The organism is Segatella copri (genome assembly GCF_026015295.1).
In the GTDB taxonomy this organism is placed as follows: Bacteria; Bacteroidota; Bacteroidia; order Bacteroidales; family Bacteroidaceae; genus Prevotella; species Prevotella copri_C.
Map to the genome: position 1 here is coordinate 2,131,722 of NZ_JAPDUW010000001.1, position 80,779 is coordinate 2,212,500.

General features: G+C 42.8%; 65 protein-coding genes, 2 tRNA genes and 1 pseudogene (2 of these 68 only partly in view). 13 read left to right on the top strand and 55 right to left on the bottom strand.

What is annotated here, in order from left to right; genetic code table 11:
* The 14 genes from ONT18_RS09095 to ONT18_RS09160 all read right to left on the bottom strand — a co-directional run.
* Positions 1 to 650, bottom strand: partial view of a caspase family protein gene (locus ONT18_RS09095; RefSeq protein ID WP_264905081.1) — the 5' portion only. 70 nt of this gene lie to the left of the window's left edge; only the first 650 of its 720 coding nucleotides appear in the window; the start codon lies at positions 648 to 650; its stop codon lies off the left edge, out of view.
* Positions 651 to 652: 2 nt separating this feature from the next.
* Positions 653 to 2,266, bottom strand: coding sequence for a protein kinase domain-containing protein (locus ONT18_RS09100; protein WP_264905083.1), 1,614 nt, complete (start codon positions 2,264 to 2,266; stop codon positions 653 to 655).
* 348 nt (positions 2,267 to 2,614) lie between these two features.
* Positions 2,615 to 3,901, bottom strand: coding sequence for an IS1380 family transposase (locus tag ONT18_RS09105; RefSeq protein WP_264903518.1), 1,287 nt, complete (start codon positions 3,899 to 3,901; stop codon positions 2,615 to 2,617).
* A gap of 130 nt (positions 3,902 to 4,031) precedes the next feature.
* Positions 4,032 to 4,436 carry a hypothetical protein gene (locus ONT18_RS09110; RefSeq protein ID WP_264905085.1) on the bottom strand — a complete coding sequence of 135 codons (405 nt, stop codon included), beginning with the start codon at positions 4,434 to 4,436 and terminating at the stop codon, positions 4,032 to 4,034.
* 42 nt (positions 4,437 to 4,478) lie between these two features.
* Positions 4,479 to 5,045: a hypothetical protein gene (locus tag ONT18_RS09115; protein ID WP_264905087.1), complete on the bottom strand. Its 567-nt coding sequence runs from the start codon at positions 5,043 to 5,045 to the stop codon at positions 4,479 to 4,481.
* 194 nt (positions 5,046 to 5,239) lie between these two features.
* Positions 5,240 to 5,809, bottom strand: coding sequence for a hypothetical protein (locus ONT18_RS09120; protein WP_264905089.1), 570 nt, complete (start codon positions 5,807 to 5,809; stop codon positions 5,240 to 5,242).
* A gap of 14 nt (positions 5,810 to 5,823) precedes the next feature.
* The gene (locus tag ONT18_RS09125; protein ID WP_264905091.1) at positions 5,824 to 7,578 is read right to left on the bottom strand and encodes a serine/threonine protein kinase; all 1,755 of its coding nucleotides are present in this window, start codon (positions 7,576 to 7,578) and stop codon (positions 5,824 to 5,826) included.
* Entirely contained in the window at positions 7,565 to 8,734 is a 1,170-nt protein-coding gene (locus ONT18_RS09130) for a PP2C family protein-serine/threonine phosphatase (protein ID WP_264905093.1), read from the bottom strand. Before ONT18_RS09130 ends, ONT18_RS09125 begins: the two co-directional genes overlap by 14 nt.
* Positions 8,735 to 8,742: 8 nt before the next feature.
* Positions 8,743 to 9,354: an FHA domain-containing protein gene (locus ONT18_RS09135; RefSeq protein ID WP_264905095.1), complete on the bottom strand. Its 612-nt coding sequence runs from the start codon at positions 9,352 to 9,354 to the stop codon at positions 8,743 to 8,745.
* Positions 9,355 to 9,389: 35 nt separating this feature from the next.
* Positions 9,390 to 10,337, bottom strand: coding sequence for a hypothetical protein (locus ONT18_RS09140; RefSeq protein ID WP_264905097.1), 948 nt, complete (start codon positions 10,335 to 10,337; stop codon positions 9,390 to 9,392).
* A 106-nt stretch (positions 10,338 to 10,443) separates the two neighbouring features.
* Positions 10,444 to 11,133: an FHA domain-containing protein gene (locus ONT18_RS09145; protein ID WP_117587439.1), complete on the bottom strand. Its 690-nt coding sequence runs from the start codon at positions 11,131 to 11,133 to the stop codon at positions 10,444 to 10,446.
* A 21-nt stretch (positions 11,134 to 11,154) separates the two neighbouring features.
* Positions 11,155 to 11,517, bottom strand: coding sequence for a LytTR family transcriptional regulator DNA-binding domain-containing protein (locus ONT18_RS09150; RefSeq protein WP_264905100.1), 363 nt, complete (start codon positions 11,515 to 11,517; stop codon positions 11,155 to 11,157).
* A gap of 508 nt (positions 11,518 to 12,025) precedes the next feature.
* Positions 12,026 to 12,415: a hypothetical protein gene (locus tag ONT18_RS09155; RefSeq protein ID WP_264905102.1), complete on the bottom strand. Its 390-nt coding sequence runs from the start codon at positions 12,413 to 12,415 to the stop codon at positions 12,026 to 12,028.
* A 1,017-nt stretch (positions 12,416 to 13,432) separates the two neighbouring features.
* The gene (locus ONT18_RS09160) at positions 13,433 to 15,019 is read right to left on the bottom strand and encodes an ATP-binding protein (RefSeq protein WP_264905104.1); all 1,587 of its coding nucleotides are present in this window, start codon (positions 15,017 to 15,019) and stop codon (positions 13,433 to 13,435) included.
* 236 nt (positions 15,020 to 15,255) lie between these two features.
* Between ONT18_RS09160 and ONT18_RS09165 the strand changes: the two genes are divergently transcribed.
* The 6 genes from ONT18_RS09165 (at position 15,256) to ONT18_RS09190 (ending at position 23,680) form a co-directional block, all read left to right on the top strand.
* Positions 15,256 to 16,467: a dicarboxylate/amino acid:cation symporter gene (locus ONT18_RS09165; protein ID WP_228114801.1), complete on the top strand. Its 1,212-nt coding sequence runs from the start codon at positions 15,256 to 15,258 to the stop codon at positions 16,465 to 16,467.
* A gap of 165 nt (positions 16,468 to 16,632) precedes the next feature.
* Positions 16,633 to 18,774, top strand: a complete 2,142-nt coding sequence (locus tag ONT18_RS09170) for a cation:proton antiporter (RefSeq protein WP_264905107.1) — start codon at positions 16,633 to 16,635, stop codon at positions 18,772 to 18,774.
* Positions 18,775 to 19,389: 615 nt separating this feature from the next.
* Entirely contained in the window at positions 19,390 to 20,532 is a 1,143-nt protein-coding gene (locus ONT18_RS09175; RefSeq protein WP_264905109.1) for a glycoside hydrolase family 88/105 protein, read from the top strand.
* Positions 20,529 to 21,920: a rhamnogalacturonidase gene (locus tag ONT18_RS09180; protein ID WP_264905111.1), complete on the top strand. Its 1,392-nt coding sequence runs from the start codon at positions 20,529 to 20,531 to the stop codon at positions 21,918 to 21,920. The genes ONT18_RS09175 and ONT18_RS09180 overlap by 4 nt, the downstream gene beginning before the upstream one ends.
* Positions 21,921 to 22,094: 174 nt before the next feature.
* On the top strand, positions 22,095 to 22,841 hold the full coding sequence (locus ONT18_RS09185) for an ABC transporter ATP-binding protein (protein ID WP_264905113.1): 747 nt from the start codon (positions 22,095 to 22,097) through the stop codon (positions 22,839 to 22,841).
* The gene (locus ONT18_RS09190) at positions 22,838 to 23,680 is read left to right on the top strand and encodes a CvfB family protein (protein WP_264905114.1); all 843 of its coding nucleotides are present in this window, start codon (positions 22,838 to 22,840) and stop codon (positions 23,678 to 23,680) included. The genes ONT18_RS09185 and ONT18_RS09190 overlap by 4 nt, the downstream gene beginning before the upstream one ends.
* 486 nt (positions 23,681 to 24,166) lie before the next feature.
* Here the strand turns inward: ONT18_RS09190 and ONT18_RS09195 are convergent, their stop codons facing one another.
* The 18 genes and pseudogenes from ONT18_RS09195 to ONT18_RS09280 form a co-directional block, all read right to left on the bottom strand.
* The gene (locus ONT18_RS09195; RefSeq protein ID WP_117695039.1) at positions 24,167 to 24,436 is read right to left on the bottom strand and encodes a hypothetical protein; all 270 of its coding nucleotides are present in this window, start codon (positions 24,434 to 24,436) and stop codon (positions 24,167 to 24,169) included.
* 166 nt (positions 24,437 to 24,602) lie between these two features.
* Positions 24,603 to 25,721 carry an AAA family ATPase gene (locus ONT18_RS09200; protein WP_233339178.1) on the bottom strand — a complete coding sequence of 373 codons (1,119 nt, stop codon included), beginning with the start codon at positions 25,719 to 25,721 and terminating at the stop codon, positions 24,603 to 24,605.
* Positions 25,722 to 25,834: 113 nt separating this feature from the next.
* The gene (locus ONT18_RS09205) at positions 25,835 to 26,383 is read right to left on the bottom strand and encodes a 2-oxoacid:acceptor oxidoreductase family protein (RefSeq protein ID WP_117695038.1); all 549 of its coding nucleotides are present in this window, start codon (positions 26,381 to 26,383) and stop codon (positions 25,835 to 25,837) included.
* 54 nt (positions 26,384 to 26,437) lie between these two features.
* Positions 26,438 to 27,202, bottom strand: a complete 765-nt coding sequence (locus tag ONT18_RS09210; RefSeq protein ID WP_006848320.1) for a thiamine pyrophosphate-dependent enzyme — start codon at positions 27,200 to 27,202, stop codon at positions 26,438 to 26,440.
* Complete coding sequence (locus ONT18_RS09215; RefSeq protein ID WP_117728618.1) at positions 27,199 to 28,281, bottom strand: 3-methyl-2-oxobutanoate dehydrogenase subunit VorB; 1,083 nt, start codon at positions 28,279 to 28,281, stop codon at positions 27,199 to 27,201. Before ONT18_RS09215 ends, ONT18_RS09210 begins: the two co-directional genes overlap by 4 nt.
* Positions 28,282 to 28,284: 3 nt before the next feature.
* On the bottom strand, positions 28,285 to 28,515 hold the full coding sequence (locus ONT18_RS09220) for a 4Fe-4S binding protein (RefSeq protein ID WP_006848322.1): 231 nt from the start codon (positions 28,513 to 28,515) through the stop codon (positions 28,285 to 28,287).
* A 69-nt stretch (positions 28,516 to 28,584) separates the two neighbouring features.
* Positions 28,585 to 28,764: a tetratricopeptide repeat protein gene (locus ONT18_RS09225; RefSeq protein WP_006848323.1), complete on the bottom strand. Its 180-nt coding sequence runs from the start codon at positions 28,762 to 28,764 to the stop codon at positions 28,585 to 28,587.
* Positions 28,765 to 28,957: 193 nt separating this feature from the next.
* The gene (locus ONT18_RS09230; protein ID WP_254969942.1) at positions 28,958 to 30,253 is read right to left on the bottom strand and encodes an MATE family efflux transporter; all 1,296 of its coding nucleotides are present in this window, start codon (positions 30,251 to 30,253) and stop codon (positions 28,958 to 28,960) included.
* 91 nt (positions 30,254 to 30,344) lie between these two features.
* Positions 30,345 to 32,495: a DUF3857 domain-containing protein gene (locus ONT18_RS09235; RefSeq protein ID WP_264905121.1), complete on the bottom strand. Its 2,151-nt coding sequence runs from the start codon at positions 32,493 to 32,495 to the stop codon at positions 30,345 to 30,347.
* A 35-nt stretch (positions 32,496 to 32,530) separates the two neighbouring features.
* Positions 32,531 to 34,384 (bottom strand): transglutaminase domain-containing protein, encoded by a 1,854-nt coding sequence (locus tag ONT18_RS09240; protein ID WP_264905123.1) that lies wholly within the window; start codon positions 34,382 to 34,384, stop codon positions 32,531 to 32,533.
* Between the two features lie 188 nt (positions 34,385 to 34,572).
* Positions 34,573 to 35,658, bottom strand: coding sequence for a tryptophan--tRNA ligase (gene trpS / locus ONT18_RS09245; protein WP_117695026.1), 1,086 nt, complete (start codon positions 35,656 to 35,658; stop codon positions 34,573 to 34,575).
* Positions 35,659 to 35,896: 238 nt separating this feature from the next.
* Positions 35,897 to 37,150 (bottom strand): annotated as a pseudogene (locus tag ONT18_RS09250) (ATP-binding protein); the annotation flags it as partial.
* A gap of 182 nt (positions 37,151 to 37,332) precedes the next feature.
* Positions 37,333 to 38,481, bottom strand: coding sequence for an OmpA family protein (locus tag ONT18_RS09255; RefSeq protein WP_264905125.1), 1,149 nt, complete (start codon positions 38,479 to 38,481; stop codon positions 37,333 to 37,335).
* Between the two features lie 15 nt (positions 38,482 to 38,496).
* Positions 38,497 to 38,946, bottom strand: a complete 450-nt coding sequence (locus ONT18_RS09260; protein ID WP_264905127.1) for a DUF1573 domain-containing protein — start codon at positions 38,944 to 38,946, stop codon at positions 38,497 to 38,499.
* Positions 38,936 to 39,280, bottom strand: a complete 345-nt coding sequence (locus ONT18_RS09265; RefSeq protein WP_144155327.1) for a hypothetical protein — start codon at positions 39,278 to 39,280, stop codon at positions 38,936 to 38,938. The genes ONT18_RS09260 and ONT18_RS09265 overlap by 11 nt, the downstream gene beginning before the upstream one ends.
* 76 nt (positions 39,281 to 39,356) lie before the next feature.
* Entirely contained in the window at positions 39,357 to 42,359 is a 3,003-nt protein-coding gene (locus tag ONT18_RS09270) for a DUF4988 domain-containing protein (protein ID WP_264905129.1), read from the bottom strand.
* A gap of 769 nt (positions 42,360 to 43,128) precedes the next feature.
* Positions 43,129 to 44,175 carry a tyrosine-type recombinase/integrase gene (locus tag ONT18_RS09275; protein ID WP_264905131.1) on the bottom strand — a complete coding sequence of 349 codons (1,047 nt, stop codon included), beginning with the start codon at positions 44,173 to 44,175 and terminating at the stop codon, positions 43,129 to 43,131.
* Between the two features lie 811 nt (positions 44,176 to 44,986).
* On the bottom strand, positions 44,987 to 45,736 hold the full coding sequence (locus tag ONT18_RS09280; protein WP_244263576.1) for an Abi family protein: 750 nt from the start codon (positions 45,734 to 45,736) through the stop codon (positions 44,987 to 44,989).
* A gap of 497 nt (positions 45,737 to 46,233) precedes the next feature.
* Between ONT18_RS09280 and ONT18_RS09285 the strand changes: the two genes are divergently transcribed.
* The 5 genes from ONT18_RS09285 (at position 46,234) to ONT18_RS09305 (ending at position 53,028) form a co-directional block, all read left to right on the top strand.
* Entirely contained in the window at positions 46,234 to 46,509 is a 276-nt protein-coding gene (locus ONT18_RS09285) for a hypothetical protein (protein WP_264905135.1), read from the top strand.
* A gap of 111 nt (positions 46,510 to 46,620) precedes the next feature.
* Positions 46,621 to 49,695, top strand: coding sequence for a DUF4988 domain-containing protein (locus ONT18_RS09290; RefSeq protein WP_264905137.1), 3,075 nt, complete (start codon positions 46,621 to 46,623; stop codon positions 49,693 to 49,695).
* A gap of 223 nt (positions 49,696 to 49,918) precedes the next feature.
* Positions 49,919 to 50,398 (top strand): hypothetical protein, encoded by a 480-nt coding sequence (locus tag ONT18_RS09295; protein ID WP_264905139.1) that lies wholly within the window; start codon positions 49,919 to 49,921, stop codon positions 50,396 to 50,398.
* Between the two features lie 43 nt (positions 50,399 to 50,441).
* Complete coding sequence (locus tag ONT18_RS09300) at positions 50,442 to 51,584, top strand: OmpA family protein (protein ID WP_264905141.1); 1,143 nt, start codon at positions 50,442 to 50,444, stop codon at positions 51,582 to 51,584.
* Between the two features lie 184 nt (positions 51,585 to 51,768).
* Positions 51,769 to 53,028: an ATP-binding protein gene (locus ONT18_RS09305; protein ID WP_264905143.1), complete on the top strand. Its 1,260-nt coding sequence runs from the start codon at positions 51,769 to 51,771 to the stop codon at positions 53,026 to 53,028.
* 148 nt (positions 53,029 to 53,176) lie between these two features.
* On the opposite strand, the gene asnS is transcribed toward ONT18_RS09305, so the two are convergent.
* The 16 genes from asnS to lptB form a co-directional block, all read right to left on the bottom strand.
* Positions 53,177 to 54,604, bottom strand: coding sequence for an asparagine--tRNA ligase (gene asnS / locus ONT18_RS09310; RefSeq protein ID WP_117587394.1), 1,428 nt, complete (start codon positions 54,602 to 54,604; stop codon positions 53,177 to 53,179).
* A 66-nt stretch (positions 54,605 to 54,670) separates the two neighbouring features.
* Positions 54,671 to 56,101, bottom strand: a complete 1,431-nt coding sequence (locus tag ONT18_RS09315; RefSeq protein ID WP_022121329.1) for a pseudouridine synthase — start codon at positions 56,099 to 56,101, stop codon at positions 54,671 to 54,673.
* A gap of 94 nt (positions 56,102 to 56,195) precedes the next feature.
* Positions 56,196 to 57,542, bottom strand: a complete 1,347-nt coding sequence (purB, locus tag ONT18_RS09320; RefSeq protein WP_022121328.1) for an adenylosuccinate lyase — start codon at positions 57,540 to 57,542, stop codon at positions 56,196 to 56,198.
* Between the two features lie 129 nt (positions 57,543 to 57,671).
* A tRNA-Val gene (locus ONT18_RS09325) sits at positions 57,672 to 57,746 on the bottom strand.
* Between the two features lie 50 nt (positions 57,747 to 57,796).
* Positions 57,797 to 57,871, bottom strand: a tRNA-Val gene (locus ONT18_RS09330).
* Positions 57,872 to 58,208: 337 nt separating this feature from the next.
* Positions 58,209 to 59,381, bottom strand: coding sequence for an OmpA family protein (locus ONT18_RS09335; RefSeq protein WP_264905146.1), 1,173 nt, complete (start codon positions 59,379 to 59,381; stop codon positions 58,209 to 58,211).
* A 151-nt stretch (positions 59,382 to 59,532) separates the two neighbouring features.
* A complete protein-coding gene (mutL, locus tag ONT18_RS09340; RefSeq protein WP_119229605.1) occupies positions 59,533 to 61,404 on the bottom strand; it encodes a DNA mismatch repair endonuclease MutL in 1,872 nt (623 codons plus the stop codon).
* 42 nt (positions 61,405 to 61,446) lie between these two features.
* The gene (locus ONT18_RS09345; protein WP_437183720.1) at positions 61,447 to 63,048 is read right to left on the bottom strand and encodes an OstA-like protein; all 1,602 of its coding nucleotides are present in this window, start codon (positions 63,046 to 63,048) and stop codon (positions 61,447 to 61,449) included.
* Positions 63,049 to 63,098: 50 nt separating this feature from the next.
* On the bottom strand, positions 63,099 to 64,553 hold the full coding sequence (locus ONT18_RS09350) for a peptidylprolyl isomerase (RefSeq protein WP_264905151.1): 1,455 nt from the start codon (positions 64,551 to 64,553) through the stop codon (positions 63,099 to 63,101).
* A 19-nt stretch (positions 64,554 to 64,572) separates the two neighbouring features.
* The gene (locus ONT18_RS09355; protein ID WP_264905153.1) at positions 64,573 to 65,559 is read right to left on the bottom strand and encodes a peptidylprolyl isomerase; all 987 of its coding nucleotides are present in this window, start codon (positions 65,557 to 65,559) and stop codon (positions 64,573 to 64,575) included.
* A gap of 14 nt (positions 65,560 to 65,573) precedes the next feature.
* Positions 65,574 to 67,058 (bottom strand): IMP dehydrogenase, encoded by a 1,485-nt coding sequence (gene guaB / locus ONT18_RS09360; RefSeq protein WP_089544985.1) that lies wholly within the window; start codon positions 67,056 to 67,058, stop codon positions 65,574 to 65,576.
* 103 nt (positions 67,059 to 67,161) lie between these two features.
* The gene (gene recQ, locus ONT18_RS09365) at positions 67,162 to 69,342 is read right to left on the bottom strand and encodes a DNA helicase RecQ (protein ID WP_118081426.1); all 2,181 of its coding nucleotides are present in this window, start codon (positions 69,340 to 69,342) and stop codon (positions 67,162 to 67,164) included.
* Positions 69,343 to 69,418: 76 nt separating this feature from the next.
* Complete coding sequence (gene clpX / locus ONT18_RS09370) at positions 69,419 to 70,648, bottom strand: ATP-dependent Clp protease ATP-binding subunit ClpX (RefSeq protein ID WP_118081424.1); 1,230 nt, start codon at positions 70,646 to 70,648, stop codon at positions 69,419 to 69,421.
* Between the two features lie 65 nt (positions 70,649 to 70,713).
* Complete coding sequence (gene clpP, locus ONT18_RS09375) at positions 70,714 to 71,376, bottom strand: ATP-dependent Clp endopeptidase proteolytic subunit ClpP (protein ID WP_006848346.1); 663 nt, start codon at positions 71,374 to 71,376, stop codon at positions 70,714 to 70,716.
* Positions 71,377 to 71,510: 134 nt separating this feature from the next.
* The gene (tig, locus tag ONT18_RS09380) at positions 71,511 to 72,869 is read right to left on the bottom strand and encodes a trigger factor (RefSeq protein WP_117694999.1); all 1,359 of its coding nucleotides are present in this window, start codon (positions 72,867 to 72,869) and stop codon (positions 71,511 to 71,513) included.
* Positions 72,870 to 73,001: 132 nt separating this feature from the next.
* Positions 73,002 to 73,826, bottom strand: a complete 825-nt coding sequence (lptB, locus tag ONT18_RS09385; RefSeq protein WP_264905158.1) for an LPS export ABC transporter ATP-binding protein — start codon at positions 73,824 to 73,826, stop codon at positions 73,002 to 73,004.
* A gap of 133 nt (positions 73,827 to 73,959) precedes the next feature.
* On the opposite strand from lptB, the gene ONT18_RS09390 reads away from it, so the two are divergent.
* Complete coding sequence (locus tag ONT18_RS09390) at positions 73,960 to 74,706, top strand: MlaE family ABC transporter permease (protein WP_006848350.1); 747 nt, start codon at positions 73,960 to 73,962, stop codon at positions 74,704 to 74,706.
* A 3-nt stretch (positions 74,707 to 74,709) separates the two neighbouring features.
* Positions 74,710 to 75,483, top strand: coding sequence for an ABC transporter ATP-binding protein (locus ONT18_RS09395; protein ID WP_022121318.1), 774 nt, complete (start codon positions 74,710 to 74,712; stop codon positions 75,481 to 75,483).
* A gap of 69 nt (positions 75,484 to 75,552) precedes the next feature.
* On the opposite strand, the gene ONT18_RS09400 is transcribed toward ONT18_RS09395, so the two are convergent.
* From ONT18_RS09400 to ONT18_RS09430, 7 genes are all read right to left on the bottom strand, one after another.
* Entirely contained in the window at positions 75,553 to 75,951 is a 399-nt protein-coding gene (locus ONT18_RS09400; protein ID WP_118081422.1) for a hypothetical protein, read from the bottom strand.
* A gap of 39 nt (positions 75,952 to 75,990) precedes the next feature.
* Positions 75,991 to 77,304, bottom strand: a complete 1,314-nt coding sequence (der, locus tag ONT18_RS09405; protein WP_117694991.1) for a ribosome biogenesis GTPase Der — start codon at positions 77,302 to 77,304, stop codon at positions 75,991 to 75,993.
* Positions 77,305 to 77,525: 221 nt separating this feature from the next.
* Positions 77,526 to 78,407: a GTPase Era gene (gene era / locus ONT18_RS09410; protein WP_264905160.1), complete on the bottom strand. Its 882-nt coding sequence runs from the start codon at positions 78,405 to 78,407 to the stop codon at positions 77,526 to 77,528.
* Between the two features lie 146 nt (positions 78,408 to 78,553).
* Complete coding sequence (locus ONT18_RS09415; protein WP_264905162.1) at positions 78,554 to 79,567, bottom strand: beta-ketoacyl-ACP synthase III; 1,014 nt, start codon at positions 79,565 to 79,567, stop codon at positions 78,554 to 78,556.
* Positions 79,567 to 79,752: a 50S ribosomal protein L32 gene (rpmF, locus tag ONT18_RS09420; protein WP_006848356.1), complete on the bottom strand. Its 186-nt coding sequence runs from the start codon at positions 79,750 to 79,752 to the stop codon at positions 79,567 to 79,569. The genes ONT18_RS09415 and rpmF overlap by 1 nt, the downstream gene beginning before the upstream one ends.
* Before the next feature lie 28 nt (positions 79,753 to 79,780).
* Positions 79,781 to 80,299 (bottom strand): YceD family protein, encoded by a 519-nt coding sequence (locus tag ONT18_RS09425; protein ID WP_118190142.1) that lies wholly within the window; start codon positions 80,297 to 80,299, stop codon positions 79,781 to 79,783.
* Positions 80,300 to 80,403: 104 nt separating this feature from the next.
* Positions 80,404 to 80,779, bottom strand: the 3' portion of a protein-coding gene (locus ONT18_RS09430) for a sensor histidine kinase (protein WP_264905163.1). It continues 791 nt past the right edge of the window; 376 of the gene's 1,167 nt are visible here — the last part of the coding sequence; its start codon lies beyond the right edge, outside the window; its stop codon occupies positions 80,404 to 80,406.

An 80,779-nucleotide genomic window follows, 5' to 3' on the forward strand; every position in this document is an offset into this window, starting at 1 on the left:
GCTTCTACTACTCCCTGATGTACGAAGTTATAAATTTCCTTAGCCGTGATAACTCTATCCTTGTTTGTATCAGCACCACCTCGCAAGCCACGTTCCAAGAACACAGTAAACAGGCTATTCTTGAAACCTGTCTGTCTCGGAGTTTCTAAGGATTTCTCCGTTGAACGAGAAGAAAGGAAGAACATCACATTCTCTTTAGAATAGTTAGTATTCCTCTTATTCGTATTTCTCATTTTCCCTGCAAAACAAGCATCCACGAATATCATTTTCTGCTGAGCTTTACTCTGTCTCATGATGCTCAATACGGAAGAGTAATACAAAACTCCATCGTAACACACCAATCCACCAGGCACACCATGACCACTAAAGTATAGGATAATAGCATCTGATGGCGAAGCCTTGGCAAATGTATTACGCATTGCCGTACATACCTTTTTGATCGTAACGTCTGAATTGACAAAACAATCAACCGTAGCATTACCATTCTTGGTAAAGATGCCCGATATGGTCTTGGCATCATTCGCACTTACCCGAAGGTCGTTCTGACGACCGGGATAATCGGCGATGCCCACGCTAACGATATAATTTCTTGCTGGCAATGTTGGTATTGCCAGCAAGAAGATAAAGAGAGAAGATAATAGTCGCTTCATTATTACTCACAAATAGGTCTAATAGAACGCAAAGTCAAGATTGGCTCATATGTCAAATCTGAATCTTCCTCATTGAAGTATAAATAATAAGCATTCAATCCATGCCCCCTACTTGAACTCCAATAATAGCCAAAGGAATCTTTACGATAGATACCATAATCACTCTTTCTACCTGCGCCTGGCAAAAAGATACTTTTACCAGAAGGACCTGTAACCTTGCAACCTGTTGTCCCATTGTAAGTAATCCAACTCCAACGACATCTATCTATCAGTTCTTTAAACTGCTTACGAGTTGGAGTTTTCAATTTTCCTTCAGAAAGAAGATAAGCCACATCAAACTTGGTACCTGCAATTTCCTTATCTGTTGGAAATCCATCCAAAGAATGACCATTCATTCCATTTGCCCAACGATAATACTCCCCATACTCTTCAGGTTTAGTGGCACCTAAATTACAACCACACCATTTTACACTAAGTCCGAGATCAACAACAGCAGAAGTATCGATATTACTTTCTTGAACCATGTAATCGGTAATATACATCGTAGCCTCTTTATCTTCTTCTTTCAAGAATTTGGGTTTTGGAACATCTAGCGGTTTGGATGACACCTTTTCTTGCACACGTTCAACCTCTTGTGGCTCAGAATCTTCTTTAATTGCAGTTGACATATATAGAGTCTCTTCAGATTGAACCTTCTCGTTTTTTACATGAACTGCCTGAGCATTCTCCGTACCCAGCGCATCCAAGAAATCCACTATCGTATGATATCGTTCCTTTCTTCTTGGTTGCATTGCCTTTTCAATAACTCGCTTCGTCTGCTCACTTATGCCCATCTGCAATTCCGGCAAACCTTCATCAAAGACTGCAGTTGCCTCAGGAGGTGTTTGACCAGTCAACATCTTGAACATAGTAGCTCCCAAAGAATATATGTCTGTTTCTGGAGAGAACATTCCCAATCCTCCCACACGAGATTGCTCAATAGGTGCATAGCCTACGCTCACTCCAACAGGACTACTCGTAGTCTGTTCACCAGCTACATCATAGTTTTTTGACATACCAAAGTCTATCAAGACCACATCCCCATTCTGTCGCAACAAGACATTGCCAGGCTTCACATCCAAGTGGTTCATATTATGGGCATGGATATACTGCAAGGCAGATGCTATCTGTCTCGTATATTTCAAGGTCTCATCTTCCGATAAAGAACCATTCTTCTCTATCAAATCCGACAATGAGCCACCATCGATGTACTCCATGACATAATAAGCGGTACCATTCTCCTCAAACACATCCAACACCTTTATAATATGAGGGTGAGTCAACTTAGAGATATTCTTCGCTTCCTTGATAAACTTCTGGCGAAACTTCTCCACCAATTCAGCACTTCCTGTAGAAGGAACTGTCACCATAGATGATTCTTCATCACGATTACAGAGTTCCTTCATAAAGAATTCTTTGATTGTCACTTCGATTTCTGCATCAATCGTGCCCAAGGCACCTGCTACAGAAACCTTCTGCTTAGCCAAATAGGTGATTCCGAAACCACCTTGACCGAGCACTCGCTCAATTTTGTATTTGCCATTGCAGAGAATGGCGTTATTGCTTAGTTGATTCATAACCTCAGCACTATTTAGCTTTTACAGTTCTAACTGGTATTCCGTATCCTCCAAAAAGAGTGGTCTTATATATACCTTTCTCGTTATAGATATCAGGTACTTGTATCTCTTTGGGATTATCACTTTCATATACTTGCCAAAAATACGCATCAAAAGAGTCTTCAAAATCTTTAAGATGCACCTCAAATCCGCAACCTATAGGGTTTAGTGGGATTTTGCTTGCAAAGCGACAAAATTCATTTTATTGTACATATTTCTTGCACAACAGAAATGTCGCAGACACAAAATCCCCTTACCCCATAAAGCGACTTGAGGTAATACGCTGGTTTAACCAGAAAAGCATGGTCTTTAACCAAAGTCTGTCTTGAACAGGTTGGCATAAGCATTGTTGTCTGAGTAAATGTTCAATACATGCCTACGTGATGTCTTAATCCATTTCGCAGGAACAGAGATGAACTTGAAAACAAAGGTCTTGATTCTGCTGGTGGCACGCAATCCAAATTCATGGGTTTTCAATCTCTGCATAATAGCTTTGTAGAAGTTTCTGATGAGAGCTGTCATAAGCAGGAATACAGTATTCTGTGCCATGAACGATTTTGGCAATCGATTCCAGCCAAAGCCATTGTTCATGTCATCGAAGATGCGTTCCTTGCCACCACGAAGATTGTAGAATTCCACGATGTCTCTTGCACTCGACTTGTAATCGTTAGTCAGTATACATCTGTAGGTATATTCGCCTTCCCAAATGTCAAGGTATCCATCTATTCGCCTTTGTCTCTGTATGACAAGACGATACGGTTTTCCTTTCCATTTCTCAACAAGGATAGAATTCAACTCAAACTCAATACCGTTGATTTCAACAGTTTTCCATCCAGTTAAGGCAAACATGGAATCGTAGAAAGAAGAGCATCTGTTGGCACGAATATAAAAATGCCTGCAATGAGCCTCTACCATATCTACGATTTCCTCCGAACATGAGCCGCAATCCATGCGGGCACGAGAAATATATATTTCCGAAGCCTCCAATCGCTTGAAGATTCTTTCCAAAGTCTCTCTTTGGTTGAAGCGCACGTTTGTGTTACCGTCTCTATTTTCAATACCGACAATCATGTCGTTAATGACTGCCACCCCTGGACTATAGCCCAAGAACTTCTTGTAGGTTGGTTTTGCATCATACTTCTCTGTTTCAATGAACTGATGGTCAAAGTCAAAATCATACTCTTGACCGGATTTCAATTGACCAGTAGCAAGCAGGGCATTGACCAGTAAGCAGTTCATCTTGTCTGCAGTATTGAAATCATAGGATTTGCCAGAAGCAGACTTATAGGTGATGCTCTTAAAAGTCAGTTCTTCGATAGCACGTAATATGGTGTCTGCGCTGCAAGTGCGAAGAGTTGGATGAAGAGACAAATGTTTCATCAGGTGAGTTGTAACATCCTCAATACATGAGCCACCACAAAGATATACGCACATCAGAGAGCGTAGAATCTCGCTATATTGATAACCAAACATAGTGCATCTCAATCCCAAGGTGGAATCTATGGTTTGAGCTAAAAGAGCATCAAATTGCTCCATAATCGAAAAAATTCCCCCAAAAGGAGTGAGTTTCTCAGATTTTATTTGTATCTTTGCCATGTCATATTAGAGTTTTGCTTGTCTTCTTTTCGCAACACTAAGGTAAGTGAAAATTCTGACATGGAAAAATCCTGGGTAACTTTTTGTTGCTCAGGCACTTATAAATAATGTTAAATATAGTGTTGCGGAATTAAGGATGCATATAACCATATCCCTTAAACGTAATGGCATTGCCATTAGGTCCAAGTACAATGTAGGCGGTATTACTACCATCACTTTTTCTACTGATTTCACAAAACTCTTGAAGTTCATCGACTTGTTCTTCTGTCGGAATATTATATTTCAGAGCTTTTGGATATGGCAAGAACAGTACCTCATCCCCATCTTTTACATAGTCCGAGGCCCATAAAGTTCCACTTGGAAGCCCTAAGTCTACATACTCAACACCTTCCAATGCAGAATCCTTAGCTACCATATCGACACCATCTTGATAGCCAGCATTGTAACCTGCCATATAAGCATCAGCTACAACTTGTTTTAACGCTTCTGCTACTTTACCTTCTGCGTATAATTTTGCATTATCTATATTACTCATATTCTTCTTTTCCCTTTAATAAACCGACAAAAGTTAATCACATCAAACAACAAAATCATAACGACACAATGCCTTTTTTATAAGATGGTTACAATCTAGCAGCCCATTCTTAAAACCAACAGTATTAATAAGTACCTTTGAAGTTACTTTGACTTTCTTACCAGCCAAGAGTTCAACCCCTTTCTGAGTGTCACTTTTTACGATATTTCCCTCTTCATCTTTCTCTGGTAAATTACGAACTTTCAAAAACTCGTCAACTGCAGTTCCTTCTGGGTAAAAAATATTTGCAGTGCGATATAAATATCCATGATCAACAGTATTCCATTCAAAGATTGGGTTCTGAAATGTGGTTGGAAACCAATTTATTGCACGTTCTGTTCCATCAGGGCTATGCACTTCAATAACCAAGAACTCATAGTCTTTTCCCATAAAGTGCTGACTACCTATTCTATCTCCCATCTCTTCCAATGGTGGAAAAATGAGAATATCACCTTCATTTAGAGCCGCACTCCCACCAAAGATTGGTTTCATACTATTTGAAAATACTCCCAATCCCATTTTCATATTTGCATTACCAGCATTAGTCGAAACTCTTTCACTAATTGTCATAATTAACCTTTTAAATTTTATATTATATTATAATTTTCAATATCAAACTTTTAGTATCAATCATTCCACAGACTCCTGCTATAGAAACAAACTACTAGAGCAAGTAGATGAATTCGAAATCTCCTTATCCAAGTATACACTGGATTTTGTATTTGACATTGCTAAAACTGTGTTATACTTACTTCATGCCAATTTCACGGCTTTGCTTTTACCTTTCTAACAGGTATTCTATATCCAGAGAAAAGGCAGTCTGTACCTAAAACCCCACTAGAATAGAAATATGGCACATGAAATTCCTTCGGATTATCACTATTATAAATCTGCCAGAAAAACGGCAAATAGTTACTACACTTCTCAAGAATGTCTATATATCCATATCCCTCAAAAGTGACAGAATTACCATTAGGTCCCAAAACCATATATATATATTTATCAGCTGCAGAATCATTCATGCTAATAATCTTGCAATACTCCCCAAGTTCATTAACTTGCTCTTCTGAAGGAATATCATATTTCAGAGCTTCAGGATATGGTAAGAACAGCACCTCATTCCCATCTTTTACATAATCCGAAGCCCATAATGTTCCACTCGGAAGTCCCAAGTCAACAAACTCAGTCTCTTCCGATACAGAATCCTTAGCTACCTTACCAATACCATCTTGATAGCCTGCATTGTAACCCGCTAGATAAGCATCTGCAACAACTTGACTTAACGCATCAGCAACCTTTCCCTCAGCGTATTTTTTAGCTTTATCTATATTCATATTTTTAATCATATCTAAAAATCTTCATCGAGATTCATTATTTGCTGAAGAGAACTTTTTTCACCAGACACATATATTGTCATATATTCTCCAGAAGCTCCAATATCTAAATGAATAAGCATATAACCATTTCCTAAATGATAGAAATCATCCCTTACCGGGTATTGATTATATGTTTTCAACTTTTTACCAGACACAGATTTTATTATAGAGTTTCTGATTTTATCCTCGTAATTATCATTAAAAGAACCGACATTAATGATCATCATCATTGCTCCAGCATGAGGGCCCTTCAAATACATATTACATTCTCTTGTTGAACTATTACTGAGAGTCATCCCCATAATAGAGAACTTTCCTCTATAAATAGCTCCAAAGGAGCCGTAATTATCATACTCACCGCCATTATCTTCCATTTGTTTCAAGGAAGAATTGGAACTAAACAATCCAAAATCCACACCATATTCTCCATTGTTACTCTCCGAAAGAAATTCTTTTATCATCTCCCCTATATCTGTACCCTGATATGACTTTTGGACTTCTACTTGCAAGGTTCCATCCTTCTTATCGTCTTCTTTTGGGGCTGCCGAAGTTGCAGCAACAACATTCTCTGATATTGCTGTATCAACATTACGATTATTAGGCTGATTTGCCGTTGCTGATTGTTTCTGATATATCAAAAAAACAACAAATAAACTTCCAATTATCCCCACAACTATAACCAAAGTGATTAGTAACCCTTTTACTTTACTATTCTTTGTAGGAACTATTGACTTAGACAAACTATTATCTTTTGCAACTCGCTTTGAGTTCAGATAAAGGGTGTCCTCATTCGTAGAAAAATGTCGAGATGAAGAAGGTTGAGTATTAAAGTGCACTTTCTCGATTTTTTTTGTTTTAAATTCTGCAACGTTTTGAGGCCTCTTCAACCTTTTCTCTTGCATCATCCAAACTACCAACGTCTTCATTTCCTCAGAGACATTAGGCATCGGGAGGGCGAGATGCTTGTCCTCTGTCTCGTCTTCAGAAAGATCAGAAACTGATGGTGGGTCTTGATTGGTAAGTAACTTATACATAGTGGCACCAAGGGCATAAAAGTCTGTCCATGGACCGAACTTATCATAGCTCTGCGCCATCTGCTCACTAGGGGCATAACCATTCGTATAACTGATACCAGTGCTCATCGTAGCACCACCTACCGTACTCTGCTGCTTACTTGCACCAAAGTCTATCAACTTGACTACATTATGACTATCCACCATAATATTGGCTGGCTTGATGTCAAGATGGAACATACCTTCGTTATGGATTGCCTCAAGACCATCCAATATCTGATTCAAGTAATTGCGAACCTCAGACTCTGCCAAAGGTGCATTGGTACGCTTCAAACGTGCAGATAGATTTTCTCCATCCACATAATCCATCACATAATACGCAGTACCATTCTCCTCAAAAAGGTCATAGACCTTGACAATATGAGGATTACTGATACTACGAAGACGGCGAGCTTCTTTCTTAAATTTCTCTCGCTGTTGCTCAAAACTATTGGTATTCTCGGCATTGCTTACGCTAATGGTTGTACTATTACCATCACGCTGGCACACTCCTTTTACAAAGAACTCTTTGATGGCATAAGTCTCATCAAACTCAATGTTCTTTGCTAAATAGGTGTTGCCGAAACCACCTGAAGCCAAATAGCTTTCTATCTTGTAAGTTCCGTGTAGGATGGTTCCTACCTGGAGCATATTTTGATTATTAATTTCGTCCATTCTTTGTTGTATCTTCTTTTGTAGAATCTTGTATTGTTGTATCTGTCTCTAAATTTTGCTGGCTATTAAGCTCTTTCACGGTCACTATAGAATCCTCTAGAAGAGAATCCAGCAAAGCTGCCTCTGCTTTATGCTTGCTATAGTAGCCATAACCAGCCATGCCAACAGCAGCCAATACCACTAAGGCAACAAAGCCCATGAAGAGAGATTTCTTTCTTTTCTGCTTATTCACCAAATCAACGACTACACTATCAGGAACAGGCGGCGGTGTACCAGCAGGCTTTACGACTTCAACATCAGAAGAAGCAGTCACCTCTTCCACATCTGGCTTGATATTCAAAGCATTGCATTTCGCCGTAAGCTCTTCATTTACAAGACTCACATCAGCCTCGTCATGACTCACCTCTTTGATGTGTACTATATAAGCAGAATGATTATCTTTATTATCTGAGGTTTCTGAAATCAGCATCTGGCGCTTCTCTTCATCACGAACATTCGCAACAAAGACATCCAACAGCTCCTCATCCTCCATCTGTTCCAACATGCCGTCAGAACAAATGTAGAAGTAATCACCTGGCTGAATATCAGAAATATGGATAACATCAGGTTTCGGATGATTTCTATCTCCAGCTATCATCGCACGGGTGATGACATTTTTCTGTGGAAATGTCTTCATCTCCTCATAGGTCAACTCACCTGCCTGATAAAGATCATACACCAGGGAATGGTCACGACTCTTATATAATATGGTATGCGAAGATGGACGGAGATGGTATATTCTACTATCTCCAATGTGAGCTGCCGTACATCCATTACTGTGAAAATACAGCAAAGTTAAAGTTGTTCCCATCTGACGGGAATCTCCCGCAATAGCCAGTTTATCCAGTTCTTCGTAGGCATACGCCAAAGCATCAGACAGCAACTTATCTTCCAAGCCTTCGGAAGCAACTGCATGCTGCAACAAAAACGAAGAAAGACTTTTGCAAATACTTTGGCTTGCCACCTCTCCATGCTCATGTCCACCCATACCATCACAAAGCAAAAACAAACGGTCATTCTCCGTAGCTTTGCCCTCTATTGGATAGATGCTATCTTCCTGGTTCGCCCTTTTACCCAACTCATGGATAGCTAAAGGCTGATATATCTTGATTCTCATTGTTAGCTTTATTTTTGATGATAAACAACAGTTGTGTTACCCATCTTGATGATACTTCCTTCTGTCAAGACGAGCTGGTCACCCTCGTTCAATAATTGTCCATTCACATAACTGGCATTTTTATTATGGTAGTTAGACACCACCACCCTAACCTTGTCCGTAGAAGCCTTAATTACCTGGATGGCAAGATGCTGACGGCTCATATATCTATCATCAGTAACTATCTGTACAGTTGCCTGCGAAGTAGTAGCCTTGCGACCTATCACATTATTGCCGAACCCTAACGGATACTTCTTACCACCATAGAGCAAATAACCAGGAGTAACCTCTTCTTTCTTGCCTGCAAGGATTGTTTCATCAGATTGAGAAGGAGAAGAGGAATGCCCCACGTAAAGAGTTTCTCCATTATCTCGATTCACATACTGAGTCTCACCATTGCTGTTACCAACATATTCTGTTTCCCCAAAAGATTGCGGAGTTGCAGCATGTTGCTGTGAGAACATCACTCTCAGCTGAGCTTTACATTGAGGACAAGTAATCACCTTAACCGCTTCGTTTTGAGAATTTCTCACGTCAAGCAATACACCGCAACTCGGACATTTGATTCTTTTAATTTCCATTGCTACCATCTATTTTAATCAATTTTAATCAATGTTTATGCCATCTGGATATCAGCATCAGACATATAGTCTGGCATATCAGGAGCAACATCAGGATTCTCTAAGGATGCTGTTTGGAGATTTGGATCAGCAGAATCATCAACTCCGGTATCAGCGAAATCACTACCACTTGGAGTTATCACTTGTCCTGTATGCAAATCAACAGCTTCACCAACGTCAATACTTCCATTGCCATTGGCATCACAAATCGCAACATCAGGATTTCCATCTTGATCAAAATCTACCACACTCACTTCCTGGCCATCCACGTCGAAAACACCCACTGTAGCCATGGAGCCATCAGCAAGCTGAACTTCACCCGCATTAACCAAATGAACATCTGCATTTTGGTCATCAGCCACCTGCACATCACTTGCCTGATGCAAATTTGCATCATTGTGAGCAACAGATACATCCTGGTCTGCATGAGAAGAATGAGATACCATAGCAACATCTTCTGCTTGATGAGGAGCTGCATTCATTTCTTCAGCACGTACTTCTGGCTTTACAGCCTGAGCATAGTCGTTCTTTTCTGCATCTGTCATGTTGTTCCACTCGTCCTCAGTATAAGTACTATAGATATTACCATGCCAATGGAAAGCGCCACCAGGACCAACTTCGGCTCTAGCGGCATCAAAAGCCTCCTTAAAGCTCTGCTCATCATGACTCTCTGCTACCTTGATAGAGGCATTATCATTAGCTGCAGCAGCATCTTGCGATGGATTCTCCCCTTCCGGTTTTGTATCGGGAGCTTCTTCCGTACCTGCAGCAAAGGTGTCTGTGGCATACATAGCACTTGCACCTAATAAAATACCAGCAGCACCACCTACCGCAACTTTCTTCCAAGTTGCCTTATCAGCTGCGTTCTGAGTTTTATCTTTACTTTCCTGTCTTACTTCAGGATGTATATTATCGAAATACAATGTTTCTTCATTCTGTGCCATAATCATACTTTTTAAAATTACAACTGATGCAAATATAGTGAAATAACAAATAGATAGGTACTTTTTTTGTGCTCATTACACAAAACCTATCTTCTATTGTACAAAATCACTTTTTAATTTTAGCCTTGCAATAAGGACAAGCCTCATTCTGCATTAAAACTTCATAAGACTGAAAGCCCAGGAAGTGATGACAATGAGGACAAACATAATGCTGCTGAAACTCTTCAGTCAACTGCTTCTGCCTTAACGGTCCTTTAGAAGAATCCTTATATGCTTTTACAGTAAAGCCTACAGAAATCAAAATACCTAAGAGATACAAGCCTATATAAAGAGGAGTCTCTCTAAATTCTGGGAAAATGATGCTCAAAGCGATGGCTCCCATGGTAATCAAACCAGTAATGCCACGAAGAGAATTAAACTTGCGGTCAGCAATTTGCTGATCAAGTTTATGCTCATCATATTCTTCCCAAACACGCTGCAATGGACGAAAATCTACCATTTGAGGAACAAAACTCTTTATCCAATCCCAACTAACCAAAAATTTGCTTGGACCAAGTTCTATTTTATCCTTTTCCATGATAGTCTTTGCCATTATTTCCACTCCATTGACAAAAGTAACGTTCTGAGGTTTTAGATTCGTAATTCTATAAGAACCATCAGGATTAATGGTCAAACTACAGTGTTGACGACTCACAGTCATAGGAACACTTCCAGCAACCCCAAAAGTCTTGGATTGCTGCCCCATCGTTATTCTCAATTGAGATGTACTAGCATCACGTCCAATGATTAATTCCATAAAATTCTTTGCTTGATTAGTTTATTTTTTAGTTATGAGTAAATCCTTCATTTGCTTCAAGGCTTCCTTAGAAATACCTAAAGCAAAAGCAAAATGCTCATAATCGGATAATATCAACTGTTGCTTTTGCGTATTGACCTGATAGATGTAGCCAGTGTTTATGATAAAGCGCTTACCCACCCGCATAAAAATACTCTTGCAATCTACAAGATGCTCGGCCAAATACTTCTCCATCTGAGTCAAATTCAGACAAACAACAGTCTTCAGCTTGTTAATAGTAACAATCTGTGTATAATTGCCATCTCCTTCGAAATAAACAATTTTGGAAACATCTAATCTTAAGAGTTCCGTCTTTGTATTGAATACGATAAATTGACTATCCATATTTACCATTTACATCGCTGACTTGTTCCCAGAAGTAGCTATCAGTCATTAAGTTTTCAATGAAAAAGCGTGGGACTATTGCTTATTACCGGATAGAGGTTGTGGAAGGACCCGTCAGCAAGTAATAATGCAATAGCCCACGCCATAGAGTATATTAACATCTTCTTCCATAGAGAAAAAGATACAATAATCCTTAGACGTGAGCATCATTGCCTATTTATCGTTAGCAGACTTTGAAACTTCCACATTTCTATCGCAAGATAACGTTCAATACGCTCATTCACTAGAGCCTTCATCGTGCCCGTTCTTTTCCGTTCACTCATAACTCTATTGCAAAAGTAAGAAATCTTTTTAATACCGCCAAACTTTTCCTCTATTATTTCTTCCAACAGGCTTACTTTTATGAAATTTCCACCAAAAAGGCATTGAAGTTTGCCACTGCTGAAAAAGATAATGCTTCCACATTTCCAATCCATGACAACCTCAATGCCTATATCCTTAAACGGCTTTACAAATTAAAGTACACTTTACCGAAAGGCGCCGTGTTCGCCTTCCACTCAAAATTATTGGCTACAACCTCTCCGTCTAGGTTTCTAACCACCTTGCTAACGAATGCATGTGTTCTCAACAAACTATCCAAAGGACCACCATAATAACCAACAACTGTCAATGATCTGCGTCCACCACTATACGTTTCTCTCACACGAATCTTGACTCTTACAACTTGATTGTTCTTAATATAATAAGCACCAACATCAGTATATTCCTCCGTAGGCTGAGGCATCTGCGGCATCTCCAAGCCAAATGATGGCACAGAATATTGCTGGGCAGGTGGATTAGTATATACTGGTTTATACTCTACAAACTGAGCATTTACACTCATTACACTTAGCATCATGGCTAAAATCAACATTACCTTCTTCATACCTTATTATATATTAAAGGGTTATACTTCATGTTCCTCGTTCCACGATTTTTTCTTTTCTACCGCTTCCCGATTACGAGCGCAAAAGTAAGAAGATTATTTCTATCAGCCAAATATCTAAACATACCTTGTATGAAATGCCATTCTGTATGTACCAAATGACAAAGAGGAGGCGTCATAAGTCTAAATTACAGTTGGCGCATAACAGTTGACCTACGCATGCACATCACCTGTTGTGCAAGCGCATATCAGCTGCTATGCAAGCGCACAACAGCTGTTGTGCGACCGGAGATACTAACTAACTCAAAAACATATACTATCTTTTCTAACAACTTATACTATGTTTTCCAACAACATATCAGTAACATTCCAACAAAAAAGGGTGAATCATTTACTTATGACACACCCTCTTTGCTAAATCAGACACGCAACTGATCTTATCTTATAATATTATACTCAAACTCATAATCCCCATTCTTCAGCCATTCGGGAACATCTTCCCCATTTTCCATAAGGCCTTATTCCTCCTTTTTTTAGTTCAAATTAAAATTGCAAAAATACCTCCCGTCAATATTTATAACCAAAATTCATATACCTACAAGTTTGGAATCTAGCGATAAAAACAAGAGGATTGAAAGGCTGGGATTCCTTGTTTTCTGCTCTATATTAAGAACAAGCCCTATAGTTGTACGACTATAAAGTTACAGTTGTACGACTATACATGCTATGGTTGTACAACTGTAGAGTTATGGTTGTACAACTATAGGGGTTATAGCCGTACAACTATAGATTTTCCTCAACGGCATCATCTTGTCAAGAAATCACAAATACCTGATTATCAACAAGTTTCTATTTCTCTTCATATTTACGATATTCTCAAAGAAATAATAAGCGTCTGAAAATACGAGAATTTCAAGCAAGCTAATGTAAAAAAGTTTCATTCTTAACAACGCCACATCACTACATCTTCGGGATATTCTTACAGATTACCTACTTCATCTTCCACCCATCAATGGTTCCCGTCTTCGATGAGAAGTTGCAGCCTATCTGATAAATCTTTCTGCCATCTGCTGCATATTCCCTGGCATAGCCCATATCCTCTATCTGCTTCAGGGCTTCCTCTGCCGAACCATCACGCTTGAATTCGAAGATGTAGATATAGTTCTGGGTCTCAACCACGCAATCTACCCTACCTTCGCTTTGCTGCTTTTCGATGAAGACCGTGAAGCAGCTGATCATTCTCAATACGAGATAAAAGGTATATTGGAAGTAACGCTCCTTCTCTCGCTCATCGTCCTTACGACGCTGGTTATAAGGAATGCTGGCAAAGAAGGAAGTCATCAGATTCTCCAACTGATGGCAATCTCCCTTCGACATCACATCTATTACCTGAATAACCCAGGCATCCGTTGACTTCGATGGCTTCAGATAACTGGAAGCTACCAACGTCAGGAAACCGCTCCTCACTTCATCATTAGGGAAATCCAGGAGATAGGAATCGGTATCCATATTCCAATCTTTGATGGTAAGATAACCGCTCTGATAAATCATCGGCAACGGTGCTTCCACATCTGCCTTGTAGTCGATAAAACTACTCGTAGGATAAAACCTGTTCACCATCTCGTTGATGTTCTCATCAAAATGAGACAATAGGCGAACCAGATAGGTTGGCGAACCGGTGCGGAACCAATAATCCGTCAGAATCTTCTTGCTCAAAGCATTCAAGATACTGAAAGGATTATAGATATCAAGCATATTAGGACTGAAGTGATAACCGTCAAACTTCCTTTTCAGTTTGTATTTCATCCCTTCCTCCGTCGTCTTGTATCTCACAGCCATCGCTTTGATTTGCTCATTAAAGGTAGAATACAATTCCTCTTCCGTAATACCACAAAGTGCCTCGTAATGCTCATCCATACTGATGTCGTTAGGCTGATTGAAACCACTGAACACGCTTACCTGCGAGAACTTTGTGACACCCGTGAGTAAAACAAACTGCAGGTCATCATCAGCTTCCTTAAACACAGAATATACGCCTTTGAGCAGATTGCGATTATAATCCTCCAAAGTCATCTTTCCATATTCATTCTGCACAGAAATATCCATATCCATCACATCAAGCAAAGGCTTGTCATATTCATCAATGAGTACGACAGCTCTCATTCCTGTTTTCTTATGAGCATTCCCTAACACAGCCTTAAAGCGACTCCCTAAAGTCTCAGCCAACTCCTCACGCCCATAGATACGTTCTGCCATGGCAACAAACTCCTCCAACACTTTGTCTAACGCATAAGGCTCTACAAAGTTTTGACCACCAAAAGAAAGATGAAACACAGGATATTGCTTCCATTCCTTCTCCAGCTTGTCGATGGCAAGCCCCTTGAACAGTTCCTTCTTACCCTCGAAATAGCATTTCAAGGTAGATACGAGCAACGACTTTCCAAATCGTCGTGGACGACTCAGAAAGTATATTTTACCATTAGTCACTAAGTCATAGACCAATGCTGTCTTATCGAGATAAACATAACCATCTTCTATGATTTGTTCGAAACTCTGTATGCCGATAGGATATTTCATATTGCTGCCTTTTTAATTTCTTTCGGCAAAGTTACAAAAAATAATGATACAAGCAAAGGAATAGCCCGAAAAAAATAACGAGATTGCAAAATACCATATTTGTGGGATTGTTGACAAGGAAAAAAAATAATACCTTTGCCTTTTGAAAATAATAGTTTAAAATCATGGTAGAAACAATGAATAATATTGGAAATAGACAGCCGGATAGCAATGCTGGCTGCAGTAAGCAAAAAGGAGTGAAGAATAAGCAAACCCGGCAGCTGGTACTATGGATTGGCGCTTTGATAGTAGGCGCCGTCTTGGGGATATTCGGCATCAGCTGGCTGGATGGTCTGATGAACTTCATAGCCACGGTCTATACCCGCTTATTCCAGCTTCTGGCAGTACCAACCATAGCCTTGGCAGTTATCACAACCCTGGCATCCTTGGGCAACCAGGCAGATACCGGTAAGATATTCCGCCACGCCATCACCTACACCCTGCTCACGACGATAGCAGCTGCAGCAGTGGGACTGGTGCTCTACAACATCGTTTCTCCAGGCAATTTACCTACAGCCTTGGTACAGAGCGGTATGGCAGATGTTCCCCAAAAGCTGGGAGAAACCAGCTATTATGACCATATTCTTGGGGTAATACCCAACAACATCATCAAGCCGTTTGCCGAAGGAAATGTACTCTCTATATTGATTTTGGCGGCAGCAGCAGGTATTGCTTTAGCCAAAATGCCATCAAGCGACAAAAAAGAAGTCGTGATGAAGGGATTGTTTGGATTACAGGATCTGCTCTTCATGCTGATTCATGGATTAATCTGGGCTCTGCCTCTGGGTATCGTTGCCTTTGCAGCACAACTCTCAGCCCAGTTCTCTGCGGGTATCGTGATGGCTTCTCTAGGAAAGTACGTAGCTGTTATCCTGGGAGGTAATGTCATTCAATTCTTCATCATCCTTCCGCTCTTCCTCTTGGCAAGAGGCTTGAACCCTGTGCGTACACTGGGCAAGATGATGCCGGCAGTATTAATGGCTCTGTTTACAAAGAGTTCTGCTGCTACGTTGCCGGTGACGATGCAGACAGCAGAAGACAGACTGGGAGTTTCCAATCAGGTTTCCCGCTTCGTATTACCTATCTGTACTACCATCAACATGAATGGTTGCGCTGCGTTTATCCTCGTAACCTCCTTATTCCTGATGCAGAATGGAGGAATGCCTTTACCTTGGACTACAATGATTCTCTGGCTCTTCATTTCAGTTATCTCAGCAGTGGGTAATGCAGGAGTACCGATGGGATGTTATTTCCTTACCCTATCTCTGATGTCCGGTATCAATGCTCCTATCGGCATCATGGGCATCATCCTGCCAATCTATACCATCATCGACATGATTGAAACGGCAGAAAACGTATGGTCTGATTCCTGTGTCTGTGCCATGGTAGATAGGGATCTGAAAAGATAGAAACAATAGTGAGCATGCAAAAATATCACCATGATTGTAGGATAAGGACAGAAAAACTTTGTGCTTTCAAGATTTATTCGTACTTTTGCAGTCAAAAACAGAAAGGGAGGGATGAATGCTGATGCAGAAATCCCTCTTTAAGTATAACAAAAAAGGAGAAAGCCTATGTTCCATATCGCTCAATACTTCCCTATCACAGACCCTACGTTGATATTCTTCGTAGTGCTCCTCATCATCCTCTTTGCCCCTATCATCATGGGCAAACTCCGTATCCCGCACATCATCGGTATGGTGCTGGCAGGTGTGCTCATAGGCAAATACGGACTGAATATCCTGGAGCGCGACTCTTCGTTTGAGCTCTTCGGAAAGGTGGGACTCTATTACATCATGTTCCTCGCTGCCCTGGAGATGGATATGGAAGGCATGAAAAAGAACAAGTCGCGACTGCTTATCTATGGCCTGCTCACCTGTTTTATACCGTTCTTCCTCACATACGGCATGAGCATCTGGCTGCTCCACTACTCTGCCAAGGCTTCCTTCCTGCTGAGCTGCATCATGGCATCCAATACGCTGATTGCCTATCCTATCGTTTCGAGATACGGACTGCAACAGAAACCGAGCGTTACGCTGAGTGTGGGGTCGAGCATGATTTCGCTGCTCATAGCCCTGATTATGCTTGCCGGACTGGTAGCATCGTTCAGCAAGCATGACGGCGTACTGTTCTGGGTATTCTTCACCCTCAAGTTTGCCGCCTATTGTGGCGTGATGATCCTGCTGATTCCCCGACTTACAAGATGGTTCTTGCGAAGATACAGCGATGCGGTGATGCAGTTTATCTTCGTACTTTCAATGCTCTTTATGAGTGCGGCACTTTCGCAGATAGTGGGCATCGAGGGCGTTTTCGGCGCTTTCTTCGCCGGTCTGATATTAAACAGATATATTCCGCATGTTTCGCCACTGATGAACCGCCTCGAGTTTATCGGCAATGCCCTCTTCATTCCTTATTTTCTGATAGGTGTGGGCATGCTGATCAATATCAATCTGCTGTTTCAGGGCAGTCATATTCTATGGGTCGTGTTCTGCATCGCCTTCTTCGGAACCCTGGGCAAAGCCATCGCAGCCTATATCGCCTGTCTGGGTTTCCGATTGCCACTTTCTTCGGGTCACATGATGTTCGGACTCACTTCGGCTCATGCTGCCGGAAGTATCGCCATGGTGATGGTGGGTATGCATCTGCTCGTAGCACCGGGCACTTACCTCGTCAACGATGATATGCTCAATGGTGTGGTTATGATGATTCTGATTACCTGCATCATCTCATCCATCCTTACCGACCGATCTTCGCAGAAGATTATCCTGAGAGACAAGGAACTGCCTGATGCGGAAGACGACAAGAAGGTGAGCGATGAGAAGATTCTGGTTCCGGTGAAATATCCTGAATATGCCGACAACCTGATGAGTCTGGCGTTTCTGGTGAGAAACCAGAAACTGAACAGGGGGCTCATCTGCCTGAATGTGGTATATGAAGACAAGGACATGCGATACAACCAGGAACAGGGAAGACGGCTTCTGGAACATTGCAGTCAGCTGGCTGCTGCCACCGATGTGATGACGCAAACCCAGGTTCGTATTGCCGCCAACATCGCCAACGGCATCAAGCATGCCTTCAACGAGTTCCAATGTTCTGAGATTATCATCGGAATGCACATGCATCCTGAGGTTTCGCCGAAGTTCTGGGGAGAATTCCACCAGAGTCTTTTCAACGGATTGAGCCGACAGATTATCATGGCACGCATCAGACAGCCGTTGAATACATTGAGAAGAATACAGGTAGCCGTACCTTCGAGAGCAGAGTTTGAGCCGGGTTTCTACCGCTGGTTGGAACGCCTAGCCCGACTTGCCGGCAACCTCGACTGCCGCATCCAGTTTCATGGCAGAGAAGAGAGTCTGGCGCTCATCAATGAATATATCAAGAACCGGCATCCGGAAGTGCGTGCTGATTATACCCAGATGATTCACTGGAACGAGTTGCCGCAGTTGGCTTCGCAGATATCTCCAGACCACCTGTTCGTGGTAGTAACCGCCCGTAAGGGAACCGTATCTTACAAGACAGCACTGGAGCGTCTGCCGGAGGAAATAACGAAATACTTCTCAGGTACCAACCTGATGATTATCTTCCCCGACCAGCATGGTGATTCCTACGGCGACCAGCTTACCTTCGCTGAGCCTCAGCATCAGGAAGAGATCAGTGCTTACGAATCATTCCTGCAATGGTTTAAGAAGAAATGCAACTTTAAAAAAATGTAAAGGCAGCTTCATTTCTTAAAATATGTTTAAGAAAAGCGGAAAAACAGCCTTCACACCCTTCACCTGTAATAAATTGATTTACAGAATGTTAAATAAAAAGGTGAAGGGTGAAGGTTTGAAAACTCTATTTATATATGTACGCGTGGGTAAAGAAAAAAGTGGGTAATTCAAAAAAAGACCCTAGGGTCAAAAATCGAAAAAGCCCTAAAAAAGAATATAATATAAAGATTTAAAATATACCCTTCACCTCGTCACCCCAACACGGTTTCCATATCTTCTTTATCGGAGATATTTTCTTATCCTTCGGAGATATTTTGCTATCTATCGGAGATTATTTCTTATCTATCGGAGTTATCTTTTTATCCTTCGGAGATATTTTCAGAATGATTTCATGGTATTTTCTGTACTTTATTTCCCGAATCCACGCAAATCGCACAAATCGCATAGGTAGGAAACGGAAATGTTGTATCTTTGCAACGTCAATCAGAAGTAACAACGAAATGCAGGATTGCTGAAAAAAAACATAAAAATTTGGAAGTTAGAATTATTCAGCGTAATTTTGCAAATGAAATAAAACAAGAAACAATTGATAAACTAACATTAATAACAAGACAAATGAAGAAACTAATCTTGTCATCGCTCTGCATGCTCATGGGCTTGACCTCTATGTCTGCCCAGACCGCATTGCAAAATGAAATTCTGGAGGTAGCTCATCGTACCAACAACTATTTCATGACAAAGTACAAAGACCCAACCATCGACACTTTCGTGAAGAAAAAACGTACCAGCAACCTCTGGACCCGTGCCGTGTATTACGAGGGATTGATGGCGCTTTATGAGATTGACCCTCAGCAGCGCTATCTCGACTACACAGACAAGTGGGCAGATTATCACAAGTGGACAGCACGTGGAAGTGTGAACAATACCGATGCCGACAACCAGTGCTGCCAGCAGACCTACATGGACCGCTACGTTCAGACCGGCGGCAAGAAGGACTTGAGCAAGGTGAAGGAGAACCTCGACCATCAGATGGGCACCAACCGAGTAAACTACTGGACTTGGATTGACGCTATCCAGATGGCGATGCCAGCCTACGCCAAGTATGCCAAGATTACCGGCGAACGCAAGTATCTGGATTATGCGATGAATTCCTATAAATGGAGCCGTGATACCCTGGCTAATGGACTCTTTAACAAAAAAGAAGGACTTTGGTGGAGAGATAAGAACTACGTGCCACCTTACAAGGAGAAGGATGGCAGCAACTGCTACTGGAGCCGTGGCAACGGCTGGGTGTATGTAGCCCTGGTCCGCGTGATGGAGACTTTGCCAAAGACCGACAAGTACTATCAGTATCTGAAGAAGGATTTCATCTCTATGAGCCAGGCTATTCTGAAATGCCAGCGCAAGGATGGCTACTGGAACGTAAGCCTCGTCTGTCCTGCCAACTATGGCGGTCCTGAGATGACCGGTACAGGTCTCTTCCTCTATGGTATGGCATGGGGTGTTCAGCAGGGCATTCTTCCTAGAGCCACCTATCAGAAGGCGATGGATAAGGCATGGAAGGCTCTTGCCGCATCCGTTCACGAGGATGGTTTCATCGGCTATAACCAAGGCACCGGAAAGGAGCCATCAGCTGGCCAGCCTGTCACCTTCACCTCCGTCCCTGATTTCGAGGACTACGGCACAGGTTGCCTCCTGCTTGGTGCTGCAGAGTATTACAAGCTTTTAAAGGTAAAAAGTAAAAAAAACAAATCATGAAGAAATATATCTGGCTGATGGCTTGCCTGGTGGCGTTTTCGCCACTAAGCGCCAACGCCGCAAAGAAACAGAAGAAAGCAAAGAAGGCACAAACCGAACTTTGGCCTGATGGCACAAAGATGGATGCCTGGTTCAGCAACGCCCAGAAGGTGAACGTGGATACCCTGGGCAAGAAATACGTCCTCACCGACTATGGCGTAAAGACGGATAGTACCCTGATTCAGACCCAGGCCATCCAGGCGGTCATCGACCGTGCAGCCAAGGATGGCGGTGGCGTTATTGTGGTACCTGCCGGAACCTATCAGAGCGGTGCCCTCTTCTTCAAGCCAAAGACCCATCTCTATGTTTCAGAAGGTGGAAAACTGAAAGGCAGTGACCGCATCGCCAACTTTCCTGTGGTGCAGACCCGCATCGAGGGAGAAACCTGCAAATACTTCTCTGCCTTCATCAATGCCGATAAATGTAACGGCTTTACCATCGCCGGTCCTGGTACCATCGATGGCAACGGTTATCACTATTGGGAGGAGTTCTGGATTCGTCGCACCTGGAACCGTGAATGCACCAACAAGGATGCACAGCGTCCCCGCCTCGTCTATATCAGCAACTCCAGCAACGTAACCTTGCAGGATGTGCATATTCAGAACAGTCCGTTCTGGACCAACCACATCTACCGTTGCGACCATGTCCGCTTCCTGGGCTGCACCATCTTCGCCCCTACTTCCGGCATGAAGGCACCAAGCAGCGATGCCATCGACATTGACGTTTGTCACGATGTGCTGGTGGATGGCTGCTACATGAGCGTAAACGATGATGCCATCGCCATCAAGGGCGGTAAGGGCACCTGGGCAGACCAGGCACCAGAGAATGGTCCTGTATATAACGTGCTCATCCAGAACTGTAACTACGGAAGAGTGCACGGCTGCTTAACCCTCGGCAGCGAGAGCGTGAAAGACCGCAACATCGTATTACGCAACACCAAGGTGGGCAATGCACAGCGCGTACTCTGGCTAAAGATGCGTCCTGATACTCCTCAGCATTACGAGTACATAACGGTGGATAACATCCAGGGCACTACAGGCAGCTTCCTCGTCATCCGCCCATGGAAGCAGTTCTTCAAGCTAGGCGATCGCAAGGACATGCCGCAGAGCCAGTGCAACAACATCACGATGAAGAATATCCAGATGGATTGCGACAACTTCTTCGATGTGGGCAAGAGCGAGAAATACCGCCTGGTAGATTTCACCTTCGAGAACATCAACTGTACCGACAAGAAGATGGCTTTTGATGCCAACCTTATCGAGAACACCATAGCAAAGAAGGTGAATATAACCCCTAGAGAAAAGAGCAACAGATTGAAGACCACCGGCGATGCCGATGGGTTGAAATAACACATACATTTTATAGAAAGTAATACAGAATAGAGTACTGAAATGAGCTTAATTTGCATGAATAAGGCGCGTTTTGTTTTTTTATATCCCTCCTTATTTCTTTTTATCTCTTAAAATTAGGCATTTCCAAATATTTTGCTTAATTTTGCCTGCAAAATAATTTTGAGTAAGAAAATGATAGATATAAAAGGTATAACCAAGAGCTTCGGCTCCCTGCAGGTGCTTAAGGGCATCGACCTGCATATAGACAAGGGCGAGGTAGTAAGTATCGTCGGTCCTAGTGGTGCCGGCAAGACTACACTCCTCCAGATTATCGGTACCCTCGACAAGCCTGATAGTGGCAGCATCATGGTTGATGGCATCGATGTAAGCAGCCTCAGCACCAAGAAACTGAGCGATTTCCGCAACCAGCATCTCGGTTTCGTCTTCCAGTTCCACCAACTTCTCCCAGAGTTCACCGCTCTGGAGAACATCATGATTCCTGCCTTCATTGCAGGCAAGAGCCGAAAAGAAGCCAAGGAACGTGCCGAGGAGTTACTGGCATTCATGGGCTTGAGCGATAGAGCCAGTCACAAGCCTGCCGAGTTATCCGGTGGTGAGAAACAGCGTGTAGCCGTGGCGAGAGCTTTGGTCAATAATCCTGCCGTCATCCTTGCCGATGAGCCATCAGGAAGTCTCGACACCAAGAACAAGGCTGAGCTTCACCAGCTCTTCTTCGACCTCAGAGACAAGTTCGGTCAGACTTTCGTCATCGTAACTCATGATGAGGGCCTTGCTTCCATCACCGACCGCACCATCCATCTCAAGGATGGAATGATTGAGAAGACGGTGGAAGCAGGAGCTGCTGATAGCCAGGAAGAAACTGCAGAAGTTGCAGAAGCCCCAACAACAGAAGAAAAAACTGAAAATAATATTATATGAGCAAAAAGATAAAACTCGGCGATTACAATCGCCTTCGCATCGTAAAGAAAGTTGATTTCGGTCTGTATCTCGATGGTGGTGACGAGGGAGAAATCCTCCTTCCTTCCCGCTACGTCCCAGAGAATGTCGGCATCGGCGACGAGCTGGATGTCTTCATCTATCTCGACCAGGAAGAGCGCCTCATAGCAACCACCGAAACCCCTTTGGCAAAGGTGGGCGACTTCGCCTATCTCGAAGTGAAATGGGTCAACGAATACGGAGCCTTTCTGGGCTGGGGGTTGATGAAGGACATCTTCTGCCCATTCCGCGAGCAGAAGAAACGTATGGTGCTCGGCAACTCCTACATCGTGCATATCCACATCGACGAGGAGAGCTATCGCATCGTTGCCTCTGCCAAGATTGAGCGTTATCTCAACGAAGACCATCCTCACTACAAGCATGGTGACGAGGTGGATCTCCTCATCTGGCAGAAGACCGACCTCGGCTTCAAGGTTATCATCGACAACCAGTATCCGGGTCTCCTCTATCAGGACCAGATTTTCCAGTACATCCATACGGGTGACAAGATGAAGGGCTACATCGGAAGAGTTCGTCCTGACGGAAAGATAGATGTCACCCTACAGAAGACCGGTATTCAGCAGACAGCCGATTTCGCCGAAACCCTCTACCAGTATCTTCTGGACAACGACGGCGAGTGCGACCTTGGCGACAAGAGCGAGGCCGACGACATCTACGAGCGTTTCCACGTGAGCAAGAAGGTTTACAAGCGTGCCGTGGGCGATCTATATAAAAAGCGCCTCATCACCGTAAGCCCGATGAGCATCCGATTGGCGGAATAAAGCAGATTAGAACTATATATAATTAAGGTGGACATTGCTATTTTTAAAAAGCATTGTCCACCTTATTATTTATTTTGCATGATGCATTACATCCTTCTTTATTCTTCTACAACAGCATCCAATACGCTCCGCAAATTACCTATCAGATAAAACGGAAGATTGATCAACGTAAGCTCCTCTCAAGATAAGAGGCTTATGCTTTTTGTCTTGCTTCCAAGCCTCCAATTTACTGATGATATTTCGTCTAAACATATGCATTTGTTTCAAATCAGGGGCAAAGATACTACTTTTTTGTCGCAAATCAGCGGCAACAGCGTTAAAGTTTGTCGCAAATCAGGGGCAACAAGGCATTTCATTTAAAAAGGTGGCGCATCAAATTGTGCTTGATTAAAAACAGTTGCTGCCATATTTTTTTCCAGATTCCTTTTCTGCATATTATCCTTTTTCACGTTTATCAAGCAAAAAGCTGATAAACTCATCGCGATATTAGAGAAGTCTTCTCAACAAATCACGAGCATCCATCGGCTTAGTCCCATTCTTCTTATGAGCTTCCATTTCATCAAGAGCACGGTTAAGACTTTCTGCCACATAGGCTTCCTGCTCTGCCTGGCTCATATAAGTTTCCTGGTAACTGTTTCCTGACTTGGAGATAGAACTGGCTAATTTTTCAGCATAGTCTTTGAGCTTGGCGACAAATTCGTCAAGCGTATATTGACCTGTAGAAGGTACTTGAAACTGAATATTAATCGTTTCCATCTTATTCCTTTCTTTTAAATTAACGCCACAAAATTAACGAAAAGAATTAGAAATGCCAAAGAAAAGAATAACTTTCTTCATTTTAAGATACAAAAAAGCCTTTCAGTATCAAAAATACCAAAAGGCTCTATTGTCTTATCTCGATTTCACTTCAAAAACATTCAATTTACTCCTTCAACCATAAGTTCATAAGCTGATCATCAATATAATACGCACTTTGAGAAGTAGAAATCAGATGATATTCCAGCAGTTTCTTCACGGCACTCTGCACGCTACTTGCCGAACGGAGACGATGCTTCTTCACAAAACCAGAAGAAGTAATCTGACTAGCCATTCCCTCCTTAGCAACAGCATATAGTAGTTCCTTCTGCGGAAGAGTGAGACGGGAAAGTATCTCGCTAAACTTATGATCATTATCCAATACCAAAGCATGGATAATGCCCTCTATCATCTCACAATCAGCCTCAGCCTGTGGCACAGTCTGATTAAAAGCCTCGTGCATCACCTTCTGCATATAATAGGTATTGCCACCAAAAGCCTGATACACCTGCTCTATAGCCTTCTCCTTAATCTTCTTATCAAACTTACCAAACAAGCGGATAGCAAACTCCTTGTATTTATCAAGCGGAATCACCTCCAGGTTCATCATATCAGCACTATTGTAAAAAGGATGCGCTTTCTCGGAAAACATCTTGGAGATTAGATGACGCTCGCTGCCCGAAAAGATGAAATTGGCATTGCTGCACTTCTGAATATAAGTCCTGAGAATGGCTTCCATATTTTTCTCTGGATAATAACCTATCTGCTGAAACTCGTCGATGGCAACGATGCATTTCTTATCAGCCTGCTCCAAACAGGCAAATATCTCATCCAAAGTATAGAGCGGATTAGAAATATCACCCAACGAAAGATTAAACGTTGGGATATTGGAAATCGGATCGTAACCGAAGCAGCCATTGATAGACTTCAGAGTGTTAACCACCATTCTCATCATCTTGGTTCCACGACGGGCAGCCAATTCAAATACAGCCTTTCCCAACTCGAACGCAAATTCATGGATGCTGGAAGTTCGGAGGATATCGATGGATATACAGATGAAATGGTCTTTGATGGCAGAAGAATCCATGCAAAAGTCTATCAGTTTACTCTTGCCTACTCGTCTTGCAGCCATTACCACCATATTCTCACCACCCGTTACCTTATTGATGATTCTTTCCGCTTCCTTTTCTCTGTCGCAGAAATATTCGGGCTTGATATAACCCGTTATGATAAAAGGATTCTCCATATAGCTCACCATTTTAAAATGTTACTTTCGGCTGCAAAGATAATTATTTATTTTGAATTATGCAATTTGCATAATGCAAATTGCATAATTCATGTTGATTAAAAATCTGTTTATTATCGGTCTACCTTTTCGATAATCTTCATTCCCTCTTCCACTGCCTGCATGTTCAGCGGAATCAAACCATGATGGCGCTCTGGCAATGACTTGTAAAGCGCCTTGTTCAAACCATCGGTGCTCACAACAGGACAAACCTTCAGCAGACCGCCCAAAACAATCATATTGAACACCTTGGAGTTTTTCATCTCGGCAGCCTTGTCCATTGCATCAATGCGATAAATGGTGATGTCCTTGCGCTGTGGAGGATTCATCACACCATAGCCATCGTAAATCAGGATGCCGCCTGGCTTAATCTTCGGCTCAAACTTGTCGAGCGACGGCTGGTTGAGCACGATGGCTACATCATAATGGCTCAGGATAGGCGAAGAGATGCGACTGTCGCTCACAATGACCGTTACATTGGCTGTACCGCCACGCTGCTCTGGTCCGTAAGCAGGCATCCAGGTTACCTCCTTATCCTCCATCAGTCCTGAATAAGCCAGAATCTTTCCCATAGAGAGAACGCCCTGACCGCCAAAACCGGATATAATGATTTCTGTCTTCATTGTTCTAATCTTTTGTAAATGCCAAATTCAACATTCAACATTCAACATTCAACATTACATGTTCGTTGTATCCTTCAGGTCACCCTTAGGATACTGCTTAAACATGTTCTCTTCCATCCACTTGTTAGCCTCAACAGGTGAGAGTTTCCAACCGCTGTTGCAGGTAGAAACAATCTCTACCAGGCTGGAGCCCTTGCCCTGCATGCTTGCCTCGAACGCCTTGCGGATAGCCTTCTTTGCCTTCTTGATGCTTGCCACGGTCTCCACACTCTGGCGGGTTACATAACAAGTACCCTGCAGATGGCTTGCCAACTCGGTAATATTGAGTGGATAACCATGAAGATCAGCCTCTCTACCATAAGGACAGGTAGCAGTCTTCTGACCCAACAGGGTGGTTGGCGCCATCTGTCCGCCGGTCATACCATAGATGGCATTATTGATGAAGATGATGGCGATATGCTCACCACGGTTCAGGGCGTGGATAGTTTCGCAGGTACCGATGCACGCCAAATCGCCATCGCCCTGATAAGTGAAGACAAGACGATCAGGCCACAAGCGCTTGATACCCGTAGCTACAGCAGGTGCACGACCATGAGCAGCCTCCTGCCAGTCAATATCCAAATAGCGATAAGCAAAGACAGCGCAGCCCACCGGACATACGCCTACCGTCTTATCCTCCATGCCCATCTCCTCTATAACCTCGGCAACGAGCTTATGAACTACGCCATGCGAACACCCCGGGCAATAATGCATCGGGGTATCGTTCATCAGCGTAGGCTTCTTATATACCAGATTCTCTGGTGAAATTATATCATTCATTTTATTAACTTCTTTAATGCTTCAACGATTTCCTCCGGCTCCGGTACGATACCGCCCAGACGCCCAAAGTGCTCCACAGGAGTCTGACCATTCACAGCCAGTCGCACATCCTGAACCATCTGACCGGCATTGATTTCTACAACCAGAATGCCCTTCTTGGTCTTGGCGAGTTCATGAATCTCCTTTTCAGGGAAAGGCCAGAGGGTAATAGGACGGAACAATCCTACCTTGATGCCCTGCTCACGCGCACTCTCGATGCTCTTCTCGGCGATACGTGCCGCACTACCGAAAGCTACGATAACATAGTCGGCATCATCCATCTGCTCGGTTTCATAACGAACCTCGGTTTCACGGATTTTTCTGTATTTCTCCTGAAGAGCAATATTGCGCTCCTCCATCACCTCAGGCTTGAGTTCCAGAGAGGTCATGATGTTGACTGGACGACTCTTCGGACGGCCGATGGTAGCCCAAGGACATTCCTTCGCAATCTCCTCCTCGGTACGTCGAGGCTTGACTGGAGGCAGAACCACCTTCTCCATCATCTGACCAATGACACCATCGCTCAGAATCATCGCAGGATTGCGATACTTAAAGGCAAGCGTAAAGGCGAGATCAACGAAATCAGCCATCTCCTGAACAGAAGCAGGAGCCAGCACAATCACATTATAGTCGCCATTACCACCACCGCGGGTAGCCTGGAAATAATCACTTTGGGATGGTTGGATGGTACCCAGACCCGGACCGCCACGCTGCACATTGACGATAACGCCCGGAATCTCAGCACCTGCCATGTAAGAGATACCCTCTTGCATCAAAGCCACACCCGGACTTGAAGAAGTGGTAATGACACGCTTACCGGCACCGGCGCCACCATAAACCATGTTGATAGCCGCCACCTCACTCTCAGCCTGCAGAACCACCATACCTGATGTTTCCCATGGCTTGAGCAGAGCCAGCGTCTCTATAATCTCACTTTGAGGTGTGATAGGATAGCCGAAGAAACCATCCGCACCACATCTGATACAGGCATGGGCTATCGCCTCATTGCCTTTCATTAATGTAACTTCCTGATTTGCCATTATTTAGTCCTCCTTCTTACGATAAACAGTGATACAGCCGTCCGGACACACGATGGCGCACGAAGTGCAACCAACACACGCATCAGGTACAGCTGCCTCTACATAACGGTAACCATGCACATTGACTTTTTTCTCTGCCAATGCGATGACATGCTGAGGACAAGCCTCCACACAGAGCGAGCATCCCTTGCAACGCCCGGTGTCGACTACAATAGCCCCTTTAATCTTACTCATATTCTAATTTCTTACTAATTATCTTTACCATTGGAGTAAACAAAGCTCCTGCTGTCCACATGTCGGTTGTTATGGATTGTAGTAGTCTTTGCAATAAAAGCTCATGATATCATCCAGCATCTCCTTGGCTGCTACGGCAGGGCTCTCCGGATCGAGGGCAATGGCCTCCATATAGCAGTCGAGGGCACGCTTAAAGTCACCCTGCTTGCGCCAGGCGTTACCCTGCTGATAATATTCTTCTGCTGTCATTTACTCTTTTCTTTTTAAGTTTTGCTCTGCGAAATTACTAATTTTCGGCTAAGAAAAAGAATATAAGCCTAAGATTTAAACTATATTAATGTAGTTTTTCACAAAAATGCGCACACTATAATTCAGTGTGCAATTTTTATGAAAGATGTGCATTATTTCTACTAAAATATTCTATAAAAACACTATTCGTCATTTACCGCAGTTTTTTACGGTAAATGACGAACAGTACGATTCCCCTTAACAGAAGGTAGAGAATGAAGGCCAACCACAAGGCATGATTGCCCAGGAAAGGATGCAAGCCGAAGAACAGACCGAAGAACGAAGCCGAGGCTACAGCGGTAGAACAGAGCATCGACTTAGACTGGGTGATGCCTACAAAGATGCCATCGAAGACGAATGCCGACATGCCAGACAGCGGAATCAGCACAGCCCACCAGAAATACTCGCCCGATGCAGCTATCACCTGCTTATCGCTCGTGAGCAAAGAGAGGAAATTCTCGCCACCCACTATATATAATAAGGTGAAACCTACTGCCACGACAGCTCCAAAACCCATCGTTCTTCTAACCACCTCGCGGAATGCTCCCATGTTTCGGGCTCCATAATACTTGCCGCTCAACGCCTCTGCCGCATAAGCAAAACCATCCATAAAATAAGAGAAGATGGTAAAGAGCGTCATCAGCAGCGTATTCACAGCCAGCACGATGGTACTCTCCCTGGAACCTGCCGCCGTAAAGAAGAGGTTGACCGCCACCAGACAGAGGGTGCGGAGAAAGATATCCTTATTGAGCGAGAAAAACTGCTTCAGCGGTTCGGCAGCAAAGAGATGCCGGCGATAGTCATACTTGCTTAACCGGCGATACCAGATGCGATAGAACAGACATGCCATCAGGAATCCCCACCATTGGGCAATGACCGTTCCGAGCGCCACGCCTTCTACCGTCATACCGCCGACAAAGACCAGCAGCAGAGAGGCTACGATGTTCACCACATTCTGCGTCAGCGATACCATCATCGGAATGCGCGTGTTCTGCATACCTATAAACCAGCCCGTAAATCCGTAGAGTCCGAGCACTGCCGGGGCTCCCCAGATACAGACATAACAGTATCTTCGTGCCAGTTCCACGACATCCGCTTCCGGCGACATCGCCCAGAGTCCGCAGCCTATCAGCCATTTCTGGAGAACGAAGAACAGCACTCCTATCCCCACACCGATACTGAGAGAGCGCACCAGGAGCCTCAGCACCTCAGCCAAATCTCTCCTTCCCAAAGCCTGCGAAGTCATTCCGCTGGTTCCCATTCTCAGGAATCCGAAAAGCCAGTAGATGACATTGAATAGCATCGAGCCCACGGCAATGGCTCCGATGTAAGCCGCATCGCCGATATGCCCGACGATAGCGACATCAACCAAACCCAAAAGCGGTACCGTGATATTGGATATTATCGACGGCACCGCTAATTGTAATATTCGTTTATTCACCTTTTTCAATTCTTAAGCCTCATTTAGTTTTACCGGTATATGACCTTCAAGCTGTAACCACCTCTTTTAGAATTTAAAAATATACTCAATAAACTTACATTCATTTCGCTATTACCATCTGCTTATCAGTGAAAGCACTACAAGCGTCAACCAAAGCCAACAGTTTGCTCCAGTTTGAGACAGGTTCCACTCTATGAGCAAAACATTTGCGCACATACACTTTTACACTTTCATTTCCTGCGGTAGCCTTAACCGTAAATTCTCCACACTCATTAGCCACCGAAGTCTCAATCTTCTTTAATGCTTCAGCAGAGACCTTATATCCTTGCGGCAACGGAATCTCTATATTCCATTCATCAACAAACGCCATCTTGCGCCAAACATCATCGATACGCTCTCGATCCTTGCCTTCTAGTTTCAACGAACTTCCTATTAACTTACCTACCGACAACAAATAGTTATTTCCAGCGCGTTTCACCATTCCATCCATTACATAATCTACATGATAAACAAAGTTAGAACTATCTCGACGGATTCCCACGCAATCTACTCCATAGCCACCGACTTGCACAGGATCACCATCGTGATAACTACTGATTTCAGCCTTAAACGGATCTATGGCATTTTTCCGATATTCATTGAAAGCTCCTTTTAATTCAGCAGATTCCTTCTTAGTATAACAAGAGTACGGATCTTTGTCGTCGTATTTCAAATATCGCCAATAAGCTTCAAGTTGGCTTGAACCAAAAAGCGTGTTATCAGGACTCACCAAAGACTGACCGTACATTTTCTGTTCACCCGAATAAGTTACCTTCCTACTGATATCAAGTTTAGTACCATCAAGTTTAACCACCATATCATTCACCGACTTATTGTCTTCAGCTTGACTCACAGGTATCGTTATTTGTTCCTCGGAATCTTGCATATACGCCTTTCTTCCTTGATATATATAAGGTATCTCGGAAGCAACCTTAGGATAAGTCCCAGGGAAGTAGTACACATCAGTTCCCTTAAGGCGGAAGAACCAAGATGTAGAATTATAATTAATCAGTTTATCAACAGGCAATGCACCAAACGGAGTGGTAATGCCCATTTCTATTTCCACGCCCAATTTACGCAAATAATTAGCCACTGTATTAAAAACCCTCTGAGAAGCTCCCCCACTAACATACTCAAAAGAATAAATACGGTCAGCTTTCTCCTCGGCAGACATCCCCTCTTTTTTGGCAGACTTGAAGACGCTCTTATACGTACTAGGAAGACCAGCAGGAGAATATCCCCCCTTAGACACATAAGATTTCAGCAATTTCCAATCGTCTTGCAGGATTGGTGTTACATCAGGATTGCCTCGAACACCTTTTTGGCGCATAGCTTTCTCTACTACTGCCACTTTAGCCTTGGTCGGGGTAATATACATCTCTATAAAAGGTGACTGCTCCAAAGAATTATACCAAATGGATGATTCTGCATCTACCGGCTTATCCATAACCATATCAAGCACTGCATTTTTGTCCTTGTCTGTGGTCTGAGTAAAATCAGGGGCACCATTCATCGTCCTATAGACGGTGGCAAGACTTTGGTCTAGCACACAGTGAACCTTGGTATAAAGGACAGGTTCGTCTTGACGAAGAACAAAATAGAAAGGATCCAGCTGTTGTTCCTGTGTATCTATTTGGTCTAGAGAAAAGACATCAATACAATCTCCCACTTCCAAACCAGGCACAGCTATCTTCTGACTCAAGTCCTTGTCATTTTTGCCTTCCTTGACATCTACATAGTCATCTAAACTTACTTCCTGTACGTTACCATTCTTCTTTATAACACGAATGCCAAGCACCGTTTGCGTTTTATGATGATATCCCCAGGTCCACTTTCTACTTTTCGTCTTGAAAGTAAACTCAGAATAATCCTTCAACGCCTTTTTGTCATTGATTTGAATTAACATACGCTCCATATCCGTACAGTCTATCTGACGAGTAAGGCGAAGATTGAGCACCAGATCAGCCGTTGCCTTACGATAATAATCCGTGCTCAACTCCCGATAATAAGATAGTATGACGGCCGAAGCATTCTTGTATCTGTCGGGAACCGTTCGTTTTTGAAAGTCAGCAGGCGTACTGCTCCAAACTTCTTGCCGCACCTTTTGCGCCAACTTCAAATAATCAGCTTTCTCGTCAGCATTCACTGACAACGTAAAGAGCTGTACCAACAGAATACTGAAGACAACTCGGATTACTTTAATCTTTCCCATAATTCAACTTTTTGACTATGAATAATACATTTAACTCATTTTTCCTTTAATACTACTTGCTCATTACAAGCTGCTCTCCAATCACTTATAATCTTATTCCAAGCAGGGATTTCGCTTCGCGGAACACGTCTGTGGTGTATTACACACTCCTTATGCATAACAATCTGATTGCCTGTTTGAGAATAAGTGCGACAAAAATCAACCCATGCAGTATGAATCCGATAAGGTGCGGGGAGACTACTGACCTCCATTTCCTCTGGAATCAAAATCTTTACATCACGTACTTCCTTGGACCGCAAGTCTATCATGTAATCGGAAACCCGTTTGGTTGTATCCACTGGAGTCAGAAAAAGGCTCTCATCGAGATTGGCATCTAAATAAACACTACCGTCAACCAGTTGCCCAGCTCCCTTTTTCATAAAAAAAGCAGTGATATTCAATGACTCATCCCGAGGACGATTTCCCGTCATCACTATATCCCCAATCTTATCCAATCGTTCACCAGCCCCCATCGCTGCCACCAAGGCCTTCTCTTTTTCATCTTGTGCCGTAGCGTCATTCCCCACTAGTATCCAAGACTTCATATCGCCCTTCCATTTAGAGTACAATTTTCCCTTTATATCGTAGTTTCCATCATCCCCAGATTCTAAGGTTGCCTGATATGTTATAGAAGAAAAGCAAGAATCAGCAGCCAGCTCAGGTAACTTATTCATACGAAAGCTATCTGCGTCTTCTACCAAAGCCATCCTTCCTTGTATATTGTCTGGCACATAGCCTAGAGGAACATATGGATTCGTAGCATCCAGATAATATGGCTTTCCCTGATAGAAAACCGTACATATCGCATGATCAATAGATGCAATAGAAGGATTTTCCTGCAAAGAATAAGGTACATCCCATGTCCCTATATCCGTTTGACGAGCATCAAAGCCTTGCGCCTTGAGCAAGGTTTTGAGCAAAAGAGCCATAGCCTTGCAATCACCATAACGCTTACGAATAGTTTCAGCAGGTGTTGCCGGTTGATGGGCAGAAATGCCTGCCTCAAAAGCCAAATATCTGATATTCTGCTGTACCCAGGCATAAGTATTGGCTATCTTGTCATAATCGTTTTTTGCCCCTTTCTGTATCTCTCTTAGTATTTCTTCTTGATTAGGAATAGAGCAATCCACATTAGCCAACTGATGAGACCAGACAAACATATCTTGCAGACTTTGGAATGCTCCCAACACCAAGAGATGAGGAGCACTATATCCCCAAGATGGAGAATTAGGTTCTATCAGCTGTGCAGGTAAGGAATGAATCACATAAGTAAAAACGGAATCTCCCTCAGCATTACATGTAGTACTTTTCTCTATACCAGCAGGAAGATTATATTCTTTTATCCGAAACTGCTGGAAGGCTTTTGGCTTGATTACCTCTATCTTCTTATGCTCTACATAATTAGCTTCACACAAAGGAATAGTTGTGAAATAAATAGGATTGAGATAGGTTCGAGTAAAAGAAGCCTTCAGAGTCTTGCCTACCTTTGGAATCTGATAGCTAAAGTAGCAAATCTTGGTATCATCGTAAAAAACATTACGAGGAATGGCTGACTTGTATTGTGCATACCCCTTACACTGTGCCTTGTCCAAACGAATAAACTCTCCGTAATAAGCACATGGTTGAACTAGAGCGGAATATTGGGTTACACCATACTCATAATCCGTAGTGTTAACAACAATAGTCTTACCTGCGTCATCAGTTTTGAAGACGTATCTATCATTGCATTGCAATATATGCACATTGTCATCAGCTTTTTGAGCCGAGATGGGTTGCAAAAAGGCGAAGAGCAATACCAGCATACTATCTAAATCAGCAAGTCTGTATTGGAGCATTTTTCTCATTTTCATTATACTCTGCTTCTTTTATTTATTCTGTTTGCAAAAATAAGAAAAAAAAACGAGAACAAAGGATAAGAAAAGAAATTATTTTGTTTTTTGCGTTAAAAGCATATCATAATAATATAAAAAAGACAAAAGTTACCAGCTGACGATAACTTTTGCCTTTTCACTTTATATTTCTATCTTTTACATCATCATCAAACCTTAAATTTCGCAGCCTGCTCCTCAATATAGGCAGCATCGCTGAAATAGTCGATACGCATAGCCTTGCGAACCTCATCCATGGTCTGGGCTGCAAACTCGCGGGCATCCTCGCTACCCTTCTTCAGGATGTTGAATACCTCAGGAATATCCTGCTCAAACTCATGACGGCGGGCACGGATTGGGTCGAGCATCTTGTTGATGACGCTGTTCAGGAACTTCTTGCAGGTACCGTCACCGATACCACCCTTCACATACTGCTCCTTCAACTCATCCAAAGTCTTGAACTCAGGCCAGAATTCAGCGAAGTCCTCAGGAGTAGAGAATGCCTCAAGATAAGTGAACACGGCATTACCCTCCAGATGACCTGGCTCTTCCATGCTCATACGTGGCTCACCGTTAGACATCTTCTTCACCTTCTTCCAAACGGTCTTCTCGTCATCGCTCATGTAGATGCAGTTGCCGAGACTCTTACTCATCTTCTCCTTACCATCAGTTCCAGGAAGACGACGGCAGCAGGCAATCTCTGGAAGCAGAATCTCCGGCTCTACCAATACAGGTGCATAAGTCTGGTTGAAACGGCGAACCAACTCGCGGGTTACCTCCAGCATAGGCTCCTGGTCCTCACCGGCAGGCACGGTTGTAGCCTTGAAAGCGGTGATGTCGGCAGCCTGACTCACAGGATAGCAGAAGAAACCGAGCGGAATGTTTGCCTCGAAGTTACGCATCTTGATCTCAGTCTTCACGGTTGGGTTACGCTGAACACGAGATACAGAGATGAGGTTCATCAGATAGGTAGTCAACTCAGCCAACTCTGGAATCATACTCTGGATATAGAGTGTACACTTCTGTGGGTCGAGACCCGCAGAGAGATAGTCAAGAGCCACCTCTGTAATGTTCTGGCGAATCTTCTCAGGATTGTCGGCATTATCAGTCAAAGCCTGAACATCTGCCATGAAAACGAACATTCTGTCGAAGTCGCCAGCGTTCTGAAGTTGTACTCGGCGCTGCAGAGAGCCGATGTAATGACCCAGGTGAAGTTTACCTGTAGGACGGTCGCCCGTCAATATAATCTTTCCCATTTTCTTGCAATTTATTATTATTTTAGCTGCAAAGGTACAACAAAATAATGAGAATGAGGAAAAAAAGATGTAAAATTAACCAAAACCCAGAGTTTAAGAGACAAAATGCTTATCTTCTTTAATCAATTTCATCTATCTTCCTCAACTGATACCCCTCAAACTGCATAATTATCTTATGGAGTTTGGTACCTTGACGCAAGGCTTCTACTCTTGGAGCATCGGCATATCGGTTTCAGACTTCGTCATATTGCTCCAGCAGATAGGTATAGTATTGCTTACGAACATTATTATTTGGAATGCCAAGCACCAGCTGGTCTCCGCGTGTTCCCTTTATTGTTAACATTCCATAATAGAACAGAAGACTGATAAATATCTGTGGTCTTACCAACAATTTGGCAGGAAAACTTTCCTCAATATTACCTATTATTTCTCCATTCTCGATGATGGTACGCAGAACACCCTTACGGTCGCCATCCAGCTTATCAAGCTGCAGCAATTTCTTCATCTTGCCATAATCTGTCTTGGTATTAGGATCCACCATCAGCTTAGGAGATTCACCAGTCTCACGATAATTGCGTAAGTAATAGAATACCATATCGCTGTTGAAAACTTTACTCTGAGTTTTCAAGGCACTTTCCGAGAAACAATAGTTGTCATACCATGGTTTCATCTCTTCTATGATAGCCTCCACATCACTATCAGGACGAATCTCCCCATTCTCCTTATAATAAGTGAAGAGTTCTCTTACATCTTCGGTAGAGAAACCAAGCATTTGATTAAAGGCAGGCTTGGTAGAGATATGCCATCCTATGTTGAATCCACTGGTCAAATCATCCAGTGTAACAGGACTTACGCCTGTCATAAAGATTTTAGAGAACATTCCCTTAAACACCTTGAAAATCTCCCGATAAAAACCACTGGCATGAGTAAGAGCCGTATACACTTCCTCCCCCTGCTCATTGAGCACAACATTGGTAAAGTTGTCATACTCATCTACTATAAGATAAAGTGGAAGGTTCTTTTTCTCTGCAGCAATCCCAATGGCATTCAACTTTCTGGCAGCAGTTTTTGCCTTCAACACACTTTCCACTACTCGTTCGGGATAATACTCCTGATAAGTTTCGATAAAGCTATCAATACATTCATTGCAATAGGCATTGAAGTTTTCTTCCAATTGGTCTATCGAACCTCCTATCTTGGAGAAATCAAGAAACAAGACTTGATACTTTCCCTGATTTTCTGTAGGATGCGAACCTATCCAAAGGTTGCCAAACAACTTATCAAACTTATCTTTACGTTTGATGTCATAATAAGCCCTCAGCATACTGATAAACAAACTCTTGCCAAAACGGCGAGGGCGAATAAAGAACAAGGCATCAGGCTCATCCTCTAACTTAGGTATATACATGGTCTTATCGACATAATATTGATTTCTCTCAATGATGTCGATGAAGTCAGACACTCCGTAAGGTATTCTTTTAGCTCGTCCCATAATCGCTTATTTTTTAATACGTTGCAAAGGTACAACAAAATATTGAGAAACTGCAAGAAATGGTGAAAAAATAACAAAATGAGCGGGAGAAGGAAGGGATATCTGAACGAAAAACGGGGCACCCCTTTGGATGCCCCGCCACCAATTAAAATAATTGATTGTCGCATTATAAACTTACCGTACTACTTAGCGATCATGATCGTTACACGGTTCTTTGCGTTTTCTGCAAAAGGCTGCACACGTGCACCCTTAGATTTTTCTGTAATGCGCTCAGAAGGTATATTATATTTCTTTGTCAGCATCCAAACCACAGCTGCTGCTCGCTTGGCAGCGATGCGGTCGTTGATGACGTCATTGCCTGTACCCTTGTCAGCATAGCCGGTTACAACAACCTTTGCCTCTGTATTCTTGTTCAGGAAATCAACCACCTCACGAATCTTAGCATCCTCAGAAGGAGCAATCTTGTAAGAATTGATGGTGAAGAAGATGTCACGGCGAATCTCCTCTATCTTCTTCTCTACAGGAGCTGGCTTAGGCTCTGGCTTAGGAGCTACATATTCCTGCTTAGGAGCTGGTGCCGGAGCAGGTTCCTCTACCGGCTTAGCCTTCTTGGTATAGCTCTTGCCCAGGTTGATGCGTACACCTGCCAGTGCATTGAAATACCAGTCAGGGTTATCTGCCTTCTTAGAGTTGTACTTGTCAGAAATCATGTTGGCATTGCCTTCGAGCATGATGCTCACAGCCTTGCTTACCTTGAATTCCAGGTCGATACCGGCTCTGCCGTAAGGGCGAACCTTCTTTCCCTGCCAGAGATACTCCAGCAGATAGTTGCTCTGATTCTTGATGTTAGCAGCCAGGTCGTTTACCTCCTGGTTAGCTCCTGCCCAGTTGATACCACCACCTACGAAGGCAGTAGCGTTGAACACGCGATTCGGGTTCCAACCACAGAAGAGGTTAGAGAGGTTGAACATGAAGTCCACACCCGGAGCTACATATTTCCATTTGTAGCTGGCGGTATACGGAGTACCGTCCTTGGTAGCCTTGTATCCGTTCCATCCGCCCTTGCTCCAGATACCGTTAATCTGACCACGGAGTCCGAAGACAGGAGAGAACTGGTAGCCGATGGCACCCTGGAAGTTAGGAGAAAGCAAGTCTGAGAAGCTTGCCTCACCCACAGTATATTGCCCACCAGCCTGAACATCCAGGAACCAGTGACGCTTAAACTGATATTCGTTTCCATCCTTGTCTGTGTAGGATGCTTGCGCCATAGCGGCAGTAGAGCCGATGGCTAACAAAGAAGCTGCATATAAACACTTAATAGATTTCATCATAATTTAATTGTTTTGTTATTGATTCACTCCTTTGACAAACAAACTTATGTATTTGTTTGAAGCATTTGAATTAACTACAATTTCTTTATTAAAACTCCCGATAACAGATCCTTTCCCATCATAAGTGATGATGATAGATCCTTTTTTGTCTGGCATGATGGGAGTTTTACTGAAACTAGCTTCAATACAGCCGCAATAACCATGTACATCATGGAGTATTAATGGAGATTTTCCTATATTTTGAAAATCGAACCTAACCTTCTGCAGTTTTTTTGAACCAACCTTGCCGAAATCATGTTCATATTTCAGAAACTTTATTTTCGACTTTTCAGAATCGGGCAGTTTATCATATTTGTATTCAGCCTCCATCCGTTCTCCAGGAGTCAGTTCTTTTTTCTTTTCGGAGCAACTGGCTGTGAATATAGCACAGCACATAAGAAAGAACAGAACTTTCTTACTCATCATAAGTTATCTTGATGGCAGCTCTACCTTCATTCATATCAGTTTCCTGACGATAAAGTGCTCCGTCTCTCAGATAATAATAGGCAGGATCACCATTCCATTTTATAGTGGCAAATGGACGCTTGTGATCATCTCCATCACTCCAGGTGATTTGCTCTTTCTTCTCATTACCGGCAAACTGAATTGTACCGGTATAGTCTTCGTTCAGAACGAACTTGTTCTCAAATTCGTCAGTAAAAGAGCCTGCAAAACCATGGTTCTCTTGCTTACTGCCTCCACCGCATGACATGAAGACGAATGTAACTGCCAGACATATAAAAACTAAAAATCTTTTCATTTTTTTCTGTTTTTGTTTTAAAAAAGGGTGCCCTCTGAGGAAGACACCCTTAATTTTATGTTATCTTGAGATCTACTTACTTCTTTTTGGCATTAGCCTGAATAGTTGTAGCAACATTAACCTTGATAGGATCTGTTACAATCTCACCCCAACCATACTTAACCTTAACAGGGATGTAAACGTTGAATGCGTTCTGAACACCTGCACCGTTGTTGCGGTATGTGATGTAGCCGAACTTAGTGGTAGTGGTTGCACCGCTAATTGTAGCTACCTGATCAAGAACGATTGTGGCTGGAACAGCCTGAAGTTCACCGTTCAAGTCGCACTGAGCCTGCTTGATAAGAGCCTCGACCTCAAATGGGCCGTAGAAATCCCAGTATGTAGGATAGTCAGAGAAGAGGCGGTGCGCACCAGTCTTGGCATCAAGACGCCAGTCAGATGGAGAAATCAAATCCTCGATTGTGATGTATGAACCCTTCTCACCCAAGTCTACACCATCGATGAAGTTGTCATTAGCATTTGTTGCGATGTCAATTGGACGAACAAAGTTAGCCTGGAAGTGATTCTTACCACCGAAGGTAATTGCTACTTCCTTGTCCTTATCCTTACAAACATTAGCCTTGGCACCGATGTATGTGTACAACTTCTTGGTGTTCAACAAGTACTTAGCGAGGACGCCATCCTTGTTCAATTCGATAGAGTTCTTGCGCTCAACACCGTAAACTCCAGTTGATTTCGCATTGTTGATGGTTGCAATCAACTGCTTAGCGTAAGTTGTTTTGCCAACAGTAGCAGAAGCCCACAACTCAAGACCACTATTCTCTACAGAGAATGTAACCTTAGCATCGTCGATGTCCTTGATAGTTGCAACACCGTCCTTATCTGCACAGAAGAAATACTGGAGATTTGTGATGTTCTCACCGAGGTACAATTGGCCGTCAACATTGTAGAATGGGGCGTTCAAGTCGCAAACAAACTTACAATTCTTTGATTCTTTATCACCAGTGTTTGGAGTTTGAACATTCAGCTTAGCATACGTAGGATTGTCTGTATTGTTCCAGTAATCGAGGTAGTAGTGAGCTTTTTCCTTCACTGCATCAGCGTCAGCCTTTTTCGTCCAAACATTATAAGTCTTCTTGACACCGTCAATCTTAGACTTCAACACAACGACTACAGAGTCTGTTGCGCCAGTTTCTTTGTTCTTGAATACGATTTCGTTAGAAACCTCTTCGCCAGCGTGCTTCCACAAGTCATCGTTAGAGATAGTCCACTCGTAAAGGTAAGTCTTGCCACCCTCTGCATCTGTCTCCTTGATTTCAGCAACATTACCAACATCGCTCTTTACATGAGAGCAATCTGTAAAGTATGGATAAGCTGTGTGGAACTCCTTCTTACTCATGCCAAGCTTGTTGTACAACTGTACGTTGATTTGCTCAACAGTAGTCTTTGATGCTCCAGCCTTATCACATACAAACTTAAAGTTGTCTACAGTCAATGGGATAGGATCCTTAGCAGGGATAATCTCCTCTGGTCTAACAATCTTAATCTTTACATAAGCTACCTCAACAACCTTTGAGCCGTTCATCAAGCTTACACGTACGATAGGAGTACGGTCGATAGCAGCCTCACCGGATGTGCTGAATACCTTAGGAGTTACGATACCATCCTCTGATACAGAAATGAAATCCTTCTGGTCGGTCTTGGTCTTTTCGCCAAGGATGTAGTTCTTAACTACATCGTACTTGATGCTCATGCCAAGTGGAGAAAGATCCTTAACGACAGAGCAACCTGTCTTGCTCTTCTGGTGAACACCTACGAAGGTAGACAAGTCGAGCTTGCCGTTGTAAGCTACAACAGTATCAACCTCAGCCTTTTTCTGAGCATCTTTGCTCCAAACTTCATAGCCCTTAACCTTAGTGCCAGCCTCAGTATCCTTGTTAGAGATACCTACAGTACCACGGCGGAAGTGATAGTTTTCCTTCTTGTTGATCTTCACTGTATCTGCGAGGAACAATGGATCCATGTCGTTCTTGTAGATAGTGGTGTAGTCAGAAGTTACAACCTCACCATTCTTTCTGTTAGCCTGTAAAGCAACAGTAGTAATCTTCTCATCAGTAGCAGGTGTACCTGTTACGTTCACCTTAACCTTCAAGATACCGTCCTTGAACTCTACAAACTCAGGCTTTGCAGCGAAATCCTTAGATGCAGCGGCACGGCTCTGGATGTAATCACCATTAGCCTCAAGAGCAAACATCAAGTTCTTCAACTGTGCCTCAGAAGCGTTGGCTGGAATTACGTGATAGTAAGCGTATGTCTCAGGGTTGATGACAGTAGCTTCCTTTGCTCCTGTCCAAATTTCCTTCTCGCTATCCTTTGTTGCACCAGCACTCAAATCATTGTAGCTAAATGAAGAGATACGGATTGCTGGAACACCGTCAACGTATGCACGTGAGTCGTTGTCTTTCTGGAACACGAAACCACGGAGGTTGTTGCTCAATGAGATGGTGTATTCACCATAAGTACCATCAGACTTGAGTACGTGACCCAACTTCAAGTCTTCCTCGCCCATAACTGCTGTGATAGCATCATTAGAAGCTGTCTTCCACATAATATTGGTCTTGGTTTCTGTATTGCCATCAACCTTGTAGAAATAGCCATCTTCCTTTGGCAAGTAGTAAGCACCGTCCTTACCAGCAGTTCCAGTTCCAGCAGCACCCGGTGTACCAGGATCACCCTTGTCGCCCTTAGCATTCAAGCCTGTGCTTACATCATCAATGTACCAAACTCCGTCAACGATTTTAACAACTGAGCCAGCCTTACCATCCTTACCATTTGTGATGTCATAAGTCTTACCATTGCTCAATTTGACTGTAATACCATTGTCGTTCTTTACTACATCTGTGAGAACACTACCAGCTGTAATCTGAGAATTGATTTCATCAATGGTCTTCTTCAATTGGTCAATCTGACTCTGCAAACCGCTGATGTCATCATCGTAGTCTTTACAAGAAGTAAATGTGCTTACCGAGGCAATTGTCAATGCACCCATAAGCAGCGCGCTAAAATACTTTCTTTTCATACGGTAATAATTTATAAAGTTATACGATTTTCCTAGCCTTTCGGCAGGAAGTTATTAATTAATTCTCTATATCGAATTAAGAGTTCCGTTTGATGAAAAGAGTCTGCACTCTTAGAAAAGTTCTTTTTTCAGTTTCAAAGGTCCTCTTAGAAAAGTTATTTTTTATCGTTCTTAAATATTGTGGCTTTTTATCGCCACTCAGTTCTTATCGTCTTTGAAATATCTCCAGCCGGGAGATATGCTATGGAATGGAAAGGTAACCCTAAATATCTGCATGAGAATTTTTTTTCTCGATTTTATTGCCACATTTGCCACACGCATATTAAATCACTGGTATACAATGGTTTAATGGTGACAGTAGTCTCTATTTCTATTGTCACCTTATTGCCACCTATTGCCACGCCCTAGGTATGCCAAAACTGGCATAATTAGCTGATATTCAGGTGTTTCTTGCTTACTTTTTGTTTTTTCTATTCATTGGGACGCTTGGTGCAACGACTGAACAAAACAAGGTTTTTTGCGTTCAATATAACCCCTTTTTCGTCTTTTTATCACCAAAAATGGAAGTGAGGCTTACTTTAGATTCAAAAAAGGCTCTTTTGAACTTCACAAGAGCCTTACTTGATAATGGGTAGGATGCTTCTGAAACTGCGTCACGACGTAGCTGTCACTGCGTCGGGACGTAGTTGTTGTTACGTCGTGACGTAGCTACTGCTACGTCGTGACGTAATTTTTCCTGCGTCGTTGGCGGAAAAACTCTACCTTCCTCTCATATACTGATAGCTTCGATAAGCATATCGTTGTATCTGTCTATCACATCGTCATTGATACTTTTCAGATAGATGCGCGTGATTTTCTCTGAGTTGTGCCCCATGCTGTCACTTATCACGCTGATGGGGATGTTCTTCTCCTTGGCGATGGTAGCCCAGGAGTGACGGGCGCAGTACATCGTTACTTTCATCGGCATGCCGATACGCCGGGTGAACTTCTGCAATGCCTTGTTCACCCTACATTGGCGGTAGTGATACTGTTTCCTGACATCAGTAACTACGTTCTGGTTTACGATACCCAGCAGATGTTTGCCGTCGAGTGAAGGGTGGCGGTCTGCAATCTCTTGCATGCAGGGGCGCCATGCCACCCTCAGTTCTTTACCCGTTTTCTTTCTCTTGTATATGAGCTGCCCGTCCTTAAGGCTTCCTTTTTCAAGAAAGGCGATATCTACGAACGACATGCCTCGGGTATAAAAACTGAAGAGGAAGAGATCTCTCGCCAGTGCTTCCTCCTCGGTGATGGTTGTTGCAGCGACTATCTGATGGATGTTTTCCGCTGTAAGTGCTCTTTTGGCAGTCGGGGTGTTCTTGGTGAAAGAGTGGACGAAGGGGTTGCGGTCTTCTAATCCATATTGCTCCAGAGCTTTGTTGTAGATGGCTCGGAGTCGCTTCATGTAAAAAGAGATGGTGTTCAGCGTGAGACCGCTCTTTCTCAGATAACTCTCGTAATCTTCCATGATGAGGCTGTCGAGTTGGCAAATCTGCAGGTCTTTCTCTTTTCTGAATCTCATGAAGCTGCGCAAGGTGCATGTATATATTTCGGCAGACCGGTGCTTGCCATTTCTGTAGAGTCGCTGGGTGAGTTCCCTGACATATTCGCCCAGCATCGGACAAACATTCGTATCTTCTTTGGCTATTTGCAGCGCATCATGTTCGCTACCTTTCTCTATGACATATCCCAGTGCATTGTTTCTGTTGCTTACTTTGATGACGATTTCTGCATCTTGCCGAATAAGTTCCTGTGGAATTTCTATTCTTAGTATCATTTTTATGTGAATATTATGTTGAATGAAGTGCTTTGTTGTATAACAATTTAGTAAACTGCCAACAAAGTTACGATTAATCTCTGGATTACACAAAGCTTTTTCCGATATTCACATCTATGCCAGTATATATGATAAGGTGTAATGGGCAGCCAGTTTAAGTAAGTAGATGAAATCATGTACGTCATTTAACAAGTTCATACGTTTCATAGAGTCGATAGATATGACTGCGTTGGGTTAAAGATACGACTGCGCTGGGCAGAAGATTCGATTTCGTTGGGTTAAAGATTCGACTTCGTTGGGTGGAAGAGTCAATTTCGTTGGCTGAATAATATGGCTGCGTTGGTTGAACGAAGTAGCTCTGTTAGCTGAATGAAGTACTTGAAGTGTCAGAATGATATGGTTGAAGTAGCTGAATGAAATAGCTCTGTTAGCTGAATGAAATAGCTCTGTTGGCTGAATGAAATAGCTCTGTTAGCTGAATGAAATAGCTCTGTTGGCTGAACGAAGTAGCTCAGTTAGCTGAATGAAGCACTTGAGTTATCAGAATGAGGTGGCTTGGTATAATACGATTCGCTAGTCTATTAGGCGTTCGGGGCTTGCTGCCCAGCCTTTATTAAAAGTAAAAAAAGTGCGTCATGGAGTTATGACACACCCTCTTTGAAATATTATACTTCTTTCCTATTCTTAAGCACCCAACCTCCGAATTGTATGAAGCTCCTATATATAATAAGGTGTAGGGTCGTTAATTAAAAAGCAGTCGATAGTGAAAAGTTCACTGCCGACAGACTAACTTGTTTTTGAGTCTGTAAAGTTATCTCCATAGGGGCTCGGAAATCCAATTTTCAGGAAACCCCATAGCTGTCGGATCTACCTGTGAATAAGAAGCGAGTAAGGATTTGAGCTTGTTCTTGAAGTCCAATCCGTATCCCATGGAATCAAGCCAATATGCAATACAACAGGCTATAGCATATACTTTGTTTGCATCTACACCTTCTATGTTCACCCATGCACCACGTAAAGAAGCGCTCATTTGAGGAGCTGTAGAAAGATAACGGTTCCAGAGGCGTGAGTGGTGAGCGCAACAGTTTCTCAAGACAGTTACGCTACGCATCCAGCTTTCCAATACCTCATGCTGAGGAAGATTGAACTGACGAGCTACACGCTTCTTCAATTTCTTGTCACAGAAATTGTAATAGAGTTTTGAAAGCGTACCGAAAGATGCCAGTTCAAGAGTTTTCCATGCTGGTGGGAAAATTGGCTTGTCATAGTTGCGCCTATGCTCCTTGATAAAGTCCTCTTTACTACGTTGAAGCTCTCTGTCTATGGAGTTCATATTCTCAATAAACTTATGTTCGTCATCAGCAAGGCTTGTATCAAAGAACCAAAATGGTCCATGTTCCAATGAGAACTCTTGTATAATTTTTGTGCGCAAAGCTATCTCTAATCGTTGGATAGCTTTGAACATCAAGTCTCTCAACTCCATATCAAAGTTGTAGAGAGCTACGGCATCTTCAAATCTACTATTAGGCTTAAATTGATGTGAAGTTTTATCTGCCTCCATTGGACGAAGGTATTGAACAAAACGAAAATAACTGACCTCTCCAAGAAATTTTGCAGTCTTGGATGAATCAGCAATATTTAAGCCTCTACTTTTTAGTAGTTCTATTTGTTCAGAAATAGAAAGAGCCTGCTTAGTGTATAATCTTAATGTACTCATAAAAAGCAAAAGACCCGCCCTGGTTCGCTGTTCTAATGGGAAGCGTGGCGGATTCTGTTGCTGCAAAGATACGAATAATCATTGACAATACAAACTTTTTAGCAAGAAAAATCATTCTAAAGTGGATTCTTTAACATATTTATATTTAATAATGCCAAATCTGATCATAGAATCACGTTTTGTCAGTGGAGAAAAGTTTCTAAAAATACCGCTTTGTTTTTTATCTCTTTCCTATTCTTTAGCACCCAACCTCCGAATTGTATGAAGCTCCTATATATAATAAGGTGTAGGACCGCCAATCTCCCCTATATATAATAAGGTGTAGGTTTTATATCGGCAAAATGGAAAAAAACAGGGAAAATGGACGGGTTAGAAGCCCAATATGGGGGCTATTTTATAAAAAACATAAGAAAATTAGCCTTTTTTTGAAAAAAAATGCTCAAAAACTTGCAAGTTTCGAAAAATATGCCTATATTTGCAACATGAAAAATCTCCCGGCTGGAGATAATACAAAAATTAATAAGAACTTAGTGGTCATAAAAAGCCACACGACATATAAGAACAATAAAATAACTTTTCTAAGAGGACCTTTGAGAAAGAACGAAGAACTTTTCTAAGAGTGCAGACTCTTTTCATCAAACGGAACTCTTAATTCGATATAGAGAATTAATTAATAACTTCCTGCCGAAAGGCTAGGAAAATCGTATAACTTTATAAATTATTACCGTATGAAAAGAAAGTATTTTAGCGCGCTGCTTATGGGTGCATTGACAATTGCCTCGGTAAGCACATTTACTTCTTGTAAAGACTACGACGATGACATCAGCAGCTTGCAGTCTCAGATTGACAAGTTGAATGAGATGGTAAGTAAGATCCAGGGTCAAATTGACAATGGCGCAATTCTGACTAGTGTTACTCCTGTAGAGAACGGTCTGAAAATCACATTGAATCAGAATGGTAATCCAAAAGATTACATTATCACAAATGGTAAAGACGGAGCCAAAGGTGAAGCGGGTGCTGCTGGTGCCCCAGGTACACCAGGTAAGGATGCTGACGTTTGGAAGATCGGTGACGATGGCTACTGGTACAAGAATGACACAAAGACAGATTACAAGGCTGTAGGTACTGATGGTGCTGCTGGTGCTGCTGGCACAGCTGGAACTCCTGGCGCTCCTGGTAAGGATGGTAAGTACTATGAGCCAAATGCATCTACTGGTACATTCTGGGAGGTTAATGGTGAGACCAAGAGAGATACTGGTATCTCTTATGTAAGTGCCAAAACTCTTACTGCCATTTGGACAGAAGATGCTCTTACACTCAACAATGTAAGTGGTGTAGAAGGCGGCAAGATTGTCATCAACTTGACTAGCAAGCTGTTGTCTTTAGTTTTTAGTCCAAAGGCTTATTGGGAAGGTATTGAGACTATTCCAGTTTACTCTTTCGACTACAATCCTATTGAGTTGGCGAAGGCTGATGTTACAAAGAATCAGATAGACGATTTGGGTACAGAAAATTCAGGAAATCATGTATCAATTGTTACTGACGCTGTAGCTTCTTACTATCTCAATCCATCTAATGCGTCAGTTGACACTAAAGATCTCAGCCATTATTCATTATTGCTTAACACTGCGGACATTTTGACTCGTGCTACTAGCAATGACATCAAGATTACCAAGGTGGATAAAGACAACGAAAATGGTATGATTAAAGTTCACTTCGGTATGGCTAACGGAAATGCTTTGACAGAAACAAACAACAAGGTTGATGTTGCAGCACTTCGTTACAAGTATACTATTAAGAAAGATGATAAAGAAGTAAAGGATACTCTCGTAACATCTGATTTTGCTGCTCTCAAGCATTTCAAGATTACAGACTTCTCTATCAACAAGGTTGCTACTGAGGGAACTGTTGATAAGCAGGATGCTGCTTGCCAGACATTGGCTACCACAGCAAGCGACGCAGTGAATGACGTTCATGCTCCTGTATTGACTATTCCATACAATGATGAGAAGGGTATTCACCTCGACAATTGGATGGATGTTCACTATAAGTTAAACAACCAATATTCTCTCTGGGGTGGACAGACCACGATTAACGAGCAGAACTTCAAGTTGAAGTATGAGTTGATTGGCTACATTTCTCCTAACTATGATACCAATGAGAGTGATCACGCAACAATTGAAGGCGACCTCTTCAAGGTAAAGGGTTACAAGGATGACGCTACTGGTCGTCAGATAATCGGTCGTACTCCGCTTGTACGTGTAACTTTGGTTGATGGTAACTCTGGTGATGCTATTGCTTCTGTTGGTTACATCAAAGTTGAAATTACAGATATAAATGCAACTCCAGAAACTGTTGAATCTGATGGTATCAAGAAGGATTATACTGTAGGCTGTGCAGGTAATGTCTTAGATGGCGTACAGGCTATCACATGGGATGAGGTTGAGAGCAAGGTTCTCGCTAAGATTGACATGAGTAAGTCTGAATTCGAGGCTAACTATAAATTCGTAGATGGTATTCAATATAAGCAAAACGCTCAGAACGGTTTCGATGTACTTACACCAAGCGTAGGTACTGTAGTTAGCACAACAGATGCTGTTGGCGGTCACCAGACTAATGTTTTAAAGTGGACTGTTACAGAAAACGAGGCTTATCAGTTGTTGAAGAAGGATGGCGATGTAATCACTATTTGGGTTAAGTTCGCTCCTAAGGCTACAGCAAGAGCTTTGAAGGATATCTATGTTAAGTTGTCTTGGACAGCACCAAAGGTTCACAATACCCCAACTGCAACTATCAAGGACTCTGACAAGAAGGCAGCTGCTTGGCATAAGGCAAATGCGAACACCGCAGGCTTTGACCAGCTCCATATTCAGGTAGGTAATGCTACTCAGAATGGTGCAACATGTGAGTTCGACAATTTGGTGGTAGCTAGTACATTCAACTCTACACTTGTTGAAATTGTCAAGAACCAGATTAAGGATCAGTATGCAGCTCTCGCTGGTGCAGCTAGCGTGACATATAAGTTTGCTCCAACCGCAGACCAGTCTCACAAGACATTCTATGGTGCTAAGAGCAATACAAAATATGATATCTCTGTGAGCACAGATGGTACTACAATCTCTGCATCTGCAGGTACAGTTAGTCATGAATTGGCTACTATCACAGCAGCAGATGGTACTATCAATGTAAAGAAGAACGTCTACACAAAGGATATCTTGAACAAGTATGGCAGTGTTTCTGAGCTTGCTGACGCATTAACATTCACAGTCCTTGCAGATGTAAAGACTTGTGATCCTGCATCAGACTTGATTAATTTAACCAACAAGATGTTTGATGTGAAGGTTATCAAGCCTCTCTTTGTAAAGAGTGTATCTGTTCCAGCTATGACATTGAACAATTACTCATCAATGACAAATGTGCCTGTTAAATTCGAGTTTGTAGATTTCAACAACTATACTCAGGCTAAATTCTATGCAAATAGTAATTCGCAGGTTGCATTCAAGAACTTCTATAAGATAGCATCTATCAAGAAGGATGGCGACATTACCACTAACTATAGTGGTGCTTGGAAGAAGATTGATGAAGATGACATCAAGGTAACTTACAATGAAGGCACTCTTGCTGTAGGAGGCAATGGCGTAGTAAGCGACTTCGGTACTGTTTCTTTGGTACAGGTTAACCAGAGCCGTGCAAATGGTTTCGATGTTAAGATACCTGTTGCTATTACATACAACTGGGGTACATTGTACACAAATATCCAGTTCCATGTAAATCCAGCATCAGCAGCTGCTAGAAAGCACTAATTAGAAACAAAAAACTAATATCAAGGAGGGCGGAGCGAAACTCCGTCCTCCTTTCTCTTAGATATTAGCAGTATTTCTTTTAAATATAAGCTGTATGAAATCTTTGAAATTAATTATTTTTCTCATTACATCTGTGCTGATTCTAAGTTTGAGTTCTTGCAACTCATGTAGCTCCAAGAAGGAAAAACCTCAAGGCCCGCCTCCTACGAAATTTGAAGAAAGCATGACAGGGAAAGACACCCTTGCCGTCAAACAATTGGTAGACAGATTCTTTACCTATGCTAAAGAAAAGAACTTCACAGAGGCAGCAGGTATGCTTTATCGTGCAGCTAACGACCTGAAGGAAGAACCTCAGCCATTAAACAACGATGAAATGGCAGAAGTCAAGCATATGTTAGAGCTTTTCCCAATGGTAGATTACCGAATCGAGTACATCAAGTTTGAAGAAGCTAATCTCAATGAGGTTCTTTGCTATGTCATCATGAAGAAAGCTGAAGGCGATAGTCCAGAAATATCCACCAAGATGTTCTTCAAGCCTGTCAACTACATGGGTAACTGGCTACTCTGTCTCAACAACACCGAATATGGTGACAAAGGGGTAGTTGATCCTGATAAACGAGACTCCGTAGAAAAGAACTTCCAAAAAAAGGAAAAGGCAAAGACTAAGGAGAAAGTGAAATTGAATAAGGCGAAACAAAAATAGTTTACTATTCTGCTAAGTATAAAACATAAAAACATAAAACCATATGAAGATTAAACTATTTATGGCATCAACTTTGCTCGTCATCGGCTCTACAGCCGCTATGGCGCAAGCATCCTACACAGACAAGGATGGAAACGAATATCAGTTTAAGCGTCACTGGTTCCTGGATGTTCAGGCTGGTGGGCAATATACTGTAGGTGAGGCAAGCTTCTCAGACTTGCTTTCTCCTAACTTCCAGGGTGCTATCGGCTACCAGTTCTCTCCTGTTTTCGGACTCCGTGGTCAGATAAACGGTATCTGGAGCAAGGGCGGATGGAACGGATACAAGGCTACCAAGGACGGTACTCCGTATACCGCCAGCTACAAATGGAAATATGTAGCTCCGGGTGTGGACTTCATGTTCAACCTCTCTAACCTCTTCTGTGGTTGGAACCCGAACCGCGTGTTTAGCGCTACTGCCTTCGTTGGTGGTGGTATCAACTGGGCAGGAGCTAACCAGGAGGTAAACGACCTGGCTGCTAACATCAAGAATCAGAGCAACTATCTGCTGGAATATCTCTGGCAGGGAAAGAAGGTTCGCCCTTACGGCAGAGCCGGTATCGACCTGGAATTCAAGGTAAGCAAGGCTGTGAGCATCATGCTTGAAGGTAATGCCAACATGATTTCAGACAAGTACAACTCTAAGAAGGCAGATAACCCTGACTGGTACTTCAATGCACTGGCAGGTGTACGCATCAACCTGGGCAAGAGCTATACCAAGAAGGCTAAGCCGGTAGAGGAACCTGCTCCGGCACCAGCTCCTAAGCAGGAATATGTAGCTCCTAAGCCAGAGCCTAAGCCAGCTCCTGTAGAAAAGAAGGTAGAGGAGATTCGCCGTGACATCTTCTTCACCATCAATTCTTACAAGATTGCTCCTTCTGAGGATGCTAAGATCCGTGAGGTGGTTGACTTCCTAAACAAGAACACAGAGGCAAAGGTTGTAGTAACCGGCTATGCTGACAAGGGTACAGGCAATGACGTCATCAACGACCGCATCGCTGCCAAGCGAGCAGCAGCTGTGGTTTGGATGCTGACAAAGAAATATAATATACCTTCAGAGCGCATTACAGAAGAATCTAAGGGTGCACGTGTGCAGCCTTTTGCAGAAAACGCAGAGAACCGTGTAACGATCATGATCGCTAAGTAGTACGGTAAGTTTATAATGCGACAATCAATTATTTTAATTGGTGGCGGGGCATCCTCAAGGGTGCCCCGTTTTTCTTTCAAATGATAATTATTCTTAATTATTAATGCTTTATTAGTTGATTTTCAGCAGTATTTCTTACCTTTGTTCCGAAAATCTGTGCAACTGCACAAAAATTCGGAATACAATGATTATAACTCGGCAGAAATATTTGGAAATGTTGGTAGCTGGTCAAGGTAATGGACTAGTAAAAATAGTAACTGGTGGAAGAAGATGTGGAAAGTCCTTCTTGCTGTTCCAAATCTTTCATCAGTACCTTTTGCAGCATGGGGTAGATGAAGGGCATCTGATAGAAGTGTCTCTTGATGATAGACGTAATCGCAAACTTTGTGATCCTGATGCTTTGCTTGATTATCTTGATTCTCGTATAAAAAGTGATGGCAAAACAAATTTTATTTTTCTTGATGAAATTCAACTTGTTGATGATTTTATAGGAGTATTGCTTAGCCTAATGCATACTCCTAATACTGAAGTTTATGTATCAGGTTCAAACTCGAAGTTCCTGTCCAAAGATGTTGTTACCGAATTCCGTGGAAGAGGACAGGAAATAAGAATTTGGCCGTTGTCGTTTTCTGAATATTATGGTGCTGTGGGGGGAGAACGCTCGCAAGCGTGGAAAGACTACTATACTTTTGGAGGACTTCCCCAGATTTTGTCTTTAGATACAGAAAGAGCCAAACGTAGCTATCTTAGGGATATTTATGAAGTGACATATATTAAGGATATTGTAGAGCGTAATAAAATTAAAGTGCCAGAGGGGTTACGTGAACTTGTGCGTATTTTAGCATCAGGAATAGGCTCTTCTACTAATCCGACCAGGATTTGTAATACCTTTCAATCTGTAAGTCAATTACAAATAACTGATAAGACAATAAATGAATACATCTCAGACATACAGGATGCTTTTCTTATAGAAGAGGCTCTCAGGTATGATGTTAAAGGTAGAAAGTATATTGGTACAGAGACTAAGTATTATTTTTGTGATTTGGGATTGAGAAATATAGTATTGAATCTCAGACAACAAGAAGAAACACATATTATGGAAAATGTCATTTATAATGAACTAAGAATGCGAGGTTACTTGGTTGATGTCGGTTTAGTTGAATGTTGGACAACGGACGAGAATGGAAAAAGGAAACGTAGTAAACTAGAAGTTGATTTTGTAGTAAATAATGGTCCCGAACGTGTGTATATTCAGTCGGCTTTTAATATGCCAACTAAGGATAAAGAGAAACAGGAGCGTCGTTCTCTTATAAATATCGCTGACAATTTTAGAAAAGTAATTGTTGTGAAAGATGATATTAAGAGAAAGATTGATGATGATGGTGTCGTCACGATTGGACTCTTCGACTTTTTGCTAGATGAGCAGAGTATAGAGAGATATTAAGCCTAAGCCCCGACTGCTGTTCTGCAGTCGGGGCTTTCACCATATATCCGTAAGCAGACGCAAGTAGCTGCGTTGGCCATCGCAAGTACTTGCGAAAAGCAATGAAGCCTGTTTCGAAGGGCATCGAAACAGGCTTCATTTATTTATTCTAGAATTCTGCGTTCTTTGGTGTACGTGGGAATGGGATCACGTCGCGGATATTCTGCATACCGGTTACGAAGAGAATCAGGCGCTCGAAACCGAGACCGAAACCTGCGTGTGGGCATGAACCATACTTACGGGTATCGAGATACCAGTTCATATCCTTCATAGGGATGTTGCGAGCCTCAATCTCACCCATCAGCTTGTCATAGCTCTCCTCACGGACAGAACCACCGATAATCTCACCAATCTGTGGGAACAGTACGTCGGTACCCTGAACGGTCTGACCGCTCTTGCCACCGAAACCACTCTCCTCCTCGTCTATCTTCATATAGAATGCCTTGATAGCCTTAGGATAGTTGGTCATGATAACCGGGCGCTTGAAGTGCTCCTCTACAAGGAAACGCTCATGCTCTGAAGCCAGGTCATCACCCCACTCGCATGGGAACTCAAACTTCTTGCCGTTGGCAATAGCCTCCTGAAGGATGCGGATACCCTCGGTATATGGAAGATGAACGAAGTCGGAATTCAATACGCCTTCCAGACGGGCAATCAGACCCTTGTCTATCATCTTGTTCAAGAAAGCAAGATCGTCCTTGCAATGCTCCAGTGCCCAACGGATACAATACTTGATGAAGTCTTCCTCCAACTCCATCAAACCGTCCATATCCAGGAAAGCAACCTCTGGCTCTACCATCCAGAACTCAGCCAGGTGGCGAGGAGTATTACTGTTCTCTGCACGGAAGGTTGGACCGAAGGTATAGATGGCGCCGAGTGCTGTAGCACCGAGCTCACCCTCCAACTGACCGGAAACGGTCAATGAAGTCTGCTTGCCGAAGAAATCATCAGAATAGTCAATCTTGCCATCCTCGGTCTTCTTCAGGTTGTAGAGGTTCTTGGTAGTTACCTGGAACATCTGACCTGCACCCTCGCAGTCGCTGGCTGTGATGAGCGGAGTATTGAAATAGAAATATCCATGCTCATGGAAGTAAGTGTGGATAGCCATTGCCATGTTGTGGCGGATACGCATCACGGCACCAAAGGTATTGGTACGGAGACGGAGGTGAGCATACTGACGCATGTATTCGAAGCTCTGTCCCTTCTTCTGCATAGGATAGTCGCTGCCGCAGAGACCGTAAATCTCGATGCTCTCGCACTGGATCTCAACACTCTGTCCGGCACCCTGGCTTTCTACCAGCGTACCTACGGCGCTGATACAAGCACCAGTAGTAATCTGACGGAGCTGATTCTCATCGACCTTTGATGGGTCGACTACTATCTGAATATTATTAATAGTAGAACCATCGTTAAGAGCGATAAAATCGACTGCTTTGCTACTACGATGGGTACGAACCCATCCCTTGACATTCACGATTGAGCCGTAGGCTGTACTCTTGAGCAAGTCTACAACTTTAGTTCTTTTTACTTTTTCCATTGTTAATTAATAGGTTAAAAAGGAGACTAAACAGATAGTCTCCTTTCTTATTATATCTTATTATCCTTATTCAAAAGCACCCATGCGGAGCATGTCTACCTCCTTCTCAGTAAGGAAGCGCCAGTCACCGCGACGGAGATTTTTCTTAGTCAAACCTGCGAACTGTACACGGTCGAGCTTGGTAACACGATAGCCGAGGCTCTCGAAGATACGGCGCACGATACGGTTCTTGCCACTATGAATCTCGATGCCAACCTGTGCCTTGTCGCGATCATCAGCATACTCTACAGCATCTGCCTTAATCTCACCATCTTCCAAGGTGATACCCTCACGGATCTGATCCATATCGTGAGCAGTCAGGTTCTTATCGAGATGAACGTGATAAACCTTCTTCTTCAGGAACTTAGGGTGAGTAAGCTTAGAAGCCAGGTCACCATCGTTGGTCAAGAGAAGTACACCTGTTGTATTACGGTCGAGACGACCTACAGGATAGATACGCTCAGGACAAACATCCTTTACGAGGTCCATCACAGTCTTGCGCTGCTGAGGATCATCGCTGGTTGTAACATAATCCTTTGGCTTGTTGAGCAATACGTATACCTTCTTCTCCAAAGTTACAGGAGCGTCGTGGAACTTCACCTCATCGGTACGAAGGATCTTGGTACCCAACTCGGTAACTACCTCACCATTGACAGTTACCAGACCAGCCTGGATGAACTCATCAGCCTCACGGCGAGAGCATACACCAGCATTGGCGAGGAACTTGTTCAAGCGCAATGGCTCTGTTGGGTCGATGTTCTCCTCCTTATATTCGATACGCTTCTTCATGCTATACTTAGCATTTGGATCGTAACCAGGAGTGTGCTGACGGAAACCGCCACCACGGTTGTTGCCATAGCCACCACCCTGTGGACGGCCATAACCGCCACGGTTGTTGCCATAACCACCCTGCTGAGGACGACCATAGCCGCCACCACGGTTGTTGCCATAGCCGCCACCCTGTGGACGACCATAACCACCACGGTTGTTGCCATAACCACCCTGCTGAGAACGAGACTGGTAGCCGCCCTGCTGGCGTGGCTGGTAGCCACCCTGCTGACGAGGCTGATAACCACCCTGCTCATCATTATTGTTGTAACGAGGACGATAGCCACCCTGCTGAGGACGAGACTGATAGCCTCCCTGCTGACGTGGCTGGTAGCCACCACGGTTGCTGTTACCATAACCACCACGGCTCTGATAGCTGCTGCGCTGTGGACGCTCGCTGCTGCCTGTACTCTGCAAGCCAGCACCGAAACCTTCAGGACGGAAACCGCCTTCGCTGTTACTGCTACTTCTGTCGCTGCTGTATGCGCGATGTGAATTGATACGAGGACGCTGTGTGCGACCTACTGGTCGATAACTCTTCTGATAACCACCTGCTGGGTTGTAGCCCTCACGGGTTCTCTCATTCTCAGAAGACTGATCTTGAGGTTTGTTTTCAAATTCTGAATCCATTTTCTTAAAATACTTAATAGCCTCACGGCTGGGTTAATAAATCTAATTTTTACTTATATATATGTACTAAAACTACAAAATTCCTTTGTGTATATTAGATACCTGTATAATTGCTTGGTGTGATTGCCATCAGTTCTGCCTTAACGCTATCACTCACATTCAATCCCTGGATAAACTCATGAATAGTTTCCTCAGTCATGTGCTGGTTGGTACGTGTCAACGCCTTCAATGCCTCGTAAGGATGTGGATATGCCTCACGGCGAAGGATAGTCTGAATAGCCTCAGCTACAACTGCCCATGTATTATTCAAATCTTCCTGCAGTTTCTCCTCGTGAAGAATCAGTTTACGCAAGCCCTTCAATGTACTCTGGATAGCAATGACGCTATGACCGAGAGGCACACCGATGTTACGGAGCACTGTACTGTCAGTAAGGTCGCGCTGCAAGCGGCTAACCGGAAGTTTCTGTGCCAGGAACTGAAGAATGGCATTGGCTATGCCCAGGTTACCTTCACTGTTCTCATAATCGATAGGATTCACCTTGTGAGGCATCGCACTTGAGCCTACCTCACCTGCCTTGATCTTCTGCTTGAAGTAATCCATAGAGATATACATCCAGAAGTCACGGTCTAAGTCGATGATAATGGTGTTGATACGACGGATGGCGTCAAAGATAGCGCCAAGGTAGTCATAGTTACTGATCTGTGTGGTATACTGCTCGCGCTCCAAACCGAGTTTTTCGCTGACAAACTTGTTACCGAATGCTTTCCAGTCATACTGTGGATAAGCTACATGGTGAGCATTGTAGTTACCGGTAGCGCCACCGAACTTAGCTGTAATCTTGCAAGCCTTGAGCGAATTAAGCTGCTCGGTAAGACGGTAAACATAAACCATGATTTCCTTGCCCAGGCGGGTAGGTGAAGCAGGCTGTCCGTGAGTCTTAGCCAGCATAGGCACATCCTTCCACTCATCAGCATAAGTCTGAAGTTGGGCTATCAGCTCTTCAACCTGCGGATAGAAGCACTCTTCCAAAGCCTCCTTTACAGAGAGAGGCACACTTGTGTTGTTGATATCCTGAGATGTCAAACCAAAATGGATAAACTCCTTGTAAGCATCCAGGCCACCGATTTTATCAAATTCTTCCTTGATAAAATACTCTACAGCCTTTACATCGTGATTGGTAATCTTCTCGATGTCTTTTACGCGCTGTGCTTCATTTTCGTCAAAATTACGATAAATGTCACGCAGACGTTCGAACAGCGACTTGTCGAAAGAAGCAAGCTGTGGCAAAGGTAACTCGCATAGAGTAATGAAGTATTCAATCTCTACGCGTACACGATAACGAATGAGAGCATACTCTGAGAAGTAGTTAGCGAGTTGCTCTGTTTTTCCCCTATAACGACCATCAATTGGTGATATGGCAGTCAATAAATCTAAATTCATAACAATACGTATTATATATAGGGTGCAAAATTAATGAATTATCGTGAGAAAACAGAGAAAATAGTGATAAAATAATTTAAAAGCATAAAAAAAGGTCTCTCAACATTTGTTGAAAGACCTTCACCATTGTGGGCGTTGACGGATTCGAACCGCCGACCCTCTGCTTGTAAGGCAGATGCTCTAAACCAGCTGAGCTAAACGCCCTCTAAAAAAGTCCCTGCAACCACTAAAGTGAATCACAGGGAACACCCCCGTGGGCGCTGACGGATTCGAACCGCCGACCCTCTGCTTGTAAGGCAGATGCTCTAAACCAGCTGAGCTAAGCGCCCTTACTTTTCGTAAGCGGTTGCAAAGGTACGACTATTTTTTGGTTCCACCAAATTTTTCAGCAACTTTTTTCGTTTTTTCTTCAAAAAAGTGCATTTTCTGGTGTTTCTCCTCAATTTTCAGGGTAAAAACGGTCAGTTTTTGCATTTCAATTGCCAAAAACAGCCAACCAAGAGAAAGTACTTACGATGGGACTGCAAAACCTCATTCAACCCCAAAAGGTACTTATTGAGAAAGAAAAGTTCTTTTTTAAGAAATTCAAAGAAACAAAAAAGGCATTCTTCACAAGGAAGAATGCCCTATTCTATTTTTATACCTTATATTATATATACTGTATAATTACTCACCAACCTGAACAGTTGCACGACGGTTGTAAGAAGCAGGAGTCAAATCCTTAACACCACCGTTAGCCTTAACTACGATGTTCTCCTTAGCAACACCCAACTTAACGAGCTCATCAGCTACCTTCTCAGCACGAGCCTTAGAGATCTTCTGGTTAACAGCTGCAGAACCAGTAGCGCTGTCAGCATAACCGTTAACTACCAACTTAGCGTTGTTGTCCTTAGCATACTGAGCGAGAGCCTGTACGTTTACGAGATCCTTCTTAGAAGCAACCTTAGACTTGCCGATGTTGAAGAATACAGAAACTGGAGTAGCAACATACTCCTTAACTGCCTTATCCTCTACAGACTTCTGGTTGTTCAAGAGATTCTTCAAACGGTCGTTCTCTGCATTAGCATCGTTCAACTTAGCATTGATAGCGTCGAGTTCTGACTGATGAAGAGCGTTGATAGCGTCAACATCTGGAACCTTGTTCCAAGTAGCCTTACCCAAGTTGTATGTAACACCGACCTCAACATTCAAAGAACGGTCGTGTCTTGCAATCACCTTGTCGATAGAGCGAGATGTGCTAGGCTTAGCACCTGCCAATACACCTGTGTAACCATCATAGTCGCTAGCACCTAATGCATAGTTTACATCGAGGTTGACAGCCCACTTCTTATTGATCTTGAACTCGTTCAAGATACCAACACCAACTACAGGAGCATAGCAGTTAGCGCTCATGTTACGGTTAATACCAAAACCTGCGTAAGGGATGCAATCCCAAACACGAGCCTCGTTGTAACCACACAACATATTGCTAACATTGAACAAAACCTGCTCATTCAAAGTCCAATACTTATTTGCATTTGTTGACTTATTCTCAGAAACGACTGTACGACCCCAAGCACCATTGAACTTAGTACGGAGACCGAGACCTGGTGTGAACCACTTACCTACAGCAACAGAGAAACCGAGATTGTTTCTGAAACCCTTGAGTGGGCTCTTAGAGAAACCATTGCCCTCTTCCTGGTTGCCCCAGAATGCAGAACCAGCAACGTTTGCCTGAACAAACCAATTGCTCCAGAAAGAATTTGTTGCAACGCTATACTTCTCAGTAGTTGCTGCATCCTGAGCCATACTGCCCATTGTTACGCTAGCCAATGCTAGCACTGCTAATAACTTTTTCATAACTTTATAATTTAAAAATCAATTTATATATATATATACCTTCTGAATGACGGAGCAAAGATAATACTATTTTTTGAAATAACCTTCATTTTCTAAAAAAAATAGCATTTTTCGTTAACTTTTTTAAGAAAAACGGGATTTTTCCCTGCTTTTAACCTAAAAGATGCTCAATTTCCTGCTGACGGAGGATACAAAGTACCGACTTTCCGTCGGGCGTATAATTGACATTCTGGCAGGCAAAAAGATCATTCACCAGCCCCTCCATCTCTTCATTACTCAATATCTGCCCCTGAGGTATTGCAGCCTGGCGAGCCAGACTCAAAGCCAAAGTCTGATTGATTTCATCAATGGCTGATACGCCCTTTTCTACTGCAGAAGAAACCATGTCCTGTACCAGTTTAAGAGGATTCAATCCTTCAAGTCCGCCAGGAACTGAATTAACGGCATAGCTTCCGCCTCCAAGATCTTCCAGTTCAAAGCCCATCGATTCCATTTCAGGCAGGATCTTTTCAAAGATTACCTTCTCAGACATCGGGAACTGCACAACCTCAGGAAAGAGGACTTTCTGTGAATGAAAGGTCCGGTCAGCCAACTGGCGCAAATACTGTTCGAACAAGACACGCACATGGGCACGATGCTGGTCGATAATCATCAATCCCGATTTTACCGCAGTCATGATATACTTACCTTTATACTGATAATGGGCTGGCGATTTCTCTGCAATGATACTGTCTGGCGTATTATCCTGACTAGAATCATCGGAAAACACCATGGTCTGTTCCATCCCCTGCACATCATCCTGATCTTTGAGTCCTTCATAAAGCTGTTCCCATTTTTCATCCACCTGAGGTTTCGACTTAGGAACAGAGAAGCCTGCTCCCATAGGAACTGCTCCTGTGGAAGAGGAAGACTTGAACGGATTATAACCAGGATTCAAACTGATCTTCGGTGCCGCAGCAGCAGTGCTCATCTCTGGATTATAAACAGGGATGTCCGGTTTATCCTCGGTATCGAAATCAATGGTAGGTACATCATTGAACATACCGATGGACTCCTTGACCGAAGCCGAGAGGATTTGCCAGATAGCCTGCTCATTCTCGAATTTGATTTCAGTCTTCGTAGGATGGATATTCACATCAATATCCTTCGGATCTACATCAAAATACAGAAAGTAAGGCACCTGTTCACCCTGAGGAACCAGACGGTCATAAGCAGCCATCACAGCCTTATTGAAATAAGGATGTTTCATGTATCTCCCGTTGACAAAGAAGAACTGATGCACACCTTTCTTTCTGGCAGATTCCGGTTTGCCCACAAATCCAGACACCTTACACATAGTGGTTTCTACATTTACCGGCAGGAGTTCCTGATTGAAACGCTTGCCGAAGACATCGAGAATGCGCTGACGCAAATTAGCGGCACGCAAATTGAATACTTCGGTACCATTGCTATGTAAAGTAAAGGTGATTTGAGGATTTACCAATGCAATCCGCTCGAAAGCCGTCAGAATATTGTTCAACTCTGTAGAATTGGACTTCAGGAACTTCCTTCGCGCGGGTACATTATAAAAGATATTGCTGACAGAGAAGATACTTCCCACAGCACAGGAGCATGGCTCCTGTTTCTCATATCGGGAACCAGAAATCTGTATCAGGGTTCCTATCTCGTCGGTAGCCTGTCGTGACTTCAGTTCTACCTGAGCCACAGCAGCTATTGACGCCAAAGCTTCGCCACGGAAGCCCATGGTGCGAAGTGCAAACAAATCATCAGCCTTACGGATTTTGGAAGTAGAATGACGTTCGAAAGCCAAACGAGCATCTGTTTCAGACATACCTTTTCCATCATCTATCACCTGGATGTTGGTACGGCCAGCATCGGTAACTGTGACATGGATATTCCTGGCACCCGCATCGACTGCATTTTCGACCAGCTCCTTGATAACTGAAGCCGGACGCTGTATAACCTCACCTGCTGCTATCTGATTGGCAACAGAATCGGGTAAAAGTTGAATAATATCACTCATCTCTAAATATTAATCATATAAGAAAATGATGCTTCATTATAATCAGTCAGTCAGTTTCTGAAGTGGAGCTTCATGACGCTTAATGTTCTTGAGTTCGGAGCCCTTGGATTTACCACGCCATACAAAGATATCATTCTTATCTTTAGGACGCAAGTCCTCGAACCAGGCAAAATTGTTGAGTTTATATTTTGCCGGCGGAATCTGCGTCATAGGATACATGGTAGATGTAAACTTATTGGTCCAGATTTTCTCCATCTTCCTGCCCGGTCCCATATACATACGCATGGTATCGGTCTCCAGATAATTCAAGCCAATGAGCGAACTGTCCTTATCATCCGTCATATAATAGATGGTCTGCACATTACCGATAGACTCTCCTTGTTTAATCTCACCTTTTTCAAAGTAAGATTTCATCTCAGAAGAACTGATCTGATTGAAATGAACACTATCCGGCATCTGCTCTACAGACAGCGCCTGTCCGATGACATGGGCAAAACGAACGGTAGAGTCGTTCATGAAGACCAGAATCTTCTCGCCCAGCAACTGACGGTTTCCATTCCAGACGATAGGATCCTTATACATGGTCATGCAGGAATCCTGAGAATTGAAAACCAGGGAATCGCAGATGGCCTGCATATCCAGGCGATAGGCACGGACCTTAGGATAAGCATGCACCTTACGGTATACCGAATCGGTATTGATATGGAAGGTATTGATACGCATGGTATCAGAATGAACCCAAAGAGTATCTTTCTGCGAATAGTCGATCGCTACAGGATTGCGGGTGGCAAATCCATTACCGGTTTTCTCGTTGTAACGCAGATAATCGCAAGTCAGGGAATTTTTATTTTTCTTGTCTACATAAACCACATTGCCATATCCGGTACTCTCTCCATCCTTTACATAATAGAGCGTATCACCCGTAAGTGTCTTGTCTTTATCTATAACCGTAGAACGGCCGTAAAGCTGTGCTCTATCGGTCTTGGTATCATAATATCCGTCTTCGGTCTTGACAACACTTGCACCGGAAACAATCTTAGAAGGTCCTACCATGTGAGCCTTTGATTTACGGACATCGTAATACAAAGTATCGGTAGTAACAACATCCTTGCCGCTGCGCAACTTGACATTATAGACAAACTTAGCCTCACGCGTTTCGGTATGATACTCACCCCAATCGGCAACCAGCTTATCCTTACCATCAATCAGCGTTCCGCCGTCAAAGAAGTTTGCCATATTATACAAGCGGTCGAAATCCAAGCTATCAGTACGCAAAGTCTGCCGACGATGATGCAAGACCACATTCTTGCGTGCTCTCATCATCTGCATCTGCCCATCATACTCTGCTCTATTACAAGTGAGTGACAAGGTGTCTCCCTGCCGGTAATGAACATGTCCGAAAGCTTTCACGGAATTAGAAGCCTGATAGAAATATGCGCTGTCACAGGTAAGATGACTGCCCTGATGCAAGAAAGAGACCTTACCTTTCAATATTTGGGCATCAGGATTATTACCGAACATATCATAGTACAATTCATCTGCATGCAAAAGATATACGCGGTCACCATGAGGGCGTTTTCTGGCATGCTTCTTTGGAGCCTGCATGGCTTGCATCAGACAAAACCCAAACAGGCATAGAACCATAACCGATATGATTCTATGCCCTCTGATATGATTATTTAATCTTTTATTTATCATTTAATCCAACCTTGATATTCAAACTTACAATCCTTATAGCGATCGTTCATACGAACATAAGTCTGCTTGATTTTATTGACTACCCAATCGTGCAAGGTCTGGGCACGCTCCTTAGCCAACACTACATCCTTCATCACCTGAAAATCTTCGGTAATAGTAGCTCTATGTCCGTCAACACGGCTTACCAGTTTTACCAAAGCACAAGTGGTTTTACCCTTGGAATTCACCATCGTGAAAGGTGCAGAAACCTCACCTACCTTCATTGTATCTACCATACGGGCAACCTCGGTAGGTAGATCCTTCATCTGGAAGCGGGAAGTTCTTGACTGGTCAGGAGTAACATTGGCCATCAAACCCTTGTTGTTGCGGGTATCCTTATCATCAGACAATGCTTCAACAGCCTGCTCAAAGGTAAACTTAGCGGCACGGATATCATTACCGATAGAATCCAGACGGCCGATAGACTTATCAATAGCATCCTGAGAAACCTGAGGCTTGAGCAGGATATGGCGACACTTAATCTTATCACCACGCTTATCAATCAACTGGATGATATGATAACCAAACTCAGACTCAACAATCTTTGAGATTTTCTTAGGATCGGTAAGATTGAATGCTACATTTGCAAACGCAGGATCCAACATACCTCTACCGATATAATCCATCTCGCCACCCATACGGGCTGAACCCGGATCCTCAGAATAAAGACGAGCCAAAGTAGCAAAAGAAGTCTCACCCTTATTCACACGGTCAGTAAACTCACGCAACTGATTTTTCACACGGTTAATCTCCTCAAGAGGAATACGTGGCTGCATGGTAAGAATCTCAACCTCTACCTCTGTAGGAACAAAAGGGATACTGTCGGCAGGTAAATCCTTAAAGTATTTACGTACCTGAGCTGGAGACACCTTGATATCCTTCACCAGTTCCTGCTTCATCTTCTGAATCAGCTGTTGGTTTTTGAAATCATCATGCATCTGCTGGCGCATCTGGGTGATACTTTGCTTGCGATACTCCTCCAGTTTTTCACGAGAACCAATCATGGAAACCCAACTGTTGATCTGTTCGTCGATACCATTCATGACTTCTGACTCAGATACTTCGATACTATCGATAGCTGCCTGATGGAGAAACAGTTTCTGAACGGCAATCTGCTCAGGAATAGAACAGTCTGGGTCACCAGTATATTTAATACCTTCAGCCTCAGCCTGCAAACGGGTTACCTCGACGTCTGACTTCAGGATAGCCTCATCGCCGACAACCCAAATTACCTCATCAACCACACTACCCTCATTGATTTTCTGAGAATCGGCAGCAGTTTGTTGCTTGATATTTGCAGAATCAGCCTCATGAGCCAAAGCACTACGGCTTGCTCTTGTTGCACTAGCACTTATTCCTACTATCATCAGCAGGGCTATAAATGCCATTGTCATTTTATATCCAGTATTCATGTATTGTTTCTATAATATATTAATGTATATTGAGAGTGGTCAACATGCTATGGAAAACCACCACTTTATATTTCTTCTTCAATTGTGCGACCCATTGTTTCTCTAACGAGTCTTGATAGTCAGCAAGTACCACATCCGGGTATTCGCCATTCTGGGGCAGATTAACCTTCATCTTCTTCAGGCGCTTCATTTCCCATTTGTATTTTTTCTTATTCTTGGCATAGAAGGCAGCCAGACCTTTTCTATCAGCAGCAGCCTTATCCCAAATATTACGCTGGCAGATTTCATTCAGCAAAAGGTTTTCTACTTCCTCCTGCTGCTGGTAGGTTCCCCGCCAATTTTCTACCTTAGCATCAGCAACATATTTTTTCTGATTACCATCATCATGTTTATCCAGCAACTTGACGATATGATAACCAAACTCAGACATAAACGGTCTACTAATCTCACCCTTTCGCAGAGAGAAAGCTACTTTTTCAAAAGCCTGCACAGTCTGACCTTTTGTAAACCATGCCAAAGTCCCCCCATTGACCGCAGACCCTTTATCATCAGAACACTTTTTTGCCAGGTCAGCAAAATCTGCACCTTTGCAAAGAGCCTGATAAATAGAATCGATTCTTCTTTCCACCACCTCCTGTTCCTGGTAAGATGCTTTCTGTCCCAATCTCAAGAGGATATGTGCAACATGAACACTGCCTTTATCGGGCATCAACTCGCATGACTCGACATCATCATATCGTTTCAACACACGCCTGATATTAGGCAAAGTATCGAGATGAGCATCCTTAGCAGCTTGCACTTTCAGCTTATAATCAACAAAGCCATCGGTAAACACCTTGACACTTTTAGAATCAACCGTATTTCCCAAATGATTTTTCTGATAAAAGTACTCAAATTCCGACTTCTTGACAGATTGACCATCAATAATCATAACAATTGGGTCGGTATGAGCAAAAGCAATGCTCCCCGAAAGGAGCATTGCCGCTATAAGTGCATAAAACTTCATATTTCCTAATTATATTATTCAGGACGGCTATAGTTAGGAGCCTCACTAGTGATAGTGATATCATGTGGATGACTCTCCAACACACCTGCATTTGTGATACGAGCGAACTTGGCATTGTGCAAGTTCTCGATGGTAGCAGCACCACAATATCCCATACCAGAACGCAAACCACCAATCAGCTGGTAGATGACCTCCTGGACAGTTCCCTTGTAAGGCACACGACCAGCGATACCCTCTGGAACCAATTTCTTGGCATCCTTGGTATCACCCTGGAAGTAACGGTCCTTAGAACCATTCTTCTGTTCCATAGCCTCCAAAGAACCCATACCACGATAGCTCTTAAACTTACGGCCATTGAAGATGATGGTATCACCAGGACTCTCTTCGGTACCGGCAACCAAAGAACCGATCATGACGCAGCTACCACCGGCAGCCAAAGCCTTCACAACATCACCTGAGTAACGAAGACCGCCATCAGCTATCAAAGGCACACCAGTACCCTTAAGAGCAGAATATACATCATAAACAGCACTCAACTGTGGAACGCCAACACCGGCAACCACACGAGTAGTACAGATAGAACCAGGACCGATACCTACCTTAACACCATCAGCACCATTCTCTACCAAATACTTGGCAGCCTCACCAGTAGCCACATTACCTACCACAACATCTACCTGTGGGAAGGCAGCCTTAACTTGCTTGAGCTTCTCAACTACACCCTTAGAGTGACCATGAGCAGTATCGATAACGATAGCATCAGCACCAGCCTCAACCAAAGCCTTGGCACGATCCAATGTATCTACAGTAACACCCACACCGGCAGCCACACGAAGACGTCCCTTGGCATCCTTGCAAGCCATAGGTTTGTCCTTAGCCTTTGTGATGTCCTTGTAAGTAATCAAACCTACCAGGTGATTCTCGTTGTCAACTACAGGGAGTTTCTCAATCTTATTCTCCTGCAGGATGGCAGCAGCAGCAACCAAGTCGGTCTGGATGTGAGTGGTAACCAAATTCTCGCTAGTCATTACCTCATCAATCTTCTTGTCCATGTGGCGCTCAAAACGAAGATCACGGTTGGTAACAATACCTACAAGATGATTTTCATCATCTACCACAGGAATACCACCGATATGATAATCATGCATCATATCAAGAGCATCCTTCACTGTACTGCCACGACGGATGGTGACAGGGTCATAAATCATACCATTCTCAGCACGCTTCACAATAGCAACCTGACGAGCTTGCTCCTCAATGGTCATGTTCTTGTGAATTACACCGATACCACCTTCACGAGCGATAGCTATCGCCATTGAAGCCTCGGTAACGGTGTCCATCGCTGCTGTAACGAATGGAACGTTCAACTCGATGTTACGAGAGAACTTGGTTTTCAACTCTACCTGTTTTGGTAGTACCTCTGAATACGCAGGGATAAGAAGGACGTCGTCGTAAGTGAGACCGTCCATTACAATTTTATCTGCAACAAATGATGACATATTGTAACCTTTAAAAATTTATTGCGTGCAAATTTAGCAATAATTTCTCAGATAGAGTTCGCTTTTCACGAAAATCTTACCTTATTAATGCTATTTAACGTGATTAGTTGGCTTGTTCGGACAAAAACTTGATTCTGACGAGTCGAATTTCGTCTTCATTGTAGTCTTCACCCAATTCATCTTGAGCCGCATTCAAATCATCAGTATCGCTCTCCATGAAGTAATCGTAGATGTCATCTACATGGTCATCATCCACAACTTCCTCTATGAAATAATCGATATTCAGCTTGGTACCGCTGTAAACGATTGCCTCTATTTCGTCAAGCAATTCTGAGAAATCCAAACCTTTTGCTTCTGCCAAATCATCAAGATCTATCTGGCGGTCTATGCTCTGAATGATACTTACCTTCAAGACTGATTTCTTGGCAACTGTCCTGACACGTAATTCCTCAGGACGCTCTATCAGATTCTCTTCACAATACTGATTGATCAATTTACAGAACTCCTTACCATACCTCTTTGCCTTACCGGCTCCAACTCCCTGTATGTTCTGCAATTCCTGCATATCTACAGGATACATCGTTGCCATCTGTTCCAGAGAAATATCCTGGAAAATAACATAAGGCGGCAATTTATGCTTCTTTGCTACTGTTTTACGCAAGTCTTTCAACATGGAGAAAAGTGTCTGATCCAAAGCACCTGTATTATGCTCGCTCAGAGGCGCTCCATCAAAATCATCAGAGAATTCCTTATCGGCAACGATCATGAATGATTCAGGATTCTTAATGAAACGCTTACCCGCAGCTGTCAACTTCAAAAGGCCATAGTTCTCTACATCTTTCTTGAGATAACCGGCTATCAACGCCTGACGAATAACAGGATTCCAAACTTTAGAATCCATATCTTCACCTGCTCCAAACTCCTCCAGTTCATCATGCTTGTGAGAAACGATATCATCAGTAGCACGTCCCTTTACAAAATCGATGATATATTCCTGGCGGAAATTCTCCTTCACCGCAGCAACAGACTCCAAAACAACGAGCAGCGCATCCTTAGCCTCGAATTTTTCTGTAGGATGCAGGCAGTTGTCGCAGTTATGGCAGTTTTCTTCATGATATTCCTCACCAAAATAATGAAGCAACATTTTCCTGCGACAGACAGACGATTCAGCATAGGCAGCCGTTTCCTGCAACAACTGTCTGCCGATATCCTGTTCTGCTACAGGTTTGTTCTCCATAAACTTCTCCAGCTTTCTGAGGTCTTTACGGGCATAGAAGGCGATACATATACCCTCGCCTCCATCACGTCCGGCTCTACCCGTTTCCTGATAATAACCTTCCAAGCTCTTGGGTATATCATAATGAATAACAAAACGGACATCAGGTTTATCGATACCCATTCCGAAGGCGATAGTAGCAACAATGACATCAATACGCTCCATCAGAAAATCATCCTGGGTTTGAGAACGGGTAGCCGAATCAAGACCGGCATGATAAGGAGCCGCTTTGATTTCATTGGCTTTCAATACCTCTGCCAATTCCTCTACTTTCTTACGGGAGAGACAATAGATAATACCACTCTTTCCTTTGTGTTGACGAATAAACATGATGATCTGACGATCGATATCCTTGTTCTTCGGGCGCACCTCATAATACAAGTTAGGGCGGTTAAAAGAACTCTTGAATTCTTTGGCATCCATGATGCCTAAGTTTTTCTTGATATCAGTACGTACCTTATCTGTTGCAGTAGCTGTAAGCGCTATCACAGGTGCAACACCTATTTCGTTAATAATAGGGCGAATACGACGATACTCTGGTCTGAAATCGTGTCCCCACTCAGAGATACAGTGAGCCTCATCAATGGCATAGAACGAAATCTTTACTGTTTTAAGGAACTCAACATTATCTTCTTTCGTCAAAGATTCAGGTGCAACATACAGGAGTTTGGTCGTACCATTGAGAATATCATTCTTCACCTTCTCAATAGCCGACTTATTCAATGATGAATTGAGATAATGAGCCACGCCATCACTTTCACTCAAACCATTAATAACATCTACCTGGTTCTTCATCAAAGCAATCAGAGGAGAAATCACAATAGCTGTGCCCTCCATAATGAGCGAAGGCAACTGGTAACACAAACTCTTACCGCCACCTGTAGGCATCAATACAAAAGTATCATTGCCACTCATCAAATTTCTGATGATTGCCTCTTGATCACCCTTAAACGAATCGAAGCCGAAATAATGCTTCAACTGTCCTGTAAGATTAACCTGTTCTGTCATATCCACCTATTATTATATTATATATGTCTATATATACGATTAAATAGCATTCAATTGGACAAAATGCCCAACTGCTTTATGCTGTTTCCAACTGTCCGAGATGAGATTTATCCAACTGTTTCTTGGTATAGTCCAGCGTAACAGCAAATGATTTAACCTTCTCTGATGGAATCTCAAACATAGCATCCATCATCACAGCCTCTACAATTGAGCGAAGTCCACGAGCACCCAGTTTATACTCTACCGCTTTGTCTACGATATAATCGAGAGCATCTTCATCAAACTTCAGTTTAATGCCATCCATCTCAAACAATTTCTGATATTGCTTGACAATAGAATTCTTAGGTTCAACCAAGATTTTGCGCAAAGCCTCCCTATCCAACGGATTGAGATAAGTAAGCACAGGCAAACGGCCGATAATTTCAGGTATCAAGCCAAAAGACTTCAAATCCTGTGGAAGGATATACTGCATCAAATCCTTCTTATCTATCTTAGCTACATTCTGAACCGAATTATAGCCTACTACGTGCGTATTCATACGCTGAGCTATTTTACGCTCAATACCGTCAAAAGCACCACCACAGATAAACAGGATATTCTTGGTATCTACATGGATATAATCCTGATCAGGATGCTTGCGTCCACCTTTAGGCGGAACATTAACCATGGTACCTTCCAAGAGTTTCAACAATCCCTGCTGTACACCTTCGCCACTCACATCACGCGTGATAGAAGGATTATCGCTCTTGCGGGCTATCTTATCAATCTCATCAATGAACACAATTCCCCTTTCTGCTGCAGCCACATCATAATCAGCAACCTGCAACAGACGTGACAAGATGCTTTCAACGTCTTCACCCACATAACCTGCTTCAGTAAATACAGTGGCATCAACAATGGTGAAAGGAACATCCAACATCTTAGCTATTGTACGCGCCAACAAGGTTTTACCTGTACCGGTACTACCAACCATGATGATATTACTCTTTTCGATTTCTACACCATCTTCATCCTTTGGCTGCTGCAAACGCTTGTAGTGGTTATATACAGCGACAGCCAAATTGCGCTTAGCCTGATCCTGACCGATGATATATTCATCCAGGTATTTTTTGATCTCTACAGGCTTTGGCACCTCTTTGAGAACAAACTTACCCTCCCCAGCTTTAGGAGCCAAGACCCCTGTAGACTGTATAATTTCATAAGCCTGCTTAGCACAATCTTCGCAAATGAAGCCATTGATACCCGTGATGAGTAATCTGACTTCATTTTCTGATCTTCCACAGAAGCTACATACTTTCTTTGGCATATTATAATTATTATCTCTTCTTGCGCACCTTATTATATATACGCATATTTACTTAAAACAATTCGTTATTTACGAACCAACACATTATCTATCATTCCATATTCCTTGGCTTCTTCAGCTGTCATCCAATAGTTACGGTCGCTATCAGCATAAACCTTATCATAAGGAGTATGAGAATGGTCTGAAATGATAGTATACAATTCCTTTTTCATCTTCAAGATTTCGCGAGCCTCAATCTCAATATCAGAAGCCTGACCCTGAACGCCTCCTAATGGCTGGTGAATCATGACACGGCTATGAGGCAAAGCAGAACGCTTACCCTCCTGACCAGAAACGAGCAGCACGGCAGCCATAGAAGCAGCCATACCTGTACAGATAGTAGCTACATCGCTAGAGATAAACTGCATGGTATCATAAATACCCAAACCGGCAGTAACGCTACCACCAGGACTATTCAAATAGATAGAAATATCTTTGCCACTATCTACAGAATCAAGATACAGCAATTGCGCCTGCAATGTATTTGCGGTGTAGTCATCAATCTGTGTACCCAGGAAGATGATACGGTCCATCATTAAGCGAGAGAATACATCCATCTGAGTAACGTTCAGCTGACGCTCCTCCAAGATGTAAGGGTTCATATACTGAGCCTGTGCCTTAATAACATCATCAAGCACCATACCATTCATACCAAGATGCTTGGTTGCATATTTTCTAAAATCGTTCATATCTATATAGTATTTTACGTCTTAAACCATACGAAAAAAGAGGTTATCGACCCTTATTTCTCGTTCGGTGGAACAAAGATAATAAAAAAAGTCGATAACCTCGTATTTATTTGAAGTTTTTTTTCAAAAAAATGTTATTCCTGCATCATCTTGTTGAAATCTTCTACAGAAATCTCCTTTTCGTTGAGTTTTACAGCTGTTTTCAGAGCTGCAGCCAACTTACGATCGATAGAGCGATCTACAAGTGCATCTGTAGCGTCACCCTTCTTGAGGATTTCCTTAGCATAGTTCTCAATGTACTCCTCAGGAATGTTGTTCATACCATACTGAGCGAACTGAGCACGAGCTGCCTCCTTAGCTGTCTCCATCAGGTCATTGTCATCAACCTTGATATTCTGAGCCTTGATAAGCTGCTCCTTGATAAGATGCCATGTCAACTCCTTGATGCTCTCAGCATAGTTCTTCTCTACGAACTCCTCGCCCTTATCCTTGTTGTTAGCCAACATGATACGTTTCAAGAGTGCATCTGGGAACTGCAATTCACCTACCTTCTTCTCGCAGTGCTCGCGAACGTCGAGAATGAACTTATAATCAGAATCGTTAACGAGCTGTGCCTGCAAGCCCTCTGCAATCTTAGCACGGAAAGCAGCCTCGTCCTTCACGTCAGTATCCTCACCGAGAACCTGCTTAAAGAGCTCTTCGTTGATTTCATGCTTCTTGAAACGCTGGATTTCTGTAATCTGGAAGCTGAACTCTGACTCCAAGTCCTTAACAGCTTCACGCTCAATCTTCAGGAGTGAAGAAACCTCAGTATCGTTCTCTGGATAAGCCTTCTTAGGGTTGAATGTGATTACATCACCGAGCTTAGCATCGTTGAAGAGATTCTTCTGCTCGTCAACCTTGATGTAGCTAGGCATCAGGATAGCACCCTCTACAGTGATACCACCTTCCTTGGTATTGCCATTTTCATCAAGCTCACGCAAGTCACCCTTCAAAAGGTCATTCTCCTCGTACTTCTCAGCCTTCTCATAGCTACCTGCACGCTGAGCGTACATATCAATCTGCTGATCGAGAATCTTATCATCAACTGTGATGTTATAATAATCAACCTTGTCGCGACCATTGAGAGTTACCTTGAACTCTGGAGCAACAGCGATATCAAACATAAATGTGAAAGAAGTACCATTCTCCAAGTCAGCTGGCTCCTGCTTCTCTGATGGGAGAGGCTCACCGAGCATCTGGATATTGTTGTCCTGTACATACTTGTAAATCTGCTGACCAACGAGCTTGTTGATAGCTTCCATTTTTACAGATGGACCGAACTGACGCTTAATCATACCCATAGGAGCCTGACCAGGACGGAAACCTGGAACATTAGCCTTCTTACGATAATCTTTCAATGTCTTCTCGACATCATTCTTGTAATCTTCCTCTTCGACAACGAGGGTCAAAAGACCATTAATCTTGTCAGGATTTTCAAATGAAATTTTCATCTTGATATTTGTTATTTTATTATTGTTAATATTTTCTTTAATTCTACAGTTTTCGTGTATAACCGCAATTGGCTTGCAAAATTACACATTTTTAATGGATATACCTAATATATAAGAGAAAAAAATGATTTTTTAACCATCAGTCGCTGCTTCTTTGGCTCTTTTTTGCTCATCTATGAGCTGAAAGTCCTTCTTTCTGAGCACAAAACTGTTACTCAGATACTTTTCGCGCACAATCTTATTCTCTGCCAATTCCTCTGGTTTGCCCTGGAAAAGAATCTTACCTTCGAACAGCAGATAGGCTCTATCTGTAATGGTAAGAGTCTCCTGTACATTATGGTCGGTAATCAAAATACCGATATTGCGATACTTCAACTGCCATACAATATGCTGAATATCTTCTACCGCAATAGGGTCAACACCGGCAAATGGCTCATCGAGCATGATAAACTTTGGGTCAATAGCCAGGCAACGGGCAATCTCTGTACGGCGACGCTCACCTCCGGAAAGTTGGTCACCCTTGTTCTTACGAACCTTATTGAGACGAAACTCGTTAATAAGACTCTCTAACTTCTGCAACTGATAACTACGTGGTTTTCCTGTCATTTCCAAGACTGAAAGTATATTGTCCTCAACACTCATCTTGCGGAAAACACTGGCCTCCTGAGGCAGGTATCCTATTCCCGCACGGGCACGTTTGTATACTGGAAAATCTGTAATTTCCTGATCTCCCAGAAAGACATGTCCCTCATTAGGCACAACAAGTCCAGTTGTCATATAGAAAGAAGTTGTCTTACCAGCACCATTAGGTCCCAGTAATCCCACAATTTCTCCTTGCTTCACATTGATAGAAACTCCATTGGCAACCGTTCGTTTACCATAGCGCTTCACCAATCCCTCTGTTCGCAAAACCAGAGAATTCTGATTTTGCTGTTCGTTATTGTTAATTTCGTCCATAATTAGCTAATTTGGCTGCAAAAATACTAAAAATAAAGGAAATATCGCTTATAAAATCAAAAACTATTCATAATATTGCAGTTTTTTAGAGGATTTTGGTTAATTTTGCAGCGAAATTCAGTTTTATAATAGCATGTTAATAGAAAAATGGCTTACCACCTTCGGTAAATATCTCATATTGATGGGACGTTCTTTTTCCCGTCCTGAGCGCATGCGCATGTTCTTGAAACAATACATCAAGGAGATGTCGCAATTGGGTATTGACTCCATTGGTATCGTTTTACTGATATCCTTCTTCATTGGAGCAGTTATCTGCATCCAGATGAAATTGAACATTCAGAGTCCATGGATGCCACGATGGGTTTCAGGTTACACCACTCGAGAAATCATGCTTCTGGAGTTCTCATCAAGTATCATGTGTCTGATTCTCGCAGGTAAAGTGGGTTCTAATATCGCTTCGGAGTTGGGAACAATGCGTGTCACCCAACAGATTGATGCCCTTGATATCATGGGAGTGAATTCAGCATGTTACCTCATTCTGCCTAAAATTCTCGGTTTGGTTACCATCATGCCATTTCTGGTTATCTTCAGTTCTGGCATGGGTATCATCGGCGCCTACGGAACAGCGTATATTGGGCATATCCTACCACCAGATGATCTGACACTCGGCTTGCAGCATTCATTTAACCAATGGTTTGTATGGATGAGCATCATCAAGAGTCTTTTCTTTGCATTCATCATTTCCAGCGTATCTTCTTATTTCGGTTATACCGTAGAAGGTGGATCTGTTGAGGTTGGAAAATCGTCAACCGATGCTGTTGTCTGTTCTAGTGTTTTGATTCTGTTTTCAGATGTTTTCCTCACTCAAATTCTCTCGTAAACTATGATAGAAGTTAGAAATCTCACCAAGTCGTTTGGCGACAAGGTTGTATTAGACAATATAAACGTCACCTTTGAAACAGGAAAGACTAATTTGATAATCGGACAGAGCGGTTCCGGAAAGACCGTACTCATGAAGAATCTCGTAGGATTACTTCAGCCTACAAGTGGTGAAGTTCTCTACGATGACCGTGACTTCACCCGGATGTCGAAAAAAGAAAAAGTTCTGATGCGCCGCGAGATGGGAATGATTTTCCAAAGCGCAGCCCTGTTCGACTCTCTGAATGTACTTGAGAATGTCATGTTTCCACTTGATATGTTCTCTACCATGAATTACAGGGAGCGCGTAAAACGGGCTCAGGAATGTCTTGACCGCGTCAATCTGATAGAGGCTCAGCAGAAATATCCTGGAGAAATCTCGGGTGGTATGCAGAAACGAGTAGCTATTGCACGTGCCATCGTAATGAATCCGAAATACTTGTTCTGCGATGAGCCAAACTCAGGTTTGGATCCAAAGACCTCACTTGTGATAGATGAACTGCTTTCAGGCATCACCAAAGACTATAATATGACTACCATCATCAACACCCACGACATGAATTCGGTGATGGGCATTGGTGAAAACATCTGCTTTATCTACCAAGGTCATAAAGAATGGCAAGGCAACAAAGATGAAGTGATGACCTCAACAAACGAGAAACTCAACGATTTAGTCTTTGCTTCCGATCTCTTCCGCAAAGTAAAGGAGGTAGAGCTGGAAGAAGCTAAAAACAAATAAAACAGTATCGTTCAAAAAAAGCCATCAGCCCAGAAACTGGCTGATGGCTTTTTTATTACAAAATAAATACTATCTCATTTTCCAGGCATCCTTGACCTCTACCATAGGTACCACTATCTGTTCTTTAGTACTGTCACCATACACCACTTGCAGAAAAACATCAGCAACATGATGCGCTGTATCAGCCTTTGCATTCAGTACATTCACCTTAACCATACCTTTATGTTCATCTTGCTGCTGCTCAACAAACATTTTGGCATTCATCAGCAATTGATTCTGATAGCCATTTGGCAACCGATAAGGTTGATTGTAGCCGTCTACAAACTCCTTATACTTGCCCTCTAAAAGCAAATCATAATATCCCTTGGCAGCAATACCTGCAAGATAGCCAGGATCAGGCTTTTCCTCCCTACAGGAAGAAAATACCAATCCCACCATGAATATCATAAAAATCAAAAGTTTCTTCATTTTTATACACTTTGATTCTGCATTCTTCGCTTCATTTATTTACTTCTGACGAATGAAGACGTTGATAGGACAGCCATGTAATGACCAGTTCTCACGAATCTTATTTTCCAGGAAACGGCGATAATTCTCCTTGACATACTGAGGCAAGTTTGCATAGAACACAAACGAAGGAATCGTTGTATTAGGCAACTGGGTGCAATACTTAATTTTGATATACTTACCCTTTATGCTCTGTGGAGGATATGCCTCGATAATAGGCAACATCACCTCATTCAACTTAGAAGTTCCAATATGAGCCTTACGGTTCTGGTAAACTTCCTTGGCAGTTTCCAATACTCGGAAAATACGCTGCTTAGTCAAGGCTGAAGCAAAGATGATAGGAAAGTCTACGAATGGGGCCATACGCTTGCGGATTGCATTTTCAAAAGTATCAATTACCTTCTGATTCTTCTCCTCAACCAAATCCCATTTGTTTACTACAACCACCAGACTCTTGTTGTTCTTCTGAATCAACTGGAAGATGTTCATATCCTGGGTCTCGATACCACGGGTAGCATCGAGCATCAGGATGCAGACATCACTATTCTCGATGGCACGGATAGAACGCATCACTGAATAGAATTCCAAGTCTTCGCTTACCTTGTTCTTACGACGGATACCAGCTGTATCAACCAGGTAAAAATCGAAGCCAAACTTATCGTATCTGGTATAGATACTATCACGTGTAGTACCAGCAATTTCTGTCACGATATTACGATCCTCACCTATAAAAGCATTGATAATGCTACTCTTACCAGCATTCGGACGACCTACTACCGCAAAACGAGGAATATCTTCTTCGATTGCCTCCTCAGGATTATCCTGAAGTTTGTCCAGAATCATATCAAGCAAATCACCAGTACCACCACCTGTAGCTGCACTGATACACTGGGGATCCCCCAAGCCTAACTTGTAGAACTCAGCAGCCTGATAATACTCTGCGCTGTTATCAACCTTGTTAGCAACAAGGATAACAGGCAATTTGGCACGACGCAAAATAAGCGCCACGTCTTCATCCCAATCAGTAAGGCCAGTGTTAACGTCTACCAGGAAGAGAACCAGGTCAGCCTCTTCGGTAGCAACAAGCACCTGCTTGCGGATAGCATCTTCAAAAATATCATCAGATTTTACAACCCAACCACCGGTATCAACAACCGAAAATTCTCTACCATTCCAACTGCACTTACCATACTGACGGTCACGAGTAGTACCGGCAGTATCACTAACGATAGCGCGACGTGATTGAGTCAAACGATTAAATAAAGTAGACTTACCCACATTAGGGCGTCCTACAATAGCTACTAAATTTGCCATAAACAGTCATTATCCTCCTTCCTTTTAGGAGGTATTCAAGGATGTGGTCTCTGCATCCAAGTTAATAATTTGCCGAAGCTGACCTTGCTCCGGCCCTCGCTCTTTTGGCGAGAGTCACTCCCTCGATTACATTCAGGGAGGAGTTATTTTAGTTGATAGTTTACAGTTGATAGTTTATAGTTATTAAGGGCGTCTTTAAACTATTAACTCTTAACTATCAATTATTCCGGATTATATCCAAAGGCATCAAGTTCTCGCTGAGAGCTGCGCCAATCCTTATCAACTTTTACGAAAGTCTCCAAGAAGATTTTCTTGTCGAAGAACTTTTCCAAAGCCTTACGACTCTCGGTATTCACCTTTTTCAATGCAATCCCCTGGTGCCCGATGATGATACCCTTTTGGGAATCACGTTCAACATAAATCACCGCATTAATGTGGATACGTTTTTCATCTTCCTTAAATCGCTCCACTCTTACCTCTACAGAATAAGGTATTTCCTTATCATAATAGAGCAAAATCTTTTCTCGGATAATCTCTGAAACGAAGAAACGGGCAGGCTTGTCTGTCAGCTGATCCTTATCAAAGAAAGCAGGAGATTCCGGCAAGAGTTCCTTAATGCGCTTCAAGAGCATATCCGTTCCGAACTTATTCTTCGCTGAGATAGGAAGAATCTCTGCATTAGGCAACAAAGAGTGCCATTTTTCAACAATATCACCCAACTTCTTCGGATCACCCTGATCAATCTTGTTGATGAGCAAGAGTACAGGAATCTGCATTTTCTTAACCTTTTCCAAGAATTCCATGTTCTTTTCAGGGTTTTCTATCACATCTGTCACATAAAGCAGCACATCAGCATCCGCCAATGCACTCTCAGAGAAGGCAAGCATCATCTCCTGCATCTTGTAATTAGGCTTCAAAACACCAGGAGTATCAGAAAATACAATCTGCATATCATCAGTATTCACAATACCCATGATACGATGACGGGTTGTCTGAGCCTTAAAAGTTGCAATACTAATACGTTCACCCACCAATTGATTCATCAAGGTACTTTTTCCCACATTAGGGTTACCTACTATATTTACGAAACCAGCTTTATGCATAAAAAATTGAATTTAGCAAAATTTTACTATCAAGAAGTTAAGCTCTATTGTTTTTAAGCTAAAGAAACGCATCCTTACTTATTTATAGAGAAATAAGAAAGATGCGTTTCCTTATATAGATAATTATTCTATCCTATTTTTATAGATTACTTTCCGTAAGCAGCGCCATCATACGCCCACTTATAGAAAGAAGCGCCATGTACAAATCCTGCACCAAATGCTGTGAAGATGACGTTATCGCCCTTCTTCAATTGGCTTTCTGCATCCCAGAGTGCCAATGGAATTGTTGCTGCACTAGTATTTCCATAATGATCGATGTTTACAACCACCTTATCAAGTGGAATTCCAGCACGCTTGGTTACTGCCTCAATAATACGGAGATTAGCCTCGTGAGGAATTACCCAGTTCACATCATTAGCCTTCAGGTTGTTCATTTCCATGATTTTCATCACGTCGTTGCTCATATCTGTTACTGCGTAACGGAATACAGTACGACCTTCCTGATAAAGATAATGCAGACGATGATCAACTGTAAAATGTGAAGGAGGGCAAACAGAACCACCAGCCTTCATGTGAAGGAAAGGCAAACCTTGTCCATCTGTACGAAGGTATGAGTTCTGAACTCCAACGTTCTCCTCTTCAGTTGCCTCCACCAAAACCGCACCTGCTCCATCTCCGAAGAGAACACAAGTAGCACGGTCTGTGTAATCTACCAATGAAGACATCTTGTCAGCACCAATCACAATAATCTTCTTGTATCTACCACTCTGAATCATGCTTGCAGCAACATCAAGGGTATACAAGAATCCACAGCAAGCTGCAGAGAAGTCAAATGCGAAAGCATTCTTCAAACCCAGCTTGCCGAGGACGATAGATGCTGTAGAAGGGAACTTATAGTCAGGTGTCGTGGTTGTTACAATCAATGCATCGATTGTATCTGGATCCACGCCAGTCTTCTGAATCAACTGCTTGGCAGCTTTACGTGCCAAATAGCTGGTTCCAAGGCCTTCCTCTGTAAGGATGCGGCGCTCTTTGATACCCACACGGGTGGTAATCCACTCATCTGTTGTATCTACCATGCGAGATAACTCCTCATTGTTGAGGATATAGTCTGGCACGTAGCCACCGACACCTGTAATTACAGCATTAATCTTACCCATTATTCAGCTGCTTCCTTAACGATTGCAACCTTACCACGATAGTAACCGCAAGTAGGGCAAACAGTGTGGTATACATAGTATGCACCACAGTTAGGGCAAACTGCCAATGTAGGAGCTACTGCCTTATCATGAGTTCTTCTCTTAAGTGTACGTGTCTTTGACTGTCTTCTTTTAGGATGTGCCATAATTTTTAAATGTTTAAAATTTTAATTTTTATTTTTTCAATTTCAATAGAGCTTCCCAGCGTGGATCTACAGTTTCCTCTTCTTCCTCACCGCTTCGGGCGGCAGAATGCTCATTGAGCTTTTCAATCATAGCAGGGTTGCATTTTCCAGGTGCATGCACATGCTTGATGGGAATATTGAGATCTATAAATTCATAGATAAACCAGGCGACATCGAGTATTCCTTCGTTCTCGGCCACAGTCACCAGATCATCATCCTCTGAGTACTCTTCTCCGAATTTTACGACTAGCCTGTCATTAGTCTCAATGGTTTGATCCATATCGTCCAGACAGATGTCGCATGGTATGTGAACCACTCCCTCAGTATGGAAATTGAGTTCGAAGAAGTCATCCGTCCTATTGATAGACAGACTACTTGACAACTCGCCTCTCTGAACATCAGGAGCATCGATTGCCTCAAAATATTCATTGGTAAGCTTAAATTCCTTTTCGGTTATACCTTGAGGTAAAGCTTTCAAATCAATCTTAAAAGAATCTATGTTACACATATTCAATATATACTATATTGTTTCGGGCTGCAAAGTTACAAATAATTTTTGAGATAAAATAATTTTTTATGTAAAAATCACTAAAATCACTCATTATTAATTGATTATTCTTTCTTTAACTCAATTCTGAAGGTGGTTCCATGCCCAATTTCTGTACTTTTCACCCATATTTTACCATGATGGTATTCTTCTACGATTCGTTTAGCTAGTGATAAACCTAAGCCCCAGCCTCGCTTTTTGGTAGTAAAACCGGGACGGAATACATTCTTCAAATCCTTTTTTCTTATACCATTTCCTGTATCTGAAACTTCTATAATAGCTTTATCATCTATTTCTTCCACATGGAGCGTAATCTGTCCACCATTTGCTCCCATAGCATCAACAGCATTCTTCGAAAGATTTTCTATCACCCATTCAAAGAGAGAAGCATTCATCTTAACAATAACATCCTGTTCAGGAATTTCCTTCACCATTTTGACA

What these genes read in the sequence shown, in the direction of transcription:
- ONT18_RS09130 (WP_264905093.1), bottom strand. Translation starts at nt 8,734, where the DNA reads ATGAGAATCAAGATATATCAGCCTTTAGCTATCCATGAGTTGGGTAAA.
- ONT18_RS09300 (WP_264905141.1), top strand. Translation starts at nt 50,442, where the DNA reads ATGAAGATTAAACTATTTATGGCATCAACTTTGCTCGTCATCGGCTCT.
- ONT18_RS09335 (WP_264905146.1), bottom strand. Translation starts at nt 59,381, where the DNA reads ATGAAAAAGTTATTAGCAGTGCTAGCATTGGCTAGCGTAACAATGGGC.
- ONT18_RS09425 (WP_118190142.1), bottom strand. Translation starts at nt 80,299, where the DNA reads ATGTGTAACATAGATTCTTTTAAGATTGATTTGAAAGCTTTACCTCAA.
- ONT18_RS09280 (WP_244263576.1), bottom strand. Translation starts at nt 45,736, where the DNA reads ATGGAGGCAGATAAAACTTCACATCAATTTAAGCCTAATAGTAGATTT.
- ONT18_RS09260 (WP_264905127.1), bottom strand. Translation starts at nt 38,946, where the DNA reads ATGATGAGTAAGAAAGTTCTGTTCTTTCTTATGTGCTGTGCTATATTC.
- asnS (WP_117587394.1), bottom strand. Translation starts at nt 54,604, where the DNA reads ATGGAAAAAGTAAAAAGAACTAAAGTTGTAGACTTGCTCAAGAGTACA.
- trpS (WP_117695026.1), bottom strand. Translation starts at nt 35,658, where the DNA reads ATGGGAAAGATTATATTGACGGGCGACCGTCCTACAGGTAAACTTCAC.
- recQ (WP_118081426.1), bottom strand. Translation starts at nt 69,342, where the DNA reads ATGACAGAACAGGTTAATCTTACAGGACAGTTGAAGCATTATTTCGGC.
- ONT18_RS09305 (WP_264905143.1), top strand. Translation starts at nt 51,769, where the DNA reads ATGATTATAACTCGGCAGAAATATTTGGAAATGTTGGTAGCTGGTCAA.
- ONT18_RS09225 (WP_006848323.1), bottom strand. Translation starts at nt 28,764, where the DNA reads ATGACAGCAGAAGAATATTATCAGCAGGGTAACGCCTGGCGCAAGCAG.
- ONT18_RS09415 (WP_264905162.1), bottom strand. Translation starts at nt 79,567, where the DNA reads ATGGGTAAGATTAATGCTGTAATTACAGGTGTCGGTGGCTACGTGCCA.
- clpP (WP_006848346.1), bottom strand. Translation starts at nt 71,376, where the DNA reads ATGAACGATTTTAGAAAATATGCAACCAAGCATCTTGGTATGAATGGT.
- clpX (WP_118081424.1), bottom strand. Translation starts at nt 70,648, where the DNA reads ATGCCAAAGAAAGTATGTAGCTTCTGTGGAAGATCAGAAAATGAAGTC.
- ONT18_RS09210 (WP_006848320.1), bottom strand. Translation starts at nt 27,202, where the DNA reads ATGAATGATATAATTTCACCAGAGAATCTGGTATATAAGAAGCCTACG.
- ONT18_RS09315 (WP_022121329.1), bottom strand. Translation starts at nt 56,101, where the DNA reads ATGGATTCAGAATTTGAAAACAAACCTCAAGATCAGTCTTCTGAGAAT.
- ONT18_RS09265 (WP_144155327.1), bottom strand. Translation starts at nt 39,280, where the DNA reads ATGAAAAGATTTTTAGTTTTTATATGTCTGGCAGTTACATTCGTCTTC.
- der (WP_117694991.1), bottom strand. Translation starts at nt 77,304, where the DNA reads ATGGCAAATTTAGTAGCTATTGTAGGACGCCCTAATGTGGGTAAGTCT.
- ONT18_RS09275 (WP_264905131.1), bottom strand. Translation starts at nt 44,175, where the DNA reads ATGATACTAAGAATAGAAATTCCACAGGAACTTATTCGGCAAGATGCA.
- ONT18_RS09115 (WP_264905087.1), bottom strand. Translation starts at nt 5,045, where the DNA reads ATGACAATTAGTGAAAGAGTTTCGACTAATGCTGGTAATGCAAATATG.
- ONT18_RS09240 (WP_264905123.1), bottom strand. Translation starts at nt 34,384, where the DNA reads ATGAAAATGAGAAAAATGCTCCAATACAGACTTGCTGATTTAGATAGT.
- ONT18_RS09255 (WP_264905125.1), bottom strand. Translation starts at nt 38,481, where the DNA reads ATGATGAAATCTATTAAGTGTTTATATGCAGCTTCTTTGTTAGCCATC.
- guaB (WP_089544985.1), bottom strand. Translation starts at nt 67,058, where the DNA reads ATGTCATCATTTGTTGCAGATAAAATTGTAATGGACGGTCTCACTTAC.
- ONT18_RS09105 (WP_264903518.1), bottom strand. Translation starts at nt 3,901, where the DNA reads ATGGCAAAGATACAAATAAAATCTGAGAAACTCACTCCTTTTGGGGGA.
- ONT18_RS09185 (WP_264905113.1), top strand. Translation starts at nt 22,095, where the DNA reads ATGATAGATATAAAAGGTATAACCAAGAGCTTCGGCTCCCTGCAGGTG.
- ONT18_RS09285 (WP_264905135.1), top strand. Translation starts at nt 46,234, where the DNA reads ATGGAAAAAAACAGGGAAAATGGACGGGTTAGAAGCCCAATATGGGGG.
- ONT18_RS09200 (WP_233339178.1), bottom strand. Translation starts at nt 25,721, where the DNA reads ATGGAGAATCCTTTTATCATAACGGGTTATATCAAGCCCGAATATTTC.
- ONT18_RS09235 (WP_264905121.1), bottom strand. Translation starts at nt 32,495, where the DNA reads ATGGGAAAGATTAAAGTAATCCGAGTTGTCTTCAGTATTCTGTTGGTA.
- tig (WP_117694999.1), bottom strand. Translation starts at nt 72,869, where the DNA reads ATGAAAATTTCATTTGAAAATCCTGACAAGATTAATGGTCTTTTGACC.
- mutL (WP_119229605.1), bottom strand. Translation starts at nt 61,404, where the DNA reads ATGAGTGATATTATTCAACTTTTACCCGATTCTGTTGCCAATCAGATA.
- ONT18_RS09220 (WP_006848322.1), bottom strand. Translation starts at nt 28,515, where the DNA reads ATGAGTAAGATTAAAGGGGCTATTGTAGTCGACACCGGGCGTTGCAAG.
- ONT18_RS09205 (WP_117695038.1), bottom strand. Translation starts at nt 26,383, where the DNA reads ATGAAGACAGAAATCATTATATCCGGTTTTGGCGGTCAGGGCGTTCTC.
- purB (WP_022121328.1), bottom strand. Translation starts at nt 57,542, where the DNA reads ATGAATTTAGATTTATTGACTGCCATATCACCAATTGATGGTCGTTAT.
- ONT18_RS09125 (WP_264905091.1), bottom strand. Translation starts at nt 7,578, where the DNA reads ATGGACGAAATTAATAATCAAAATATGCTCCAGGTAGGAACCATCCTA.
- ONT18_RS09270 (WP_264905129.1), bottom strand. Translation starts at nt 42,359, where the DNA reads ATGAAAAGAAAGTATTTTAGCGCGCTGCTTATGGGTGCATTGACAATT.
- ONT18_RS09100 (WP_264905083.1), bottom strand. Translation starts at nt 2,266, where the DNA reads ATGAATCAACTAAGCAATAACGCCATTCTCTGCAATGGCAAATACAAA.
- ONT18_RS09400 (WP_118081422.1), bottom strand. Translation starts at nt 75,951, where the DNA reads ATGAAGAAACTTTTGATTTTTATGATATTCATGGTGGGATTGGTATTT.
- ONT18_RS09190 (WP_264905114.1), top strand. Translation starts at nt 22,838, where the DNA reads ATGAGCAAAAAGATAAAACTCGGCGATTACAATCGCCTTCGCATCGTA.
- ONT18_RS09195 (WP_117695039.1), bottom strand. Translation starts at nt 24,436, where the DNA reads ATGGAAACGATTAATATTCAGTTTCAAGTACCTTCTACAGGTCAATAT.
- ONT18_RS09155 (WP_264905102.1), bottom strand. Translation starts at nt 12,415, where the DNA reads ATGATGCTAAGTGTAATGAGTGTAAATGCTCAGTTTGTAGAGTATAAA.
- ONT18_RS09215 (WP_117728618.1), bottom strand. Translation starts at nt 28,281, where the DNA reads ATGGCAAATCAGGAAGTTACATTAATGAAAGGCAATGAGGCGATAGCC.
- era (WP_264905160.1), bottom strand. Translation starts at nt 78,407, where the DNA reads ATGCATAAAGCTGGTTTCGTAAATATAGTAGGTAACCCTAATGTGGGA.
- ONT18_RS09290 (WP_264905137.1), top strand. Translation starts at nt 46,621, where the DNA reads ATGAAAAGAAAGTATTTTAGCGCGCTGCTTATGGGTGCATTGACAATT.
- ONT18_RS09145 (WP_117587439.1), bottom strand. Translation starts at nt 11,133, where the DNA reads ATGGAATTAATCATTGGACGTGATGCTAGTACATCTCAATTGAGAATA.
- ONT18_RS09295 (WP_264905139.1), top strand. Translation starts at nt 49,919, where the DNA reads ATGACAGGGAAAGACACCCTTGCCGTCAAACAATTGGTAGACAGATTC.
- ONT18_RS09350 (WP_264905151.1), bottom strand. Translation starts at nt 64,553, where the DNA reads ATGAATACTGGATATAAAATGACAATGGCATTTATAGCCCTGCTGATG.
- ONT18_RS09140 (WP_264905097.1), bottom strand. Translation starts at nt 10,337, where the DNA reads ATGGCACAGAATGAAGAAACATTGTATTTCGATAATATACATCCTGAA.
- ONT18_RS09395 (WP_022121318.1), top strand. Translation starts at nt 74,710, where the DNA reads ATGATAGAAGTTAGAAATCTCACCAAGTCGTTTGGCGACAAGGTTGTA.
- ONT18_RS09160 (WP_264905104.1), bottom strand. Translation starts at nt 15,019, where the DNA reads ATGAAATATCCTATCGGCATACAGAGTTTCGAACAAATCATAGAAGAT.
- ONT18_RS09135 (WP_264905095.1), bottom strand. Translation starts at nt 9,354, where the DNA reads ATGGAAATTAAAAGAATCAAATGTCCGAGTTGCGGTGTATTGCTTGAC.
- rpmF (WP_006848356.1), bottom strand. Translation starts at nt 79,752, where the DNA reads ATGGCACATCCTAAAAGAAGACAGTCAAAGACACGTACACTTAAGAGA.
- lptB (WP_264905158.1), bottom strand. Translation starts at nt 73,826, where the DNA reads ATGGACGAAATTAACAATAACGAACAGCAAAATCAGAATTCTCTGGTT.
- ONT18_RS09170 (WP_264905107.1), top strand. Translation starts at nt 16,633, where the DNA reads ATGTTCCATATCGCTCAATACTTCCCTATCACAGACCCTACGTTGATA.
- ONT18_RS09175 (WP_264905109.1), top strand. Translation starts at nt 19,390, where the DNA reads ATGAAGAAACTAATCTTGTCATCGCTCTGCATGCTCATGGGCTTGACC.
- ONT18_RS09390 (WP_006848350.1), top strand. Translation starts at nt 73,960, where the DNA reads ATGTTAATAGAAAAATGGCTTACCACCTTCGGTAAATATCTCATATTG.
- ONT18_RS09180 (WP_264905111.1), top strand. Translation starts at nt 20,529, where the DNA reads ATGAAGAAATATATCTGGCTGATGGCTTGCCTGGTGGCGTTTTCGCCA.
- ONT18_RS09110 (WP_264905085.1), bottom strand. Translation starts at nt 4,436, where the DNA reads ATGAGTAATATAGATAATGCAAAATTATACGCAGAAGGTAAAGTAGCA.
- ONT18_RS09120 (WP_264905089.1), bottom strand. Translation starts at nt 5,809, where the DNA reads ATGAATATAGATAAAGCTAAAAAATACGCTGAGGGAAAGGTTGCTGAT.
- ONT18_RS09355 (WP_264905153.1), bottom strand. Translation starts at nt 65,559, where the DNA reads ATGAAGTTTTATGCACTTATAGCGGCAATGCTCCTTTCGGGGAGCATT.
- ONT18_RS09150 (WP_264905100.1), bottom strand. Translation starts at nt 11,517, where the DNA reads ATGGATAGTCAATTTATCGTATTCAATACAAAGACGGAACTCTTAAGA.
- ONT18_RS09345 (WP_437183720.1), bottom strand. Translation starts at nt 63,048, where the DNA reads ATGGTTCTATGCCTGTTTGGGTTTTGTCTGATGCAAGCCATGCAGGCT.